At 73.5% G+C, this 112,984-nt stretch carries 110 protein-coding genes, 3 tRNA genes, 1 rRNA gene and 1 pseudogene (1 of these 115 cut by a window edge); 59 read left to right on the top strand and 56 right to left on the bottom strand.

The window, feature by feature from the left end:
* Positions 1-298 (bottom strand): 16S ribosomal RNA (locus tag ACU436_RS06355); the annotation flags it as partial.
* A 399-nt stretch (positions 299-697) separates the two neighbouring features.
* Positions 698-2,899, bottom strand: coding sequence for a cytochrome c oxidase assembly protein (locus tag ACU436_RS06360; protein WP_459022649.1), 2,202 nt, complete (start codon positions 2,897-2,899; stop codon positions 698-700).
* A 61-nt stretch (positions 2,900-2,960) separates the two neighbouring features.
* Here ACU436_RS06360 and ACU436_RS06365 point away from each other — a divergent pair, with 61 nt between their 5' ends.
* A complete protein-coding gene (locus ACU436_RS06365; protein WP_459022650.1) occupies positions 2,961-3,653 on the top strand; it encodes a class I SAM-dependent methyltransferase in 693 nt (230 codons plus the stop codon).
* A gap of 18 nt (positions 3,654-3,671) precedes the next feature.
* Here the strand turns inward: ACU436_RS06365 and ACU436_RS06370 are convergent, their stop codons facing one another.
* Positions 3,672-4,469 (bottom strand): PP2C family protein-serine/threonine phosphatase, encoded by a 798-nt coding sequence (locus ACU436_RS06370; protein WP_459022652.1) that lies wholly within the window; start codon positions 4,467-4,469, stop codon positions 3,672-3,674.
* 66 nt (positions 4,470-4,535) lie between these two features.
* Here ACU436_RS06370 and ACU436_RS06375 point away from each other — a divergent pair, with 66 nt between their 5' ends.
* Entirely contained in the window at positions 4,536-6,332 is a 1,797-nt protein-coding gene (locus ACU436_RS06375) for an N-6 DNA methylase (RefSeq protein WP_459022654.1), read from the top strand.
* Between the two features lie 2 nt (positions 6,333-6,334).
* Here the strand turns inward: ACU436_RS06375 and ACU436_RS06380 are convergent, their stop codons facing one another.
* The 5 genes from ACU436_RS06380 to ACU436_RS06400 form a co-directional block, all read right to left on the bottom strand.
* A complete protein-coding gene (locus ACU436_RS06380; RefSeq protein WP_459022656.1) occupies positions 6,335-8,026 on the bottom strand; it encodes a thiamine pyrophosphate-binding protein in 1,692 nt (563 codons plus the stop codon).
* Positions 8,027-8,229: 203 nt separating this feature from the next.
* A complete protein-coding gene (locus ACU436_RS06385) occupies positions 8,230-9,045 on the bottom strand; it encodes an ABC transporter ATP-binding protein (RefSeq protein WP_459022658.1) in 816 nt (271 codons plus the stop codon).
* 4 nt (positions 9,046-9,049) lie between these two features.
* A complete protein-coding gene (locus ACU436_RS06390; RefSeq protein ID WP_459022660.1) occupies positions 9,050-9,811 on the bottom strand; it encodes an ABC transporter permease in 762 nt (253 codons plus the stop codon).
* A 3-nt stretch (positions 9,812-9,814) separates the two neighbouring features.
* Entirely contained in the window at positions 9,815-10,615 is an 801-nt protein-coding gene (locus ACU436_RS06395; protein WP_459022661.1) for an ABC transporter permease, read from the bottom strand.
* Positions 10,612-11,574, bottom strand: a complete 963-nt coding sequence (locus ACU436_RS06400) for an ABC transporter substrate-binding protein (protein ID WP_459022663.1) — start codon at positions 11,572-11,574, stop codon at positions 10,612-10,614. The genes ACU436_RS06395 and ACU436_RS06400 overlap by 4 nt, the downstream gene beginning before the upstream one ends.
* A 221-nt stretch (positions 11,575-11,795) precedes the next feature.
* Between ACU436_RS06400 and ACU436_RS06405 the strand changes: the two genes are divergently transcribed.
* The gene (locus ACU436_RS06405; protein WP_459022665.1) at positions 11,796-12,698 is read left to right on the top strand and encodes a serine/threonine-protein kinase; all 903 of its coding nucleotides are present in this window, start codon (positions 11,796-11,798) and stop codon (positions 12,696-12,698) included.
* Between the two features lie 138 nt (positions 12,699-12,836).
* On the opposite strand, the gene ACU436_RS06410 is transcribed toward ACU436_RS06405, so the two are convergent.
* The 6 genes and pseudogenes from ACU436_RS06410 to ACU436_RS06435 form a co-directional block, all read right to left on the bottom strand.
* Positions 12,837-13,121 (bottom strand): hypothetical protein, encoded by a 285-nt coding sequence (locus ACU436_RS06410; protein ID WP_459024333.1) that lies wholly within the window; start codon positions 13,119-13,121, stop codon positions 12,837-12,839.
* Positions 13,122-13,153: 32 nt separating this feature from the next.
* Positions 13,154-13,651: pseudogene (locus ACU436_RS06415) on the bottom strand (helix-turn-helix domain-containing protein); the annotation flags it as partial.
* A 47-nt stretch (positions 13,652-13,698) separates the two neighbouring features.
* Positions 13,699-14,355: a GOLPH3/VPS74 family protein gene (locus ACU436_RS06420; protein ID WP_459022667.1), complete on the bottom strand. Its 657-nt coding sequence runs from the start codon at positions 14,353-14,355 to the stop codon at positions 13,699-13,701.
* Positions 14,352-14,735 (bottom strand): RidA family protein, encoded by a 384-nt coding sequence (locus tag ACU436_RS06425; protein ID WP_459022669.1) that lies wholly within the window; start codon positions 14,733-14,735, stop codon positions 14,352-14,354. The genes ACU436_RS06420 and ACU436_RS06425 overlap by 4 nt, the downstream gene beginning before the upstream one ends.
* Before the next feature lie 18 nt (positions 14,736-14,753).
* Entirely contained in the window at positions 14,754-15,989 is a 1,236-nt protein-coding gene (locus tag ACU436_RS06430) for an alanine racemase (RefSeq protein ID WP_459022671.1), read from the bottom strand.
* Positions 15,986-17,287 (bottom strand): MFS transporter, encoded by a 1,302-nt coding sequence (locus tag ACU436_RS06435; protein ID WP_459022673.1) that lies wholly within the window; start codon positions 17,285-17,287, stop codon positions 15,986-15,988. The genes ACU436_RS06430 and ACU436_RS06435 overlap by 4 nt, the downstream gene beginning before the upstream one ends.
* 58 nt (positions 17,288-17,345) lie before the next feature.
* Between ACU436_RS06435 and ACU436_RS06440 the strand changes: the two genes are divergently transcribed.
* The 5 genes from ACU436_RS06440 (at position 17,346) to ACU436_RS06460 (ending at position 19,183) form a co-directional block, all read left to right on the top strand.
* Complete coding sequence (locus tag ACU436_RS06440) at positions 17,346-18,002, top strand: helix-turn-helix transcriptional regulator (RefSeq protein ID WP_459022675.1); 657 nt, start codon at positions 17,346-17,348, stop codon at positions 18,000-18,002.
* Positions 18,003-18,024: 22 nt separating this feature from the next.
* On the top strand, positions 18,025-18,255 hold the full coding sequence (locus tag ACU436_RS06445; RefSeq protein WP_459022677.1) for a type II toxin-antitoxin system CcdA family antitoxin: 231 nt from the start codon (positions 18,025-18,027) through the stop codon (positions 18,253-18,255).
* A gap of 22 nt (positions 18,256-18,277) precedes the next feature.
* A complete protein-coding gene (locus ACU436_RS06450; RefSeq protein WP_459022679.1) occupies positions 18,278-18,670 on the top strand; it encodes a type II toxin-antitoxin system VapC family toxin in 393 nt (130 codons plus the stop codon).
* A 149-nt stretch (positions 18,671-18,819) separates the two neighbouring features.
* A tRNA-Arg gene (locus ACU436_RS06455) sits at positions 18,820-18,893 on the top strand.
* 11 nt (positions 18,894-18,904) lie between these two features.
* Entirely contained in the window at positions 18,905-19,183 is a 279-nt protein-coding gene (locus ACU436_RS06460; protein ID WP_459022681.1) for a hypothetical protein, read from the top strand.
* Here the strand turns inward: ACU436_RS06460 and ACU436_RS06465 are convergent.
* On the bottom strand, positions 19,178-19,735 hold the full coding sequence (locus tag ACU436_RS06465; protein WP_459022683.1) for a TetR/AcrR family transcriptional regulator: 558 nt from the start codon (positions 19,733-19,735) through the stop codon (positions 19,178-19,180). The two genes, ACU436_RS06460 and ACU436_RS06465, sit on opposite strands and share 6 nt — an antisense overlap.
* Positions 19,736-19,820: 85 nt before the next feature.
* On the opposite strand from ACU436_RS06465, the gene ACU436_RS06470 reads away from it, so the two are divergent.
* Both ACU436_RS06470 and ACU436_RS06475 read left to right on the top strand, forming a co-directional pair.
* Entirely contained in the window at positions 19,821-20,240 is a 420-nt protein-coding gene (locus ACU436_RS06470; protein ID WP_459022685.1) for a hypothetical protein, read from the top strand.
* 371 nt (positions 20,241-20,611) lie between these two features.
* Positions 20,612-22,207, top strand: a complete 1,596-nt coding sequence (locus tag ACU436_RS06475) for a hypothetical protein (RefSeq protein WP_459022686.1) — start codon at positions 20,612-20,614, stop codon at positions 22,205-22,207.
* Between the two features lie 43 nt (positions 22,208-22,250).
* Here the strand turns inward: ACU436_RS06475 and ACU436_RS06480 are convergent, their stop codons facing one another.
* The 10 genes from ACU436_RS06480 to ACU436_RS06525 form a co-directional block, all read right to left on the bottom strand.
* Positions 22,251-22,547 carry a hypothetical protein gene (locus tag ACU436_RS06480; protein ID WP_459022688.1) on the bottom strand — a complete coding sequence of 99 codons (297 nt, stop codon included), beginning with the start codon at positions 22,545-22,547 and terminating at the stop codon, positions 22,251-22,253.
* Between the two features lie 372 nt (positions 22,548-22,919).
* Positions 22,920-24,506, bottom strand: a complete 1,587-nt coding sequence (locus ACU436_RS06485; RefSeq protein WP_459022690.1) for a hypothetical protein — start codon at positions 24,504-24,506, stop codon at positions 22,920-22,922.
* Positions 24,507-24,714: 208 nt separating this feature from the next.
* Complete coding sequence (locus tag ACU436_RS06490; protein ID WP_459022692.1) at positions 24,715-26,133, bottom strand: NADH-quinone oxidoreductase subunit N; 1,419 nt, start codon at positions 26,131-26,133, stop codon at positions 24,715-24,717.
* A gap of 5 nt (positions 26,134-26,138) precedes the next feature.
* Positions 26,139-27,641, bottom strand: coding sequence for a complex I subunit 4 family protein (locus tag ACU436_RS06495; protein WP_459024267.1), 1,503 nt, complete (start codon positions 27,639-27,641; stop codon positions 26,139-26,141).
* Positions 27,642-27,645: 4 nt separating this feature from the next.
* The gene (locus ACU436_RS06500) at positions 27,646-29,481 is read right to left on the bottom strand and encodes an NADH-quinone oxidoreductase subunit 5 family protein (protein WP_459022694.1); all 1,836 of its coding nucleotides are present in this window, start codon (positions 29,479-29,481) and stop codon (positions 27,646-27,648) included.
* A 4-nt stretch (positions 29,482-29,485) separates the two neighbouring features.
* Complete coding sequence (gene nuoK / locus ACU436_RS06505; RefSeq protein ID WP_459022695.1) at positions 29,486-29,791, bottom strand: NADH-quinone oxidoreductase subunit NuoK; 306 nt, start codon at positions 29,789-29,791, stop codon at positions 29,486-29,488.
* Positions 29,788-30,300, bottom strand: coding sequence for an NADH-quinone oxidoreductase subunit J (locus tag ACU436_RS06510; RefSeq protein ID WP_459022697.1), 513 nt, complete (start codon positions 30,298-30,300; stop codon positions 29,788-29,790). Before ACU436_RS06510 ends, nuoK begins: the two co-directional genes overlap by 4 nt.
* On the bottom strand, positions 30,300-31,220 hold the full coding sequence (locus ACU436_RS06515) for a complex I subunit 1 family protein (protein WP_459022699.1): 921 nt from the start codon (positions 31,218-31,220) through the stop codon (positions 30,300-30,302). The genes ACU436_RS06510 and ACU436_RS06515 overlap by 1 nt, the downstream gene beginning before the upstream one ends.
* A complete protein-coding gene (locus tag ACU436_RS06520) occupies positions 31,213-32,247 on the bottom strand; it encodes a hypothetical protein (RefSeq protein WP_459022700.1) in 1,035 nt (344 codons plus the stop codon). Before ACU436_RS06520 ends, ACU436_RS06515 begins: the two co-directional genes overlap by 8 nt.
* Positions 32,238-32,588: an NADH-quinone oxidoreductase subunit A gene (locus tag ACU436_RS06525; RefSeq protein WP_459022702.1), complete on the bottom strand. Its 351-nt coding sequence runs from the start codon at positions 32,586-32,588 to the stop codon at positions 32,238-32,240. The genes ACU436_RS06520 and ACU436_RS06525 overlap by 10 nt, the downstream gene beginning before the upstream one ends.
* A 134-nt stretch (positions 32,589-32,722) precedes the next feature.
* Here ACU436_RS06525 and ACU436_RS06530 point away from each other — a divergent pair, with 134 nt between their 5' ends.
* From ACU436_RS06530 to ACU436_RS06555, 6 genes are all read left to right on the top strand, one after another.
* Positions 32,723-33,004 carry a metal-sensitive transcriptional regulator gene (locus ACU436_RS06530; RefSeq protein ID WP_075951313.1) on the top strand — a complete coding sequence of 94 codons (282 nt, stop codon included), beginning with the start codon at positions 32,723-32,725 and terminating at the stop codon, positions 33,002-33,004.
* A gap of 138 nt (positions 33,005-33,142) precedes the next feature.
* On the top strand, positions 33,143-33,424 hold the full coding sequence (locus ACU436_RS06535) for a metal-sensitive transcriptional regulator (RefSeq protein WP_459022704.1): 282 nt from the start codon (positions 33,143-33,145) through the stop codon (positions 33,422-33,424).
* Between the two features lie 11 nt (positions 33,425-33,435).
* Positions 33,436-33,642, top strand: a complete 207-nt coding sequence (locus ACU436_RS06540) for a heavy-metal-associated domain-containing protein (RefSeq protein WP_459022705.1) — start codon at positions 33,436-33,438, stop codon at positions 33,640-33,642.
* A gap of 27 nt (positions 33,643-33,669) precedes the next feature.
* Positions 33,670-34,650, top strand: a complete 981-nt coding sequence (locus tag ACU436_RS06545; RefSeq protein WP_459022707.1) for a hypothetical protein — start codon at positions 33,670-33,672, stop codon at positions 34,648-34,650.
* A gap of 21 nt (positions 34,651-34,671) precedes the next feature.
* The gene (locus tag ACU436_RS06550) at positions 34,672-36,897 is read left to right on the top strand and encodes a heavy metal translocating P-type ATPase (RefSeq protein ID WP_459022709.1); all 2,226 of its coding nucleotides are present in this window, start codon (positions 34,672-34,674) and stop codon (positions 36,895-36,897) included.
* A gap of 302 nt (positions 36,898-37,199) precedes the next feature.
* Positions 37,200-38,333, top strand: a complete 1,134-nt coding sequence (locus ACU436_RS06555) for an FAD-dependent monooxygenase (protein WP_459022711.1) — start codon at positions 37,200-37,202, stop codon at positions 38,331-38,333.
* Between the two features lie 41 nt (positions 38,334-38,374).
* Here ACU436_RS06555 and ACU436_RS06560 read toward each other — a convergent pair whose 3' ends face one another.
* The gene (locus tag ACU436_RS06560) at positions 38,375-39,919 is read right to left on the bottom strand and encodes a DHA2 family efflux MFS transporter permease subunit (RefSeq protein WP_459022712.1); all 1,545 of its coding nucleotides are present in this window, start codon (positions 39,917-39,919) and stop codon (positions 38,375-38,377) included.
* Between the two features lie 152 nt (positions 39,920-40,071).
* Between ACU436_RS06560 and ACU436_RS06565 the strand changes: the two genes are divergently transcribed.
* A complete protein-coding gene (locus tag ACU436_RS06565) occupies positions 40,072-40,722 on the top strand; it encodes a TetR/AcrR family transcriptional regulator (protein ID WP_459022714.1) in 651 nt (216 codons plus the stop codon).
* A 57-nt stretch (positions 40,723-40,779) separates the two neighbouring features.
* Here ACU436_RS06565 and ACU436_RS06570 read toward each other — a convergent pair whose 3' ends face one another.
* Positions 40,780-41,697, bottom strand: coding sequence for an NAD-dependent epimerase/dehydratase family protein (locus ACU436_RS06570; protein WP_459022716.1), 918 nt, complete (start codon positions 41,695-41,697; stop codon positions 40,780-40,782).
* A 247-nt stretch (positions 41,698-41,944) separates the two neighbouring features.
* Here ACU436_RS06570 and ACU436_RS06575 point away from each other — a divergent pair, with 247 nt between their 5' ends.
* From ACU436_RS06575 to ACU436_RS06600, 6 genes are all read left to right on the top strand, one after another.
* Positions 41,945-42,565 carry a class I SAM-dependent methyltransferase gene (locus tag ACU436_RS06575; RefSeq protein ID WP_459022718.1) on the top strand — a complete coding sequence of 207 codons (621 nt, stop codon included), beginning with the start codon at positions 41,945-41,947 and terminating at the stop codon, positions 42,563-42,565.
* 45 nt (positions 42,566-42,610) lie between these two features.
* Positions 42,611-42,955: a hypothetical protein gene (locus tag ACU436_RS06580; RefSeq protein WP_459022720.1), complete on the top strand. Its 345-nt coding sequence runs from the start codon at positions 42,611-42,613 to the stop codon at positions 42,953-42,955.
* Positions 42,952-43,377 (top strand): MerR family transcriptional regulator, encoded by a 426-nt coding sequence (locus ACU436_RS06585; protein WP_459022721.1) that lies wholly within the window; start codon positions 42,952-42,954, stop codon positions 43,375-43,377. Before ACU436_RS06580 ends, ACU436_RS06585 begins: the two co-directional genes overlap by 4 nt.
* A gap of 70 nt (positions 43,378-43,447) precedes the next feature.
* On the top strand, positions 43,448-43,789 hold the full coding sequence (locus tag ACU436_RS06590; protein WP_459022723.1) for a YciI family protein: 342 nt from the start codon (positions 43,448-43,450) through the stop codon (positions 43,787-43,789).
* 4 nt (positions 43,790-43,793) lie between these two features.
* Positions 43,794-44,987, top strand: a complete 1,194-nt coding sequence (locus ACU436_RS06595) for an RNA polymerase sigma factor (RefSeq protein WP_459022725.1) — start codon at positions 43,794-43,796, stop codon at positions 44,985-44,987.
* A gap of 75 nt (positions 44,988-45,062) precedes the next feature.
* Positions 45,063-45,356, top strand: a complete 294-nt coding sequence (locus ACU436_RS06600) for an alpha/beta fold hydrolase (protein ID WP_459022727.1) — start codon at positions 45,063-45,065, stop codon at positions 45,354-45,356.
* Here ACU436_RS06600 and ACU436_RS06605 read toward each other — a convergent pair.
* Both ACU436_RS06605 and ACU436_RS06610 read right to left on the bottom strand, forming a co-directional pair.
* Positions 45,343-45,927, bottom strand: coding sequence for a helix-turn-helix domain-containing protein (locus ACU436_RS06605; protein WP_459022729.1), 585 nt, complete (start codon positions 45,925-45,927; stop codon positions 45,343-45,345). The two genes, ACU436_RS06600 and ACU436_RS06605, sit on opposite strands and share 14 nt — an antisense overlap.
* A 191-nt stretch (positions 45,928-46,118) precedes the next feature.
* Complete coding sequence (locus ACU436_RS06610) at positions 46,119-46,790, bottom strand: endonuclease V (RefSeq protein ID WP_459022731.1); 672 nt, start codon at positions 46,788-46,790, stop codon at positions 46,119-46,121.
* A gap of 124 nt (positions 46,791-46,914) precedes the next feature.
* On the opposite strand from ACU436_RS06610, the gene ACU436_RS06615 reads away from it, so the two are divergent.
* Together ACU436_RS06615 and ACU436_RS06620 are read left to right on the top strand one after the other, a co-directional pair.
* Positions 46,915-47,217 carry a PASTA domain-containing protein gene (locus ACU436_RS06615; RefSeq protein WP_459022733.1) on the top strand — a complete coding sequence of 101 codons (303 nt, stop codon included), beginning with the start codon at positions 46,915-46,917 and terminating at the stop codon, positions 47,215-47,217.
* Positions 47,218-47,331: 114 nt separating this feature from the next.
* Entirely contained in the window at positions 47,332-48,948 is a 1,617-nt protein-coding gene (locus ACU436_RS06620; protein WP_459022735.1) for an ABC-F family ATP-binding cassette domain-containing protein, read from the top strand.
* 91 nt (positions 48,949-49,039) lie between these two features.
* Here the strand turns inward: ACU436_RS06620 and ACU436_RS06625 are convergent, their stop codons facing one another.
* Positions 49,040-49,966, bottom strand: a complete 927-nt coding sequence (locus ACU436_RS06625) for an NAD(P)/FAD-dependent oxidoreductase (protein WP_459022736.1) — start codon at positions 49,964-49,966, stop codon at positions 49,040-49,042.
* A gap of 78 nt (positions 49,967-50,044) precedes the next feature.
* Here ACU436_RS06625 and ACU436_RS06630 point away from each other — a divergent pair, with 78 nt between their 5' ends.
* Positions 50,045-50,626, top strand: a complete 582-nt coding sequence (locus tag ACU436_RS06630) for a helix-turn-helix domain-containing protein (protein WP_459022738.1) — start codon at positions 50,045-50,047, stop codon at positions 50,624-50,626.
* A gap of 9 nt (positions 50,627-50,635) precedes the next feature.
* Here the strand turns inward: ACU436_RS06630 and ACU436_RS06635 are convergent, their stop codons facing one another.
* Both ACU436_RS06635 and ACU436_RS06640 read right to left on the bottom strand, forming a co-directional pair.
* On the bottom strand, positions 50,636-52,108 hold the full coding sequence (locus tag ACU436_RS06635; protein ID WP_459022740.1) for a flavin-containing monooxygenase: 1,473 nt from the start codon (positions 52,106-52,108) through the stop codon (positions 50,636-50,638).
* Positions 52,109-52,134: 26 nt separating this feature from the next.
* Positions 52,135-54,006, bottom strand: a complete 1,872-nt coding sequence (locus tag ACU436_RS06640; RefSeq protein ID WP_459022742.1) for a vWA domain-containing protein — start codon at positions 54,004-54,006, stop codon at positions 52,135-52,137.
* 55 nt (positions 54,007-54,061) lie between these two features.
* Between ACU436_RS06640 and ACU436_RS06645 the strand changes: the two genes are divergently transcribed.
* Positions 54,062-54,604, top strand: a complete 543-nt coding sequence (locus tag ACU436_RS06645) for a kinase (RefSeq protein ID WP_459022743.1) — start codon at positions 54,062-54,064, stop codon at positions 54,602-54,604.
* 292 nt (positions 54,605-54,896) lie between these two features.
* Here the strand turns inward: ACU436_RS06645 and ACU436_RS06650 are convergent, their stop codons facing one another.
* From ACU436_RS06650 to ACU436_RS06665, 4 genes are read right to left on the bottom strand one after another with little or no spacing between them, the layout of a single operon-like run.
* Complete coding sequence (locus ACU436_RS06650; protein ID WP_459022745.1) at positions 54,897-56,009, bottom strand: NAD(P)/FAD-dependent oxidoreductase; 1,113 nt, start codon at positions 56,007-56,009, stop codon at positions 54,897-54,899.
* A gap of 12 nt (positions 56,010-56,021) precedes the next feature.
* Positions 56,022-58,007 carry an ABC transporter ATP-binding protein gene (locus ACU436_RS06655; protein WP_459022746.1) on the bottom strand — a complete coding sequence of 662 codons (1,986 nt, stop codon included), beginning with the start codon at positions 58,005-58,007 and terminating at the stop codon, positions 56,022-56,024.
* Complete coding sequence (locus ACU436_RS06660) at positions 58,004-59,737, bottom strand: ABC transporter ATP-binding protein (RefSeq protein ID WP_459022748.1); 1,734 nt, start codon at positions 59,735-59,737, stop codon at positions 58,004-58,006. Before ACU436_RS06660 ends, ACU436_RS06655 begins: the two co-directional genes overlap by 4 nt.
* Positions 59,731-60,402 carry a TetR/AcrR family transcriptional regulator gene (locus tag ACU436_RS06665; RefSeq protein ID WP_459022749.1) on the bottom strand — a complete coding sequence of 224 codons (672 nt, stop codon included), beginning with the start codon at positions 60,400-60,402 and terminating at the stop codon, positions 59,731-59,733. Before ACU436_RS06665 ends, ACU436_RS06660 begins: the two co-directional genes overlap by 7 nt.
* A 91-nt stretch (positions 60,403-60,493) precedes the next feature.
* Between ACU436_RS06665 and ACU436_RS06670 the strand changes: the two genes are divergently transcribed.
* Complete coding sequence (locus ACU436_RS06670; RefSeq protein ID WP_459022751.1) at positions 60,494-61,609, top strand: malate/lactate/ureidoglycolate dehydrogenase; 1,116 nt, start codon at positions 60,494-60,496, stop codon at positions 61,607-61,609.
* A gap of 98 nt (positions 61,610-61,707) precedes the next feature.
* Here the strand turns inward: ACU436_RS06670 and ACU436_RS06675 are convergent, their stop codons facing one another.
* From ACU436_RS06675 to ACU436_RS06685, 3 genes are all read right to left on the bottom strand, one after another.
* Positions 61,708-62,979, bottom strand: a complete 1,272-nt coding sequence (locus ACU436_RS06675; RefSeq protein ID WP_459022753.1) for an ABC transporter substrate-binding protein — start codon at positions 62,977-62,979, stop codon at positions 61,708-61,710.
* An 80-nt stretch (positions 62,980-63,059) separates the two neighbouring features.
* Positions 63,060-64,070 (bottom strand): LacI family DNA-binding transcriptional regulator, encoded by a 1,011-nt coding sequence (locus ACU436_RS06680; protein ID WP_459022755.1) that lies wholly within the window; start codon positions 64,068-64,070, stop codon positions 63,060-63,062.
* A 59-nt stretch (positions 64,071-64,129) separates the two neighbouring features.
* Positions 64,130-64,408: a hypothetical protein gene (locus ACU436_RS06685; RefSeq protein WP_459022757.1), complete on the bottom strand. Its 279-nt coding sequence runs from the start codon at positions 64,406-64,408 to the stop codon at positions 64,130-64,132.
* Positions 64,409-64,570: 162 nt separating this feature from the next.
* Between ACU436_RS06685 and ACU436_RS06690 the strand changes: the two genes are divergently transcribed.
* The 13 genes from ACU436_RS06690 to ACU436_RS06750 all read left to right on the top strand — a co-directional run bounded on the left by ACU436_RS06690 (position 64,571) and on the right by ACU436_RS06750 (position 75,403).
* Positions 64,571-65,587: a LacI family DNA-binding transcriptional regulator gene (locus ACU436_RS06690; RefSeq protein WP_459022759.1), complete on the top strand. Its 1,017-nt coding sequence runs from the start codon at positions 64,571-64,573 to the stop codon at positions 65,585-65,587.
* Positions 65,588-65,654: 67 nt separating this feature from the next.
* Positions 65,655-66,881 (top strand): sugar ABC transporter substrate-binding protein, encoded by a 1,227-nt coding sequence (locus ACU436_RS06695; RefSeq protein WP_459022761.1) that lies wholly within the window; start codon positions 65,655-65,657, stop codon positions 66,879-66,881.
* 91 nt (positions 66,882-66,972) lie between these two features.
* Positions 66,973-67,911 (top strand): carbohydrate ABC transporter permease, encoded by a 939-nt coding sequence (locus ACU436_RS06700; protein ID WP_459024268.1) that lies wholly within the window; start codon positions 66,973-66,975, stop codon positions 67,909-67,911.
* A gap of 7 nt (positions 67,912-67,918) precedes the next feature.
* On the top strand, positions 67,919-68,734 hold the full coding sequence (locus ACU436_RS06705) for a carbohydrate ABC transporter permease (protein ID WP_459022762.1): 816 nt from the start codon (positions 67,919-67,921) through the stop codon (positions 68,732-68,734).
* 18 nt (positions 68,735-68,752) lie between these two features.
* Positions 68,753-69,517 carry a ThuA domain-containing protein gene (locus ACU436_RS06710; RefSeq protein ID WP_459022764.1) on the top strand — a complete coding sequence of 255 codons (765 nt, stop codon included), beginning with the start codon at positions 68,753-68,755 and terminating at the stop codon, positions 69,515-69,517.
* A gap of 70 nt (positions 69,518-69,587) precedes the next feature.
* Positions 69,588-70,682 carry a Gfo/Idh/MocA family protein gene (locus ACU436_RS06715; protein WP_459022766.1) on the top strand — a complete coding sequence of 365 codons (1,095 nt, stop codon included), beginning with the start codon at positions 69,588-69,590 and terminating at the stop codon, positions 70,680-70,682.
* 32 nt (positions 70,683-70,714) lie between these two features.
* On the top strand, positions 70,715-71,215 hold the full coding sequence (locus ACU436_RS06720) for a 2'-5' RNA ligase family protein (RefSeq protein WP_459024270.1): 501 nt from the start codon (positions 70,715-70,717) through the stop codon (positions 71,213-71,215).
* Between the two features lie 55 nt (positions 71,216-71,270).
* Positions 71,271-71,861, top strand: a complete 591-nt coding sequence (locus ACU436_RS06725) for a hypothetical protein (RefSeq protein WP_459022768.1) — start codon at positions 71,271-71,273, stop codon at positions 71,859-71,861.
* A gap of 13 nt (positions 71,862-71,874) precedes the next feature.
* Positions 71,875-72,189 carry a hypothetical protein gene (locus tag ACU436_RS06730; RefSeq protein ID WP_459022770.1) on the top strand — a complete coding sequence of 105 codons (315 nt, stop codon included), beginning with the start codon at positions 71,875-71,877 and terminating at the stop codon, positions 72,187-72,189.
* A 5-nt stretch (positions 72,190-72,194) separates the two neighbouring features.
* Positions 72,195-72,992: a hypothetical protein gene (locus tag ACU436_RS06735; RefSeq protein WP_459022772.1), complete on the top strand. Its 798-nt coding sequence runs from the start codon at positions 72,195-72,197 to the stop codon at positions 72,990-72,992.
* Positions 72,989-73,939 carry a hypothetical protein gene (locus tag ACU436_RS06740; protein WP_459022774.1) on the top strand — a complete coding sequence of 317 codons (951 nt, stop codon included), beginning with the start codon at positions 72,989-72,991 and terminating at the stop codon, positions 73,937-73,939. Before ACU436_RS06735 ends, ACU436_RS06740 begins: the two co-directional genes overlap by 4 nt.
* A gap of 37 nt (positions 73,940-73,976) precedes the next feature.
* A complete protein-coding gene (locus ACU436_RS06745) occupies positions 73,977-74,420 on the top strand; it encodes an SRPBCC family protein (RefSeq protein WP_459022776.1) in 444 nt (147 codons plus the stop codon).
* A 20-nt stretch (positions 74,421-74,440) separates the two neighbouring features.
* The gene (locus ACU436_RS06750) at positions 74,441-75,403 is read left to right on the top strand and encodes a carbohydrate kinase family protein (protein ID WP_459024272.1); all 963 of its coding nucleotides are present in this window, start codon (positions 74,441-74,443) and stop codon (positions 75,401-75,403) included.
* A gap of 20 nt (positions 75,404-75,423) precedes the next feature.
* Here ACU436_RS06750 and ACU436_RS06755 read toward each other — a convergent pair whose 3' ends face one another.
* The 7 genes from ACU436_RS06755 to ACU436_RS06785 form a co-directional block, all read right to left on the bottom strand.
* A complete protein-coding gene (locus ACU436_RS06755; RefSeq protein ID WP_459022778.1) occupies positions 75,424-76,503 on the bottom strand; it encodes a right-handed parallel beta-helix repeat-containing protein in 1,080 nt (359 codons plus the stop codon).
* Positions 76,500-77,330 (bottom strand): glycoside hydrolase family 16 protein, encoded by an 831-nt coding sequence (locus ACU436_RS06760; RefSeq protein ID WP_459022780.1) that lies wholly within the window; start codon positions 77,328-77,330, stop codon positions 76,500-76,502. Before ACU436_RS06760 ends, ACU436_RS06755 begins: the two co-directional genes overlap by 4 nt.
* Positions 77,331-77,416: 86 nt before the next feature.
* Complete coding sequence (locus tag ACU436_RS06765) at positions 77,417-78,433, bottom strand: PHP domain-containing protein (RefSeq protein ID WP_459022782.1); 1,017 nt, start codon at positions 78,431-78,433, stop codon at positions 77,417-77,419.
* Between the two features lie 152 nt (positions 78,434-78,585).
* Positions 78,586-80,130: a CYTH and CHAD domain-containing protein gene (locus tag ACU436_RS06770; protein WP_459022783.1), complete on the bottom strand. Its 1,545-nt coding sequence runs from the start codon at positions 80,128-80,130 to the stop codon at positions 78,586-78,588.
* A 31-nt stretch (positions 80,131-80,161) separates the two neighbouring features.
* Positions 80,162-81,565 carry an AMP-binding protein gene (locus ACU436_RS06775; protein WP_459024274.1) on the bottom strand — a complete coding sequence of 468 codons (1,404 nt, stop codon included), beginning with the start codon at positions 81,563-81,565 and terminating at the stop codon, positions 80,162-80,164.
* A gap of 5 nt (positions 81,566-81,570) precedes the next feature.
* On the bottom strand, positions 81,571-82,962 hold the full coding sequence (locus tag ACU436_RS06780) for an FAD-binding oxidoreductase (protein ID WP_459022785.1): 1,392 nt from the start codon (positions 82,960-82,962) through the stop codon (positions 81,571-81,573).
* Positions 82,963-83,040: 78 nt separating this feature from the next.
* The gene (locus ACU436_RS06785) at positions 83,041-83,997 is read right to left on the bottom strand and encodes an NAD(P)/FAD-dependent oxidoreductase (RefSeq protein ID WP_459022787.1); all 957 of its coding nucleotides are present in this window, start codon (positions 83,995-83,997) and stop codon (positions 83,041-83,043) included.
* An 82-nt stretch (positions 83,998-84,079) separates the two neighbouring features.
* Here ACU436_RS06785 and ACU436_RS06790 point away from each other — a divergent pair, with 82 nt between their 5' ends.
* Entirely contained in the window at positions 84,080-84,742 is a 663-nt protein-coding gene (locus ACU436_RS06790) for a hypothetical protein (protein WP_459022789.1), read from the top strand.
* Between the two features lie 3 nt (positions 84,743-84,745).
* On the opposite strand, the gene ACU436_RS06795 is transcribed toward ACU436_RS06790, so the two are convergent.
* Both ACU436_RS06795 and ACU436_RS06800 read right to left on the bottom strand, forming a co-directional pair.
* Complete coding sequence (locus ACU436_RS06795) at positions 84,746-85,684, bottom strand: o-succinylbenzoate synthase (RefSeq protein ID WP_459022791.1); 939 nt, start codon at positions 85,682-85,684, stop codon at positions 84,746-84,748.
* A gap of 256 nt (positions 85,685-85,940) precedes the next feature.
* Positions 85,941-87,407, bottom strand: coding sequence for a flavin-containing monooxygenase (locus ACU436_RS06800; RefSeq protein WP_459022793.1), 1,467 nt, complete (start codon positions 87,405-87,407; stop codon positions 85,941-85,943).
* A gap of 69 nt (positions 87,408-87,476) precedes the next feature.
* On the opposite strand from ACU436_RS06800, the gene ACU436_RS06805 reads away from it, so the two are divergent.
* From ACU436_RS06805 to ACU436_RS06820, 4 genes are all read left to right on the top strand, one after another.
* Positions 87,477-88,064 carry a TetR/AcrR family transcriptional regulator gene (locus ACU436_RS06805; protein WP_459022795.1) on the top strand — a complete coding sequence of 196 codons (588 nt, stop codon included), beginning with the start codon at positions 87,477-87,479 and terminating at the stop codon, positions 88,062-88,064.
* A gap of 92 nt (positions 88,065-88,156) precedes the next feature.
* A complete protein-coding gene (locus ACU436_RS06810; protein ID WP_459022797.1) occupies positions 88,157-88,900 on the top strand; it encodes a siderophore-interacting protein in 744 nt (247 codons plus the stop codon).
* A 112-nt stretch (positions 88,901-89,012) separates the two neighbouring features.
* Positions 89,013-90,278: a bifunctional glycosyltransferase family 2/GtrA family protein gene (locus ACU436_RS06815; protein WP_459022798.1), complete on the top strand. Its 1,266-nt coding sequence runs from the start codon at positions 89,013-89,015 to the stop codon at positions 90,276-90,278.
* Positions 90,275-92,194 carry an ArnT family glycosyltransferase gene (locus ACU436_RS06820; RefSeq protein ID WP_459022800.1) on the top strand — a complete coding sequence of 640 codons (1,920 nt, stop codon included), beginning with the start codon at positions 90,275-90,277 and terminating at the stop codon, positions 92,192-92,194. The genes ACU436_RS06815 and ACU436_RS06820 overlap by 4 nt, the downstream gene beginning before the upstream one ends.
* 50 nt (positions 92,195-92,244) lie before the next feature.
* Here ACU436_RS06820 and ACU436_RS06825 read toward each other — a convergent pair whose 3' ends face one another.
* Entirely contained in the window at positions 92,245-92,910 is a 666-nt protein-coding gene (locus tag ACU436_RS06825) for a DUF2461 family protein (RefSeq protein ID WP_459022802.1), read from the bottom strand.
* Between the two features lie 138 nt (positions 92,911-93,048).
* Here ACU436_RS06825 and ACU436_RS06830 point away from each other — a divergent pair, with 138 nt between their 5' ends.
* From ACU436_RS06830 to ACU436_RS06860, 7 genes are all read left to right on the top strand, one after another.
* Positions 93,049-93,789 (top strand): response regulator transcription factor, encoded by a 741-nt coding sequence (locus ACU436_RS06830; protein ID WP_459022803.1) that lies wholly within the window; start codon positions 93,049-93,051, stop codon positions 93,787-93,789.
* Positions 93,786-95,219, top strand: a complete 1,434-nt coding sequence (locus tag ACU436_RS06835; protein ID WP_459022804.1) for a sensor histidine kinase — start codon at positions 93,786-93,788, stop codon at positions 95,217-95,219. The genes ACU436_RS06830 and ACU436_RS06835 overlap by 4 nt, the downstream gene beginning before the upstream one ends.
* A 317-nt stretch (positions 95,220-95,536) precedes the next feature.
* Positions 95,537-97,237, top strand: coding sequence for an ArnT family glycosyltransferase (locus ACU436_RS06840; protein ID WP_459022806.1), 1,701 nt, complete (start codon positions 95,537-95,539; stop codon positions 97,235-97,237).
* 41 nt (positions 97,238-97,278) lie between these two features.
* Positions 97,279-98,922, top strand: a complete 1,644-nt coding sequence (locus ACU436_RS06845; protein WP_459022808.1) for an AMP-binding protein — start codon at positions 97,279-97,281, stop codon at positions 98,920-98,922.
* 13 nt (positions 98,923-98,935) lie between these two features.
* The gene (locus tag ACU436_RS06850; RefSeq protein ID WP_459022810.1) at positions 98,936-99,805 is read left to right on the top strand and encodes a sucrase ferredoxin; all 870 of its coding nucleotides are present in this window, start codon (positions 98,936-98,938) and stop codon (positions 99,803-99,805) included.
* Positions 99,806-99,882: 77 nt separating this feature from the next.
* The gene (locus tag ACU436_RS06855) at positions 99,883-100,389 is read left to right on the top strand and encodes a PH domain-containing protein (protein WP_459022812.1); all 507 of its coding nucleotides are present in this window, start codon (positions 99,883-99,885) and stop codon (positions 100,387-100,389) included.
* Positions 100,386-101,969 (top strand): PH domain-containing protein, encoded by a 1,584-nt coding sequence (locus tag ACU436_RS06860; protein ID WP_459022813.1) that lies wholly within the window; start codon positions 100,386-100,388, stop codon positions 101,967-101,969. The genes ACU436_RS06855 and ACU436_RS06860 overlap by 4 nt, the downstream gene beginning before the upstream one ends.
* Before the next feature lie 10 nt (positions 101,970-101,979).
* Here the strand turns inward: ACU436_RS06860 and ACU436_RS06865 are convergent, their stop codons facing one another.
* Complete coding sequence (locus ACU436_RS06865; protein WP_459022815.1) at positions 101,980-103,518, bottom strand: helicase HerA-like domain-containing protein; 1,539 nt, start codon at positions 103,516-103,518, stop codon at positions 101,980-101,982.
* A 308-nt stretch (positions 103,519-103,826) separates the two neighbouring features.
* Between ACU436_RS06865 and orn the strand changes: the two genes are divergently transcribed.
* The 3 genes from orn to ACU436_RS06880 all read left to right on the top strand — a co-directional run bounded on the left by orn (position 103,827) and on the right by ACU436_RS06880 (position 104,719).
* Entirely contained in the window at positions 103,827-104,453 is a 627-nt protein-coding gene (gene orn / locus ACU436_RS06870; protein WP_459022817.1) for an oligoribonuclease, read from the top strand.
* Positions 104,454-104,490: 37 nt separating this feature from the next.
* Positions 104,491-104,566, top strand: a tRNA-His gene (locus ACU436_RS06875).
* 80 nt (positions 104,567-104,646) lie between these two features.
* Positions 104,647-104,719: transfer RNA gene (locus ACU436_RS06880), tRNA-Lys, on the top strand.
* Positions 104,720-105,345: 626 nt separating this feature from the next.
* On the opposite strand, the gene ACU436_RS06885 is transcribed toward ACU436_RS06880, so the two are convergent.
* The 5 genes from ACU436_RS06885 to ACU436_RS06905 form a co-directional block, all read right to left on the bottom strand.
* Complete coding sequence (locus ACU436_RS06885; protein WP_459022819.1) at positions 105,346-105,732, bottom strand: SgcJ/EcaC family oxidoreductase; 387 nt, start codon at positions 105,730-105,732, stop codon at positions 105,346-105,348.
* A 136-nt stretch (positions 105,733-105,868) separates the two neighbouring features.
* Positions 105,869-106,465 carry a PadR family transcriptional regulator gene (locus tag ACU436_RS06890; RefSeq protein WP_459022820.1) on the bottom strand — a complete coding sequence of 199 codons (597 nt, stop codon included), beginning with the start codon at positions 106,463-106,465 and terminating at the stop codon, positions 105,869-105,871.
* A 53-nt stretch (positions 106,466-106,518) separates the two neighbouring features.
* Positions 106,519-107,508, bottom strand: a complete 990-nt coding sequence (locus ACU436_RS06895) for an ABC transporter substrate-binding protein (protein ID WP_459022822.1) — start codon at positions 107,506-107,508, stop codon at positions 106,519-106,521.
* 12 nt (positions 107,509-107,520) lie between these two features.
* Entirely contained in the window at positions 107,521-108,489 is a 969-nt protein-coding gene (locus ACU436_RS06900; protein ID WP_459024275.1) for an ABC transporter permease, read from the bottom strand.
* Between the two features lie 47 nt (positions 108,490-108,536).
* Complete coding sequence (locus tag ACU436_RS06905) at positions 108,537-109,319, bottom strand: ATP-binding cassette domain-containing protein (protein ID WP_459022824.1); 783 nt, start codon at positions 109,317-109,319, stop codon at positions 108,537-108,539.
* Positions 109,320-109,608: 289 nt separating this feature from the next.
* Here ACU436_RS06905 and ACU436_RS06910 point away from each other — a divergent pair, with 289 nt between their 5' ends.
* A complete protein-coding gene (locus ACU436_RS06910) occupies positions 109,609-110,769 on the top strand; it encodes a hypothetical protein (protein WP_459022826.1) in 1,161 nt (386 codons plus the stop codon).
* 88 nt (positions 110,770-110,857) lie between these two features.
* Here ACU436_RS06910 and ACU436_RS06915 read toward each other — a convergent pair whose 3' ends face one another.
* Complete coding sequence (locus tag ACU436_RS06915) at positions 110,858-111,868, bottom strand: TerC family protein (RefSeq protein ID WP_459022827.1); 1,011 nt, start codon at positions 111,866-111,868, stop codon at positions 110,858-110,860.
* A gap of 175 nt (positions 111,869-112,043) precedes the next feature.
* Here ACU436_RS06915 and ACU436_RS06920 point away from each other — a divergent pair, with 175 nt between their 5' ends.
* Together ACU436_RS06920 and ACU436_RS06925 are read left to right on the top strand one after the other, a co-directional pair.
* Complete coding sequence (locus ACU436_RS06920) at positions 112,044-112,322, top strand: hypothetical protein (protein WP_459022828.1); 279 nt, start codon at positions 112,044-112,046, stop codon at positions 112,320-112,322.
* Positions 112,312-112,984: the 5' portion of a cupin domain-containing protein gene (locus tag ACU436_RS06925; RefSeq protein ID WP_459022829.1), read on the top strand. It continues 593 nt past the right edge of the window; 673 of the gene's 1,266 nt are visible here — the first part of the coding sequence; the start codon lies at positions 112,312-112,314; the stop codon falls past the right edge of the window. The genes ACU436_RS06920 and ACU436_RS06925 overlap by 11 nt, the downstream gene beginning before the upstream one ends.

The raw sequence follows: 112,984 nt of genomic DNA on the forward strand, positions 1-112,984 counted from the left end.
CGCCCTCTCAGGCCGGCTACCCGTCGTCGCCTTGGTAGGCCATCACCCCACCAACAAGCTGATAGGCCGCGGGCCCATCCCCAGCCGAAAAACTTTCCACCACCCACCATGCGATGAGAGGTCGTATCCGGTATTAGACCCAGTTTCCCAGGCTTATCCCAGAGCTGAGGGCAGGTCACCCACGTGTTACTCACCCGTTCGCCGCTCGTGTACCCCCGAAAGGGCCTTACCGCTCGACTTGCATGTGTTAAGCACGCCGCCAGCGTTCGTCCTGAGCCAGGATCAAACTCTCCAACAAAAACTGGCCCTACAATTGCGCCGAGGACGGGGCCTCGACGACTTAATGTTCAAACTGGCACAAAACCAGTCCATGAACAAGCTCGACACACTGTTGAGTTCTCAAGAGACACCCGCACACCATCGTCCGCCGTTAGGCGTCCTTCTGGGGCTGTTCCCCCACTGTACACCTCCCGATCCGAGTGGATCCGGGGGGTCCCTGTGAGGGGGGCGGTCCGCGGGCCCTGCTGACCGGGGCTCTGAGGCCTTCGTTCTGTCCGGTGTCCCGCTGACAAAGAGAAAGTTACGCGAGGGGTTGACAGGACGTCAAATCGCCCCCCTCGTAACGCGCTGACCAGCCGAAACCGCCCTTCGGACGTCACTCACCGTGCCTGCCGGGCGCACCGCGCGCGACGAACGGTCAGTCGTCGCGGGGGGCCCGAGTTGCCTCGGCGGGGCCGTCCGCATCCCGCCGACCTGCGGAGACCGACTCGGAACCGGCCTCGGGAGGTGCCTGGTCGGTGGCGTGCCCGGCCATGGTGGTCTCTTTCGTGTGAGCTGGCTCATTCGCATTTTCGTCGCTGTCCGCGACGAACGGTGGCCTGCCCGTCGCCAGGCGGCGGAGCATCGCGTTGTACGCATCGAGCTCCGCATCCCCGTGGACGTCCGCATGTCGATCAGCGCGCCTCGCCGACCGTTCGTCCTGGCGCGACCACTGGATGAGCAATGAGATCACCACGATGAGCAGCGGAATCTCCCCCGCTGCCCAGGCGAGGCCGCCGCCGAGGCGCTGGTCGGCGAGCACATCGGGCACCCAGGGCAGGGCGAGGCTGCGGTAGTAGTCCCCGCCGAGGGCGTGGTTGCCGCTCATGACCGCCACCCCGAAGAACGCGTGGAACGGCACGGACGCGAACACGAGCCCCATCCGCGCCGCGGGCGGCAGCCGCCGCGGCGCCGGGTCGATCCCGACGATCGGCCAGAAGAACAGCACCCCCACCAGCAGGAAGTGCAGGTTCATGACCTTGTGGGCCCAGTGCTCGGGCAACGCGGCCGGGAAGAGCGCCGAGAAGTACAGGGCGTAGAAGCTCCCGACGAACAACACGAGCGTCACCAGCGGATGCGTGAGCAGGCGCGCGATGGGCGAGTGCACGGCCGCCAGCAGCCACTCGCGCGGACCCGGCTGCCCGGTGCGCCCCGCGGGCCGCAGCGCGCGCAGCGCGAGCGTCACGGGCGCCCCGAGCACCAGCAGGATCGGGACCAGCATGTTGAGGATCATGTGCTGGCCCATGTGGACGCTGAACATCGCCGGCCCGTACCGCCCGAGTCCCGAGCTGGTGGCGACGAGCAGCGCAGCGCACCCGGTGAGCCACGCCGCCGTGCGTCCCACGACCCACCGGTCGCCGCGGCGATGCAGCCTGCGCACCCCCAGCAGGTAGACACCTGCGAGGACGAGCGCGGCGGTCCCGAAGATCAGATCGAAGCGCCAGTCGAGGGCCAGCCTGGCGAGCGTCGGGGGCCCGGAGAGGTCGTACCCGATCACGACCTCGATGCGTGACGGCGGGCCGGCGCCGGTGTCCGGGGGCGCGGTGCGGCCGAGTGCGACCGCGATCCCGATGGTCGCGAGCATCAGGAGCACCTCGACGCCGCCGAGGCGCATCAGCGCCGCCGGCTCGCCACGGGCCGCGGCGGCGACCGACGACCGGCGGTGCAGCGCCCCCATCCCGCCGAGCGCCACCAGCGCACCCGCCTTGACCAGCACCAACGTTCCGTACGTCGTACCGACGAGCGTATCGAGCGGGATCCGGACGAGGGCGTTGATCACCCCGGTGGCGGCGATGACGAACCAGCAGACGAGCGCCAGCGCGGAGTACCGCGGCACCGCGGTGGTGAGCGCCTCGAGGCGGTCGGGCCCGCGCGCCGCGGCGAGCAGCAGCACGGCGACGAGCCCGCCCACCCACAGAGAGGCCGCGAGCACGTGCAGGACCAGGCTGTCGGAGGCCAGGTCGTGGGCGCCGCCCGTGGAGGAGTGCCCGGTGAACGTGACCGGTAGCGGTCCGAGCAGGGCGATGCCGAAGAGGATGGCGGTCCACCCCCAGGTCAGCACCGTGCGGCAGCCGACGAGGACGACCACGGCCACGAGCGCCGTGAGCGCCCAGGTGGTGGCCGGTTCCAGGCGGGGCAGGAGATCCAGGACCGTGGCCGGATCGAGCAGCTGCTCGACCGGGCGTCCGAGCGCGTCGGCCATGCTCAGCGGCACCATGAGCACCGCGGCGGCGGTCCAGCCGGCCGCCGTCCAGGACGCCGCCCGCAGTGCGCGGTATCCGGCGACGTCCAGGTAGCCGGAGCGTTGTGGGGCCACGAGGAACGTCGCGAGCAGCACGGCCCCGATCGTCAGCACCATGCAGATCTCGGAGACCGCTCGCATCGCCGGTAGCCCGACCACGGTGAGCGTGCCCGGGTCCGGCAGGCCCAGCGCCGCCGCGGGCCCGGCCCCGGAGAGCGCGGCGATGCCGCCCGCGACGAGCACGGCGATCAGCCCGCCGACGCCGACGAGGCCGGCCACCTCGGCGGCCGGCCGGGTGGACGGCGGTGGGGTGGCGGGCTCGACGGACGCGTGCGCCATGCGCCCAGGCTATGCCGTGGCGGATGCGGGGGGAGCTGGCGCCACTGCGAGACTGCGCACCGTGGAGACGCCCCCGGACGACGTGGCCGGGCGGCTGCTGCGCGCCGCCACCGATCGGAACGGCACCGCGCCCCTCCCGTGGACGGCCAGCCCCCTCGCGAACGCCACCCGGGTGCTGGACGTCTGCTGCGGGTCCGGTGCGCTGGCCGGCGAGCTCACCGGGCGCTGGGTCGGGGTCGACCCGACTCCGGCGCCGGGCGCCGGACCGGTCGTCGCCGGCACGCCGGACGCGCTGCCGCTGCGCGACAACGCGGTGGACGGCGCGGTCCTGCTGCTCACCCTCCCCCGCCTGCCCCACCTCGACGCCGTCTTCGCCGAGCTGCGGCGCGTGCTGCGGCCGGCGGGCACGCTGGTCGTCGTCGTGCCGTCGGCGAGCCCACGCTCGTTCGCGGAGCTGCGGACGGCGGCCGTGCACCGCACCGGATGGGTCCACCGCTCCGCCCTCGACCAGGCAGGTTGGTTGCTCGCGGCGGCGGACTTCGCGGTGCTGGGAGACGACCGCGCTGCGTTCACCCTCCCGCTGCCCGACGCCGCGGCGGCACACGCGCTGGTGGCCGACCTGCCGCTTGCGGGGTGGTGGCCGCGCGACGTCCCCGCGGCCGTCCGGGAGCGGGTGGCGGCGGGGCTGGCCCGGCGGGCCGGTCCCGGGCGGGTGCTCCCGGTGCCGTTGCGGCGGCTCGTGGCGCGCCGCTGACCCCGTCGGCTCCGGCCGTCAGGACAGGGTTGTGGTGGCGGCGGAGCCGACCACCACCGGGGTGTCGTCCTCTGCGGCGTGGCCCTCGACGAGGTCGGCGACGATGCAGGTGATGTTGTCCGGTCCGCCCCCCTCGTTGGCGCGGAGGATGAGCTCCGCCACGGCCGCCGCCGGGTCGGCGACGGTGGCGAGGACGTCCTTCAGCTGCGCGTCCCCCAGTACGACCGTGGCGCCGTCGGAGCAGATGAGGAAGCGGTCGCCGGGCACGCCGTCGACGTGGAACAGGTCCGGTTCCGGAGGGCTGCTGTCCTGCAGCGTCTTGACCAGCCACGACCGGCGCGGGTGCGTGGCCGCCTCCTCCTCGGAGATGCGCCCCTCGTCGACGAGGGACTGCACGAGCGTGTGGTCCCTCGTGAGCCGGTGCAGCTCGCCGTCGCGCAGGAGGTAGGCGCGCGAGTCGCCCAGATGAAGGACGCCGATCCGGGCGCCGTCGACCAGGAATGCGACCACGGTGGTGCCCGTGCCGCGCAGGTCCGGGTTCTGCCGGGCGAGCCCGGTGAGCCGCGTGGCCGCCTCCTCGACGGTCTCGCGCAGGGCGGCGAGGAGGTCCGTCCCGGCGAGCTCGGCACCACGCAGCCGCGCGTCCAGGTCCCGGATGGCCGTGATCGCGACCGCGCTCGCGACCTCGCCGTGGGCGTGCCCACCCATCCCGTCCGCCACGGCCAGTATCCGCGGGCTCGTGAGGGCCGAGTCCTGGTTGTTCTCCCTGCGGCGACCCACGTCGGAGCCGACCGCGGAGCGCAGCGTCGGTGGCATGGGGCCACCCTCTCATGCTGTGAACCGACTTCACAACAGCGGGTCCCGTGAACTACCTTCATCACCATGGCCGCGGACCCGACCGTCAGCACGGGCGACATCGCCCGCCTCGGCCGCGTCGGCCGCGCCGCCGTCAGCAACTGGCGCCGCCGCCACGACGACTTCCCGGGCCCGGTCTCGGGCACCGCCTCCAACCCGCGGTTCGCGCTCTCCGAGGTAGAGGCGTGGCTGCGGCGCAACGGCAAGCGCTACCGGCTCTCGGCCGCCGACCGGGCGTGGCAACGGCTGCTCTCCGACGGCGCCGACTTCCTGCTGCCGGAGCGCCTCGCCGCGGCCGGCGCGTACCTGCTCGACCGCCACCACCCGGAGCTGGCCCGGCTGCTGCCCGGCGACGCGCCCCCGCCCCTCGACGATCCCGAGCTCGCCGCCCTGCTCGACGACGTGGCGGGCCGCCACAGCCCGGCCGCCGCCTACGAGAACCTCTGCGGCCGGTACCGGCGGCCGGCGGGAGAGCCGCCGGACGGGCTCGCGACGGCCATGGCGCGCATCGCGCTGCCCGGCGGCGGGCACGTCCTCGACCCGGCCTGCGGCACCGGTGCGCTGCTGCTCGTCACCGGCGCCGACGGAGCGCACGGGCAGGAGGCCGACCCCGCCACGGCCCGGATCGCCGCCGCCCGGCTGCTGCTCGCGGGGTCGCGCGCGGCGCCGGTCGCGGTCGGCGACGCATTGCGCCACGACGCCTTCCCCACCGAGGAGTTCGACGCGGTCGTGTCGGCCCCGGCCGTCGTCGATCGCACCTGGCCGCACGACGCGCTCGCCGGCGATGCCCGGTTCGCCCACGGCCTGCCACCGCGCACCGAGCCCGAGTTGGCATGGGTGCAGCACGGGCTCGCGCACGTGCGCCCGGGCGGACGGGTCGTGCTGAGGCTCCCGGCCGCGGTCGCGTCCCGCCGGGCGGGCCGGCGCATCCGGGCCAACCTCCTGCGCGCGGGCGCCCTGCGCGCGGTCCTCGCCATCGAGGACGAGACGCGCTCCACGGACGTCTGGGTGCTGCGCAGGCCGGTCCGTGGCGACCAGGTTCCGGCCCGCGTCCTGGTCGCCCGCAGCCACGCGGACGCGATGGCGGAGCTGTGGGAGGCGTTCGCGTCCGGGCAGGCCGTCGGCGAGGGGGCGCGGGCCGTACCGGTCGTCGAACTGCTCGACGACGACGTCGACCTCGGTCCCGAGCACCGCCTGCAGCGGCGCGCCTCCGCCGAGGCCGGCCGCCGGGTCGCCGAGCTGCTCGCGGCCGGCTCGGTCGGCCCGCCCGCGCTGCGGCTGGTCGACGGGGTGCGCGACCGGCCGTCGGCCACGGTCGCCGACCTCGCCCGCCGGGGCGTGCTGACCGTCCGGCACGCGCCGCGCGACACCGCGGAGCCCGAACCGGGCGACGGGGGTGTGGCGGTGCTCACCGTGTCGGACCTGGCCACCGGCACCGTCCCGACCGGCCGCGCCGCCACCGCTCGGATCCGCGTGCGGGCCGGCGACGTGGTCGGGGCGCCGATGGGCCGGGCCCGCGTCGCCGACCGGCCCGGGGTGCTCGGTCCGGCGCTCACCGTCTACCGGATGGACCCGGACCAGCTCGATCCCGAGTACCTGGCCGGCGTCCTGCGCTCGACGCCCGCCCAGGGCGGCACGTCGAGCCGGTACGGCCACCGGGTGCGCGTCCCGCTGCTGCCGATCGGCGAGCAGCGGACGCTGGGCGCGGCGTTCCGCGGCCTGCTCGACGCCGCCGATACCGCACGGGCCGCGGCCGAGCGGGCCGACACCCTGCTGCGGCTGGGTGGTGAAGGCCTGGTGGAGGGCTGGCTGCGCCCGACATGAGATCAGGGACCGAACTCCGCGGGGTCGGTCATCACCTCGACGAGCGTCGGATGCTCGACCCGCTTGCTCGCCTCCAGGCATTCCCGCAGGTCGGTGAGGGTGTCGACCCGCTTGCCAGGTACGCCGAACGCCGTGCTCACGTCGGCGATGCGGGGCCCGGCGATGTCGACCCCCGGATAGTGCTGCCGCTCCACGGCTTCGCCACCGAACCGGCGGAGGGCCGCGCCCACGGCGGCGTAGCTCTGGTTGTTCATGACGACGTAGGTGACGGGCAGGCCGCTGCGCGCCGCCGACCACAGCGCCGGCATGCCGAACTGGAACACGCCGTCGCCGAGGACCGCCGCCACCCGGCGGTGCGGCATCCCCGTCGCGATGCCGAGCGCCGCGCCCATGCCCCAGCCGAGCGAGCCCGACGAGGACACGAAGTAGTCGTCCTCGGTGTGCTGGTGGGCCCGCTGCTGCAGGATCCCGCCCGCCGTCGTGGCGTCGCCGACGATGGCGGCGCCGCGCAGCGACTCGGTGACGACGTCGACGACGTCGACCGCGCTCAACGCACGGCCTCGCTGACGCTCGGCCGGCGCTTCGCGCAGGCCCTGTGACATTGATTCGCTCGCAAGCTCGCTCAGCGGGCCGCCCGGCCCCGACGGCGCGCGCGGGGGTGGGGGCACGGCGGCGGGAACCGCCCGTGGCGGCACGGCGGGCAGGGCGGCCGACAGCGCCTCGAGCACCAGCGCCTGGTCGCCGACCAGCGCGGCATCGACGCCGTAGGTCATGCCCACCTGCCGGGGATCGGTGTGGCTGTGGACGATCGGCACGCCCGCGGGGAGCGGCGGGACGCGGGCGGGCTCGAACTCGTTGAACAGGCGGGCCCCGAGGAACACGAGCAGGTCGGCCCCTTGCACGAGCGGGTGTCCGACCTCGTACTGGCCGCGGAAGTGGGGGTGGTCGGTGGGGAACCCGGGCCGCTCGAACCCCCGCCGGTCCTCGTGCAGGACGGGCGCCCCGAGCCGCTCGGCGAGCGTCACGAGCCGGCCGAGTGCGCCCGCCCGGCCGACCTCGCTGCCGGCCACGAGCACCGGTCGCTCGGCGGCGGCGAGGAGCCCCGCGGCCGCCCGGACGGCACCGTCGGACGGCGCGGTCCGCGTGTCGAAGCGGAAGGAGGAGACGTCCGGGACGCTCACCTCGGCCGTGCTCTCCAACAGGTCCTGGGCGAGCGCGACCCACACGGGGCCGGCCGGCTCGCTCAGCGCGGTCCGGAAGGCGCGGTTGACGTCCTCGGGGATCGCCGCGGTGGTGAGCGACTGCCAGTCCGACTTCACGTATTGGTGGACGAGGTCGCGCGTCCGCCGCGCGGTGGTGAAGCCCTCCCTCGCCTGGATCGAGGACGCCTTGACCCCGTTCAGCACGACGACCGGCGAGTGGGCCAGCTGTGCCGCGTACAGGTTGCTCAGCCCGTTCGTCAGTCCGACGTTGGCGTGCAGGTACGCCACGGCGGGCCGCCGGGTCACCCGGGCCAGCCCGTCGGCCATCGACACGGCCACCCCCTCATGGGTGGTGAGCACCAGCTCGACGTCCTTGCGGACCACCAGCGCGTCCAGCACGGCCGCCTCCGTGCTGCCGGGGCAGGTGAAGAGCCGGTCGACGCCCCAGTCGCGGATCACGTCGAGCAGGGCCTCGACGGCGGGTCTCGGCATACGGACTCCTAAGACGTTGTCAAAGCGGCGAAGCCGCTATTGAGTGGGCCGTCAACCGGCACCGCCGCGGGTTCTCAGGCGCTCCCTCGCGAGGACAGCGCCGACGTGGTGAATTGGCATTCATGAGGAGGCGATCCCGGAGCGAGGGAGCGCCTGAGGTTCCGCTACCCGCACCGCCAAGCAAAGTAGCTCCATAAGGGTTCTCAGGCCTTGGTGACGAGCTCCATGAGGTGGCCGCGGAGGCGGCCGAAGATGTCGCTCGAGCGGGTGCCGAGCTGGGTGCGCGGGTGGTCGAGCGGCACGTCGAGGATCTCCGTGACCCGGCTCGGGGCGCGGCCGAGCACGACCACGCGGTCGGCGAGGTAGACCGCCTCGTCGATGTCGTGGGTGACGAGCACGACCGTGATCCCGAGCTCGCGCCGCACCTGGAGGATCAGGTCCTCCAGGTCGAACCGCGTCTGCGCGTCGACCGACGCGAAGGGCTCGTCCATGAGGAGCATGTCGGGCTTCTGGGCGAGTGCGCGCGCGATCGCCACCCGCTGCTGCATGCCCCCGGAGAGCTGCCACGGGTAGCTTCGGCCGACGTCGCCCAGCCCGACGGCGTGGAGCACCTCCCGGATCCGGTCCTCCCGCTGCCGCTTCTCGACACCCGCCACCTTGAGCGGCACGGCGACGTTGCGGTTCACCGAGAGCCACGGGAACAGCGAGCGGCTGTAGTCCTGGAAGACCACGCTGAGCCGGTCCGGGACGGACTGGAGCGGCGTTCCCTCGAACCGGACCTCGCCGGACGTCGGGCCGAGCAGCCCGCTGAGGCAGCGCAGGAGGGTGGTCTTGCCGCAACCGCTCGGTCCGACGACGCAGACGAACTCGCCCTTGGCGACGTCGAAGGAGACGTCGGCGATGGCCGGCCGCTCGGTGCCCTGCCCGGTGTTGTAGGTCTTCGCGAGCGCGCGGACCGACAGCACCGCCTCGTCGGCCGAACGCGACGGCCCGCCCCGGATCACCTCGGACTGCGACACTGCGCTAACCCTTCTGCTCGACGGCGCGCGCGCCGAGGTACCACGCCAGCACGACGCGCTCGACGGCGATGAAGAGGAACGTCAACGCGCTCCCGACGACGGCCAGGACGATGATCCCGGTCCACATCTCGGTCATGGCGAAGCGCTGCTGCGCCTCGAGGATGAAGAAGCCGATGCCGGAGCGGGACGCGACGAGCTCGCTGACCACCATCATGATCACGGCGATCTGCAGGCTGTTCCGGAGGCCGGCCATGATCTGCGGCATCGCCCCCGGCAGCACGACGGTCCGGACGGTCCGCACCGCCGACATGTGCATGACCTTCGCCGTGTCGAGCATGATCGGGTCGATGCCCCGCATCCCGTCCAGGGTGTTGAGCAGCGTCGGCCAGATCGCGGCCAGGACGATGACCGTGATCTTCATGGGCGACCCGATGCCCATCACCGCGATGATCGCCGGCAGCATCGCCGCCGTCGGGATGACGTAGACGAAGTACAGGACCGGGGAGACGGCGTGCCCGACGCGGTGGAACTTCCACAGCAGGGCACCGATCCCGACGCCCAGCAACCCGGCGGCCGGGTAGCCGATCGCGAAGTGCCCCAGGCTCGACCACAGCTCGCTGCGGGCGTCCCCGACGATCCAGAGCTCGTAGAGCTGCGTCAGGATCTTCTGCAGCGGCGGGAAGAACGTCGATCTGCTGCCGGCGGACAGCACCCACCAGAGCACCAGGACGGCGACGAAGAACCAGAGGCGCCAGATCCTGGTCACCCCTCAGACCCCCTTCGCCGCATCGTTGCGGCGGCTCTCGTGCCAGTGCAGGAGCCGCCGTTCCAGGTAGGCGAACGCGCTGGTCACGGCCACCCCGGCCACTCCGGTGACGAGGATGAAGGCGTAGGTCGCCGGCAGCCGGTCCGGGCCGGCGTTGACGGAGGTCAGGATGGAGAGCCCGAGCCCCTCGGCCCCGCCGATCAGCTCCGCGATGATCGTCAGGATGAGGCCGACGGCCGCGGCGACCCGCACCCCGGTGGCGATGAACGGTGCCGCGCTGGGCAGCGTCACGACGAAGAACCTGCGCAGGCCGCGCAGCCGGAGCACCACCGCGGTGTCGCGGACGACGGGGTCGACGGCGCGGACCCCGTAGATCGTCTGGATCGTCAGGGGCCAGAACACCCCGAACGCGACGAGGAAGACCTTCATCTCCAGCGTGGCGCCCCACACGACGATGGCCAGCGGCAGGATCGCGATGACCGGGACCGTCTTGAGGAACTCGATCACGGGGATGACGCTGAGGTAGGCGAACCGGTTGAGGCCGAGCACCGTACCCACGGCGATCGCCAGCGAGCCGCCGATGAGCAGGCCGAGCGACCAGCCGCGCATGGTCTCCCCGATCGCGCTCCAGAGATCGGCGGACGACACCTGCCGGCCCAGCTCGGCCACGGTGGCCGTCATGCTCGGGAACGAGGTCGGGTCGAGCGCCCCCGACACGCTGACGTACTCCCAGGCCGCGAGCACCGCGAGGACGACCGCGACCCGCGCCGTGACCTTGACCCAGGTGGCGTCGCGGAGCGTCACGGGGAACCTTCGCCGGCCTGCCAGACCAGGTCGGCGGGGTCGACGGTGCTGTTGATCGAACCCTGCTGGGACATCAGGTCCTGGATGGCGGAGATCGAGTCGAGGTTGACCTCCGGCACGTAGTTGCTCGGGATGATCTGCGCCTGGGCCTGCTCCGGGGTGAGCTCGAGGTTCTCGACCAGGGTGGCGAGGGCCTCGTCCTCGTGGTCCTTGGTGTAGAGGATCGCCTCCTCCATGGCGTCGTGGAAGCCCTGCGCCACCGCCGGGTTCTCCTCCAGGTAGGGGGTGGTGGCCGCGTAGCAGTAGACCGTGCCGGTCGGGAACAGGTCCGAGCTCGGGTGGGCGAGCGGGACGGCGCCCGCGTCGAGTGCCGACTCGAGGTACGGCGACGTGATCACCGCGGCATCCACCCGCCCGTCGGCGAGCGCCTGCGGCATCTGCGGGAACGGCATGGCGATGTACTCGGTGCCCGTGGCACCCGCGTCCTCGATGAGCTTCTTCGCGCCGATCAGGTTGATGCTGGCCAGCTGCACGACCGCGACGGACTTGCCCGAGAGGTCGTCGACGGAGTCGATGCCGCTGCCGGCGGGGGCGACGAGGGCGCTGGAGTCGCGCTCCGGGCTGATCTGACCGTCGACCGGCGCCACGCACTTGATCGGCGTCCCCTCCCGGTTCGCGTTGATGAGCACCGGCGTGGTGACGAACCCGAAGTCGGCCTGTTCGGCGACCAGCGAGGCGACGACGGGGATGGGTGAGGCGGAACGCTGCAGCTCGACGTTGAGCCCGCGCTTCTCGAACATGCCCTTCTCCATCCCGAGGAAGAGCACGGCGTTCGGCGTGAACGGAACGATGTTGACGGTGATGTCGGTCGGTCCTCCGCCGGACTCACCGCCGCCGCCACAAGCGGCTGCGACGACCACGACGGCCGCCAGCGCCGCAGCTTTCACGGCCTTGCGCATGCGGGCCTCCAGGAAGCGTCGTTGCTGGGCACGCGAACCCCGTCTGATCGCCTGCGAGGTGGAGGTCACACTATGGCGAGCACGCAGAGATGTCTACGCATGCGGACTTACGTGAGTGCTAATTCCGCAGGATCGAACATCCAGGGCCGAGCGCTCACGCCGTTCGTGGCCGGCGGTGCTCATGGAAGGCTGGCCGCCACCCGGGGAACAGGAGGCGCCCGTTGCGCATCGCCGATCGCTACGAGATCGACGACCTCCCCGTGGGGCGCGGCGGGATGGGCGCGGTCCACCACGGCCTCGACACGCACCTGGGGCGGCGCGTCGCCGTCAAGTTCCTGCACCTGCCGGCCGGCTCGGAGGAACAGCGGGAGCGGTTCGTGCGCGAGGCGCGGATCCTCGCCCGGCTCGAACACCCCGGCGCGCCCATCCTGTACGACCTCGGCACGCACGAGCACCGGATGTTCCAGGTCATGCAGTTCGTCGACGGCGTGACGGTGGCCGACGTCGTGGCCGAGCACGGGCCGCTGCCGCCCGGGTGGGTGGCCGCGATCGGGGCGCAGGCCGCCGCCGTGCTCGCCGCCGCGCACGGCCTCGAGATCGTGCACCGCGACCTCACCCCGTCCAACCTGATGCTCCGCCCGGACGGCAGCGTCGTCGTGCTCGACTTCGGCCTCGCCGTTCTCGCGGGCGCGGTGCGGTTCACGCGGGTGGGCCAGATCTTCGGCACCCCGTCGTACATGGCGCCCGAGCAGGTGCAGCACGGCGTGGCCGACGCGCGCAGCGACCTGTACGCGCTTGGCTGCGTGCTGCACGAAATGCTCACCGGCGGGCAGCTGTTCGCCGGGCAGACCGCGTACGCGATCTTCGAGCGGCAGGTGCGCGAGGCGCCGGGACCGCTGCCGGCAACACCACCGGAGCTGGCGCGCGTGGTGCTCGACCTGCTCGCCAAGGACCCGGCCGACCGGCCGTCCGACGCCGGTGCCCTGCACGACCGGCTCGCCCCGCTCGCCGTCGACCTCCCGCCGCTACCGGGATTCCTCGCTCCCGAACCCGGACCCGGGCGGCGCTACGCCTGCGTGTGGGGCAGGACGGCCGAGGAGGGTCCTGAACCACTCCGGCCGTAGACGTGGCCTCGCGGCCAACAGCGCTCGGAAGCGCCGGGCCGGGCCGCACGCGGCGATGATCCGCGGGTTTCGGTTCGTGATTGCTGTTGCCGCAGCAATGGACAACCGATACTCGAGATCATGGGGCTCGACCACGCGCTACCTGGTCTCGCCGGCGGCGACGCCGCGGTGCAGCATCCGGGTGGCGAGTTCGGCGGGGACCTCGCGGTCGAGCTGAGCGAGGAACTTGCGGAACTCGGTGGCCAGGTGTTGACGGTGCGGTGAGCTGTAGACCTTCCCGCTCGCCCCGTCGAGCGCGGCGACCGGGCTGGCCGTGCCGTGGCGGATGTCGGTGTGGGTCCGACGTTCGGGATCCGCGGGCAACATCGGCAGCACCGGCGCGGACCGGTCCAGGGCCTGGACCTGGGACTTTCGTCCACGCACAGCACCGAGGCCCGTTCGGGCGGGTCGAGATACGGGCCGGCGACGTCGTAGAGCTCGTCCACGAGGTTCGGGTCGGTGGACAGCTTCCAGTAGTCGACCTCGTGCGGCTCGAGCTCGAACGCCCGCCAGATCCGCGACACCGCGGTCTGGGTCAGCTCGGTGCGGGTGGCCATCATCCGGGTCGGCCAGTGCGTGCCCCCGTCCGGCGGAGCCTCTTCCAGGGTGGCCGTCACGACCTGCTCGACCGGGGCGTCGGTGATGGTGCGCGGTCGTCCCGGCCGGCCCTCATCCGACAACCCGGCCAGCCGGTCGGCGACGAACCGGGCCCGCCACTTGCCCACCATCTGCGCCGTCACCGAGAACACCGCGGCCACATCCTTGTTCGCCGCGCCCTCCGCGCACGCCAGCACGATCTTGGCGCGCAGCGCGAGCGCCCGGGCGCCCTTCGGACGGTGCCCCCATCGCTGCAGCGTCTCCCGCTCGGCGTCGCTGAGCACCAGCGTCGCGGTCGGTCGAGCCGTCCTCGCCATCGACGAAGGCGACCGGAAATTGCATTCCGAGTTGATGACTCGGGACACTAGCTCCCCGACGAGCTGCTCGCGGCGGCCGTCGATGCCGCCACCGCGGCGGCGACGCTCGCCTGCACGGCCTGCACCGCCTTGCGCACGGCCTGCCCGGCCCACTCGCCCTCGGCCACCTCGGCCGCGCGGGCGCGCAGCTGCCGCCGCGGGCCGTCGACGACCTTGTGCTCGGCCTTCACCGCGTGCACCAGGGAGATCAGCATGGCGACGTGCTGGTCGGGCCGGGCACCGTCGCGGAGCACGGCCGCCACCCGCCCGCGCAGCTCGGCCGCCGCGGGCCCGGGCGTCCAGGTGGTCGTCGGGAAGATGCCGAGGAGCCGGGAGCGCTCACGGCGGACCAGCCCGCGCCCCGCGAGCCGCTCCAGGACCGGCCTGCGGGTGCCACGGGCGAGCCGCTCGACGGCCTTCTGCGCCCGCAACGGTTTGTCGAGCCGGGCGAGCGCCCCGTCGAGCACCGGGTCGCCGGTGGGCGGCGCGGCGACGGCGGAGAGCCGGGCCTTCGATCCGCTCCCGTCCGTCCTCACCCGCCCGCCGGTCGCCAGGTCCAGCAGCAGGGCACCGCCGATGACCCGGTCGAGGGACGTGCCGTCGACGACGGCCCGGCCGGTGGCGGGGTCGAGCAGGAGGAGGACGAGGTCCTCGGTGAGCGTCATGCGGAGCCGGTGTACAGGATCGCGTCCACCTCGATGTCGAACCCGGCGAGCGCGACCGGGATCGTGGTGCGCACCGGCGGGTTCTCGCCGCCGAAGAACTCCGCGAAGAGTGCGTTCATGGCGGCGAAGTCACCGAAGTCGCGCAGGTAGACACCCACGCGTACGGCGTCGGTCAGCGACGCACCCGCCGCCTCGGCCGACTTCTGCAGGTTGGTGAACACCTGGCGGGCCTGCTCCTCGAACGAGCCGCGGACGGGCGTTCCGTCGGGCCGCGTCGGGACGGCCCCCGCGAGGTAGACGTGGTCGCCCGCGACGACGGCCTGGGAGTACGGCCCTCCGGGCGCTGCTGCGTCGGGGGTGCTGACGGCACGCTTGGCCATGGTGTCTCTTCCTCCGGTTCAGAAGTAGGTGCGCACGGCGCCGACCACGGCGTCGGTGTCGTCGAGCAACGGTATGAGCGGCCACTTGTCGAAGACGGTGCACGGGTGGGACAGGCCGAAGACGACGACGTCGCCCACGGCGAGCCCGCCCTCGTGGCGGACGAAGGCGTGCTGGTCGTTGAGCTTCCCCACGGTGGCCCCGTGCAACGGCCCGGTGGGCCCGCGGAGCGGGATCGGCAGGTCGACGTCGTACGCGGCGTCCCGCTTGCCGAACCCGCAGATCGCGAGCCCAGGCTCCGGGGTGGAGAGCACGTACGCCCACAGCTCCAGTGCGGGCTGCAGCGCGCCCGCCGGGTGGTGTGCGTTCGCGGCGAACGGCGAGACGCGTTCGTACATCCCGTGGTCGTGGGTGAGGTACCCGCCGGAGCGGACGACCTTGCGCACCGGCCGCGACAGCGCCGGGAGCCCCTCCCATGCGGCGACCACCCGGTCCGGGTAGGACGACCCGCCCGCCGTGAGCACGAGCTCGGGCCGCCCGCCGGCCAGCCCGTCGAGGTCTGCGACCAGCGCCGCGAGGTCGGCGGCGAACCGGTCGACGTGGGCGACCGACTCCGCCGCGCGGTCCCCCGGGTAGACGCCCTCGAAGCACTCCACGCCGGCCAGGTCGAGGCCGGGCGCGGCGGCCACGCGGCGGGCGACCGCGAGCGCCTCGTCGCACGTGCGCGCCCCGGCCCGGCCGCCGGGAACGCCGAGCTCCACGAGCACCGACAGCGGCCGTTGCCGATCGGCGAGCGCGGCCGCCATCCGGTCCACGCCGTCGACGCTGTCGACGAGGACGTACACGTCCAGGTCCGGGTCGGCGGCGGCGAGCCAGCGCAGCCCGGCCGGGTCGACCACCTCGTTGGCGAGCACCACCCTCGGGACACCCCAGTCGTGCATGATCCGGACCTGCGCGACGGTGGCGGCCGTGATGCCCCACGCACCCGCAGCGAGCTGGTCGGCGACGAGCTGCGGGCTCATGGTCGTCTTGCCGTGAGGTGCGTGGTCGACGCCCGCGTCGGCGCACCAGCGGGCGAACAGCGCCGCGTTGTGCGCGAGCGCCGACCGGCGCAGCGTCACGGTCGGCAGCAGCAGGTCCGAGACGTGCCAGCCGGCGTCCCCGACCGTGCCGACCGTGCCCGCGTGATCGGGCAGGTTGCGGAAGTGCGGGCCGAGCGGTTCGGCGGCACTGCGGGCGAGCGCGGGGAGGTTCATCGAACTCCTGTCCTGACGGGCGCCGTCTCCCGGCACAGCAACGTGGTGACGAACGTGATCAGGCCGACGGCCATCCAGTACAGCGACACGGGCCAGGTTTCCCCACCCGCCCATGCAACCAGCCCGGTCGCGACGAACGGCGCCAGCCCACCGGCGATCAACGCGGAGAACTGGTAGCCGATCGAGATGCCGGAGTAGCGGACCTTCGTCCCGAACAGCTCGGAGAAGAACGCCGGCTGGGTGGCGAACAGCGCGCCGTTCGCGACCGCGTACCCGAGCACCCAGGCGATGAGGATCAGCGGCACGCTCTTCGTCTGCACGAGCGCGAAGAACGGGAACGCCAGTGCCACGTGCAGCGCGGCGCCGAGCAGGTAGACCGGCTTGCGGCCGACGCGGTCGGACAGGGCGCCGTACAGCGGCGTGATCACGAACTGCACGACGGCGGCGAGCATGTTGGCGAGCAGGCCGAGGCTCGCGGCGAGACCGAGGTTGTTCGTGGCGTACGAGAGCGCGAACACCGACACCAGGTAGCCGCAGACGTTCTCGGCCACCCGCATCCCGATCACCAGCAGGATCGACCGCCACTCGGTGCGAACCGCCTCGACCACCGGGCGCTTCGCGACCTGCTCGGTGTTCTTGACCCGCTCGAACTCGGGCGACTCCGGGATGCGGAGCCGGATGAAGATCCCGACGAAGATCAGCAGGAACGAGATGAGGAACGGCACCCGCCAGCCCCACGAGAGGAACTGCTCGTCCCCCAGCGCCTCGGACATCCCGTACATCAGCCCCGTGGCGAGCACCAGCGCGGCCGAGGAGGCCATCTGCGGCCACGCGCCGTAGAAGCCGCGCCGGCGCGGCGGGGCGTGCTCGGTGAGCATCAGCACCGCGCCGCCCCACTCACCGCCCGCGGCGACGCCCTGCAGCAGCCGCAGCACGATGAGCAGGACCGGGGCCCAGACCCCGATGGCCGCGTAGGTCGGGAGCAACCCGATCAGAAAGGTCGCGACGCCCATCAGGAAGAGCGTGGCGACGAGCGCCGACTTGCGGCCGATCCGATCGCCGAGGTGCCCGAAGATGATCCCGCCGATCGGGCGCGCGCCGAACCCGACGGCTAACGTCGCGAACGCGGCGAGCGTGCCGACCAGCGGATCCTCGCCGGGGAAGAACACCTGGCCGAACACGAGCGCGGCGGCCTGGCCGTACAGGAAGAAGTCGTACCACTCGATCATCGCGCCGATGAAGCTGGAGAAGCCGACGCGACGGAGCGTCGAGCGGTCGGTCTCCACCGTCTGGGCCATCCCCGGGAGTCTGCGAGGACGATTGACAACAAGTCAAGCACTTGAACAGAATTTCTCCATGAGCACACCGCAGGGGCTCCTGCCCACGCTGGAGCCGATCATGAAGGCGATCGCCGCCGCCGTCGGCCCGCACTGCGAGGTCGTGCTGCACGACCTGTCGAAGCGCGACATGGAGCACACGATCGTCGCGATCGAGAACGGTCACGTCACCGGCCGCGCCGCGGGCGGACCGTCCACGAACCGCGGCCTCGAACTGCTCAGGAACGAGGCCGCGGACCACGACGAGTACGGCTACAAGGGCCGCACCGGCGACGGCCGCGAACTGCGTTCGTCCTCGGTCTACCTCCGCGGCGCCGACGGCGGCGTGATCGCGGCCCTCTGCATCAACGTCGACCTCACACCCCTGCAGGCGGCGCGCGCGGCGCTCGACACCGCGCTGCGCCCCGCCGTCGAGGACACCCCCGCCCGCGGCGAGGAGGTCTTCGCCTCCGACATCACCGAGGTGCTCGACAAGCTCATCGACGCCGCGATCGCGCAGACCGGGAAGACCGTCGCGCTCATGGGCCGCGACGACCGCGTCGCCGTGCTGAGGTTCCTCGACCAGCGGGGCGCGTTCTTCGTCAAGCGCGCGGTGGACCGGGTGGCCCGCCGGCTGAACGTGTCCCGGGTGACGGCCTACAACTACCTGGAGCAGGTCCGCGCAGCCGCGTCCTGAACCATGTGTGTATATTGTGTGTATGGCGCGGGTGAACGTGTACGTCCCGGACGAGCTCGCCGAGCGAGCGAGGGCGGCGGACCTGAACCTGTCAGCCCTCACCCAGGCCGCCATCACCGATGAGCTGCAGCGCCGGGCCACGGACGACTGGTTGACGTCCCTCCCGTCACCGCGCGGCGAGGTCTCGCACGCTGCCGCCTTGGCAGCTCTCGACCATGCGCGAGCCGAGCTGGACGGCGAGCCCGATGACTGACCGGCCGGCGGAGGCCGTGGTCGTGGACGCCTCGGTCTTCGTCGACCTCCTCGCAGGCACTGCCCATGCTGCGGCGGCGACCGTGAGGCTCACCGGCACGTCGATGCACGCACCGGCCCACATGGACGCCGAAGTCCTGTCGGCGCTCGGAAGACTGCAGCGTGCCGGCGAGCTGACATCGGCAGAGGTGGAGGCCGGCCTCACAACCTTGGCAGCGGCTCCGGTCACCCGGCATCCAGCTCATGATCTCCTGACCGGCGCATGGTCCCGCCGAGCCGACCTACGCCTGGTCGACGCCGTCTACGTCGAGCTCGCCACCCGCCTGCACGCCCCGCTCCTCACCACGGACCACCGCCTGGCCCGCGCATCCACGGCCGCGGAGAGCATCTCGGCCGATGCCCCGGATCAGACTTGAGCCCCCGCGGTCCACAACCGCATCGGCGACAGCCGGTGCTACCCGGGCATCGAAGAGCGACGGCAGGATGCGGTCGGCGATCGCCCCCACCCACACCCCGGCAGGGCAGCCGCTAGGCTCGGGATGCGGTTTCCGGGTCACTGCCGCACGCCCTCGTAGCTCAGCTGGATAGAGCAAGAGCCTTCTAATCTCTAGGTCGCAGGTTCGAGTCCTGCCGGGGGCACAAGCACGCTGGTGAGCGAGCTGGCCTCACCGACCGTCAAGATCAACCCCGCGTTTACCCCGCGGTTCGGGCCCGAAGAAGTCGAGCACGGCCGCAGCATTCGCGCCGGCCGCCTTGCGGGACATGTACACGTCCTGCGTCATCGAGACCCGCTCGTGGCCGAGGTGATCAGCAATCTCCCGGGCACGCACACCGGCCGCATCAAGCCTTGTCGCATTGTTGTGCCGGAGCGCGTGCGGGTGCAGCCCCTCCCTTGCTCGGAGGTCGATGGTGCATCACCGGAGCTATGACGGGTCGGTGGCGGGTAGTCCACGCAGCAGGACACCGAGGAACAGGTCGAAGCGTGGCGCTTCCGGTCCGAGGTCGTGTCCGGCCTCTTGTGCGGCGATCCACTGAACGACTCCCAGACCGAAGATGATCCAGCTGTGCTCGGCCATCACCGGATCCGCGCCGGCGGCGGTGAAGGCGTGGACAACGCGGTTGTGAAGGCGGGCGAACGCTTCGGGGTTGTGGCGGTGCGGAGCCGCGACGTGTGCCGCGAACCCGGGCACTGCGAGAAACTCGTCGTGCATCTTCCAGGCAAGGTCGGTGAGCCAGTCGCGCCACGTATCGGGGGCGGGCTCCGCTCTGGGCAGGATCCGCTGGACCATGACTTCGCTGATCAGGTCGAACAGTTCGTCGCGATCGGCGACCCATCGGTAGAGGGCGGAGTGTGAGACGCCCAGGCGGGCGGCCAAGTCCCGCATGGTCACGGTGCGCAGGTCGGACTCCAGCGCCGCGGCGACGATCACATCGCGGCTGAGCTTCGCCGGCCTGCCCACCGGCCTGGTCCTGCCCGGCACCCGTCGATCCTATGGCCACAAGTTAGTGACCGCTGGTCTCTAATAGGTTAGGCTCGCCTGCATCTCTCAGACACGTGGAGGAGTCATGCACCACCGCGACGAGACGGTGTTCGATCAGTGGCCGCTGGTGAGGCTGGATGTCTCCGGCTTCTCCGCCGCAGGGATGGATGGTGCCCGCACGGTCGGCGACACGCTGGGCGCCGCGGTCAGCCGCCAGGAGACGTTCGCCGCCGTGGTCCAGATGCCCTCACCCACCCAGGGTGCCGGGGAGATGGGCGTCGGCGAGCGCATCCGGATGCTCAAGCAGCTCCGTCCCGGGCTGAAGAAGTACTGCCTGGGCCTGGCGATGGTGGTGTCGGCCGAGACGCAGGCCGCCACCGCCAAGAAGATCAAGGCCGGCAACAAGATGTGGGGCTGTCCGACGTTCACCACCGACAATGTGGCGGCGGCAACGCGGTGGGCGGAGGCCCGGATCACGGGTGAGCACGTGGGCGGAGATTCCTGATGTGGGTCATTGCCGCCCTGGCGGCCGCCATTGCCGTCCGCACCCGCAAGTTGAGGCTTCGGGCCCGCGCCGACCGTGCCGCGCCGCCGTCGTCATGATCAGCAGGATCGGGACATGGGCTGCAACCGTGCAGCTGATGTCCCTTTTTCACTGATCACAGGCTTGCGCGCGGCTCGGCTGCGGTTCCAACGATCCGCCCAGCACACCTGCGACCGCTGCCGTTCGGAGTGTCCTGCAGGCGTGCACGCCGCTGAACGTCGCCTTCGCAGGAGGACTGGCGTGTTCCCGCCATCCGATTGATCATCGACGGCCGGCCGGTCTACACAAGGCGCCGCGAATCGTGGCATCGATGGTGGAGCGAGGTCGGCAGGGTGAGTGCGCAGAGTGGGCTGCGGTCGGGCAGGTCGGCCGGGTCCGGGTGGGCAGTTGTGGCGCTCGTCGTCCTGGCGCTCGGGCTCCAGGGAGTGGCGGCCGGCCCGGCCCACGCGGAGGAGACCGCGGGGTTCACCGACTCCTTCGACGGTGCCGTGGACGCCGACCCGACGTACGGCTTGAACGACAGCCTGGCCACCCGGCAGCGCGGCTCCCAGCGGGGGATCGCGTACGAGCGCGTTTCCGGCCTCTGGTACCCGGCCCCGGTCCCCCGGCAGTGGTTCTCGCAGGTCAACGATCCGCAGCAGCCGGGCACGCTGTCCTTGCACTCGGGCACGTCCGCAGTCCGGTTGACCTCGGCCGCGGTCGCCGGGTCGTCCGGTGAGCTCACGGCCTCCGTGACCGCGGACCCCGTCATCGGTGACACCGCCGCCGGCAGTTGGTCATCGCTCGTGCTCGACCCGAACCCCGACGCGTCGGGGTACGTCACCGGCCCCACCGTGGCCCTGTCGGCTCTGGTTCGTTCCGACGGACGCATCGAGGTCTTCCAGGGGAACGACCAGATCGCCGGTCCGGAGCGACATGCCGTTCCGGATGGGAGCGGCCGCTTCCGCATCACCGTCTCGGGCGTCGCAGGCGAGCGCGAGGCGACCGTGGTGGTCGGTGACGTCTCCGTTCCCGTCCAGCTCACCGACCCGTTCCCGGCGACGACGTTCCTGAACCTCGGCGCCTACCTGGCCGACAGCAACATGACGAGCACGTTCGACGACCTCGCCGTCTCGGCCGTCGACCCGCCCGCCGCCCCCGGCGTCCGCTACTTCGGCTACTGGGGGGCACGGCTGACCGCGACGCTCGGCAACCACCTGAAGGAGGTGCGGGGCCGGTCCAACCTCAACTGGGTCGGGATCAGCGACCGCGACGGATACGTGCCGGAGGTGCTGGACGACTGCGCACCGGGGTCATGCGTGGTCTCCACCGGGAACGAGTTCTTCAAGGGGTGCGGGGCGGGACAGTCGTGCGTCCTCTACCCGAACTACCAGGAGCGGTGGAACAACCTGGCCGAGGCGGTCCGCTCCGACTCCCGGCTCGACAACGTCGCCGCGTTCTACCTGCTCGACGAGCCCTACCAGCGCGGCGCCTCGGAAGCCGACCTCACGACCGCCGCCAGGACGATCAAGGCCACGTTCCCGGACAAGCGGGTGATGATGGTCGAGGCCGCCCCGTCCGTCACGCCGGACCTGACGGTTCCCGCAGAGGTCGACTGGGTCGGTTTCGACCAGTACTGCGACTCGATCTCCGACGTGGAGACGACGCTGGGCACGCTGGAGTCCGCGGCCAAGGGGAAGGATCTGTTCCTCCTGCCCCAGGCCGCCCCGCTCAAGGCCTGCGGGTCGAAACCGGGCCACAGCAGCGACGCCGACCTCGCCGCGCTGCAGTGGGACTACCTCGAGCTGGCCCGGCAGCATCCGCGCGTCGTCGGCCTCATGACCTTCGGTCTCTGGGTGGAGGGCACCCAGGCGTCCCAGCTGCCGCGCACGATCGATGCACACGAGCGGATCGGTGGGTTGATCACCAGCCTGGCGAGTTCCTCCTGACCTGTCGGCCGGCGCTGGTCCGGCGCACCGGACGGCGGATTCCTCAACCGCGCGGCGGGCCGGCGTCGACGACCGCCATCGAGAGCTCCAGCGGATCGAAGTGGATCAACGATTCCAGCCACCAGGTCATACCGGCCCTGGCGAGGCCATCCAGGTCCACCACCTTGTTCTCCTGCCACGCGGGGCTCGCGTTGCCCCGCACCGCGATGTCGAACGGCCGGGCCACCGGCAGGCCGGCGCGGTGCAGCGCCGCGCGGAGGTCGGTGACCTCGTCCGGGGTCAGCTCGTGGTCGTCCGGGTTGGGGAAGATCCCGTCACACCCGACGGACCGGCCGATCACGGTCGACGAGTCTGATCTGGTCGGGCGGTGGGGTCGGGGTTCGGGACACGCACGACCAGGCCGCGGACCCGGCGCGATGCCAGCGACGTGATCCATCCGACGCGGGCGCGATCGTCCCCCGCATGGCGCCGAGCGGCCTCTCGGAGCGATCACCGGCTGGTGCTCGATCCGAGGTCGGTGCAAGCGCCCGCGCGAGGGCTCTCAGGGAGATCTCGCAACGGCCAACGGCGAACGCGGTAACGAGGCCCCGGCGTTCGGCGAGCCTTCGCGGGCAACGCAGTCGTCATGAGGAGCACGCCGACATCGGGCTTCGGAGCTGTCCGGCGCCGCGCAGGTCGGGTGCACGGGATCGCAAGTTCGTGACAGTCCCGTTCAGTCCGATGTGAGCCACGATCTCCACGCGTCCGGGCTGCTCAGTACCTCGTCCGGGATGCCGGTGGCCGCGAGCGCGCCCGGGTGGAGCCGCTCGTAACGCTGGTTGTACGCCGTGGCGCGGTCGGCGGGCAGCAGCATCCAGGGCGCCAGCGCGTACTCGATCCGGAACTCGACCACCCAGTCCGAGTAGCGCGGGATCAGCTCACCGCGGACCACGCCGCGCCGGAGGAGTCCCCGCCACAGGGCGGCCGTCTCGCGGCACGCCTCCGGGCCCTGCTCGGTGGGGGTGACGGCGGTGGTCTCGATCCGCCGCGGCAGCGACATCATCGTCGTCACCGCGAACATCCACGGGAGACCGAGGATGCGGCACAGGTGCGCACGGTGGGATCCCGCCCCGACGGCGTAGAGCGGCCCGGCCGGGCCGGGGATCCGCAGCAGTTGCACCGCCCCCGACTCGCTGTGCGCGCCGAAGTGGCGGGTGAGGTACGCCGGCACGTCCGCGTAGCCGACGGCGAGCAGTTCGGCCGTGCGCTCGGGGAGCCAGCACGACCGGTCGTCGGCCTCGTCGCCCTCCCGGTCGAACCGCCCCCACACCTCGTCCGGCGTGCGCACCACGGCCTGTGCCCGCACCCACTCGACCGCCTTCGTGCACGCCCAGGAGTCACCGGGTGCGAACAGGCCGGGCAGCTGCGGTTCCTCGGCCTGCAGCCGGGCCGCGCGCGTGGCGACCTCGTCCCGGATCCGGTCGCGGGGGACGCCGCGGCGCAGGCTGTCGATCTCGGCCACGATCTCGGCGATGATGTCCGGTCGAGCCATGAACGCCGCGGCGGCCTGCTCCTCGGTGACGTGGGGCGTCGCGGCGGAGGTGAAGGCGCTCAGCCGCGGGAGCCGGGACGGCGGCGGCGCGCCCCGCCACGTGACGGCGGCGGGCCCCGGCGGTGTGCTCCACCTCCCGAGCTCGTCGGCCACGACCGCGGGATGGGCGGCCCAGCCGCGCACGGCGGGGCGGTCCGGCCCGTCATCGGGCTCCGGGCCCGCGACCGGCTCGGCGTCGAACCGGCCGGACAGCTCCCACCGCACGGCCCACCGGTCGGCGTCGGTCCCGCTCCCCTCCGCGACGGCGGCGGCGCGGCGGCCCATGTCGGCGCTCATGACGTGCACCTGCCCGCGGTCGCGCGCGGCTCGCAGCTCGGCGAGGGTGAGGCGGGCCGAGCCCGCACCGTCGGGCAGGTCCATTTCGTCGACCTCGGCCCGCCGGGGGTCGTCCTGCAGGTGCTGCTGGCGCAGCAGGTTCCCGGCCTCCTTCATGGCCGCGGCGAGGTGCAGGCCGCGACGGCGCAGCTCCGAGGCCTCCACGAAGGGGTCGGCGTCGTCGACGACGCGCCGGACGAGGGCCTTCTGCAGCTGGTCGGCCTGCCACAGCAGGGCGGTGACGTCGTTCCAGGCGGCCGGACGGGGCTTGCCGTCGGTGCTCCCGACGGCGCGGGTGGCGAGCGTCAGCCGGTCCCACACCGGAAGCCGGGGTAGCCACCTCGCGGCGAGCGTGAACACGACACCGGTCGACCAGCGGGCCAGGTGCGCCACCCGCCGTGGCTTGCCGGATCTGAGCGTGCGGCACCGTTGCCGCGCGTCGACGTCGCAACGGTCGCACGGCCAGTCCTGGACGGCGATCCCGCTGAGCGGATGGGGAATGTGCAATGTGCTCGTCCATCCTCCGATCGGGGTAACCAGATCCTTGCGCAAGCGTGCGCCACCACGTATCCGGCCCCCTACGCCCCGTGAGGCCAGTCCGTCACATCGGGGCGGGCGGCGCCACGAGCAGGGGCAGGACGACCCCTCCCAGCACGCCGAGCAACACCGCGACCGCGGCGCAGGAGTAGGCGGTGACCGCCGGCCACGTGCCGGCCTGCTGCGGCGTCGCCGGCTCGGGATCCGCCCTGCGGAACGTGGGCGCGATCCAGCGGAGGTAGTAGAAGACGCTCGCCACCGTGTTGACGATCGCGAGGACCACCAGCCACGCGAACCCGCCGTCGACGGCGGCCGTGAACACCGCCAGCTTTCCCACGAACACCGCCGTGGGCGGCGTGCCGATCAACCCGAGGAGGCAGACGGCGAGCGCGCAGGCGAGGGCGGGGTGCTGCCGGGCCATGCCGCGGTACTCCTCGAGCGTCCGCGCGCCGGGCAGGGCGGCCACCACGGCGAACGCCCCGAGGTTCGTGACGGCGTAGGCGCCGACGTAGAGGAGGAGCGCGGGTTGGGCGAGCTCGGCACGGCCCGCGACGGCCACGGCCACCAGCAGGTAGCCGACCTGGCTGATCGTCGAGTAGGCGAGCAGGCGCTGCACCGAGGTCTGGAAGAACGCGGCGAGGTTGCCGAGCGTCATCGATGCGGCGGCCAGGACGCCGACGAGAAGCGGCCAGTCGAGGGCGTCCGCCGGGACCGCGACCGACAGCAGCCGGTACGTCGCGACGAGGCCACCGATCTTGGGGATCGTCGTGACGATCGCGGCGACGGCGGGCGGGGTGCCGTCGGTGACGTCCGGGACCCAGAAGTGCCCCGGCACCCCGCCGATCTTGAACAGCAGCCCGGCGAGCACCGCGACCAGCCCCACCCCGGCGGCGGCCGCCGGCGCGGCGGTCAGCCCCTCGCGCAGCGGCCCGTAGGCGGTGCTGCGACCGACGCCGTAGAGGATCGCGACACCGGTGAGCATCGCGACGCCGAGGAACGCACCGGACAGGTAGTACTTCATGGCGGCCTCGGCGCCGAGGGCGCTCTTGTCCCATCCTGCGAGCGCGTAGAACGGCACGCTCGCGAGCAGGAACGCCGCGAACAGCAGCAGCAGGTCGTTCGCGCCGCCGAGCAGGATCGTGCCCAGCGCGCCGAGCTGCAGCAGCACCAGGAACTCGGTCTCGCGGCGATGGCCGGCCGTCCCGTCGACGGACAGGGCCAGCGCCACCAGGACCGCGACGAGCACGATCACCCGCGTGGCGTGGGTGGGGGTGTCGAGGGCGTAGCTGGTGCCGAACACGACCTCGTCGGGGCGGGCGGCCGCGGCGGCGGTGGCGGCGAGCCCGGCGACGGCCGCGACTGCGGCGAGCAGGCGCACGAACCATTGCCGGTGCCGGGGCAGCCACGCCCCCATCAGCAGCCCGGCGACGGCGGAGCTGAGCAGCATGAGCTCCGGTAGCAGCGCCGCCGGGTTCTCGTTCATGCCGTTCACCGGGTGACGAGCTCCACGACCGTGCTCGACGCCGGCTCGATCACGTCGAGCAGGAACCGCGGGAGGACCCCGATCACCGTGGCCAGCGCCAGCAGCGGGACGATCGCGCCGGCCTCGGAGGCGTGCAGGTCGGCGAACGGCCGTGGTGTACCGGGCGCGTCCGGCAGCCGCTCGGGTCCCAGGAACAGCCGCTGCAGAGCTCGCAGGAACAGGGCCGCGGTGACCAGGATGCCCGTCACGGCGAGCGCGGTGGCGACGGGGGCGGACGCCAGCGCGCCCGTGAAGATCTGGAACTCGGCGATGAACCCGGCGAACCCGGGCAGGCCCAACGAGGCGAACGCGGCCACCGCGAACACCCCGGCGAAGACCGGCGTCCGCGCCGCGAGGCCGGAGTACGCGGTCATGTCGTAGGTGCCGCCGCGGTCGTGGAGGACCCCGGTGAGCAGGAACAACGCGCCGGTGATCAGTCCGTGCGCCACCATCTGCGTCACGGCACCGGTCGTGGCCAGCTGCCGGGCCTGGTCGTCGGAGCCGGCCAGGATCCCGGCCGCGCCCACGCCGAGGACCACGTAGCCCATGTGGTTCACCGACGTGTAGGCGACCATCCGCTTGACGTCGGTCTGGGCCAGCGCGACCAGCGCCCCGTACAGCACCGACACCACGCCGACCACGACCGCGACGACGGCGTACTGGCGCCACGTGTCGGGCAGGATCGGCATGGCGATCCGCACGAAGCCGTACGTGCCCATCTTCAGCAGGATCCCGGCGAGGATCGCCGAGCCCGTCGCAGGTGCCTCGGTGTGGGCGGGCGGGAGCCAGGTGTGGAACGGCACGGTCGGCGTCTTCACGGCCAGGCCGACGCCGATCGCGAGCAGCGCGAGCGCGGCCGCCGGGCCGCCAGCGGCGAGCGGGTCGGCGGCGGCGAGCTCGACGATGTCGAACGTGTGCGGCTCGGCCGCGAGGTACAGCAGGATGAACCCGAGCAGCAGGGCGAGCGAGCCGAGGAACGTGTAGACGAAGAACTTCAACGCCGCCGCGCGGGCCCGTTCACCGTGCCCCCAGCCGGCGATCAGGAAGTACATGAAGACGATCGACAGGTCGAAGAACAGGAAGAACAGGATCAGGTCGAGGGCGACGAAGAGCCCGAGCGACACCGCCTGCAGGGCCAGGAACAGCGCGACGTAGCCCTTGACCCGGCGCGTCTCGCGCAACGCGAACACCGCGCACGCACCGAACAGCACCACCGTCAGCGCCACGAGCGGCAGCGAGATCCCGTCGACGCCGACGTGGTAGGAGATGCCGACGGTCGGCATCCAGGCCACCCGCTCCTCGAACCGGAACCCGCTCCCCGGAGCGGGCCACATCGCCACCACGAGCACGAGGTCCACGGCGCTGACCGCCAGCCACGCACCGGTGAACACCCGCCGCGGCGCGGTGGCCGGCACCAGCAGCAGCACGGCCGCCACCACCGCGGGCAGGAACACGATCAGCGAGAGCAACACCTCACCTCACCACGATCACGACGAGGGCCAGGACGGCGAGCGCGGCGGCCGCCTGGGCGTAGTACTGGTGGACCTGCCCGGTCTGGGGACGGCGGGCGAGTCGGCCGAGTGCCCGGGCGCCGTCGGCGATCCCGCGCACCGCCCCGTCGACGGCGCCCTCGCCCCGCCGGTCGAGCACCCGCGCCAGCCCCACGGTCGCGCCGCCGATCGCCGTCACGGCCCGGTCCAGGTGATCCTCGAAGCGGGCGAGCCGCCGAGCCAGCCCGAGCACGGGCCGGACGACCACGGCGTGCGCCATTCGTTCCACCCCGAGCCACGACGCGAGGACCGTCGGCGCCCCGAGCCGCGCCGCCACGCGCCAGGTGAGCGCAACGGCGGCGACCGCGAGCAGCCCGGATGCGGCGAGCTCCCACCCAGCAGCGCTGATCCCGGGAATGACGAGCGGAAGCCCTCCGAGGAGAGCAGCGAGCGCTGCGAGCCCGACCAGGGCGACGCTCCCGAAGAAGCCGTCGAGGTGCGAACGGCCCGCTCGCGTGCCAGCTGCGAGCGAACGTGCCGTTCGCTCCACGGGGCCCGCGCTCCCGCCCTCGGCGGCCGCGGGTTGCCAGATCCACCACGTCGCCTTCGTCGCGTACACCGCCGACACCAGCGCCGCTGCCGTACCCACGACGTACAACGCCGCGCTCTGCTCCAGGGCCGTGGCCAGGACCAGGTCCTTCGTCACCCACAGGGACAGGGGTGGGAGGCCGGCCAGGGCGGCCGCGCCGATCGTGAACGGCACGCCGACCAGCGGGTACCGCCGCGCCGCGCCGCGCAGCTCGCCGAGCTGCTTCGTCCCGAGCAGGAGGAGCCAGGACCCGGCCGCGAGGAAGAGGAGGCTCTTCGTGGCGGCGTGCGCCACCAGTTGCAACGCGCCGCCCGTGACCGCGCCGACGCCGGCGGCGAGCACCATGAACCCGATCTGCGCGCACGTCGAGGCCGCGAGCAGCTGCTTCAGGTCGGACTGCGCCACCGCGACCAGGCCGAGCAACAGGGCCGTCGCCGCGCCGACCCACGCCACGACGGGCCCGGCCCACCCGGTGGCCACGAGCAGCGGGGCCAGCCGCAGCAGCAGGTACGCCCCCGCCGCGACCATCGTGGCCGAGTGCAGCAGCGCCGAGACCGGGCTCGGGCCGCGCATCGCCCGCGACAGCCAGAAGCTGAACGGCAGCTGCGCGGACTTCCCCAGCGCCGCGAGCACCAGCCCGGCGGCGACGACGTGCAGCCACGGATCCCGCGCGGCGGGCAGGTCGGCGAGCGCGAGGGAGCCGACGCCGCCGGCGAGCGCGCCCCCGGCGGCGACGTAGAGGCCGACGTCGGCGAGCCGCGTGGTGAGGAACGCGGTGTGCCCGGCCGTCACCGACTCCGGCTCGCGCCAGCGGTAGGCGATCAGCGCCCAGCTCATCGCCCCCATGACCTCCCAGGCCATGAGCAGGACGGCGAGCGTGGTCGCGGTGACCGTCACCAGCATCGCGCCGGCGAACAGCAGCATGAACCCGGCGAACCGCGCGGTCCGCAGGTCCGGCGCACCCGCGGCGTGGACGAGCACGGCGAGGGTCGCCCCGGCGACCGTGACGACCATCAGCGCGGACAGCCCGTCGACGGCGAGCCCGGCGCGGATGCCGGCCACCAGCGGCGCGTCGACGGCAGGGCGGGTGACCGCCGCAACGATCGCGAGGGCCAGCACGGCCACCGCGACCAGCACACCGGCACCCGGCGCGACCCGGTCGGCGCGGCGACCCGCGGCGGAGAGGAGGGCGCCGGCGAGCAGGGGCACCGCGACCAGCCACCACAGCATCGGGTCAGCCCCTCAGGTCGGCGGCGTCGTCGGTCATGTCGACCTGCCGGGCCCGGTAGATGGCGGTGACGACCGCGAACCCGACGGCCATCTCGACCGCCATCGCGGTGATCACGACGACGATGAGCACCTGGCCGTCGACGCCGCCGGGCGAGACGAAGTACCAGAACGCGGCCGCGGCGACGATGACGCCGTTCAGCATCAGCTCCAGACCCATCATCAGCATCACGATCGACTGCTGGGACAGCGCCCCGTAGAGCCCGATCGCGAACAACCCGGCGGCGAGCAGCAGGAACAGCTGGAGGGTCATCGGTCGCCGCCCTCGTAGCGGCCGCGGTCGGTGGCCAGCACCACGGTGGCGACGATGGTCGCGAACAGGCCGACGCCGAGCGTCATCATCGTGAGCATCTGTCCACCCATGAGCGCCTCGCCCAGCGCGTAGGTCGGGTCGGGCGGAGGGGCGCCCTCCCGCGCGGGCCAGTCGACGAGCAGGATCCCGACCGCCAGCACGGCGAACGTGCCGACCGCGATCGCCGCCGACCCGGCCTTGTTGTGCACCATCGTCATCGGCATCAACCCGGCCGGGTTCATCATGTACATGATCATGAAGACGGCCATGACCACCATCTCGATGACCATCATCAGCGCGATCACCGCGCCGAGGTAGCCCAGGCCGAGCAGCAGCACCAGCCCGGCCACGGCGAGGAACGACGCGAGCAGCGCGAACGTCACCTGCGCCATCGAGTCCAGCCGGAACACGAGGTACCCGAACACCAGCGCGGCAGCGGCCAGCACCCAGAACAGCACGATCCCGAGCATCAGGCGCTCCCCAGCACGACCAGCGCCACGGCGAGGGCCTGCGCGATCGTCAACGGGATCAGGACGACCCAGGCGAACTCGACGTAGCGGTCCATCCGCACGGTCGGGAACCGGTGGCGCACCCACAGCAGGAGCGCCAGCACGGCGGCGGTCTTCACCGCCACCCACGCCCACGGCGGCAACACCGGACCCGCTCCCCCACCGAGGAAGAGCGGCACCGCCATCGCCGCGGCGACGACGAGCAGGAGCCACCGGCCACCGGCGAAGACCAGCCGGTCCACGCCCGAGAGCTCCCCGGCGGCGCCACCCGCCACGTCCCGGCCGACCGGGGCGTCGAAGGGGCCCCAGAACGCCATCGCCGCCGCGGACATCAGGTAGACGACGAACGCCACCGGCATGATCACGACGAACCAGAGGCCCTGCTGCGCGTCGACGATCGTGGTGAGCCGCAGGCTCTCCGCCCCCAGAGCGGCCGTGATGATCGCGAACATGTGCGGCAGCTCGTAGGCCAGCCCCTGCGCGACGAACCGGTAGCCGCCGACCAGGCCCAGCGCGCTGTTGGAGCCCCAACCGACCATCCACACCGCAGCCCACGCCAGCACCTCCATGGCGTTGAACCAGACGACCCCGATCGACAGGTCGGCCACCGGGCGCTCCCCCAGCGGCAACACCGCGGCCGCCAGCAGCGCGCCCACCGGCAGGACGCCACCGCCGACGCGCCCCAGCACCGAGTCGGCCGCCACCGTGCGGCGACGCTGCCCGACGAGCAGCCGCGCGAGCTCCCGACCCGGCGCCGCGAGGGCCCCGCGCCCGCCCGAGAACGCGACGTCGCCGGCGAGCGTCGCCCACGTCGCGAGGCCGAGCAGAACGGGCAGCAGCAGCGCCCACCACCACGGGAGTGCGACCGACATCTCACCCATGCCCGGCCCCCGACCGGTCGGTCTCGCGGTCGAGGGCGGCGACGATCAGCCGGGCGGCGGCGAGCTCGGCTCCGACGAGGAGTGTCGCAGCAAGGTGGCTTTGCTCCGGTTGAACCGGAGCAAAGCCACCTTGCTGCGGTTCGGGAGGGGCGCCGACGCGCAGCGCCGCCTCGATCGCCCCCAGCCGGGCCTCCAGCAGCGCTGCCACGTCCGTGGGCCCGGCGGGGATCCCGCGGATCATCCAGCGCAGGGTGCGGGACCGGCGGATCCGCCGGACCAGCGCGGTCGCCTCGGTCTCGATCTCGTCCCCGGCGAGCGCGGCATCCCGCAGCCGGCGCGCCCGGCCTGCCACGCTCGACCAGCCGGCGACCCCCAGGAACCGCGCCAGCCCGTCCAGCTCGCGCGCCACCGGGCTCGGCCACGCGAACGGCTCCGCGCGGCCGGCGTCCAGCACCTCGGCCGCGGCCTCCTGGATGACGTCGCCCTGCAGCGTCGCCCGCACCACCAGCCCGGCGGGCCAGTCCGGGAGCACCGGGCCGAGCGGGACGTGCAGCCGGTCGAGCGTCAACCCGTCCCGGTCGGGGCCGAGCTCGGCCATCGGCAACCCGGCGACCGGGCCACCGTGGTGGTGGTCGTGGTGCCCACCGCCGTGCTCGGCGTTCTCCCCCTCCCGGGGGCGTGAGTGGATGCGAGTGCCATGACCCTCGTTGCCACTCACGGGCCGGGCCAGCTGGGCGGCTGCGGCGTCGAGCCGGTCGTCGACGTTGGCGGGATCGGTCACCTCGATCCGGGCCCGGGGCGCGGGGACCTGCTCCCAGACGGCGTCGACCACCGCGGCGAGCTGCGAACCGGGCGTGCCGGCGACGGCGAGGACGTCGGCGTCGGCCGGGCCGGTGGCCACCGGCCACCCGCGGCGGGCGAGCGCGGTCTCGAGCGCGAGTCGCACGCCCGTGGCACCGGGCCCGGCGACGACGAGCACGTGCGGGCGCCGGGCGGCGACCCGGAGCAGGAGCGCGGTCAGGTCCATCGCAGCGCCCCCTCGCGCCACGCGTAGAGCACGCCGGCGAACAGGATCGCGAGGAACAGGAACATCTCGATCACCGCGGCCACCCCCACCCGGGACACGACGAGCGTCCACGGGTACATGAAGAGCATCTCCATGTCGAAGGCCAGGAAGACCATGGTCACCGGGTACCAGCGCACGTGGAACCGCGAGACGGCGTGCTCCTGCGGCGGCAGCCCCCCGGCGAAGGCCTCGACCCCGTCCAGCGGCGGCCACACCGCCACGAGCGCGGCGAGCGCGTAGCACCCCAGTACCAGGACGGCGCCTACCAGCAACACCAGGAGAAGCGGGCCGAACTCCGCCACGACCATCCCTCCTCGGTACCCGTATGGGGTGTCGGATACTCGTCGCTCCGCTGCCTGCTGTCCAGCGGCACGCGGTCTCCGTCACCCGGCCCGGTAGGGGGGCATAGTATTTCCGCAGGCCCGAGGGAGGACGGATGCACGGCTACACCCAGGACAAGGACGCCTACCTCAAGCGCCTGCGGCGCATCGAGGGCCAGGTCCGCGGCATCGCCAAGATGATCGAGGACGACAAGTACTGCATCGACGTGCTCACCCAGGTCTCGGCGGCCACCAAGGCCCTCGAAGCCGTCGCGCTGGGCCTGCTCGACGAGCACCTCCGCCACTGCGTCGCGCAGGCCGCCGCCGAGGGCGGGCCGGTCGCGGAGCAGAAGGTGGCCGAGGCGAGCGCCGCGATCGCCCGGCTCGTCAAGTCCTGACGCCCGATCGGTACGGCATAGCCCTACGGGGTACCTTTCGCGGAGCCCTACGGCCGGCGTGACCGGCGTCACCGGGGAAGTGTCTTGATGGCATACCCCCCTACGGTATCGTCGTCGGTGTTCGGAGAGGAGCACGGCATGAACGGCTACGCCCACGACAAGGACGGCTACCTCAAGCGGATGCGCCGCATCGAGGGCCAGGTCCGCGGCATCGCCAAGATGATCGACTCGGACGAGTACTGCATCGACGTGCTCACCCAGGTCTCGGCCGCCACCAAGGCCCTCGAAGCCGTGGCGCTCGGCCTGCTCGACGAGCACCTGCGCCACTGCGTCACCGAGGCCGCCGCCGAGGGCGGCCCCGTCGCCGACCAGAAGGTCGCCGAAGCCAGCGCCGCCATCGCGCGGCTGGTCAAGTCCTGAAGGGATCTGCAATGAGCGAGACCACGTACACCGTCACCGGGATGACCTGCGACCACTGCGTCGCCTCGGTCACCGAGGAGATCAGCGAGATCGACGGTGTCACCGACGTCGCGGTGGATCTGCCCACCGGCGCTGTCCGGGTCACCAGCAGCACGCCCGTCGACAGCGCGGACGTCCGCGCCGCCGTCGAGGAAGCCGGGTACCAGCTCGCCGGCTGACTGCCGGCCAGGAGACCAGGAACTGACATGAACACTGCTGCGAAGCTCTCCGCCTACGGTGCGGCGCTCGTCCTGCTCGTCGCAGGTGCGTACGCCGTCGGCACCGCTGTCGGTCCCCTCCGCTCCGTCGCCACCGGCGACGTGGCACCGTCCGGCGCTGAGGCCGCCGGGCACGGGGACGCCCACAGCGGCACCGTCGCGGAGGCCTCCGTCGGCGAGCCTGCGAGCCGCGCAGGCAGCACAGCCGACCAGCCCGCCGGGCTGGCGTCGAGCAGGGGCGGTTTCACCCTCACGCCCACCGACCCGACGCCGGCGACGGGGAACTTCTCCTTCCAGATCACCGGGCCCGACGGGGCACCGGTCACCGCGTTCGACGTCGAGCACGACAAGCGGATGCACCTGATCGTCGTCCGCCGCGACACGACCGGCTTCCAGCACGTCCACCCCGAGATGACGCCCGACGGCACGTGGTCGGTCCCGTTGACGCTCCCGGCCGGCGGCTCGTACCGCGCCTTCGCCGACTTCGCCCCGACGGGCGGCGCAGGCACCACGCTCGGCGTCGACCTCGCCGTACCCGGCGCGTTCGAGCCGACGGAGCACGCCCCGACCCGCACGGCCCAGGTCGACGGGTACACCGTCGAGCTCGCCGGCGACCTCGTGCCCGGCCGGGCCTCCCCGGTCACGCTGACGGTGAGCCGGGACGGGCAGCCGGTCACCGACCTGCAGCCCTACCTCGCCGCATACGGCCACCTGGTCGCGTTGCGGGAGGGCGACCTCGCCTACCTCCACGTGCACCCCGACGGGGAGCCGGGTGACGGGGTCACGCCGGCCGGCCCGCAGATCGAGTTCGTCGCCGAGGTGCCGAGCGCGGGCAGCTACCGCCTGTTCCTCGATTTCCAGCACGACGGCGTGGTCCGCACGGCAGCATTCACGGTGCCCACCGGTCCCGCCGTCCCGGACGCCGCGGCCGAGGCCCCGGTCCACGCCGATGACGGCCACGGCCACTGATCGCCAGGAAGGAGCCGGACGATGACCACCACCCCTGCCACCGCGGTCGAGCTGGCGATCGGCGGCATGACCTGCGCGTCGTGCGCCAACCGGGTCGAGCGCAAGCTCAACAGGCTCGACGGCGTGACCGCCAGCGTCAACTACGCCACCGAGAAGGCACGCGTCGAGGCGCCGGAGGGCGTTGACCCCGCGGTCCTGATCGCCCAGGTCGAGGCGGCCGGCTACACGGCCGAGCTGCCCCGGCGCGCCGCAGCCCCCGATGACGAGGCGTCCGAGGAGGACCCGACCCGCCCGTTGCGCAACCGGCTGATCACCAGCACGGTCCTCGCGGTGCCGGTCATCGCGCTCGCGATGGTTCCGGCGCTGCAGTTCACCTACTGGCAGTGGATCTCCCTCGCACTCGCCGGACCGGTCGTCACCTGGGCGGCGTGGCCGTTCCACCGGGCGGCGTGGACGAACCTGCGCCACGGCGCGGCCACGATGGACACGCTGATCTCGATGGGCGTGCTCGCTGCCACCACCTGGTCGCTGTACGCCCTGCTGATCGGCACGGCGGGGGTGCCCGGCATGGTGCACCCCTTCGAGCTGACGATCTCGCCGAGCGACGGCGCCGGGAACATCTACCTCGAGGTCGCCGCGGGCGTCACCACGTTCATCCTGGCCGGCCGCTACTTCGAGGCCCGGTCGAAGCGCCGCGCCGGAGCGGCGCTGCGTGCGCTGCTGGAGCTGGGCGCGAAGGACGTCGCGGTGCTGCGCGGTGGCGCCGAGACCCGCGTCCCGGTCGAGCAGCTGGCCGTGGGCGACCGGTTCGTCGTGCGGCCGGGCGAGAAGATCGCCACCGACGGCGTGGTCGACGAGGGCACCTCGGCGGTGGACGCCTCGATGCTCACCGGCGAGTCCGTACCGGTGGAGGTCGGACCGGGAGACGCGGTCGTCGGGGCCACCGTGAACGCGGGCGGCCGGCTCGTCGTGCGCGCCGCCCGGGTCGGCACGGACACCCAGCTCGCGCAGATGGCGAAGCTGGTCGAGGACGCCCAGAACGGCAAGGCCGCAGCGCAGCGCCTCGCCGACCGCATCTCCGGGGTGTTCGTGCCGATCGTGATCGCGCTCGCCGCGGCCACCCTCGGGTTCTGGGTCGGCACGGGCGCCGGCGCCGCGGCGGCGTTCACGGCCGCGGTCGCCGTGCTGATCATCGCCTGCCCCTGCGCGTTGGGGCTCGCGACGCCCACCGCGCTCCTCGTGGGCACCGGGCGGGGCGCCCAGCTGGGCATCCTGATCAAGGGCCCCGAGGTGCTGGAGTCCACCCGCCGGGTCGACACCGTCGTGCTGGACAAGACGGGCACCGTGACCACCGGCCGGATGGAGCTCGTCGCCGTCCACGCCGGGGCCGGCGTCGACGAGGACGAGGTCCTGCGGCTCGCCGGAGCGCTGGAGGACGCCTCCGAGCACCCGATCGCCGCGGCGATCGCCCGGGGTGCCCGCGAGCGTCTCGGATCGCTCCCGCCCGTCGAGGACTTCACCAGCCTCGAGGGCCTCGGGGTCCAGGGGATCGTCGACGGGCATGCCGTGCTCGCCGGCCGGCCGGCGCTGCTGGAGCGGTGGAGCCAGCCGCTCGACGACGACCTCGCCGCCCACCTGGCGGCGGCGCAGGCCGACGGCCGCACCGCGATCGCCGTGGCCTGGGACGGCGCGGCCCGCGCGGTGCTGGCGGTGGCCGACACGGTGAAGCCGACGTCGGCGGAGGCCATCGCCCAACTGCGGGCGCTCGGGCTCACGCCGGTGCTGCTCACCGGGGACAACGAGGCCGCGGCGCGCGCGGTGGCTGCCGAGGTCGGAATCCACGAGGTCGTGGCGGAGGTCCTGCCCGCCGACAAGGTCGACGTCGTCAAGCAGCTCCAGGACGAGGGCAAGACCGTCGCGATGGTCGGCGACGGCGTCAACGACGCCGCCGCGCTCGCCCAGGCCGACCTGGGGCTGGCCATGGGCACCGGCACCGACGTCGCGATCGAGGCCAGCGACATCACGCTGGTCCGCGGCGACCTGCGCGCCGCCGCCGACGCGATCCGGCTCTCCCGCCGGACGCTCGGCACGATCAAGGGCAACCTGTTCTGGGCGTTCGCCTACAACGTGGCCGCCCTCCCGCTGGCCGCCGCCGGCCTGCTCAACCCGATGATCGCCGGGGCCGCGATGGCCTTCAGCTCGGCGTTCGTCGTGGCGAACAGCCTGCGGCTGCGCCGGTTCCGGTGACGGTGGCCGGGCCGGCCCGGGTGCTCCGGGCCGGCCCGGCCGGCTGGCCAGCCGATCCGTGGCATGAGCCGCACATCGAGCGTGTTGCCGAATCGGCTGCGGCGGTGGTCGTCAGGGCGGCCGCTCTGTTCGACCGGGAACGGCTTGATCAGCAGATCGGTGCACCCACGGCCGAATGTGGCCGCCCCCCGCACCGAAGCCGTGATCGTGGCCGCCCACACCGCCTCCGACCAGACACGGCCCGAGGCCCCGGCACCCACGACGAAGAGTTGCTCAGGACGCTCCTGAGGCATCCTCTCCTCGTGAGCACGAGGACGGCGGTGGTGGTCGGCGGCGGGATCGGGGGTCTCGCGAGCGCCGTCGCCCTGCGCTCGGCCGGCTGGGACGTGCGGGTCCTCGAACGCAGCGACGAGCTGCGGGAGGTCGGGGCCGGCATCACCCTCTGGCCGAACGCGTTGCGCGCGCTCGACCTGCTCGGTGTCGGCGACCGCGTCCGCGAGCAGGGCACGCTCGAAGCGGGTGGCGGCTTCCGGGACCGGGCGGGAACGTGGCTCTTCCGCGCCGACATGCGGGCGATGGTGGAGCGCTACGGCCCGTCCGTCCTGATCAGGCGATCTGCGCTGCTGGGGATCCTCGCCGACGCGCTGCCGCCCGGCACCGTGACGCTCTCGACCGAGGTCACCGGCGTCGTCGAGCGGCCCGACCAGGTCGGCGTCGAGCATCGCGGCGGTCCGACCGGCGCCGACGTCGTCGTGGCCGCCGACGGGGTCCGCAGCCGGATCCGCGACGTCCTGTGGCCGGATGCGCGGGGTCCCCGCTACGCCGGGTACACGACGTGGCGATTCATCACGCCGGCGCTCGACATCGACGCGGAGGTGACCGAGAGCTGGGGCCACGGGGAGCGGGTCGGGATCTTCCCGTTCGGCGACGGCACGTTCTACTGCTACCAGTCCGCCACGGTCCCGCCCGACCAGCGCGCCGGCGACGAGCTGGGCGAGCTGGCGCGGCGGTTCAGCGGCTGGCACGCCCCGATCCCCGAGCTGCTCGCCAGCGTCACGGCCGCGGACGTGCTGCGGCACGACGTCTACCGGCTGCCCCCGCTGCGCACGTTCGTCACGCGGCGCGTCGCGCTCGTCGGCGACGCCGCCCACGCCATGACCCCGGACCTCGGGCAGGGCGGCTGCACGTCCCTCGAGGACGCGGTCGAGCTCGCCCGCAGGCTCGACGACGGACCGGTCGACCCGGCACCCGGCCTGGCCCGCTACGACCGGCTCCGCCGTCCGCGCACCCGGGCCATCGCACGCCGGTCCGCGCTGTCCGGCCGGTTCGCGCAGGCATCCTCGCCGATCGCGGTCCGCCTGCGCGACCGCTCGGCCCGCCTCCTCCCGCACGCCGCGTTCCTGCGCTCCATGGATCCGGTCTACGGCTGGCGGTGAGGCGGGCGCGCGCTGCCGCCGACGCACGCCGGGTCGGCCCGTCACACCGGCCCGGGGCGCCCTCGGCCCGGCAGGAGCAGCCCGAGCAGCGCTCCGATCGCGGCGCAGCCGCCGAGGACGAGGAACATGTCGGCGAAGGCGGTCGCCGTCACGTCCAGCTGGAGCGCCGCGTAGAGCGCCCGCAGTTGCGCCCCGCCCTCCTCGGAGGCGCGGGCGACGACCGGAGGCATGGTCGGTCCGGTGGGCATGAGCACGCTCTCGCCGACCATCAGCTGGGCCTGGAGGATAGTGAGCACGGCGCCGAGGCCGGCCACCGCGAGGGCGGAGACCGACCGGATCGCCACCTGGTTCAGCGCGCTGCCACTGGCGATCAGGGCCGGCGGCAGCGTGTTCATGCCGACGCTCATCGCCGGCATCATCGACACCCCGACCCCGAGGTTGAACAGCACGCTCCACCAGATGATGTCGACCTTCGAGACATCCGCGGTGACCTGGGCCATCAGTACACAGGCAACAGTCGTGAGGGACAGCCCGAAGAACACCGGAAGGCGCGCGCCGAAGCGATCGTAGAGGCGCCCGGCGATCGGCGCCATGGCCGCCATCGCCAGCGCGGAGGGCATCATCACCAAGCCGGCGTCGAGCGCGTCGAGCCCCATCACGCCCAGCAGGAGCTGCGGGATGTAGAACAGCGAGCCGAACATGGCCACCGTGACCATCACGACGATCAGCAACCCGATGGTGTACGGCCGCGACCGGAACACCTTCAGGTCCAGCAGGGGTGTGCGCACCTCGTTCTCGATGACCACGAACAGCGCGAAGGCCAGCACGCTGGTGATCAACAGGATCACCGTCGGATAGCTGGTCCACCCCCAGTCGTTCCCCTGGGCGGTGGCCACCAGGAGGGCCGCCAACGCGGCAGCGACGGTGACGAAACCCCACAGGTCGAACGACGGCCGGCCGGTCGAGCCGGACCGGGGCAGGATCCTCCACGCCGCCACCACGGCAGCGATCCCGATCGGGATCTTGACAAAGAAGATCATCTGCCAGGTGGAGTTCTCCACGAACCAGCCACCCATCGCGGGGCCGACACCCGGCGCGACGATGATGCCCAGGCCGTAGAGGCCCATCGCCATCCCGATCTTCTCCCGTGGCACCGTCGCGAACAACAACGTCATGCCGAGCACGCCCAGCAGGCCGCCGGGCGCACCCTGCACGACCCGGAACACGATCATGCTGCCGATGTTCCACGCCAGCCCGCACAGCGCCGAACCGGCCGTGAACATGGCCAGGCAGATGACGTAGAGCCGGGAGATGCCGATCCTGTCGCCCAGCCACTTGCTGAGCGGGATCGCCACCCCCATGGCGAGCGAGTAGCCGGTGGACACCCAGCGCCCGTCGTCCGCGCTGGCGCTCAACGCACGCTCGATGGAGGGCAGGGCGACGTTCACGCTGCTCGTGTCCAGCGCCGACAGGAACGAGCCCAGGGTCACCACCAGCAGGGGCACGAACCAGCTGCGAGGACGGTCCGCCGCACGCCCGGCACCCGCCCGCCCGGCACCGGGGCCGGCCTCCCGCACAGTGGTCACGCCGAATGCCCCCAGTTGATGTACGTTCGTTCACCAAGTCGGTGAACGAACGTACATCAACTGCGAACCACGTGGAGCCACGTGTGAGCGAATCGGCGCGACCCGCCGAACGAGCCCGTCACGACCCCGCACGACCAGGGACAATGTCGGCCATGACACCCGCGGCCGAGCACGTCAGGCGCACCCGCAACCCCTGGGGCGAGGGTGAACGGCTGCGCACCGAGATCCTGGAGGCGGCCAGCGGCCTGCTCTCCGAGCTCGGCGGTGAGGCCGGCCTGAGCATCCGCGGGGTGGCCCGGGCGACCGGTGTTGCCCCAGGCAGCATCTACCAGCACTTCCGAGACCTGAACGCGCTCGCCGACCGCCTGCACGAGTACGAATGTGCACGGCTGCTCGCGCTACTCGAACGCGCAGGCGCCGACCGGGCCGACCCCGTCGAGCAGCTGCGTGCTCAGCTCCTGGCCTACTGCGACTTCGCCCTCGCGAACCCGGGTCACTACCGGATCCTGTTCCGACGCCCGGATGCCCGCCCGAGCCCGCCACCGGACCCGTTGACGACCCCGCTCGGCCGCGTCGTCGGCCTGTTCGTCGCGGGCTTCGAACGCTGCCGGGACGCCGGTCTCGGGGTCCGCCTGTCCAGCCGCGACGCCGGCGCGATGGTCTTCAGCTCCGTCCACGGCCGGGTTGCCATCCACCTCTGCCACGGCACCGGGGAGATCCACGCGCAGCTGGCGCGGAGCATCGACCAGCTGCTCTCGCTCCTCGTCGATGCCCAGGAGGTTCCTGAACAGCTCCGGCCGTAGCGACGCCGCGCAGTAGGCCCGAGTCGTTCAGGGCGCTCCTGCGGCGCCCCGACGCCGTCAGGCGCTCGCGGCCGTCCCGAACGCCTGCCGGGCGTGCCAGTCGACGGTTCTTCCCACCCCCGCGCGCAGGCTCGTCCGCGCGCACCACCCGAGGTAGCGCAGTGCCGGCGCGGGATCGGCGACGAGGTCGCGGTCCCCGGGGCGGTCGGGCAGCTGCCCGAACCTCGGTGCGACGCGCGTGCCCAGAACGTCGGCGATCAGGGAGACGGCGTCACGGATCGTCGCCAGGTCGCCGGTGCCGATGTCCAGGACGCGCCCGAGCGCCGCGGGCTCGACCGCCGCGGCGAGCAGCGCGTCGACGACGTCGTCCACGTACACCCAGTCGATGCGGCGCACACCGCTGGACACCGACGGCGCGACCCCGTGGAGGAGGCTGTCCACGACATAGGGCACCAGCCTGGTGGTGTGCGGGTCGTCCGGGCCGTAGACCATCCCGAGCCGCAGGACGACGACCGGCAGCTGCACGAGGTCGCGGAACATGGTCGCGTACGTCGTCGCCGCGATCTTGGACGCCGAGTATGGCGACCGCGCCCCCGAGCCCGGTTCGAGGTCGGAGTGCTCCTCGAGCGAGCCGGCCAGCACCACGCGGCAGCCCGGCACGTCCGCCGCCGCGGACATCACGTTCACCGCGCTCATGACGTTGTCGTTGAGCATCGGCACCACGAGCGACAGGCTGCGAGCACCTTCGGCCCGGCTGGCGAGGTGGATGACGACGTCGGGGCGCACCTGCTGCATGACGACGTTGGTGGCCCGGGCGTCGGTCAGGTCGACGCACCACCACCGGACACCGGCCTGCTCATGCGGCTGGGTTCGGGTCGTGGCGTGCACGTCGGCGCCCTGGGCCGCCAGATGGCGGATGACGTGGCGGCCGATGAACCCACGGCCGCCGGTGACGAGATATCGAAGCTGAGACATGTCGAAGACCTTCGGAGAGAGTGCCTGCCGGGAGGGGCGTCACCACTCGGGCGCCGGCGGCCGCGCTACCAGCGCGGCCACCACCGCCGCGACGATCCCTAGGCTGATGGTGTGGGTGGGGTGCTCGGCGGCGAGGACGTCCACACGTCCTGCTCCCATTCGCCTCACCACCTCTGCCACTGCTCCCGAGTCTCCACCGCCCACCTGTGACGACGCTGAACGCGCACCCCGAGGGGGATGAGTACGCATGCGAGGCCCCGATGTCGAGCGGCTGCGCCGCTACTGGGACGAGCACTCCGGCTCGTACGACAAGCAGATGGCGTTCGCCGAGCGGAGGTTCTTCGGTGACAGCCGGCAGTGGGTCTGCGGCGGGGCGGTCGGCGACGTGCTCGAGGTGGGCGTCGGCACCGGGCTGAACCTCGACAGCTACCCCGCGGACGTCTCGCTGACGGGCGTCGACCTCAGCCCGCAGATGCTCGAGCACGCCGGGCGGCGTGCTGCGGCGAGCGGGCGCGCGGTCACCCTGCAGGTCGGCGACGCGCACCGGTTGGAGTTCCCCGACGCCTCGTTCGACACGGTGGTGTCCACGTTCTCGCTGTGCGCCATCCCGGACGAGCGCCGCGCCGTCGCGGAGATGTGGCGCGTGCTGCGGCCCGGCGGGCAGCTGCGCCTGGCCGATCACGTCGTCAGCACGTCCGCGCCGGTACGGCTGTTGCAGTGGCTGCTCGAGCTAGTGATGATCCCGATGGCCGGGGAGAACTTCCGCCGCCGACCGGTCCTCCACGTGCGCGGGAACGGGTTCGTCATCGAGCGGCAGGAACGCTTCAAGGCGGGCATCGTGGAGCGCGTCGTCGCCAGGAAGCCCTGAGCTCGGCTTGCATCCGGTACTCGGGTACGGACTTAGCGTGGTGCCATGAGTGAACCCGCATGGGCTCCGGTGGACGCCTGCACGTTGCCGACCGAGGAGCAGCCGCTGCGCGAGGCCGAGTTCGATGTCCTGTTCGCGACCGCGTTGGTCGGCGTGGCGCGGCCGGAACCGGATCGGCTGCGGTTGACGTTCGACCGGGACGCCGAGATCGAGGACCTGGTGGCCCGCGAGTCCTCGTGCTGCTCGTTCTTCGCCTTCGAGATCAGCACGGCACCGGACGGCCTGGTGCTGGACGTGCGCGTCCCCGCCGCGCGGGTCGCGGTGCTGGACGGCATCGCCCGGCAGGCCGTGGCCGCCGCCGCGAGGGCCGGAACGGCTCCGGGCGCGTGAGTGGGACGCTGCGGTCGGGGCAGCTGGCCAGGGCGGCCGGGGTGAACGTGCAGACGCTGCGCTACTACGAGCGCCGCGGCCTGCTGCCCGAGCCGCGGCGCAGCCTCGGCGGGCACCGCGAGTACGGCCCGCATGCGGTCACGGTGCTACGGGTGATCCGCGGGCTGGCCCGGCTCGGGTTCACCCTCACCGAGATCGCCGAGCTGATCGAGGTCGGCTCCCACCGCGGGCCGCGACCCGGCCTGCGGGCCGCCGCCACCGCCAAGCTGGCCGAGGTCGACGCGAAGATCGACCACCTGACGCAGGTCCGCGCCACCCTGATCTCCGTGATCGGGGCGGAGTGCCACGATCTGGCCGAATGCTCGTGCGACCCGGCCTGCCCGATCCCGTTCACCGAGCTCGACCCGAGCCCGTCCGGGTAGCCGGCCGTCGAACCGGGCGCGCTCCCGAACGTCATCGGGGTGGGGCACCGGAACCGAGGAGTGACGATCCGTGAAGTACGTGCTGATGTTCGCCGAGACCGCGCAGTACGCCGAGGACCTGGCCGCGATGAGCGACGCGGACCGCCGGGCGGCCTACGAGGACGTGGGGCGCTGGTTCGCCGACAACGCCGCGCGGATCACCCACCACGTCCACCTGCAGCCGCCGCACACCGCCACCACCATGCGCAAGGTGGACGGCCGCACCGAGGTGACCGACGGGCCGTTCGTCGAGGGCAAGGAGATCGTCAGCGGCGTCGTCGAGGTCGAGGTCGCCGACCTCGACGAGGCCCTTGCGATGGCCCGCTCCTGGCCCGCGTGCCCGGTCATCGAGCTCCGCCCGGCCGATTCCTGACCGCGTGGACGGCCCGCACGACGAGCTGGCCCGCGTGGTGCGCGAGCACGCGGGCCGGCTCGCGGCGTCGCTGGTGCACCTGCTCGGCGACTTCTCCGCCGCGGAGGACCTCGTGCAGGACGCGGTCGAGACCGCCCTGCGGCGCTGGCCGGTCGAGGGCATCCCGGACCGCCCGGATGCGTGGCTCTTCACCGTCGCCCGCAACCGCGGGCTCGACGTGCTGCGCCGCCAGGCCCGCTACCGCGAGAAGCTCGCCCAGCTGCAGTGGCCGTCCCGGACGGAACCCGACGACCGGCTGCGGCTGCTGTTCACCTGCTGCCACCCCGCGCTCCCGCGGCCGGCGCAGATAGCGCTCACCCTCCGCACGATCTGCGGCCTGACGACGGCCCAGATCGCCGCGGCGTTCCTGGTGCCGGAGAGCACGGTGGCGCAGCGGATCACCCGGGCGAAGCGCAAGATCACCGACGCCGGGATCCCGTACCGCATCCCGTCCGACGCGGAGCTGCCGGAGCGGCTGAACGAGGTCCTCACCGTCGTCTACCTGCTCTACAACGAGGGCTACCTGTCCTCCACCGGCGACGGGGGGTGGTCCCGGCGGCTGGCCGAGGACGCGGAGTGGCTGGCGTCCTCGCTCGCCTGGACGCTGCCCCGGGAGCCCGAGGTCCTCGGGCTGCTCGCGTTGGTCCGGCTCCACCAGGCCCGGGTCGCCGCCCGGTTCGACACCGGAGGGCGCATCGTCCTGCTGCCCGACCAGGACCGCGGCCGGTGGGACCACGCCGCCATCGCCGACGCCGGTCAGCTCATCGCCCGCGCCGCAGCGCTCCACCGGCCGGGGCCCTACCAGCTGCAGGCCGCGATCGTCGCCTGCCATGCCGAGGCCCCGCGGTGGGAGGACACCGACTGGGCGCAGATCGTCGTCCTCTACGACATGCTGCTCGCCACGGCCCCGTCACCCGTGACGCGGCTGCACCGCGCGATCGCCCTCCGCTACGCCGCCGGCGCGGAGGCCGCGATGCGCGAGCTCGACGGTCTCGCCGGGGTCCTCGACCGGTACCCACTCCTCCACGCCACCCGCGCGGAGCTGCTCAGGGCGCTCGGGGAACCCGAGGAGGCGCGAGAGGCCGACCGTCGCGCCCTCGACCTCACCGCGAACCCCGCTCAGCGCGCCCTCCTCGAGGACCGCATCGGCTGGACGTGACCGCCGCGGCCGCTGGGAGCGTGTTGAAGAAGCCGTTCGGCGAGTGGGGCAAGCGGAAAGTCGCTGGAGGTGCTCATGGGGCCACAGGTGCGCACGCAGCCCGGGTCGGCCGAGTTCGTCCGGCTCGTCTCCCAGCACTTCCGCTACCGCCGTGAACCCGTCCCGGTGGTCGACGACGCGGCATTGCGCCGGGCCACCATGCCGGTGCTGGCGATCCTCGGCGCCCGGGACACCTTCATCGACTCCCCCCGCAGCGCCGAGCGGCTCTCGCGGCTCGTGCCGTCGGCCACGGTGCGGGTCCTGCCCGGCGTCGGGCACCTCCTGCCCGGGCTGACCGCGCCGATCCTGGAGTTCCTCACCGCTCGCTGACGCGGGGCCGCACTCGCAGGTGGGCCCGCTCCCCCTGCACCCCGAACAGCACGAGGAGCTCCACCGGGCCGGGGCCCGCGGACGCCATCCAGTGCGGGAGGTGCGTGTCGAACTCGGCGGCCTCACCCGCGCCGAGCACGAGATCGTTGTCGCCGAGGACCAGCCGGAGCCTGCCGTCGAGGACGTAGAGCCACTCGTACCCCTCGTGGGTCTTCGGGTCGGGCTCCTCGGCGCGGGCCGGGATGATCAGCTTGAACGCCTGCAGCCCGCCCGCGCGCGTGCTCAGCGGGATGTGCGTCATCCCGTGGCGGCTCACCGGGCGGAAGTGGACCCGCGGGTCGCCGGTCTGCGGTGCCCCGACGAGCTCGTCGAGTGCCACGCCGTAGACCCGCGCGAGCGGCAGGAGCAGCTCCAGGTTCGGTCGGCGTCCCCCGCTCTCGAGCCGGGAGAGCGTGCTGGCGGAGATCCCGGTCGTCGCAGCCACGTCCGTGATCGTCACGCCACGGCGCTTGCGGATGGCGCGCAGCCGCGGCCCGACCGCACCGAGCACGATGTCCAGTTCCTCGTCCACCCTCCCATCGTGCCGGAACAGCACACCGGCGTTGCCGGGAGCGCCTCTGGACGAGCGGTTCCGAACCGATCGGCGAGCGATCGTTGCGACATGCGCCTCGATGACCCCGGCGGGGCGCTGCGGCGCATCCCGGACCGATCACCCGGGAAGCTGGGCCGTCGAGTTATGTGGTGGACTTCCGGTTCGGGACACTAGACGCGCAACGCGGCGTCCCGGGCGATCCGGTCGGCACGACGGGTGGTCTCGGGGAGCCGATGGCGGGCCAGGCGCAGCACCACGTCGCACGCCGCGTCGAGCCCGATCCGGTGCCCCACCGACACGAACACCGGCTGGACGCCGTGTTGTGTGCGCAGTGCCCGCCCGAGCACCTCGTCGCCGTCGACCTGGGGCGTCCAGGATCCGCGTGCGGGCTTCGGCATCTCGAACGGCATCGGCGGCGACTTCGCCACCCCGATGGTCGGCACGTCGGTGAGCAGCCCGACGTGGCAGGCCAGGCCGAACCGGCGCGGGTGCGCGACGCCTGCGCCGTCGCACACGATCAGGTCCGGGGCCCGCTCCAGCTCCTCCAGCGCGGCCGTGACCACCGGCAGTTCGCGGAGCGCGAGGAACCCGGGGACGTACGGGTGGCCGGCGGGCCCGCGGGCGGTGCGGGTCTCGACCGGTCGCAACGTGGTGGCGTCCAGCACGACGACGGCGGCCACCACGTCGTCGGTGCCGTCCTGGTGCGCCACGTCGATGCCGGCCACGGTGCTCGGATCGGAGGGGCCGGGGCCGGTGGCGTCGATCAGCGGGCGCAGCCGGTCCTGCTGCGCTGCGGCCTCGTCGAGGGTGGCCGGCGTCGGCCCGAGAGCATGCAGATGCACGTGCAGGAACGTTATCGGCTTCTCGACACGAATGGGTGACATTCGAGCGCGTTCTCCGGCGCCGCGCAGACCGGCGAAACCAGCCGACCGTGCCCGATCGGGATCAATCGGGTACACCGGAGTCGTGAGCGATCAGGACGAGAAGGTGCTGGTGCCGGCCCTCGTCGGGCTGGAGGTGAGCGACGCGCACGAGCTCGCCTTCGAGGCGAGGGTCGTCGTGGTCACGGCCGACCCCGACGAGCCGCTCCCCCTCGCGGGCACGGTGGTCGCGCAGACTCCCAGCGCGGGCACCCGGGTCGCTCCCGCCCATCCGGTCGCCATCGCCGTCGACACGGGCGGCGGCGGAGGGGGCGGGGGTGGCGGACGCCGGCTCAGCACGCCCCCTCCCGGCCCGCGCGACCCCTCGGGTTCGAAGACGCCGGCGTAATGCCCTGTTAGGGTCGATGGCGTGGCAGGCGCAGGGGACGACGACATCTCCGGGTGATCCCGGAGCAGTTCGCCGATTCCCCGTACCCCCTCCACCCCTCGTGAAGGCTGCCGCATGTCGATCGTCTGTTCCCACCTGTCCTTCTCCTGGCCCGATGACACGCCGGTGTTCCAGGACCTCTCGTTCACCGTCACCGGCGGCCGTACCGGTCTCGTCGCGCCGAACGGCGCCGGGAAGAGCACGCTGCTGCGGCTGATCGCCGGGAAGCTGACGCCCGGCGGCGGCTCCGTCACCGTCGACGGGGTGCTCGGCTACCTCCCGCAGGAGCTCCCGTTCACCGGCGAGCTCAGCGTGGCCGAGGTGCTCGGGATCGCGCCCGTGCTCGCGGCCCTGCACGCCGTCGAGGCGGGCGACGCGAGCGAGGAGCACTTCACGACGATCGGCACCGACTGGGACGTCGAGGAGCGCACCCGCGCCCAGCTCGACCGGCTCGGGCTCGCCGCCGTGGAGCTCACCCGGCGCCTCGGAACGCTGTCGGGCGGCCAGGTCGTCTCCCTCGGGCTGGCCGGGCAGCTGCTGAAGCGGCCCGACGTCCTGCTGCTCGACGAGCCGACCAACAACCTCGACCTCGACGCCCGCCGCTCCCTCCACGACGTGCTCGACGACTGGGGCGGCTGCCTGCTGCTGGTCAGCCACGACCGCGCGCTGCTCGACCGGATGGACCGGATCGCCGAGCTGGACGCCGGGGACGTCCGCTTCTTCGGCGGCGGCTTCACGGCGTACGCCGAGGCCGTGACGGCGGAGCAGGAGGTCGCCGAGCGGAACGTGCGCAACGCCGAGCAGGAGGTCAAGCGCGAGAAGCGGGAGATGCAGCAGGCCCGCGAGCGAGCCGCGCGCCGGGCGAGCACCGCCGCCCGCAACATCAAGGACGCCGGGCTGCCCAAGATCCTCGCCGGGGCGCGGCAGCGCCGGGCGCAGGAGTCCGCCGGTAAGGCGGACGGCACCCACGCCGCGCGGGTCGGGGCGGCGCGCACCCGGCTCGACGAGGCGAGCCAGGCCGTGCGCGACGAGCAGAAGATCGTGCTGGAGCTGCCGGAGACCCGCGTGCCTGCCGGGCGCACCGTGTTCGTCGGCGAGGGCATCCGGGTCCGCGACCTCTTCGCGGACGGCGGGATCGACCTGGCCATCCGCGGACCGGAGCGCATCGCGCTGACCGGCCCCAACGGTGCGGGCAAGTCCACGCTGCTCCGGGTGGTCGACGGCGAGCTGCCGCCCGACGCCGGCACGACCGGCCGCGCCGACGGGCGCATCGCCCACCTGTCCCAGCGGTTGGACCTGCTCGACCCGGACCGGACGGTCGTGGAGAGCCTGGCCGCCGCCGCACCGGCGATGCCGCCGTCGCGGCGGATGCACCTGCTCGCCCGCTTCCTCTTCCGCGGCGCGCGCATCCACCTGCCGATCCGCGCGCTCTCCGGCGGCGAGCGGCTGCGGGCCACCCTCGCGTGCGTGCTGTTCGCCGAGCCCGCACCCCAGCTCCTCCTCCTGGACGAGCCGACGAACAACCTCGACCTCGTCAGCGTCGGCCAGCTGGAGAGCGCGCTGGTCGCGTACGAGGGCGCGTTCGTGGTGGTGAGCCACGACGAACGCTTCCTCGCCGAGATCGGGGTGAACCGCCGGCTCCGGCTCGCGGACGGGAGGCTGCGCGAGGCGGGCCCGCCCGACGGCCGCTGAAACCCGACTCGCGTGCATCGAGAGCGCGACTCGCGGAAGAGGGGGGCCCACCTCCTCCGCGAGTCGGGCTCTGAGTGCACGCGAGTCGCGGTCAGCCCTGTTCGGCGGCCGCCCCGGCCACCTGGCGCTGGGCCGCGACCGCGCGCTGGACGTCCTCCTGCACCAGGTCCGCGTTGAGCGCGATGGCCGCCGCCGAGCCCATCCCGGCCGCAGTCACCACCTGGGCGCGCACGTCCACGACGTTCCCCGCCGCCCAGACGCCGGGCACGCTCGTACGGCCGGTCGGGTCGGTGCGGACCCGTCCGTCCTCGCCGGTCGCGCAGCCCAGCCCGGCCAGCAGGTCGTCGCGCGGGACGAACCGGGGACCGACGAACAGCACCTCCCGCGGCACGACCCGCCCGGCGGCCAGCTCCACCCCGCGCAGGGCGTCGCCCTCCACCGCGAGGCCGGTCACCTCACCGTCGGCGATCTGCACGCCCCGGGCGAGCAGTTGCTCCCGCTCGTCGGCGGCGAGCCTGGCCCGGTGCGGGAAGAACACGACGTCCGCCGACCACTGCGGCAGCAGGAGCCCGAGGTGCAGCGCGCCCAGGACGCCGAGCGGCCGGTCGCGCACCTCGTAGCCGTGGCAGTACGGGCAGTGCAGCACGTCCCGGGCCCACCGCTCGCGCAGGCCGGCCACGTCGGGGAGCTCGTCGCGCAGGCCGGTGGCGACGAGCACACGGCGGGCGCCCAGCGTGCGGCCACCCGCCAGGTGCAGCACGAAGCCGGGGTCGATCCGCTCGACGCGGCCGGCGACGATCTCACCGCCGTAGCCCGTCACCTCGGCCCGCCCCACCTCGAGCAGCCGGGCCGGGGCCATCCCGTCCCGTGAGAGGAAGCCCTGCATGTGGGTGGCCGGCGCGTTGCGCGGGTCGCCCGCGTCGATCACCGCCACCCGCCGGCGGGCTCGGGCCAGCACGAGCGCCGCGTTCAGGCCGGCCGCACCGCCGCCCGCCACCACCACATCGAACTCGTCCATGCACCGGAGGATCCGCGTGCCGGACCGGGTTCGGCAACGATCGTTGCCGATTCCGGGACGGACGCGTTCGATGGCACCGTGCAGGACTCACCGACGATCAGGGGCGCCCTCGCCGAGGTCGGGCCGCGGGTGCGCCAGCTGCGGACCCAGCGCGACACCACCCTCACCGCCCTCGCCGAGGCCACCGGCATCTCCAAGAGCACGCTCTCCCGGCTCGAGTCCGGCGGGCGGCGGCCGAGCCTCGAGCTGCTCCTGCCGATCGCCGTGGCGCTACAGGTGCCGGTCGACGAGCTGATCGGGGCGCTCCGGGTGGACGACCCCCGCGTCCACACCAACCCTCGCCGGGTGGACGGGCGCACCGTGCTCCCCCTGACCCGCCGGCCCGGCCCGCTGCAGGCGTTCAAGCTCACGATCCCGGCCACCCAGCACGAACCGCGCCTGCTGACGCACGACGGGTACGAGTGGCTCTACGTCCTGTCCGGGCACCTGCGGCTCCGGCTGTCCGATCACGACCTCACCCTCGGCCCCGGCGAGGCAGCGGAGTTCGACACCCGGGTGCCGCACTGGTTCGGCAGCGTCGGCCGCGGCCCGGTCGAGATCCTCAGCCTCTTCGGCCGCCAGGGCGAGCGCATGCACGTACGCGCCCGCTCCCGCCGCTGAGCCCGGGGCTCAGCGTGGGTCGGGGGTCACGGCGTCGACCGCGACCCTCGACCGGGCCGTGAACACCATGTCGCGGCTGACGTCCCCGAACCGGGTGCTCAGCATGTCGACCGGGTAGCTCTGGCGCAGTACCCACGGCGCCGACCTGCCCTGTTTCGGCAGCACGTCCAATGCCCGCCGCACGTAGCCGGAGGTGAGGGCGAGCAGCGGGCGGGCGGCGACGGCACCGGTGAACTCGGGCGTGGCCGTGCGGTAGCCGTGGGCGTCCATGTGGGCGAGCAACCGGCAGACGTAGCGCGCGGTCAGGTCGGCCCGCAACGTCCAGGAGGCGTTGACGTAGCCGATGCAGATCGCGAGGTTCGGCACCCCGGAGAGCAGGCAGCCGCGGTAGACGACGGTGCGGCCCGGGTCGACCTCCGTGCCGTCCACGGAGATCCGGATACCCCCGCCGACCTGCAGCGAAAGCCCCGTGGCCGTGACGACGACGTCGGCCGGCAGCTCGCGGCCGGACGCAAGGCGGATCCCGCCCTCGGTGAAGCCGGCGATGGTGTCGGTGACGACGTCGGCGCGGCCCGAGCGCATAGCGCGGAACATGTCGCCGTCCGGCACGACGCACAGGCGCTGGTCCCACGGCTCGTAGCGGGGCGTGAAGTCGCGGTCGATGACGCCGCGGTCGGGGATCTGGCGCTCGAGCCCCGCGCGCAGCACCCGCTTCGCCACCCCGGGCGCACGCTGCGCGAGCTCGTAGAACGCCGCGGTCACGAGCAGGTTCTTCCAGCGGATCAGCCGGTGTGCCCACCGGGGCAACCGGTTGACCAGCTCGTCGGTGCCCGGCAGCGCGATGACGTAGCTCGGCGAGCGCTGCAGCATCGTGACCTGCGCGCCCCGTTCGGCGAGCGCCGGCACCAGCGTGACGGCGGTGGCGCCGCTGCCGATCACGACCACGCGCTCGCCCGTGCAGTCGAGGTCCTGCGGCCAGTGCTGCGGGTGCACCACCGTGCCCCGGTACGCGTCGATCCCGGGGAGCTCGGGGACGTAGCCGCGGTCGTAGCGGTAGTAGCCGGTGCCGAGGAACAGGAAGTCACACGTGTACTGCTCCGTGGTGCCGTCGGCGGCCTCGACGTCGACCGTCCAAAGCTGGTCGGGGCTCGACCACGCCGCCGCCGTGACCCGCCTGCCGAAGCGGATGCGCCGGTCGATGCCGAACTCCGCCGCCGTCTCCCGCAGGTACGCGAGGATCGAGTCGCCGTCGGCGATCGCCGTGGCCGCCCGCCACGGGCGGAACGGGAAGCCGAGCGTGAACATGTCGGAGTCCGACCGGATCCCGGGGAAGCGGAAGAGGTCCCACGTGCCGCCGATCGAGCCGCGTGCCTCGAGGATCGCGTAGCTGCGGTGCGGGTGCTCGGTCTGCAGGCGGTAGGCGGCGTCGATCCCGGAGATGCCGGCGCCGACGACGAGCACATCGAGGTGTTCCACGGGCATCCCCCTGACCGGATCAACCTCCCGCATCATGCCCCACGTCGGCGCCACGCGACGAACGCGACGACGAGCCCGATCACGATCAGTGCGCCGACCCCGAGCGCCACCCAGCCCGCCGGCCCGGTCACGGTCTTGACCGCCGGGGCCTGCGCCTTCGGCGCCTCGGCCGGAGCCCGCTCCCCGAACGCCGGGGCGGCCTGCGCGTACCGGGGGCCCGGCTCCGGGTCGCCCGCGACGCTCACGTCGAGCTGGATCGGCACGGGGACGGCGGCTTCGGGGTCCTCCGCGGTGGGGCCGATCTGCACGGCGATGTAGTAGCTGCCCGCGACGCTCTGCGTCCGCACGTCGTTGTCGTCGGCCGTGCGGTTGTTGTAGCGCACGTGCGCGGTGGTGATCGCGGGCTCGTTGCTGGGCAGCACGAAGGAGGAGCCGTTGTAGACGAGGGAGTCCGTGTCGATCTCCTCGCGCGACGGCGCGTACACCGTGGTCGAGATGGGGGACAGGTTGTCGAGGCCGCGGCCGGGGGTCTCCCCGAACCGGACGCGGTAGGCGAGCCCCTGACCCCAGTCCAGCTGCACCCGGTAGAACACGAACTCCCCGCGCTGCACGGTGTCGGTGTAGGTCCCGGAGCCGTCCAACGCGGCTGCCACGTTGAACGAGCCACCGCCGACGACCGGCCGGGACGGGCCCTGCGGCTCGACGAAGGCGGGCGCCGGGAGGACGGCCACCGGGCCGGCGTCGGCCACCGACGGCTCCACCCCGACGAGCAGCTCGACCGGCAGCCGCTCCGGCACGCCGGCCGACACCGTGTCCCAGGTGAGCTCGAACGTGTACCGACCGGCGCCGCGACACCGGTCACGGCTCCCGCTGCCCTTCCTGGGCTCGGTGGCGCCCGTCCAGGTCGTGGCGACGGTCAACGCCTCGCCGGAGCTGGAATCGCCTGCCTGCTCCGTCTCGAACTCGTGGCAGTCCTCGCCGGCCTCGCCGTAGGTCCGCAGCTGCAGCGTGTTGAAGTCCTCGGTGATGCTGACGCCGGACAGCCGGGGGAACGACACGGTGGCGCTGAAGTAGGCGGTGGCGCCCTCCGGGACGTCCACCGAGTAGTAGCGCTTCTCGTGCTGGCCGATCGTGTCCAGGTGCTGGCCCGGCTCGGCGACGGGCGCGGCCTGCACGGTGGGGGCGCCGGTGATCGGGGTGCCGGCCGGCTGGTAGTTGCGCAGCGCCGACGCGGTCACCCGCGGGAGCACCCGTTGCAGGGCGTCGGCGTCCGGGGCGTCGGTGTACGTGCCGCCGGTGGCCTGGGCGATGCAGCTGAGCTCGGCGCGCGCCGCGTCGTCGACGCCGAACCCGACGGCGTGCACGACCAGGTCGACGCCCTGACCGGCGAGCGTGCGCACGACCTCGCAGGGCGGCGGCGGCGCGCACGTGTCCACGCCGTCGGAGACGAGGACGATCGAGCGCGGCCCCTCCTGCGGCAGCTCCTGCGCCGCGACCTGCAGCGAACGCCCGATCGGCGTGTACCCGCGCGGCGTGAGCCGGTCGACGGCGGCGCCGAGGCCCGCACGGTCCAGCGGCCCCACCGGGCTCACGACCGTGACGTCCTGGCAGCCCTGCGCGCGCTCGGCGTCGGAGTTGCCCGTGGCCGTGCCGTAGGCGGCGAGGCCGACGGGCGCGGCGTCCGGCGCGGCGTCGAGGAAGGTGTGCACGGCCTGCTTCGCGGCATCCATCTTGGTGCCACCGGCCGGGTCCGCGCCCGTCATGGACCCGGACGCGTCGAGCACGACCATCGTCGGCGCGAGCTCGGCCCCCGGCTCCTGGGCGTTCGCGACGCCTGGAGTGATCACCACGCACAGCAGGACGCCGAGCGCGCCGAGGACCCGGATCATCAGACGACTGCTCACGACGGCGGAGTCTTGCATCCCGCCTCCGGGGTGAGATGCTCGGCCGGTGTCCGCCGTGACCCCTACGGGGACGAACCGGACTCGGCTGATCATAGTGCGCGGCAACTCCGGATCGGGGAAGACGACGGTGGCGCGGGCCGTCCGGCTCGGCTACGGGCGGGGCTGCGCGCTCGTCGAGCAGGACTACCTGCGCCGGACCGTGCTCCGGGAACGTGACGTCGACGGGGGCATCACGCCGGCCCTGATCGCGCAGACGGTCCGCTTCGCGCTCGACCACGGCTACCACGTCGTGCTCGAAGGCATCCTCGCCCGGGCGCGCTACGGCGCGATGCTGACCGACCTGTGCCGGGCGCATCGCGGCCGCACCACCGTCTTCTACCTCGACGTCCCCTGGGAGGAGACGCTGCGCCGGCACGCGACGCGCCCGCAGGCCGCCGAGTTCGGGGAGGCCGAGATGCGCGGGTGGTTCCAGCCCGGCGACCTGCTCGGGATCGAGGGGGAGCGGATCCTCGACCAGGCGCTCACGCTGGTGGAGACGATCGAATCGGTGGCGGCCGAGCTGAACGGCGTGCCCCCGGCGACGCGCATCCTCGGCTGAGCCCCAGCACCGGCGAGCCCGCGGGATGGACGTGATCTTGCTGGGCGGGGGGTGCCGCGGGCCCCCGCCCGCGTTCCGCGACCCCGAGCATTTCATCCACACGCTCGACGTAGACCTGAGCGGGCTCCCGACAAGATCGAAAACCGCTGGTGTCTACGCCGTTCGTGTGGACAACCAGCCGGCAGTGGTGCCGTAGCGACAGATCCGACGCCCCGACACCACTTCCTGATCATGTACCGACCGGCGCGGATCATGGGCCTGAGCTCCGGATCACGAAGTCCGGCCGGCTCACCTAGCCGACGAACGCGCCGTTCGTCGGGTCGAAACGGGCCGGGTCGTAGGGGCGCACGTCGATGCCCGGCGCCTCGCCCAGCACCACGTCGGCCACCAGCGCCCCGGCGAGCGGGGCCATGGTCAGGCCGGTCGGGCCGAACCCGGTGGCCAGCACCACCCGGGGGTGGCCGGGGAGCGGGCCGAGCAGGGGAAGCCCGTCCGGTGTGGCAGGGCGGAACCCGACGCGGGTCTCCAGCAGGGTCGCGTCCCGCAGGCCGGGCGCGACCGCGAGCGCCTGCTCCAGCACCTCCAGCTGGCCCGCCGCGGTGACCCGGTGGTCGAAGCCGGACCCGGTCTCCCTGGTGGCGCCGACCACCACCCGTCCGCCCGGGAACGCGAGCAGGTAGTGGCCGCTCTCCAGCGGCGACACCACGGGCCACCTGGAGGTGTCCTCGGCCACCTCCAGGTGGGTGATCTGCCCGCGCTGCGGGGCGACGGGCAGCTCCGCCCCGAGGGCGGCCACGAGCTCACCGCTCCACGCCCCCGCTGCGACGACCACGGCGTCGGCACCGATCGTCTCGTCGTCCACCCGCACGCCGTCGACGGTCAGGACGGCCGTGCCGGTGCGCAGCTCGGCCCCGCGTCGCCGGGCCGCGTCCAGCAGGCTCGCCCGCACCTGCCGGCCGTCGACCCGGGCTCCCCCGCTGACGTGCACGGCCCGCAGCCCCGGGTGGAGCGGCGGGAACAGCGCGCGGGCCTGCGCCGTGTCGAGGAGCGTCGCCTCGCCGGCGGCCGGATGCCCCGCCGCCCGCGCCGCGACGCGCCGGTGGACCTCCCGCAGCGCGCCCTCGTCCCGGCCGACGACGAGGCCGCCGACAACCGCGTAGGACGTGGGCTCGTCGGTGTCCTCGGCCAGCGCCGCCACCAGCTCGGGGTAGTACCGCGCCGCGGCGCCCGCGAGGGCGAACAGCGCCTCGTCGGCCGCGGCCCACGGCGAGACGATCCCGGCGCCCGCGGCCGTCGCCACCCCGGGCCGCGCGTCGTCCACCACCACGACGTCAACCCCGCGCCGCGCGAGCTGGTGAGCCGCAGCGGCCCCCGCGATACCGGACCCCACCACAACGATGCGCACGAGAACATGATCTCAGTCGGGGGACGCCACCGCTCCGGCGAACTGGCTCTCGTAGAGAGCTGCGTACGCGCCTCCTCCTGCCACCAGCTCCTCGTGGGTGCCCTGCTCCACGATCCGTCCGGACTCCATCACCAGGATCAGGTCGGCGTCGCGGATCGTCGACAGGCGGTGGGCGATCACGAAGCTGGTGCGGTCTGTGCGCAGCGCGGCCATCGCCCGCTGCACGAGCAGCTCGGTGCGGGTGTCCACCGAACTGGTGGCCTCGTCGAGGATGAGCAGCGTCGGGTCGGCGAGGAACGCCCGCGCGATCGTGATCAGCTGCTTCTCCCCCGCGCTCACGTTCGAGCCCTCGTCGTCGATCACCGTGTCGTAGCCGCCGGGCAGGCTGCGCACGAACCGGTCGACGTAGGTGGCCCGGGCCGCGGCCACGATCTCGTCCTCGGTGGCCGCCGGGTTCCCGTAGCCGATGTTGTCGCGGATCGTGCCGCCGAAGAGCCACGTGTCCTGCAGCACCATGCCCACGCCTGCGCGCAGCGTGCCCCGGGCAAGAGCGGCGATGTCGGCGCCGTCGAGCGTGATGCGGCCGGAGTCGAGCTCGTAGAACCGCATGATCAGGTTGACGAGCGTGGTCTTGCCGGCCCCGGTGGGGCCGACGATCGCGATCGTCTGCCCCGGCTCCGCCACGAGCGAGAGGTGCTCGATCAGCGGCTGGTCCGGCTCGTAGCGGAACGAGACGTCCTCGAACACCACGCGGCCGCTGCGGGTCTCCGGCACGGCGGGCCGGGCCGGGTCGGACGTCTGCTCCTCGGCGTCGAGCAGCTCGAACACCCGCTCCGCCGAGGCCACACCGGACTGCAGCAGGTTGATCATCGAGGCGATCTGGGTCAGCGGCTGGGTGAACTGGCGGGAGTACTGGATGAACGCCTGCACTTCGCCGAGGCTCATCGCGCCCGACGCCACGCGCAGCCCGCCGACGACGGCCACGAGCACGTAGTTCAGGTTCCCGATGAACATCATCGACGGCATGATGATCCCGGAGATGAACTGCGCCCGGTAGCTCGCGCCGTAGAGGCGCTCGTTCTTGGCCGCGAAGTCGGCCTCCACCTCGGGGCGGCGCCCGAACACGCGCACCAGCTCGTGGCCGGTGAACGCCTCCTCGATGTGCGCGTTGAGCTCGCCGGTGTGGCGCCACTGCGCCACGAACTGCTTCTGCGAGCGCTTCGTGATCGCGTTCGTGACCAGCAGCGACAACGGGATCGACACGAGCGCGATCAGCGCGAGCAGCGGGGAGATCAACACCATCATCAGGACGACGCCGACGACCGTGAGCAGCGAGGTGAGCAGCTGGGAGAGCGTCTGCTGCAGGCTCTGGGAGACGTTGTCGATGTCGTTGGTGACGCGGCTGAGCAGCTCGCCGCGCGGCTGGCGGTCGAAGTAGCTCAGCGGCAGCCGGTTGATCTTGTCCTCGACGTCGCGGCGCAGCGCGAAGATCGTGCGCTGGACGACGCCGTTGAGCAGGTAGCCCTGCAGCCAGCCGAAGAGCGACGCTACGGCGTAGATCGCCACGACCGCCGTCAACACCTGGCCGAGCAGGCCGAAGTCGATGCCCTGCCCCGGCACGACGCCCGCGCCCTCGATCACGTTGGCGTAGGTGTCGTCGCCCGCCGCCCTGGCCTCCGCGGCGGCCTCCTCCACGGACGCACCGGGCTCCAGCCTGCGGCCGATCACCCCGGCGAAGATCACGTCAGTGGCCCGGCCGAGCACGAACGGGCCGATCGACGTGAGCGTCACGCTGACCACGCCGAGGGCGACGACCGCCACCACACCGAGGCGTTCGGGGGTGAGCCGGCCCAACAGCCTGCGAGCCGACGGGCCGAAGGCGAGCGACCGCTCCGCCGGCATGCCCATGCCGGCCCACGGCGGACCGCCGCGCCGGGCGGCGGTCATCTCGCGCGCGGCGCGGTTGGTGTCCGCGGCGGGCGGCTTCGGGCGGGTCATGCGACTTCCTCCGGGGTGAACTGGGACGCGACGATCTCGGCGTAGGTCGGGCAGGTCGCCACCAGCTCGTGGTGATCGCCGATGCCGACCACGAGGCCGTCCTCGAGCACGATGATCTGGTCGGCGTCGCGGATGCTGGCCACCCGCTGCGCCACGACCACCACGGTGGCCGTGGCGGTGACCGGCGCCAGCGCCGCGCGCAGCCGGGCGTCGGTGGCGAGGTCGAGCGCCGAGAACGAGTCGTCGAAGAGGTAGATCTGGGGCCGCCGGACCAGCACGCGGGCGATCGCGAGGCGCTGGCGCTGCCCGCCCGAGACGTTGGTGCCGCCCTGCGCGATCGGGGCGGCGAGGCCGTCGGGCATGGCCCGCACGAAGTCGGCCGCCTGGGCCACCTCGAGCGCGGCCCACAGCTCGTCGTCGGTGGCGTCCGGGTTGCCGTAGCGCAGGTTGCTCGCCACCGTGCCGGTGAACAGGTACGGCTTCTGCGGCACGATGCCGACCCGGCTCCACAGGTACTCCGGCTCCAGGTCGCGCACGTCGACGCCGTCCACGCGCACGTGCCCGCTCGTGGCGTCGAAGAGCCGGGGCACGAGCCCGAGCAGCGTGGTCTTGCCCGCACCGGTACTGCCGACGATCGCCGTGGTGGTGCCCGGTGTGGCGGTGAGGGTGACGTCGTGCAGCACCGGGGCGTCGGCGCCGGGGTAGGTGAACCCGGCGGCCCGCAGTTCGAGCGCGCCGGTGGGCGCGGTCGGCGTGACCGGCTCGGCGGGCGGGGCCACCGACGACGTCGTGTCGAGCACCTCGACGATCCGCTCCGCGCAGACGGCGGCACGCGGGATCATCATCGACATGAAGGTGGCCATCATGACCGCCATCAGGATCTGGATCAGGTAGGCCAGGAACGCCGTGAGCGCGCCGATCTCCATCTGACCCGCGTCGATGCGCTCGGCGCCGAACCACATCACGGCGACGCTCGACAGGTTCAGCACGAGCATCACGATCGGGAAGGCCGTGGCCATCAGCCGACCGACGTGCGTGGCGACGGCCGTGAGGTCGGCGTTCGCGGTCTCGAACCGGCCGGTCTCCTGCGGCTCGCGCACGAAGGCCCGTACGACGCGGATCCCGGTGATCTGTTCCCGCAGGATGCGGTTGACCTGGTCGATCCGGGTCTGCATCACGCGGAAGCTCGGCACCATGCGCAGGATCACGGAGCCGACCGCGGCGATCAGCACCGGGACGCACACGAGCATCAGCCACGACAGGTGCGTGTCCTCCTGCAGCGCCATGACCACGCCGCCGAAGCACATGATCGGCGCGGTGACCAGCATCGTGCAGGACATCAGCACGAGCATCTGCACCTGTTGCACGTCGTTGGTGCCGCGGGTGATCAGCGACGGTGCGCCGAAGCGGTTCACCTCGCGGACGGAGAACTCACCGACCCGGTGGAACAGGGCCGCGCGGACGTCGCGTCCGAAGCCCATCGCCGTGCGGGCGCCCAGGTACACCGCGACGACCGAGCAGACGATCTGCACGAGCGTGACCAGCAGCATCCACCCGCCGACCGACATGATGTAGCCGGTGTCGCCGCGGGCGATACCCCGGTCGATGATGTCGGCGTTGAGGCTCGGCAGGTAGAGCGAGGCCATCGTGCCCGCGAACTGCAGCGCGACCACCGCGAGCAACGGTCTGGAGTAGTCGCGCAGGTGTGCGCGCAGCAGTCGGATCAGCATCGGTCGTCCTTGTGGGTGGCGGGGCGTGCCCGGGGGATGGAGGCCGGCGGAGCTTGCGGAGCCGGCGGGGTGGGTGAGCACAGCCCGTCGAGCACGATCGAGACGATCTGCTCCGGGGTGAGCGGGCGTCCGTCGGAGATCAGCGGATGGGTGCCGGAGAAGATGAGCAGCCGCAGCACGTGGGCCAGTTCGGGGGCCGGGACCCGCAGCAGGCGCTCGTCCGGGCCGACGATATCGACCATCGCGGCCCGGAGCGCGTCATTTATCGCCGCGGGCGGCGTCGGCCGGCGGCAGGCCTCCTCCGGCTCGGGGGGCCTGATCCAGCCGAGCGCGTCGAGCAGGCCGAACACCTGCGACAGCCGCTCCTGCAGCACCGCGGTGGCCGCGACGAGCCGCTCCCGCAGCGGGAGGGCGCGGTCGACGGCGGCCAGCGCGCGCAGCGTCGGCGCCGGGTCGAAGACCTCGGTGACGACGGCCTGCACCACCGAGTCCTTGTCGGCGAAGACCCGGAAGATCGTGCCCTCGGCGATGCCGCAGGCCTCGGCGATCCGGCGGGTGGTCACCGCGGATCCGTACCGCACCACGAGCGGCCGCGCGGCCTCGATGATCGCCGCGCGGCGCTCCGCGGGTGCCATGCGCCTGGCTCGGCGGTTCGAGGGGGCCATGGGAGCGAGATTAAATGAGCGAGCACTCACTATCCAACTCGGTTGGCCCGCAAGGTCGTTCCCGGCCCGTCCGGTCGGTCATGCTGGGCGGGTGACGAGAAGCGAGACGAGCACGACAGGGACGTCCGACATCCACCTCATCGCCGCCGACGAGCTGGAGTCCACGGTGAACGCGATCTTCGCGGCCGCGGGCTGCGGCGCGGAGGAGGCCCGGCTGATCGCGCGGGAGCTGCTGGGGGCCAACCTCGCGGGGCACGACAGCCACGGCGTCGTCCGCGTACCGCTCTACGTCGACTGGCTGCGCCAGGGCTACGTCCTGGCCGGGCAGTCGGCGCAGGTCGTGACGGACGGCGGCGCGTTCGTCGTGCTGGACGGGAACAGGGGATTCGGTCAGACGATCGCCACCCAGGCCGTGGCGCTGGGGGTGGAGCGGGCGCAGGCGAACGGCACCTGCGTCGTCGCGATGCGCAACTCGGGCCACATCGGCCGGGTCGGCGCCTACGCGGAGACCGCGCTCGCCGCGGGCCTCGTCTCGATCCATTTCGTCAACGTGAGCAAGTCGCCGCTGGTGGCGCCGTTCGGGGCCACCGAGCGGCGGTTCTCCACCGCCCCGTTCGCGGTGGGCCTGCCGCTACCCGACCGGCCCCTGGTACTGGACTTCGCCACGTCGCTGGTGGCCGAGGGCAAGGTGCAGGTCGCCTCGTACGGCGGCAGGCCGCTGCCCCCCGACGCGCTGATCGCGCCGGACGGCGAGACGTCCGCCGACCCGCACGTCCTGTACGGCGACTACGGCCCCGCGGACCTGCGCACCCCCGGCGGCGGGGAGGGTGCGATCCGCGCGTTCGGTGACCACAAGGGATCGGGGCTCGCCCTGATGTGCGAGCTGCTCGCCGGCGCGTTCACCGCAGGCGGGTGCGCCGGCCCGCTCGACGGCCCGCGCAAGGGCATCACCAACGGGATGCTGTCGATCTACCTCTCCCCCGCCCACTTCGGCACGCAGGCCGAGTTCGAGCGGATCGCCCGCGAGTACCTGGACTGGGTGCTCGGCGCACGCCCGATCGACCCGGCCGCGCCGGTACTGGCCCCCGGCGCCCCGGAGGCGGCCAACCGCGAGACCCGCCTCGCAGGCGGCGTCCCGCTCCCGGTGGGCACGTGGTCGGCGATCGTGCGGACGGCGGAGGGGCTCGGCGTGAGCACCCCCGCCTGACGAGGATCGCCGGCCGGTGAGGGCAGGCCACCCCCATTGCAGCAAAGCCCCGGGGAAGTGCGTTTGGGCTGCAATCGCGCGCCGGCCCCGCCGGGCCGTCAGGAGACCGCAGCCGTCATCTCCGTCACCAGCTGTTCCGCCGCCTGGGCCGGTGGGAGCTGGCCGAAGAGCACGGCGTCGTTGAGCCGGGTGACGATCCCGAGGGTCTCGGTGGAGCCGCTCGGGCCGATCACGAAGTGCCCGTCGACGAGCCCGCTCATCCGGTCGACGAAGGCGAACTCCACCTTGCGGCTCTCGTCGAGCCCGCCCTCGAGGTGCGTCCGGATCTCCGGGTTGGCCGGGATGCCCCGGTCGGCCTTGATGAAGTCGGCGGCCCGCGGGTCCGAGATCAGGAAGTCGATCAGACGGGCGGCCTCCTGCGGGTGCTCGCTGCGCCGGCTGATCGTGTAGAGCTGTGAGGCCTGCAGCCACATGCCCGGCCCCTCGGCCGTGGTCTCACCGGGTGCGCGGAGCATGACCAGGTCGGCGCCGGAGGCCTGCCGGTAGGCCGAGAGCAGGTTCGACCAGCCGAACTTCATCGCCGCCCGGCCCTGCCCGATCAACGTCTGCTCCGGAGCCGGCTGCCCCTCGAGCTCGGCGGTGAGGCTCGCCGGCGGCGCAGCGCCGCTCGCCATGAGCCCGGTGGTGAGCTCCCACCAGCGTTGGGCGACCTGCTGTTGCAGGGCGATCGTGCCCTCGGCCGTGTAGAGGCCCTCGCCGGTGAGCTGGTTGGCGTAGAGGTCGAGGACGTCCGGGCTCGTCGGGTCCTCCACACCGAACGTGCCCTCCGGGCTGCGCGCCGAGATCTCCGTGGCGGTCCGGGCGAGGTCCTCCCAGCTCCACGTGTCGTCGTCGGGCAGCGGCACCCCGGCGGCCTCGAACAGCGCCGGGTTCACGACGAGCCCGTAGGTGTTCACGCCGGTCGGCACGGCGTACTGGGTGCCCTCGAAGTTCCCGCCCGCCATCGCGTGCTCGTCGAGCGCGGAGAGGTCGAGCTGCTGCGACACCTGCGCGAGGTCGAGGAGCACGCCGCGGTCGGCGTACTCGCGCGGGTACGCGCCGCCCATCGTGATGACGTCCGGCTCGTCACTCCCGGCGACGGAGGTGGCGAGCCGGTCGAAGTAGGAGTTGAAGTCGATCGACTCGGTCTCGACGGTGATGCCGGGGTTGGCGGCCTCGAAGGCGTCGACGGCCTGGTTCGTGATCCGCGCCCGCTCGTCGTTGCCCCACCAGGAGAACCGGATCGTCACCGGGCCGTCGTCGGGGGCCGCCCCGCAGCCTGCGGCGACGAGTGCCGCTCCGAGCAGGACCGCCACCAGCCGGATCCGCATGTTCGTCGACTCCCTCGCCCCGTCGTCGCGGCGTTTACACCGGTGTAAGAACAGCACAACCGCGGATGCCGGTCAACGGATCACCCCGCCGTCGACTCCCGCACGTGCAGCCGGAAGCCCGCCACCACCGAGGCCGCGGGACAGGGCGCGGGGCCGTCCCCGGTGAGCCGCTCCACCAGCAGCGCGACGGCGCTCGCGGCGATCTCCGCCCGCCCCGGCTCCACCGTGGTGAGGCTCGGGCGGGAGAAGCGGGCGTCCTCGATGTCGTCGAACCCGGCCACCGCGACGTCCCCCGGCACGCGCAGGCCGCGCTCGTACAGCACGCGCATGGCGCCGAGCGCGAGCACGTCGTTGAGGCCGAAGACGGCATCGATCCCCACGCCGCGGTCCAGGACCCGACGCATGGCCGCGGCGCCCGCGGCACGGGTCCAGTCGAGGGCGGCACCGACGAGCGCCGGGTCGTGCGCGACGCCGGCGGCGAGGGTGTCGAGCAGCCCGCGGGTCCGCATCGAGCCCGCGCTCGGCCCCGGCTCGTCGAACGAGCCGACGACGGCGATCCGGCGGCGGCCGGCCGCCAGCAGGTGCTCGGCCACGGCGCGGGCCCCGTCCTCGTTGGCCATCGCGACGTGCGGGACGCCCGGGTGCAGCGCCCGCTCGCCGAGCAGGACCACCGGGTAGCCCACGTCCAGCTGCGCCCCGTCGGCCGGCCGCAGCCCGATCGGGGAGAAGATCAGCCCGTCCGTCATGCGGCGCCGGTCGCTGGTGAGCACTCCCAGCTCGCGCTCCCGCACACCCTCGGTCTGCTCGATCAGCACCGTGTACCCGCGTTCGGCGGCGGCGCCCATCACGGCGGCCGCCAGCTCCGCGAAGTAGGGCAGCCGCAGGTCCGGCACCGCGAGCGTGAGCATCCCGGTGCGGCCGAGGCTCAGGTTGCGCGCGGAGAAGTTCATCCGGTAGCCGAGCTCGGCGATCGCGGCCAGCACGCGCGTGCGGGTGGGCCCGCTCACGTAGGGGAAGTCGTTGACCACGTTCGACACGGTCTTGACCGAGACCCCCGCCCGGCGGGCGACGTCGCGCATCGTCGCGGCCACTGCTGGCACCCCCGGTCGTCGGGCCCCGTGTGATCGACCGAGTCTGCCACCGGGTGCGGCTACCCGGCCCCGCAGCTGCAGGCGCCCACCCGGCAGCGGGGGTGCGGCGGTGGGTAGCCGAACGTCGGCTGGTACGGGATCGCGCCGACCGATGTGCAGAGCGTCTCCGGGTCGAAGTTGTGCACCCAGCCACCCATCTCCTGCACGTACTCCCACTTGTGGTGCTCCGGGTGGGAGTCCCAGACCGGCGGGTGCGCCTGCAGCTCCGCGGTGGGTTGGCCCGGTGCCCCGGCCGCGCCGTCGGGGATGGCGTTGGGATCCACGTTCGGTGTCGTCATGCGCAACCTCGCGTTCCTCGGGCAGCCAGTAGATCGTCCTCGGGTGACGGCGGGACACCGCCATTCGGCGCGGACCCGACAGTTGCGTTCACACGTCCGGGTGGCTACGGTCACGCGCACTGTCGATGCGTATCGACTCCTCTTCCCGGAAAGGGGGACGCCGTGGTCACCAGCCGGGACGTCGCCCGGGTCGCGGGGGTCTCGCAGAGCACCGTCTCCTACGTGATGAGCGGTCGCCGGTCGATCTCGACCGAGACCCGCAGGCGCGTGCTGGAGGCCATCGAGCAGCTCACCTACCAGCCCAACGCCGGGGCCAGGGCCCTGGCCAGCCAGCGCACCCAGGTCATCGGGCTCGTCGTCCGGTTCCGGCCGGGTGCGGACACCACGGGCCTGCTGCCGTTCATCGAGACGATCGCGGGCTGTGCGCGCGCCGAGGACCACGACGTCCTGCTCGTCACGGCCGACGAGGGGTCGGCGGGGCTCACCCGGCTCGCCGGGCGCTCGCTCTGCGACGCGATCGTGATGATGGACATCGAGGCCGACGACGCCCGGATCCCGGTGGCCGCGGCGCTCTCGGTACCGGTGATCATCATCGGCGTTCCGGACGACGGCGCCGGGTTGCACTGCGTGGACGTCGACTTCGCCGAGGCCGGACGGCTGGCCGTGAACGAGCTGGCGGCTGCCGGGCACGACCGGGTCGTGGTGATCGGCCACCCTCCCGACGTGGTCGAGCGCGACATCAACTACGTGCGCCGGTTCCAGCAGGGCGCCGCCGCGGCGGCCGAGGCGCACGGCATCGGCGTGGAGCTCGTGAGCCCGGTCCCGCCGGACCGGACGGGGGCCGAGGACGCGGTGCGGGACGCGCTCGCCCGGGGTGGCGACCGGCCCGGCCTCGTCGTCCCGAACTCGCCGGCGGTCCAGCCGGTGCTACAGGCCCTGCTCGACCGGGATGTCGTCCCGGGCCGGGACGTCTCGCTGGTCGGCCTGTGCACCGACGCCACGGCCGAGGCCAGCACGCCGGCCCTCACCAACGTCTCGCTCGAGCCGCGGGACGTCTCGCGGCGCGCGATGCAGATCCTCTTCGGCCTGCTCGACCGGGGCGGGGAACGTCCCACCGAGCACGTCGAGCTGATCGCTCCCCGGCTCACCCGCCGGAACACCACCCTGCCCGCCCCCTGACCGCGGTCACGCACCCCGCGGCCACCGCACGCCCGCTATCGATACGTATCGACCGAGAGGACCGGACATGGCTCGACGAGGAGCTTCGCTACGGACCGCCCTCCCCGCGCTGGTTGCGGCGGCCGCGCTCGGGCTCACCGCCTGCGGGGGCAGTGGCGGCGGAGGCGGCGGTGACGTCACCTCGCTCCGGGTGCTCGACTACTACGACAACGAGCCGGACAACACCGTCTACGCGCAGAAGCTCGACGAGTGCGGCCGGCAGGCAGGCGTGACGATCGAACGCGAGGCGGTACCCGGCCCGCAGCTCATCGCGAAGGTGCTGCAGCAGGCCTCCTCCAAGACGCTGCCGGACGTCCTCATGCTCGACAACCCCGACCTCCAGCAGATCGCCGAGACCGGCGCGCTCGCCCCGATCAGCGACTTCGGGCTCTCCGCCGACGGCCTCCAGCAGGGCGTCCGCGACGCCTCGACGTTCGAGGGCGAGGTCTACGGGCTGCAGCCGGTCACGAACTCGATCGGCCTGTTCTACAACGTCGACATGCTCAGCCAGGCCGGCATCACGCCACCCAAGACCTGGGACGAGCTCAAGACCGCCGCGGCGGCGCTCACCCAGGGCGAGCGCTACGGCGTCGCCTTCTCCGCGACCGCCGACTACGAGGGCGCCTGGCAGTTCCTGCCGTTCATGTGGACCAACGGCGGCGACGAGACCGACATCGCGAGCCCGGAGACCGCGGAGGCGCTGCAGCTGTGGGTCGACCTGGTGAACTCGGGGTCGGCGTCGCGGTCGGTGGTCAACTGGGGCCAGGGCGACGTGAAGGACCAGTTCGCCGCGGGCAACGCCGCGATGATGGTGAACGGGCCGTGGCAGTTCCCGGCTCTGGACAAGGTCGAGGGCCTCAACTACGAGGTCGTGCCGATCCCGGTGCCGGCGGCGGGCGGGACCGTCGTGGCCCCGCTCGGCGGCGAGACCTGGACGATCCCGCAGACCGGTGACCCGGCCCGCCAGGCGAAGGCCGCCGAGGTCGTCGCCTGCCTGAACACCGACGACAACCAGATCGCGCTGGCCACCGAGCGCACCACCGTGCCGACGAAGACGGCGCTGCGCGACCGGTTCGTGTCCGAGGTGCCGCGGATGGCGGCGTTCACCGAGATCGTCCAGACCGCGCGGTCGCGCACGGGCAAGCTCGGCTCCGAGTGGCCGGCCGCGGCCACCCGCATCTACACCGCGATCCAGACGGCGATCACCGGCGGCGCCCCGCCGCTGCAGGCCCTGCAGCAGGCCCAGAATGGCTGAGCCGGCCGGGCCGGCGGGCGCTGCATTCACCCGCCCCGCCGGCTCCGCAAGCTCCGCCGGCTTCCATCCCCCGGGCGCGCCGAGCCGGCCGCTGCCCACGGACGCCGCACCCGCTCCGCCGCGGGGCCCGGCCGGGGGGTGGTGGTCGCCGCGGGGGCGCGAACGGCTGCTGCAGCTGGGGTTCCTCGTGCCCGCCGTGGTCTACCTCGTGCTCTTCTTCGGCTACCCGGTGGTCCAGAACGCCCTGATGGGTTTCCAGGAGTACACGACCCGCACGTTCTACACGGGCGAGGCGCCGTGGGTCGGGCTGGACAACTACACGGCAGTACTGTCGTCGGGCCTGTTCGGCACGGCGCTGCTCAACACGGTGCTGTTCACCGTCGGGTCGATCGCGGGGCAGTTCGTCATCGGGCTCGGGATCGCGCTGTTCTTCCACCGGCGGTTCCCGCTCTCCGGCCTGCTGCGCTCGCTCCTGCTGCTGCCGTGGCTGATCCCGCTGATCGTCTCCGGGGCGGTGTGGCGCTGGATCCTCGACGAGGACAACGGCGCGCTCAACCGCTTCCTCGGCGCGCTCGGCATCGCCGACGACCCGGGCTGGCTCACCACCACCTCGCTGGCACTGATCACGGTGATCGGCGTCAACATCTGGATCGGGATCCCGTTCAACACCACGATCCTCTACGGCGGGCTGCAGGACGTGCCGCCGGAGCTGTACGAGGCGGCGGCCCTGGACGGGGCCACCGGCTGGCGCGCGTTCCGGCACGTGACGTGGCCGCTGCTGCGCCCGGTGGTGAACGTGGTGCTGGTGCTCGGGGTCGTCTACACGATCAAGGTGCTGGACATCATCCTCGGGCTCACCGGCGGCGGCCCGGCCAACGCGACGCAGACGATCGCCACGCAGGCCTACCACCTGTCGTTCCGGGAGTTCCGGTTCGGCGAGGGTGCGGCGATGGGCAACGTGCTCATCATCATCTCCCTGGTGTTCGCCCTGCTCTACCTGCGCGCCAACCGGCGCGCACAGGCCCGGTGAGGCGCCGATGAACACCCGCCCACGCGGCTGGGGCAGCACCGTGACCGGCGTGCTGATCCTCGCCGTGATGCTGTTCCCGCTGTACTGGATGCTCAACGTCTCGCTGCAGCCGAGCGGAGGGGCCGTCGCGACCCCGTGGATCCCGCTGGAGCTGTCCTTCGACGGCTACGCCAGTGCGCTGCGCGACCAGGGCGGCCACCTGCTCACCAGCATCGTGGTCTCCGCGGGCAGCGTGCTGTTCAGCCTGCTCGTCGCCACGCCCGCGGCGTACGCGCTGGCGCAGTTCCGGGTGCGCGGCGCGGGCGTGGTGCTGTTCGGGATCCTGATCAGCCAGATGATCCCCGGCATCGTCGTCGCCAACGCGCTCTACAGCGCCTACAGCGACCTGGGACTGCTCAACTCGATCCCGGGCCTGATCCTCGCCGACTCCACGCACGGCATCCCGTTCGCCATCCTGATCATGCGGGCGTACCTGCTGGCGATCCCGGGCGAGGTCATCGAGGCGGCCAGGGTCGACGGGGCGGGGCAGATCCGCGCGTTCGTCTCGATCGTCGTGCCGATGAGCCGCAACGCGCTGGTGACGGCGGCGCTCTTCACGTTCCTGTTCACGTGGAGCGACTTCCTGTTCGCGCTCACGCTGACCACCACCGACACGGTGCGGCCGGTGACGCTGGGCATCTACCAGTACATCGGGACGAACGGCGTGACCGAATGGAGCTCGGTGATGGCCACCGCCGTGCTCGCCTCCATCCCCGCGGTGGTGCTGCTGCTGGTGGCCCAGCGTTTCGTCGCCGCCGGCGTCGCCAGCGGCGCCGTGAAATGACCGAAAGGACCCCCTGAAGTGACTCCCCTCCGCGTGACCGTCTGGGGCGAGAACCGCCACGAGAAGATCGAGGAGCACGTCCGCAAGATCTACCCCGACGGCATGCACGAGACGATCGCCGACGGCATCCGGGAGAACCTGGGTGCCGACGCGGTCGTGCGCACCGTGACCCTCGACGACCCCGAGCACGGGCTCACCGAGGAGTCGCTGCAGGACACCGACGTGCTCGTCTGGTGGGGCCACGCCGCGCACGGCGAGGTGGCCGACGAGGTGGTGGAGCGCGTGCACCGCCACGTGCTGTCGGGCATGGGGCTCGTGGTGCTGCACTCCGGGCACTGGTCGAAGATCTTCACCAAGCTCATGGGCACCAGCTGCACGCTGCGCTGGCGCAGCGAGCACGACCGCGAGCTGATCTGGACCGTCGACCCCACCCACCCGATCGCGGAGGGTGTGCCGCACCCCCTGGAGATCGAGGAGGACGAGATGTACGGGGAGTTCTTCGACATCCCAGCCCCCGACGAGCTGATCTTCATCAGCACGTTCTCCGGCGGGGAGGCGTTCCGCAGCGGCTGCACGTTCCGCCGCGGCCACGGCAAGATCTTCTACTTCCGCCCCGGCGACCAGGACTACCCGACCTACCACCACAAGGACGTCCGGCGGGTGATCGCCAACGGCACCAGGTGGGCCCGGACGGACCGTCCGGAGCGCACCGCGCCCGTGCTGCTGCGCTACGAGACCGGCGAGTTCTTCAAGGGCGCCGGCTACTCGGGGCCGCTCGGATGAGCGAGCTTGCGAGCGAATCATGTCACAGCGCTTCAGAGTCATTGTCGGCCGAGCGCAGCGAGGCCGTGCGATGACGATCAACGACCCCCTGCGGGTGGTGCTCGTCGGGGCCGGCCTCATGGGGCGGGCCTGGCGCGACACGATCGAGGCGGCCCCGGAGGTGGAGCTGGCCGGGATCGCCGACATCGACCCGGCCACGGCCGAGGCCGCCGCGGCCGCGCTCGGCCGGCCGGTGCCCACCGGCACCGACGCCGTCGCGCTCGCCGCGGCCACCGGCGCCCGCGCCGTGGTGAACGCGACCGTGCCGGAGGCCCACCACCCCGTCACGACCGCGGCCCTGCACGCCGGGCTCGACGTGCTGGGCGAGAAGCCGGTCGCCCCGACCGTCGCCGAGGCGCTCTCGCTCGCGGCGGCCTCGGAGGTGACCGGGCGGCTGTTCATGGTGAGCCAGTCGCGGCGGTGGAACCCGCACCTGTTCGAGCTGCGGGCCATGGCCGAGGACCTGGGCGCGCCGGGCTCGCTCACCACCGAGTTCTTCCGGGCCCCGCACTTCCCCGGGTTCCGGGAGGAGATGGCCCACCCACTGCTCGTCGACATGGCGATCCACCCGTTCGACTCGGCCCGGTTCGTGCTCGGGGCCGAGCCGGTCGCGGCGTACTGCGAGTCGCACAACCCGCCGTGGAGCTGGTTCGCGGGCGACGCGGCGGCCAGCGCGGTGTTCGAGATGACCGGCGGCGTCCGCTACACCTACGTGGGCAGCTGGTGCAGCCCGGGCCGGCAGACGTCCTGGAACGGCGAGTGGCGCCTCTCCGCGGAGAAGGGCTCGGCCCACTGGGACGGCGACCACGACCCGGTGCTCGATGCCGAGGGCGACCCGGCGCCGCACACGGCGTCGGCGTTCTCCGGGATCGAGGGTGCGCTGCTCGTCTTCACCGATGCCCTGCGCACCGGTGCGCCCCCGATGGGCGAGGTGCACGAGAACGTACTGAGCCTCGCGATGGTCGAGGCCGCGGTCCGCTCGGCGGACACCGGCCGTCGGGTACTGATCGACGACGTGCTGGCCGCCGCCCACGCCGAGGCGCTGCGCCGGGAGGCGAACCCCGACGTCCGGGACGCACTGGCGTCGTGGCCGTCGGTGCGCGGGGTTCTCACCGCCGCCCGCTGACGCACCGTTGCCCTAACCTGACCCGGGTGCGGATGTTCGTGGCCATCCGGCCGCCCGCCGAGGTCGTCGAGGTACTCGGCACGGTGCGGCGGGAGCCCGTGGCGGGTGTCATCTGGTCCGTGCCCGAGCAGTGGGTCGTGAAGCTGCGCCCGCTCGGGCACGTGCCGGGGCACCTCGTCGACCCGCTCGTCACCGCGCTGGCCGACGAGCTGACCGGTGCGCCGGCGGTGCGCTGCGCGCTCGGCCCGGCCACCCGCAGGCTCGGCGGCCAGTGGCTCGGCGCCCCGGTGTCCGGGCTCGACGACCTCGCCGCCGCCGTGTTCGACGCGACGACCGGCATCGTGCCGGTGACGCATCCGCAGCCGTTCCGGGGCGACGTCGTGCTCGCCAGGGGACGCGTCCCGGCGGGGCTCGCCGGCGACCCCGTCGCGGCGGAGTGGACGGCCCGCGAGGTCGCGCTCGTCGCCGACCGATCCTCGCCCCGCCGTCCGCTGCTGGACGACGTCGCGTCCTTCGCCCTGACGGGCGCCTGACCCGAGTTTTCCGAAACGGGCCCGTGGCAGGCCCGCGCCTCGTACCGTCCGCCGCATGGAACCGGCGCAGAACGCACGACCGGTGTGGCCGCACGGCCGGTACCCCGGCGAGGACGGCACACGCCGGGTCCACGTCGAGCTCGACGGCGCGGCCAGGGACGTGGCGGTGGTGCTGGACGACGGGTGGCGCTCCGCGCTCGGCCCGCAAGGCCTGGCCGCGGCGGTGCTGCAGGGGTTCTCCGCGGCCACGACGGCGCGCCTGGCCGCATGGGCGACGGCCCCGTTCGCGGAGCCCGCACGGGCCCGGCCGCACCCGCCGGCCACCGCGTCGTCGTCGCGCGCATGGCGCGACCTGCGCGAGTTCCGGCACCGGCTCACCACGTTGCACCACGCCACCGAGACGGCTGCGAGCCCCGGCCGGTTGGTGGTCGCCACGATCCGCGCCGGTGGGCTCGTGGGCCTGGAGCTCGACCCGCAGTGGCTGCGCACCGCCGCCACGACGGACGTCGAGCGCCACATCGGGCACGCCCTGCGCGCCGCTCTCGCCCTGATCGCGGCGTTGCCCGAACGCGCGCTCCAGGGCTGCCCGGACCTGGCGGCGTTCCTCGCCGGCAGCCCGTTCGCACCGCCGTTCGCACAGTCATGAGGGGGAAGCGCCGATGGCACCGACACCCGAGCAGATCACCGTTTCGCTCGACGCGCTGAGAGCCGACGCCGACCGGTGGGCCGCGGCCGCCGCCACGATGGCCGCCGCGGCCGCGAAGGCGGACGGGCAGCAGGTCGATCCGTCCGCGTTCTCCTTCGCCGGCCAGGCCGCCGCGGCCGCCTACGAGGACCTTCGCGTCAAGACGGCCGGGCTGATCCACCAGGGCGCCGCCCGGTTCGACGCGATCGCCGGCGCGCTGCGCGCGAGCGCCGACGCGTACGAGGCCGACGAGGCCGCCGGCGCCCACCGCCTGCAGAACGTCTACTGATCCCGATGACCGCGTCCCACGCGGCCGACCCCGGCGAGATGCTCGGGTTGATCGCCACCCTGCGCTCCGGGCTCGACGAGGCGTCCGAACTGGTCAACGGCATCATCGACGGGGTCGACTCCGTCCTCGCCACGCTGCCGGCCGACGCGGTCGGCGGTGTCCGGGACGGCGTCGCCGGCTTCCGGCGCACGTTCGACGAGACCGTCGACGAGCTCGGGCGCGCCCTCGCCCGGGCCGGCGACCCGGTGGCCCTGCGCGCCGCCGGCTCGGCGTGGGCCGTCGACATCGGCGGCAACGTGAGCGGCCTCGCCGGGCTGGCCACCGAGAACACGACGCGTGCGGACAACCACTGGACCGGTGACGCCGCCGACGCCTACCGCAACACCCTGACGCCGCAGCGGCTGGCGATCACGGCCGTCAAGACCACCGGCGACAAGATCGACGCCGCCCTCAACGAGCTGGCCAACGCGATCATGGCCTTCTGGAAGAGCGTCCTGGGCGCGCTGCTCACGCTCCTCACCGGCCTCGTCACCGCCCTGGCCGTCGCGGCAGGTGGGGTCACCGCCGTGGCCGCCGTCGCGATCGCGGCCGGCGCGCTCGTCGTGTTCAAGGACTCGGTGGTCAGCCAGATCACCATGTTCACCGACATCGGCAACGCGATGAGCATCCAGACCAGGGAGCTCATCGCGATCCACGCCGACGACACCGCCTTCTACCGCGGCGACTGGCCGCCCGCCGTCGCCTCCGACATGAACGACGGCAGCGTCACCGACGGCGACGACACCGACTGGCACCTCGGATGAGCACAGCCGCCGGCCCCGGCCCGGCGATGCCGCTCCGGGCGTCGACCCTCGGTCACCTCGCCATCGCGATCGCCGCCGTGCCGGTCGCCGTGCTCGTCCGCATCGAGATCGGCGACGCCCCGCAGACCGGGTTCGGTCTGGTCGATCCGGTCACGGCGGGCCTGCTGCTCGCCGCCGGCCAGCTCCTGTCCTTCGGGCGGAACCGGGCGCTCGGCCGCACGGCCACCGGCGGGTCCGAACTCGAGCGGATCGCCCGGGCGCTGCGCCGCTCCGGCTGGTCGGTCGCGCTCGCCATCTGCGCCACGCTCTTCGTGGTCCGGTTCCTGCTCACCGCGCCGGTCCCGCCGTGGCTGTCGGCGCTGTTCCTGATGCTGATCATCGCGGGAGTGCTGCTCGACCTCCGGCACGCCGGCTGGTCCCACCGTTTCCTGAACGACCACGACCACCCGGTCGCCGCGTTCCGCTCGCTCCCGCCGGGCGTCGGGAGGCGCGTGCGCTTCGGCCAGTCGGTCGCCGCCGTCAGCCACGCGATCTACGCCGGCATCGCCGCGATGCTGTTCGTCGCCACGGCCGCCACCGAGGCCGGCGGTGCGGCGCCCACGGCGGTCGTCCAGATCGCCGCGGCCGCCGCGACGGTCGTGGTTCCGCTGCTCCACATCCGCACCGTCCTGCTCCTACGCGCCGCGGTCGTCGGCGACGCGGTGCACCTCCCGGCCCTGCGGCGGGCGGGCGCGTCGTTCGTCCGCACGGCCCGCGTCGCCGCGCCCCTGGCCGCGTTCGTCGTCGCGGCCGTGCCGGCGGTGCCCGCCGAGCCGGCCGTCGCGGTCGGCCGGGCCGCGTTGCTCTGCTTCGTCCTCGGGATCGGCGCACTGCAGTTCGGGGCGGTCAGCAGCACCCACGTCGGCGACTTCCCGAGGCGCTGGCTCCGGGCGACCGGCGTGGGGTGACGAGGCCGCCCGGGGCGACAGGCGGCAGGATGGCGACATGGCACAGGTGACGGCGCGGACCGAGCGCACGATCGACGCCCCCGCCGAGCGCGTGCGCGCGGCGCTCTCCGACTACGAGAAGGTGCGGCCGACGATCCTCACCGAGCACTACCGGGACTACCGCGTGGAGGCCGGCGGCCAGGGCGAGGGCAGCCGCGTGCACTGGCTGCTGCAGGCCACGAGCAAGCGCGTGCGCGACCAGCTGGTGGAGGTCAGCACCCCCGGCGACGACCGGATCGTCGAGCGGGACGCGAACTCGAGCATGGTCACCACGTGGACCGTCACGCCCGCGGGGACCGACCGCAGCGTCGTCGCGGTCGAGAGCAGCTGGAAGGGCGCCACCGGCGTCGGCGGCTTCTTCGAGCGCACCTTCGCGCCCAAGGGCCTGCAGCGGATCCACGACGGCGTGCTGGCGAACCTCGAGAACAGCCTGCGCGGCTGAGGGGGGCCACCATCACTCTGATCGAGAACGGCGTCGTCGCCGTCGCCGGGGAGGCCCTCGTCGACATGGTCCCCGCGCCGGTCGGGGACTACTTCGAGGCCGCCCCCGGCGGGAGCCCCGCCAACGTCGCGGTGGCGCTGTCGCGGCTGGGCGTGCCGGCGCGGCTGCTCGCCCGGATCGCCGACGACATGCTCGGCCGCCGCGTCCGCGACCACCTCACCGGCAACGGCGTGCAGCTCGACCACGCCGTCGCCGCGACCGAGCCGACGACGCTCGCGATGGTGGCGGTCGGCCCGGACGGCGGGGCGAGCTACGACTTCCGCTTCACCGGCACCGCGGACTGGCAGTGGACCGCGGCCGAGCTCGAGGGCGCCCTCGACGGGCCCGTGGTCGCGCTGCACTCCGGGTCGCTCGCGCTCACCATGCCCCCCGGTGCGGCCGCGCTGCGCGAGCTGATCTCCCGGGCCGCCGGCTCCGTGACGATCAGCTACGACCCCAACTGCCGCCCGCTCCTCATGGGCGACCCGGCCGGTGTGCTGGCGGGCGTGCACGACCTGCTGGCCGTCGCCGACGTCGTGAAGGTCAGCGCCGAGGACCTCGAGTGGCTCCTGCCCGGCACGCGCCCCGAGGACGTGCTGGAGGACTGGCTCGCACGCGGCCCGGCGATCCTCGCCGTCACGCTGGGCGGGGACGGCGTGCTGGCCGGGACCGCGCCGGGCGTGCGGTCCCGCCGGCCGGGCGTGCCGGTCACCGTGATCGACACGGTCGGCGCGGGCGACACGTTCTCCGCCGCCCTGCTCGCCGGGCTGCACCGGCGTGGCCTGCTGGGCGCGGCGGCGCGCCCCGGTCTGCGCGCGCTGGACGCCGAAACGCTGGATGCCCTGCTGGACGAGGCGGCGCTGGCGGCCGCGATCACGTGCAGCCGTCGGGGCGCCGACCCCCCGACGAGGGACGACCTGGTGTCCCGTCGCTCGAAAGCGTAGGGAGCCGGCGACCCCATTGCTCAGCACGGGCGCGTGGGGTCGCCCATCCCGTCCTTGTTCGCGCCCACCAGCGCTCCGCCTGCGTTGCCTCGCATCACGTTCCCGCAGATCCGGCCGTGCGGGCCCGCGTCCTGGACCTTGATCCCGCCGCGCGCGTTGTCGGTGATCAGGTTGTGCTCGACGTCGTTGCCCACGGCGTCGCCGGGCCGGTCCCCGCCGATCCGGATGCCGGCCGCGGCGTTGTGGTGGATGTGGTTGAACCGGAACGTGTTCGACGCGCCGCGGGACTCCATCGCGCCGGAGTTGCCGTTGCGGGGCTGTTGCCCGGTGCAGGTGTTGTGCGCGACGTCGTTGTCGCGGGTGCCCTCCTTGAGGTCGACGCACTCGGCCGCCTGCGTGTCGATCACGTTGTCCCGCACCTCGTTGCCGTTGCTCGCGTCCGGCTCCGGCGTCGGGTTGCGGTCGACCTGCTCGGGCGCCGTGCCGATGTAGATGCCCTCGCCGTTCTGGCCGGTACCGGTGTTCGGGATCGCGAAGTCGTGGATGCCGCACGGCCCGATCGTGTTGCCCGCCACGACGTTGCCGGTGGCGAAGTACTTCAGCCGGATGCACTCGTCGCCCAGGTTCGTCACCCGCAGACCGAGGATCTTCGTGCCGGTCACTCCGTCGTGCGGCACCGTGCTCTGGACCCAGATCGCCTTCTCGCGGTAGCAGGTGCCGGCCGGCTCGGCGCAGACGCGGCCGTCGATCGTGAACCCGCGCAACGTCGTGTCGTCGTGCCGGATCTCGATCACCCGGTTCGACGCCGCGGCACCCCGCAGCACGGCGTCCCGGGGGCCGGTGATCGTGACGCCGGGCCGCACCGTGACGACGTGCTCGTCGTACGTCCCGGGGCGCAGGACGATGGTCTCGCCGGGCTGGGCTACCGCGAGCGCCCGCGTGATCGTGCGGAACGGCCGCAGCACGGAGCCGGTGCCGTCGTCACCGGCCGCCGGGTCGACCTGGTAGTGGCCACGCTCCGGCGCCTCGGCCCTGGCCGGCACGGCGGTGAGCAGCGCGAGGACGGTGACGGCCACCGCGAGGACGCCGAGCCTGATCACGACAGCCGGCGCGGGGCGTGCTGGGGGTAGTCGTCCGGTTGGCCGGTGGCCGGGTCGCCCGGGGCGAGGGACAGCTCCGCGGGCTCGCTCTCCGGCAGCGCCCACTGCTTGGCCCAGTCCATGTGCATGGCGGCCGGGCCGCCTGCCGGCGGGAAGTAGTCGAGCTGCATGGTCATGTTCATCGGCCGCGGCGGGAACTTCTCGGTGTCGGTGTTCGAGTACCACTCCTCGCCGTTCACGTAGCCGGTGATCTTCTCGGGCGTCCACTCGAGGGCGTAGGCCGACCACTGCGTCGAGTCGTGCCGCACGGACCCGTGGTCCTGGTCGTTGTCCTTGCCGTAGTGGAAGAAGAAGTCCGTCTCCTGCCGGTCGTCGGACGTGATCTCCATCCAGTCGATCTCCCCGCCGACCGGGAAGTCCTCGGCCACCGGCCAGAGCAGCAGCAGGGCGTTCAGGCCGCCGTGCGCAGCCTCGGAGCGCACGCACGCCTCCCACCGCCCGTACCGCTGGCCGGGGTGCCAGCTCATGGCGCCGGTCGTGCCGTCCTCCGTAGCGGAGATCGTGGCGACGCCGTCGGCCACGGTGATCGCCTCCGGGGTGCGGGTCCCCTCCTTGCTGTGGCCCGGCTCGGGGCCGTACGGGTGCCAGTCGCCGGGCAGGCCGTTCGTGAAGTCGGAGCGGCGGGTCGGCTCGCCCCAGCCGTAGCGCTCGGCGGCCGTCGTGGCGCACTCGGACGGAGCGGCGGGCGTGGGCGCGGGCACGGGCGGGGCCTGGCCGGCGACCAGCACGGCGAACGCGCTCACCATCGCGGGAAACAAAACGGACATCTGCACCACTGACACCTCCAGTCCCATTGGAACCGGACTGGGGGTCTGGCGCGAGATCAACCACGCGGACGGGTGAGGACCCGCGGTCAAGGGGTGAGCAGTCGCTCCACGGGCCGGGTGTTCACGATCCGTTCCGCGGGAACCTCGCACTCCGCCGCGCGCTCGCAGCCGTTGCGCAGCCAGTCGAGCTGGCCGGGGGCATGCGCGTCGGTGTCGATCGTGAACTCGCAGCCCGCCTCGACGGCCTGGCGCAGCAGCCGCTTCGGCGGGTCGAGCCGCTCCGGCCGGGAGTTCACCTCCACCGCGACGCCGCGCTCGGCGCACGCCGCGAACACGGGCTCCGCGTCGAACTGCGACTCCGGCCGCTTCCGGTTGCCCGTCACCATCCGGCCCGTGCAGTGGCCGAGCACGTCGACGTGCGGGTTGTCGATGGCCGTGAGCATCCGCTCGGTCATCTCGGCGCGCGGCATCCGCAGCTTCGAGTGCACCGACGCCACGACCACGTCCAGCCGCGCGAGGAGGTCCTCGTCCTGGTCGAGGGAGCCGTCCTCGTTGATGTCGACCTCGATGCCCGTGAGCACCCGGAACCCGGCGCCCAGCTCCGCGTTCAGCTCGGCGATGTCCTCCAGCTGGGCGCGCAGCCGGTCGGCGGACAGGCCGTTCGCGACGGTCAGCCGCGGCGAGTGGTCGGTGATCACCAGGTAGTCGTGCCCGAGGGCCTGGGCCGTCTCGACCATCTCCCGCAGTGGCGACCCGCCGTCGGAGGCGTCGGTGTGGCTGTGGCAGTCGCCGCGGATCGCGTCCAGCAGTGCCTCGGCGGCCCGGTCCAGCGGGGAGGGTTCGACCGCCTCGAGTTTCTGCAGGTACGCGGGGGGTTCACCGCGCACCGACTCCGCCACGCACTTCGCCGTGACCTCCCCGACCCCCTTGAGCCGCACCAGCTCCCCCGTGCGCACGAGCCCCGCGATCTCGTCCGGGTCGCGCCTGCGCAGGACGGCGGCCGCGGTGCGGAACGCCCGGACCCGGTACGTCGACTCGTGCGCGCGCTCCAGCAGGAAGGCGATGCGCCGCAGATCGGCCACGGCATCCCGGGTCTCGGTCACGCTCGCGATCGTCGCACGGCCGGGCGGCTCGGTCGTGGCGGCTGCAGCTCTGATACCGCCCTCGCCGACAAGACTTCACACACCCAAGTGGGCGGTAGGGGCTCGCACGGCGGGACTCGCCAGGTCGTCGCCGGGTGCCGGGCGGCCGGGCCTCAGCTCAGCCAGCGGCGGTTGCGGCGGCGCCAGGCGTCGGCCCAGAGCCGCGGGAGCTCCTCCTCGATGCGGACGGCCCGCGCCTCGTCGCGGCCGTACAGGACGCCGAAGGCGAAGCCGTTCTCCCCGCTCTCGTGGCACCGGGCGGCCAGCTCCCGCAGCGCGTCGCGGGCCACGACCGTGTCCTGGTGCTCGCCGAGGGCCTGCTGGAACCCCTTCATCCGGCCGGCGAAGCGCTTCGCGTCCTTCCCGACGGCCGGGCGGGCCACCTCCGTGGCGTAGCGCAGCCGCTTGCCCGCCTTGCGGGCATCGTGCACGGCCAGGTCGCGTTCCTCGGCCGACTTCGCGGGGTCGACCGCCACGGTGACGGCCCGGTCGAGACGCCGCGCGGCGCGGGCGACGTGGGCGGGCAGCTCCTTGCGGGCCTTGCGGGCGGCGCGCTTCGTCAGGGGAGGGCGGCGCACGAGCTCGTCCAGGTCGCTGCGCAGCCGGGCGTACGCCTCGCCGTCCAGCGTGCTGAGCACGGCCGCCGCGGCCTCCTGCTCCACCCGCCCGTAGTGCCGCGTGACCTGCGCCTGCACCGGCCCGAGCAGCAGCTCGCGGTCGAGGTCGGCGAGGCCGTCGCGGATCCGGACGTGCAGCACCTCGGCGTCGCGGGCCGGGGCGAGCGCGCCGGCGAACTCCCGCAGGCTCTCGACGATCGGCTCCGTGCGCTCGACGTCCAGCAGCCTGCGGTAGGACTGCAGCGCGCTGCGCATCCGCCGCGCCGCCACGCGCAGCTGGTGGACGGAGTCGGGCTCATCCCGCCGCGCCCGCAGGTCCTCGGCGGCCAGCCGGTCGATGTGCCCGGCAAGGTACGCGACCAGCGCCGCACCCGCCGAGCCGGGCTTCGCCCGCTTCCCGCCTGCCCGCCGGCGCCGCTTCGCGGGTTCGGGCCGCAGCAACCGGTCGAGCTCCGCCTCGGCGGAGTTCGACGCCGGCTGCAGCCCGGCCTCCCCGAGCAGCCGCTCGGCCGCGTCCACGAGACCGGCGTCGGCGGTGTCGCGCACCTGGACGTCGATCCACGCCACGCCGCCGGTCGAGCGCCCCAGCGTCGCGACCGTCACCTTGTCGTGGACGACGGTGGCGAGCAGTCGGTCGTCGTCGCCCAGCAGCCGCGCGCCGGTACGCACGCGGCGCACCTGCCCGGCGGGACGCAGCTCGCCGTCCCGGACGACACCGCGCACGATCTCGGCCAGCTCGCCCGGCACCTCCGGCACCGGCGGCGCGTCGGGGGCGAGCGGGACGCGCAACTCCTCACCGCGGTCCGGGTCCGGGAGGTCGAGCCGCCAGTGCGGCTGCTCGCCCTCGGCGCGGTGCACGGCCAGCGTGATCCCGGCCGCGGCGAGCCTGCGGTCCGCGGTGTCGAAGCGCTCGACGTCGAGCACCTGCTGCGGTAGGGGGTCCTCGCGGTGGATACCGGGGAGCGCCTCGAGCGAGGGGGTGCCGGCCTCGGCGGCTCCGCGGAAGGTGCGGTTCCCGGTGCGGGTCGTCGTGTCGGTCATCCGATCAGGGTGCCCGAAAGCAGGCGCCCATTCACTCCTGCGGAAGGCGGGATTTCTGCACCTTCCCCATGTCGTTGCGCGGGAGTTCATCGGTGAACCGGACCTCGCGGGGTCGCTTGTGCGGCGCGAGCAGCGCGGCGACGTGGTCGATCAGCTCGCGCTCGCCGGGCGCATCGCCCGCCGGCACGACGTGTGCCACGATCCGCTCCCCGAGGTCGTCGTCCGGCACCCCGAGGACCGCCGCCTCGGCCACGCCCGGGTGCTCGAGCAGGGCGTTCTCGATCTCACCCGCTCCGATCTTGTAGCCACCGGACTTGATCAGGTCGGTGGCGCTGCGCCCGACGATCGCGAGCGCTCCGCTCTCGGTCCAGCGGCCGATGTCGCCGGTGGCGAACCACCCGTCGGAGGTCTGCGCGGCCGCGGTGGCATCGGGACGGTTCAGGTAGCCGGTGAACAGGCTGGGGCCGCGCACCTCGACGGCACCGAGACCGTCACTCTGGTCGCCGGGAAGCGGCGCGAGCCGCATCTCGGTGCCGCGCAGCGGCCGGCCGACCGTTCCGACCTCGGGCGCGTCGGCGGCGCGCGCCGCGGTGAGGATCAGCGTCTCGGTGAGCCCGTAGCGCTCCCGCACGGCGAGGCCGGTGCTGCGGTGCAGGCGGGCGTGGTCGACGGCCGTGAGCGCCGCCGACCCGGACACGAGCAGCCGCGCGCGCCCGATCTCCTTCGCCGACTCCGGGTCGGACTCGAGCTGGTCGGCGAGCCGGTGGTACTGGGTGGGCACCCCGAACACCATCGACGCCGCCGCGGCCGCCAGGACCGGGGCGTCGAGCCTGCCGATGTGGTGCAGGCTCCCGCCGCGGCGCAGCGGGCCGAGCACCCCGAGCACCAGCCCGTGCACGTGGAACAGCGGCAGTGCGTGGGCGAGCAGGTCGTCGGCCGTCCAGTCCCACGCCTCGGCGAGCGCGTCGAGGTCGTACGCGACGGCGCTGCGCGGCAGCACCGCCCCCTTCGGCGGGCCCGTGGTGCCGGACGTGTAGATCACCAGCCCCGGGACGTCCGGCGGGGGCTCGTTCGTCGGCACCGGCCCGACGGCGGCGAGGTCGACGTCCATCCGCGGCAGCGCCCCGAGCGGTCTGGGGAGCGCGGCGCCGGGCGCGGCCAGCACCAGCTCGGGAGCGCAGTCGCCGATCACGTGCCCCAGCTCCCGCTCCCCCAGCTTCGGGTTCACCGGCACGGCCGCGACGCCCGCGAGCAGCGCCGCCGTGACCCCGACCGCGGTGTGGATCGTGGGCGTGGCGTGCACGGCCACGTGCCGCCGCCCCGCGAGCGAGCCGGCGAGCGCCCCGGCGGCACCGGCGAGCTGCCGGTAGGTCAGCGCGTCGTCGCCGAACCGCAGGGCGGGCCGGTCGTCGGGAGCGAGGAGGGCGGGGAACAGCGGATTCACGAAACCACCTTGCCGGGGTTGAGGATCCCCTGGGGATCCAGAGCCTGCTTCACCGCGCGCTGCAGCGCGAGGACCTCGGGGCCGAGCTCGGCGCGCATGCCCGGCAGCTTGAGCAGCCCCACCCCGTGCTCGCCGGTGACGGTGCCGCCGAGGGCGATCGCGGACTCGACGATGTCGTCGAACGCGGCCTGCGCGCGGGCCTTCGCCGCCTCGTCACCGTGCGGGGTGATCATCAGCGGGTGCAGGTTGCCGTCGCCGGCGTGCGCGATGTTGGCGATCAGCACGTCGTGCCGCGCGGCGATCTCCTCGACGCGCCCGAGCATCTCGGCGAGGCGCCCACGCGGGAGGCAGACGTCCTCGGTGAGGATCGCGTCGCCCCGCTGCTCCAGCGCGGGGTAGGCCAGTCGCCGGGCGTCGAAGAGCGCCTCGGCCTCGGTGGCGTCGGTGGAGAAGACCGCCTCCCGGGCACCGGCCGCCTCGAACTCGGCGTGGATGGCCGCGGCCTCCTGCTCGGCGGCGGGTTCGGGCAGGTCGGTCTGGGCGAGCAGCAGCACGGCCGCGTCCTCGGGCAGGCCCGTGTGCTTCCAGGAGTTGACCGCGTGCAGGCACACCCGGTCGATCAGCTCGAACGCCGACGGCTGCAACCCGCGGGCCGTCACCCTGGACACCGCGTCGCCGGCCGCGGCGAGCGTGTCGAAGAAGCCGACCACCGTGCGGGGCACCGCGGTACGCAGCGGCCGCAGCCGCACGGTGACCTCGGTGACCACGCCGAGCGTGCCCTCCGAGCCCACCATCAGCCCGGCGAGGTCGTAGCCCGCCACCCCCTTCGCGGTGCGCCGCCCGACCCGCACCACCTCACCCGCCGCCGTCACGACCTCGAGCGCGAGCACGTAGTCGCGCGTGACCCCGTACTTCACGCAGCACAGGCCGCCCGCGTTGGTGGCGACGTTGCCGCCGATCGTCGACCAGGGCGAGCTCGCGGGGTCCGGCGGGTACCAGAGCCCGCGCTCGGCAGCGGCGGCGCGCAGGTCGTCGTTGACCACGCCGGGCTGCACGACGGCGAGCCGCTCCGCCTCGTCGATCTCGACGATCTCGCGCATCCGCTCGGTGGACAGAACCACGCAGCCGTCGACGGCGTTCGCCCCGCCGGACAGGCCCGTGCCGGCCCCGCGCGGCACCAGCGGGCGCGCGTGCCGGGCGCAGGCCCCCACGACCGCGGCGACCTCGGCGGTGCTGCGCGGGCGGACAACGGCGGCCGCCCGCCCGTACGCCGCCCACTCGGCCTCGTCGTGCAGGAAGGGCGCGACGACGTCCGGGTCGACGAGCACGCGGTCCGCCGGGAGGGCGGCGAGCAGGTCGGCGACGAGTGGATCAGCGGCGGAGGACACAGCTCAGCACGCTAACCCGCGAGGTGGCCGCGCCGCACCCGGTCGTGAGTGGATACGCTGTGTTGAACGGTTCGCTCGCTACGCTCCCGAACCGGCGCCGGAGGCGCGCTCGACCAGGGCGCGGCCGAGCAGGTGGCCGGAGCGCCATGCCGTCTCCACGCGCGGGCTGCCCCAGCCGTCGCCGGCCAGCCCGATGCCGTCCGCGGTGAGGTGGAACGGGTCGTCGCGCGTCCCCTCCGGCGAGGCGTACGGCCAGTGGCGCGCCAGCGTCCACTCCGGCGGGGTGCGGACGCCGAGCAGCTCGCGCAGCGCGTCGAGCACCGGGCCGACGGCGCCGGCCGGCTCGGCCCCGTGCGCCCGTGCGACGCCGGCGGTCGTGTGCGCCACGAGGACGGGGGCGCCGTCCCCGCGCCGCCTGCCGTCGTCGGCGACCAGGGTGAGCACCGGGTGGTCGTTGACGAACGCTGCGGGCAGCTCGTCCCACTCCCGGCCGGCCCACCCGGCGGCGACAGCGATCACGGGCCGCCATTCGCGCCCCGTGAGCCGCGCGGCCGCGGGGTGGCCGGGCCCGAGCAGGCGCAGGGCCTGCGGGTCGGGCATCGCGAGCACGACCGCGTCGGCGGGCTCGCCGTCGACGACGGGTCCCGGACCGACCCGGCGCACCTCCCGGCCGAGCTCGACGGTGAGCCCGGCGGCCAGCTCGGCGACGAGCCCGCCCAGGCCGGCGGGCGCCGCCCAGCGCTGCGGCCCGGGCGCGCGTTCCCGGGTCCCCCCGCTCAGGACGGCGAGCTCGGTCGTCCACGGCCGGGCGAGCCCCGCGTCCCGCCACCGCAGCACCACCCGCTCGAAGTCCGGGTCCCGCGCCGTGAAGTAGGCGGCCCCGAGGTCCACCGGACGGCCGGTGACCGTGGCGCCGCCCATCCGGCCCCCGACCTCGGCCGCCTGCTCCAGGAGCCGCACGGGCACGCCCGCGGCGGCGAGCCGGCCCGCGCACGCCGCTCCCGCGATGCCCGCACCCACGACCACGACCGCCATGCCCGGCAACGTACGACCCCAACCCCGGGCGCGTGCGGAGGGTCGTCCCCGACATCGCCCGCCGGACACCTCGGGAGACGCCATGATCCAGCAGCACACCGCCCCGCCGCCGTGGGCACCCGTCCCAGCGCCGCGCCACCCGGCCCCACCGGCGTTCGGCCCGGCTCCCGCCGGGCTGCGCCCCGGACCTCCCGTGCAGATCCGGCCGCGCCTGCTGTGGGTCGGGCTCGCCTGGCTGCTGTTCGCCCTGCTCGTGCTGGCCGGCGTGGCCACGTACGTCACCGGAACGACCGGCGCGGGCGGGCCGGAGAGGTTCTTCGCAGGCGGCGAGGCCACGACGCTGGAGCTCGACCCGGCCGCGGACCCGGTGATCTACGCCGCGCTCGACGCCGGCGGCTACGTCCGCTGCACGCCCGTCGGCGCGGCCGCCACGAACCTGCAGCTCACCCTCGTGACCGACGACCGGTCGGTGCCGGCGGCCGGCCGGGAGTGGCACGCCGCGTTCGAGCTCGTCCCGGCGGCGGCGGGCACGTACCAGGTCGTGTGCGAGGGCCCGGACGCGTCGTTCGCGTTCGGAGAGGAGACCCCCGCAACGGTGAGCGCCGGCGGTGCGACGCTAGCGCTGCTGGTGCTCCCGCTCACCGGTCTCGTCGCCGCCCTGACCACGACGATCAGCGTCCTGAGCCGGCGGCGGGCGGCGCAGGACCGGCTCCTCGCCCCGTGGACGGGCGGTACCGCCTGGTGAAGGTCAGCCGACGGCGGCGACCCGGGCCAGCCGGTCCTCCCACCACCGCACCCGGTCCGGCGCGGCGGCGACGGCGGCGCGCCGCACCGGCTCGGGCGCACGCCGGGGCACCGGGAGCCACCCGTCCCGGGGGCGGATCGGCTCGGCCACGACGTCCGCGGTGAGCAACGCCCCCGTGCCGAGGCCACACGCCATGTCGAGCCGCGGCAGCGCCCCGGCCAGCGCCAGCTCGGCGGCCATGCCGACGCTCGTCTCCAACGCAGACGACACCACGCACGGCAGCCCGCACGCCTCCGCGACCGCCAGCGCCCTGCGCACGCCGCCCAGCGGGGCGACCTTGAGCACCGCGACGTCCGCGGCCCCGGCCACGGCGACCCGCAGCGGGTCCTCGGCGCGGCGGATCGACTCGTCGGCCGCGATCGGGACGTCGACCCGGCGACGGACCGCGGCGAGCTCGTCGACCGTCCGGCAGGGCTGCTCGACGTACTGCAGCCCGCCCGCCGCGCCGTCCAGCGCCGTGATCGCCTGGACCGCCTCGTCGACGGTCCAGGCCGCGTTGGCGTCCACCCGGACCGCGCCCGCCGGGCCCAGCGCGTCGCGCACGGCGGCCACCCGCTCCAGGTCGGCGGGCAGCGAGCCGGGGGCATCGGCCACCTTGACCTTGGCCGTCGCGCACCCCGACGCCCGCACGATCTCCTGCGCCCGCTGCGGCCCGACGGCCGGCACGATGCAGTTCACCGGGACGCGGTCGCGCACCGGCTCCGGCCAGCCCTCCTCGGCGGCCTCCCGCGCGGCGGCGAGCCACGGCGCCGACTCCCGGTCGTCGTAGTCGGCGAAGGGGCAGAACTCCCCCCACCCCGCCGGCCCGGCCACGAGCAGACCCTCGCGCACCGTGATGCCCCGGAACCGGGTGGTCAGCGGGATGGAGTAGACGTCAGGCACCGCCCGACCCTACGGCGCCAGGAGTCCCGAACGACTCCGGCAGTGGCAACCGGCGGCCAGGTGGTGTCAGGCGGACGACCGGATTGAATGCGGCGCGGGGATCACTCCCCGGCGGTCGCCGATCATGGGCAGATGGTCGTCAGTCGATCTCCGGGAGCGACCATCCGCCCTTGGTCACCAACCGGGAGCGTGCTACGTGCGCAAGCACTGATCAAGCCTGAGCGGCTCGCCCCCGATCCTGGCGATCAAGGCGCTGCTACGCCAGCAGCTCGTGGTCCGCGGGGCGGACCTTGCGGGTGCGGCGGCGGAAGTCGAACGTGTAGCCCGGCCAGAGGGTGCGGTTGCGGCCGTCGGCGTCGAGGTACCAGCTGGCGCAGCCGCCCGCGGTCCACACCGAGCCGTCGAACCGGCGCTGGAGGCCAGCGTTGTAGGCCTCCTGGTGGTCGCGGCGCGTGTCGAGGGCGACGGCGCCGTGCTCGTCGACCAGGCGCAGGGCGTCGATCACGTAGTTGAGCTGCGACTCGATCATGAAGACCATCGAGCTGTGCCCCAGCCCGGTGTTCGGGCCGACGAGCACGAAGAGGTTCGGGAACCCGGCGAACGTCGTGCCGAGGAACGCCTCGGCGGACCGGCCCTCCTGCTCGGCGAGCGGCCCGCCGTCGCGCCCGACGACGGGCACCGAGTGGCCCACGCCTGCGCCGACGCTGAACCCGGTGCCGAAGATGATCGTGTCGACCTCGTGCTCGACCCCGTCGGCCGTGACCACGGCGTTCGGCGTGACCCGCACGACCTTCTCCGTGACGACGTCGACGTTCTCCCGCTTCAGCGCCGGGTAGTAGTCGTTGGACATCAGGATGCGCTTGCAGCCGATCGTGAAGTCCGGGGTGAGCTTGGCCGCGAGGTCGGGCCGGCCCGCGAACGTCCGGCGCAGGTAGGCGCGGGCGAGCCGCTCGACCACCGCCATCCGTCGCGGCTTCAGGAACCCGCTGACGAGCAGCTCGTTCCGCGCGTAGATCAGCGCCCGCTGCAGCTTCTGCACCGCGGGAACGGCCCGGTAGAGCCGGCGCACCACCGCGGACACCGGCCGGTCGGGCTTCGGCAGCACCCACGGCGCCGTCCGCTGGAACAACGTCAGGGACGCCACCCGCGGCTGGATCGCGGGCACGAACTGGATCGCGCTCGCCCCCGTGCCGATCACCGCGACGCGCCGGCCGGTCAGGTCGTGGTCGTGGCGCCACTGCGCGGAGTGGAACGCGGTGCCGGCGAACTCGTCGAGGCCGGGGATGTCGGGCACGGACGGTTCGTGCAGCGCCCCGGTGCCCCACACGACGGCGCGCGCGTGCACCTGGGATCCGTCGGTGAGCCGCAGCTCCCAGTGCTTGCCCGCCCAGTGGGCCGCGGTGACCTCGGCGCCGTACCGGATCCGGTGCCGCAGGCCGAAGCGGTCGGCCACGCGCTCCAGGTAGGCGCGGATCTCCGGCTGCCGGGCGAACGTGCGCGTCCAGTCGGGGTTGGGCGCGAAGGAGAACGAGTAGAGGTGCGACTGCACGTCACAGGCGCAGCCGGGGTAGGTGTTGTCGCGCCAGGTGCCGCCGAGCGTGCGGCTCTTCTCCAGTACCAGGAAGTCCGCTCGGCCCGCCTCCTGCAGCCGCACCGCGGCGCCGAGCCCGGCGAACCCGCTCCCCACGATCGCGACGTCCACACGCGTCCCGGTGTCGTGCATCGACTCCTCCTCGAGGGGGTTACCGCCAGTAACTTACCACGAGTAACTTACCTCCGGTAGGGTCGGAGCGTGGAGACTCGCCCGACCCGGCGCCGCGTCGGCCGCGCCGAGCGCGAGCGCCAGATCCTCGACGCGGCCGTCGCCGTGTTCGGGGAGCGCGGCTACCAGAACGCCTCGATGGACCAGGTCGCCGAGCGCGTCGGCGTCACGAAGCCGGTGCTCTACACGCATTTCGGCTCCAAGCACGGGCTGCTGCTGGCCTGCATCGCGCGGGCGCGGGCGGAGCTGCTGGAGGTGACGTCGACGGCCGCCGCCTCGGCGTCCACCCCCGAGGAGATGCTGCGGCGCGGCACGCTCGCGTTCTTCGACTACCTGGAGGCCCGGGCCCCCGAGTGGACGGTGCTCTACTCGGAGTCGGCGGTCGCGGGCGAGGCGCTCGAGGAGATCCGGGCCCAGCAGACCGACTTCATCGCCACCCTGCTGGCCGCACAGGCTCCCCACGCCGACCCGGGGCGCCTCACCGGCTGGGCCAACGTGATCGTCGGGGCGTGCGAGCGCCTGGCGCTCTGGCGCACCCGCACGGGCGTGTCGAGCGAGCAGGCCACGGAGTACTTGATGGACCTGGCCTGGACGGGGCTGGCCGGCGCGCGCTCGTAGCCTCCCCCAACGTACGAGCGGCACGCCCGTTCGACAGAGCGGTACGGATGTGCCGTTCGTACGTGCGGCCTGCCCAGGGCACAATCGCCGCGATGAGTACGACGGCACCCCGGCTGCTGCAGGTGCGGCGCAGCGCGCGGATCACCCCGCGGATGATCCGCGTGACGCTGGCGGGCGACGAGCTCGCCGGGTTCGGCGGCGAAGGCCCCGACCGACGCATCAAGATGTTCTTCCCGGTGGCGGGGCAGGAACGGCCCGCCGTCCCGCGGGCTACGTCCGGCGGGCCGCTGTGGCCCGCCGGGGAGCCCCGCCCCGCGATCCGCACGTACACGGTGCGGCGGTTCGACCCGGGAGCCGGCGAGCTCGACGTCGACTTCGTGCTGCACGAGGGGCACGGTCCCGCCGCGGCGTGGGCCCGCGACGCACGTCCCGGCGTCTGGGTGGGCGTCTCCGAACCCGGCGGCCGGTACGAGCCGGACCCGGCGGCCGACTTCCACGTCGTCATCGGCGACGAGACCGCGCTCCCCGCCGTCGCCACCGTGCTCGGGGCGCTGCCGGCGGGTGTGCCGGCGCTGGCGTTCCTCGAGGTCGCCGACGCCGCCGAGGAGCAGGAGCTGCCCGGGTCGGCACGGCTGCGGTGGGTGCACCGCGGTGCCGCCGAGCCCGGCGAGCCGCTCGCTGCGGCCGTGCGGACCGCGGACCTCCCGGCGGGCAGCGGGCAGGCGTGGCTGTCGGGCGAGTCGGCGTGCGTGCGTGACCTGCGCAAGCACCTGCTCGACGAGCGGGGGCTCGACCGCAGGCGGGTCTACGCCACGGGCTACTGGCGAGCTCGCTAGCGTCCCGACTGGGGCGACCCGGTGAGCACCCTCACGCCGGATCGGCCCGGCCCACAGCCCGCTCACACGGTCGGCACAACGAACCGACAGCGCCCGGTCGAACGCTGGCCCCATGAGCGTCGACACCGCACTCCGGCCTTCCCGGCACGGACGGTCCGAGCGCACCGTGCTCGACATCGTCGTGCCCGTCCACAACGAGGAGGTCGATCTCGAGCCGTCGGTCCGCCGGCTGCACGAGCACCTGGCCGGGCAGTTCCCCTACCCGTTCCGGATCACGATCGCGGACAACGCGAGCACCGACGCGACGCCGCTGATCGCGGCGCGGCTGGCCGCGGAGCTCCCGGACGTCACCGCGCTCCGGCTGGCGGAGAAGGGACGGGGCCGGGCGTTGCGGGAGGCCTGGTCGGCCTCCGACGCGCAGGTGCTGGCCTACTGCGACGTAGACCTGTCCACCGACCTGGCCGCGCTGCTCCCGCTGGTGGCCCCGCTGCTCACCGGGCACTCCGACCTCGCGATCGGTACGCGGCTCGCGCGCAGCTCCCGCGTCGTCCGCGGGGCCAAGCGGGAGTTCATCTCGCGCTCCTACAACCTGCTGCTGCGCGGCACCCTCGGCGCCGGCTTCTCGGACGCCCAGTGCGGGTTCAAGGCGATCCGCGCCGACGTGGCCCGGCGACTGCTGCCGCTGGTGGAGGACTCCGGCTGGTTCTTCGACACCGAGCTGCTCGTGCTCGCCGAGCGGAGCGGGCTGCGCATCCACGAGGTGCCCGTGGACTGGGTCGACGACCCGGACAGCCGCGTCGACATCCTCGCCACCGCCATCGCCGACCTGAAGGGCATCGCCCGGCTCGGACGCGCCCTGACGACCGGCCGGCTGCCCCTCGCCGAGCTGCGCGCCCAGCTCGGCCGCAACCCCGATCCGCCCCGCGCGGTACCCGGCGTGCCCACGGGTCTCCCCGGCCAGCTCGTGCGGTTCGCCGCGATCGGGGTGGCGAGCACGCTCGCGTACGCCCTGCTCTACCTGCTGCTGCGCGGAACGGTCGGCGCCTACGCCGCCAACCTGCTCGCCCTCGTCCTCACCGCGGTCGGCAACACCGCGGCCAACCGGCGCCTGACGTTCGGGGTGCGCGGGTCCGCGGGCGCCACCACGCACCAGCTGCAGGGGTTGCTCGTCTTCGCGCTGGGCCTCGCGCTCACCAGCGGTGCGCTCGCCGCGCTGCACATGTGGATGCCCGACGCGAGCCAGGCCGTCGAGCTGCTGGTGCTGATCGCCGCCAACGCGCTGTCGACGCTGCTGCGCTTCGTCGCGTACCGCTCCTGGATCTTCCGCGCGCACCCCACCCGGCCGGCGGAGCCGGCCCGTCAGGAGACCCCGGCATGACCGCCACCCTCGCCCCCGCCCGCCCGGCGTCCTCGGCGCCGACCGAACGCCCGCGGCGCGGCCGCGCCGAGTGGATCGCGCTGGCGGTCCTCCTCGCCGGCGCGGCCGCGCTCTACCTGTGGAACCTCGGCGCCGAGGGCTGGGCCAACACCTACTACGCCGGCGCCGTCCGGGCGATGACGCAGAACTGGACCGCCTTCTTCTTCGGCTCCACCGACGCCGGCAACACGGTCACGGTCGACAAGCCACCCGCGTCGCTCTGGGTCATGGCGTTCTCGGCGCGGATCTTCGGGCTGTCCTCGTGGAGCATGCTCGTCCCGCAGGCGCTGATGGGCGTCGGCGCGGTGGCGCTGCTGTACGCGGCGGTGCGGCGGGTGGCGAGCCCCGCCGCCGCGCTGCTCGCGGGCGGCGTGTTCGCGCTGACGCCGATCGCCGTACTGATGTTCCGCTACAACAACCCGGACGCGCTGCTCGTCCTGCTCCTCGTGGCCGCGGCGTACGCGACGGTCCGCGCCCTCGAGCGGGCGTCGACGCGCTGGATCGTGCTGGCGGGCGCGCTCATCGGATTCGCGTTCCTCGCGAAGATGATGCAGGCCTTCGTCGTGATCCCGGCGCTCGCGCTCGCCTACCTCGTCGCCGCGCCCACGGGGTTCTGGCGGCGGATCCGCCAGCTGCTCGCCGCGGGGCTCGCCGTCGTCGTCACCGCGGGCTGGTGGGTGGCGATCGCCGAGCTGTGGCCCGCGAGCTCACGGCCCTACATCGGCGGCTCGGAGAACAACAGCGTCCTCGACCTCACGTTCGGCTACAACGGGCTCGGCCGGATCCTCGGCCAGGGCGGTGGCGGACGCCGGATGGAGCCGCCCGCCGGGATGGAGCTCCCGGCCGGGGCCGAGGGTGGCCCCGGTGGCGGCGGTGGTTTCGGCGGGGCCGCCGGCTGGACCCGCCTGTTCAACGAGCAGGCCGGTGGCCAGATCTCGTGGCTGCTGCCCGCGGCGCTGGTCCTGCTCGTCGCCGGGCTGGTGCTGACGTGGCGCGCCGCGCGGACCGACCGGCTGCGCGCGTCCCTCCTGCTCTGGGGCGGCTGGACGGTCGTCACCGCGGCGGTCTTCAGCTTCGCCCAGGGGATCTTCCACCCCTACTACACGGTGGCGCTCGCCCCGGGCATCGCCGCGCTCGTCGGGATCGGCGGGGTGCAGCTGTGGCGGCGCCGGGCCGCGTGGCCGGCCAGGACCGCGCTCGTGGTGATCACCGCGGGCACCGCGGCGTGGGCGGTGGTGCTGCTGTCCCGCACACCCGACCTCGTGCCATGGCTGCGCTGGGTCGTGATCGCCGGGGCCGCGGCGGCCGTGCTCGCACTGCTCGCCGGGGCGCACCGGCGCCGACTCGCCGTCGTCGCCGCGCTGGCCGTGCTGCTCACCGGCGGCGCCGCGCAGGTCGCGTACGCCGCCGACACGATCACGAGCACGCACAACGGCGGGAACCCGGCGGCCGGCCCCGCCACCGGATCCGGCCCCGGAGGGGGCATGCGCTTCGGCCCGGGTCCCGACGGCGCCCGCCGGGACGGCGGCGGCCCCGGCGGCCGGGGCAACGCGTCCGATCCGGAGCTCGTCGCGCTGCTGCGGAACGCCGGCACGACGTGGGCCGCGGCCACCTCCAGCGCATCGGGCAGCGCGGAGCTCGCCCTGGCCGCCGACACCGACGTCATGGGCATCGGCGGCTTCAACGGTGGCGACCCGGCACCGACGCTGGAGCGGTTCCAGCAGCTCGTGGCGGCCGGTGAGGTGCGCTACTTCGTCGGTGGCGGTGGAGGTGGCCCGGGCGGCCGGTCCGAGATCGCCACCTGGGTGGAGGAGAACTTCACCCCGACGACCGTGGGCGGCTGGACCGTCTACGACCTGACCCGGCCGGCGGGCTGATTCCCCTCCCGGCCCGCCGACCCCATGCCCCGTGAGTGCACGGATGGCCGTCAGCCGGGGCCGGGGCCGGGGGCCGGGCGGGGTGGCACCGGGTCGGCCGGGCCGACGTGCTCGTCCAGCCAGGCCACCACCGGTGCGGCCGCCCGCCAGGCCGTGCGGACCCGATCCAGCGGCTCGGTGGTGGACAGCCACGCACCCACCGGTCTCGACGTCACGACCTGCAGCCCGAGCAGCCGCAGGAGGTCGATCCGCGGGTGGTCGCCCTTGAAGCCCCGCGGTGCGCCGCGGAGGCAGCGCCCACGGTCCACGAGGTGCCCGGCGAGCAGCGCCGGGAGCTCCTCCCCCTGCGTCTCGAGCACTGCGACGCGGAACCGGCGCAGCTGGCCGGTGTCGAACATCCAGTGCCCCGCCGCGGTGGTCAGGGCGGTGGCCGACAGCACGACGGTGAGGGCAGCGCCGCCCGGGCTACGGGCCACCCCGCCGGTGTCGGTGCGGTAGGGCGGGACGGCGGGGCGGAAGCGCCGGTTGACGTGGGCGCGCAGCACCCGGATCGGCCCGAACTCGGGTTCCAGCTCCACGGCGAGCGCTCGCATGGGCGCCTGCACGGCGGTGGCGTGCCGGTGGCCGTTCTCCTCCCAGAACTCCCGGGTGTTGTCGGCCGCGATCTCGGCGAGGAACGCGGTGGCGTCGCTGGGCCAGCCGGTGAACGGGGTCATGTCGTGCTCCTGTCGGTCGGCATCGGGGACTGACCGGCATGGACGACGGCGGGGCGGCTCCGGTTCCCTCGGAAGTGCACAGGTGTCGCACAGGTTCCGCCCATCAGGGCCACAGCCGCGCGCGCGAACCTGGCTAGCATGGCGACGATGCGGGACACCGGTCCTGAGCTGCGACGTGCCGACGGTGGTCCGATCCGCGTCCTGGTGGTCGACGACGAGGCGTCGCTGTCGGAGCTGCTCTCGATGGCCCTGCGCTACGAGGGGTGGGACGTGCGGACAGCCGCCGACGGCGCCACGGCCGTGCGCACCGCCCGCGAGCTGCGCCCCGACGCCGTCGTCCTCGACGTGATGCTCCCCGACTTCGACGGCCTCGAGGTGCTGCGCCGGCTGCGCGCCGAGGCCCCGGAGGTGCCCGTGCTGTTCCTCACCGCGCGCGACGCCGTGGAGGACCGCGTCGCCGGGCTCACCGCGGGCGGCGACGACTACGTCACCAAGCCGTTCAGCCTCGAGGAGCTCGTCGCCCGGCTGCGCGGGCTCCTGCGCCGCTCGCGGATGACCGGCGCCCGGCAGGGATCCGAGCTCGTCGTCGGCGACCTCGTGCTCGACGAGGACAGCCACGAGGTGCGCCGCGGCGACGCCCTCGTCGAGCTCACCGCCACCGAGTTCGAGCTGCTGCGCTACCTCATGCGCAACCCCAGGCGCGTGCTGTCGAAGGCCCAGATCCTCGACCGAGTCTGGAACTACGACTTCGGCGGCCAGTCCAACGTGGTCGAGCTCTACGTGTCCTACCTGCGCAAGAAGATCGACGCCGGCCGCGCGCCCATGATCCACACCGTGCGCGGGGCGGGGTACGTGCTCAAACCGGCGGCGGGCGGGTGAGCCACCACTCCCTCCGCATCCGGCTGGTGGCCACCACGCTGCTGCTGCTGGCCATCGCGTCCGCGCTCATCGCCGTCGCGACGACGATCTCGCTCCGCCAGTTCCTGATCCACCGCCTGGACGACGACGTGCGGGCGTCCAGCCGCATCCTCATCCGCGCGGAGCTGGGGTCCCCGCCCACCCTGCTGCTGCCGCCCCGCGGGCCCCGGCCCCCCGACACCCTCACGGCGCTCGTCCGGGACGGCACGGTGGTGACCGCGACGGTGTCCCCGTTCGGCGAGGATCCGCGGCCGGTGCCCGAGTCGGAGTACCCCGACCTCGTCTCCGTGCCGGAGGGGCAACGGCCGCGGAGCGTCGACCTCGGCGACCTCGGCGGCTACCGGCTCGTGGCCACCCGGACGCCGATCGGCGACACCGTGGTCAGCGGCCTGCCGCTGGGCCCGGTGGAAGCGATCGTGACCTCGCTCGTGCTGATCGAGCTCGTCGTCACCGGCATCACGCTCGCCGGGGCGGGCGTCGCGGCAGCGGTGGTCGTCCGGCGGGAGCTGCGGCCGTTGGAGCGGGTGGCGGCGACGGCCGCGCGGGTGAGCACGCTGCCGCTGGACCGCGGGGAGGTCTCGCTGGTCGAGCGGGTGCCCGACGTCGACCCGAGCACCGAGGTGGGTCAGGTCGGCAGCGCCCTCAACCGGATGCTCGACAACGTCGGGTCGGCCCTCGAGGCGCGGCACGAGAGCGAGGTGCAGCTGCGCCAGTTCATCGCCGACGCGAGCCACGAGCTGCGCACCCCGCTCGCCGCCATCAGCGGGTACACCGAGCTCACCCGGCGCGAGGAGCTCTCCGCGGACGTCGAGTACTCGCTCACCCGCATCGCCTCGCAGACGGAGCGGATGACCGCGCTCGTCGAGGACCTGCTGCTGCTCGCCCGCCTCGACGCCGGCCGCCCCCTCGAACGCGGCGAGGTCGACCTCACCCGGCTCGTCGTCGACGCCGTGGCCGACGCGCACGCGGCCGGGCCGGACCACCGGTGGCAGCTCGACGTGCCGGATCGGCCGGTGGTGGTGTCCGGCGACGCCTCCCGCCTCGCCCAGGTGCTGGCGAACCTGCTCGCCAACGCCCGCACGCACACCCCACCCGGCACGAACGTCACGGTGACGCTCGCGGAGGAGCCCTCGTCCGCCCGGCTGTCCGTCGCCGACGACGGTCCCGGCATCTCCCCCGGCCTGCTGCCGCACATCTTCGAGCGCTTCGCCCGCGGATCGGCCTCCCGCTCGCGCGACAACGGGAGCACCGGCCTCGGCCTGGCGATCGTCCGCGCGGTCGTCGCGGCCCACGCGGGGACCGTGGACACGGCGAGCACCCCAGAACGCACGGAGTTCACGGTCCACCTCCCGCGCCCCGGCGCGCCTGACGAAGCCGCTTCACACACCTAGAGCGCCCTTCACACAGGGCCGGCCATGGGCCGGCCATGTGTGAAGCCGGTGCTGGATGTGTGAAGTGGCCGCGCGGGTCACAGGCCGCACACAGCCATCGCATCGGAGCAGCACAGCCCCGCGCCCCACGCTCGGGAGACGTGGCCACGACCGCTCCCGTTCGCACCGGGCCCCCGCCTGCCGCCCCGCTCCCGCGCCGCTGACCCTCCGCTCGCGGATTCTCCGCTGCCGCTCGGCCACATCCACCCCGGGTGAGCCCACGCGACCGGGCCGGCAAAGCAACCTGGATGCAGCGCGAGCACGAGACAGGAGGCTCCGTGAGCGTTGTGGCCGACACCGTCCCCGACCTCCGCCCGGTCCGGCCGGGGCGGCGCAAGCTCACCCGCGCCGAGCGGCGCGCGCTGGCCGGCCTGCTCCTCGGCACGGCGGTCCTCTACTGCTGGCGCCTGAGCTCCGCCGGCTGGGCGACCAGCTACCACGCAGCCGCGGTTCTGGGCATGGCGCAGGACTGGACGGCGTTCCTCTTCGGCTCCACGGACGCGGGCAACATCGTCACGGTCGAGATGCCGCCCGGTTCGCTGTGGGTCATGGCGCTGTCGGCGCGGGTGTTCGGGTTCTCCCCGTGGAGCGTGCTCGGGCCGCAGGCGCTGATGGGGGTCGCCGCGGTGGCGCTGCTCTGCGCCGCCGTGCGCCGCGTCGCCGGTCCCGGGGCGGGGCTGCTGGCCGGAGCGGCGCTCGCGCTCACCCCGGTGGCCGTCGCCACGTTCCGCGGCAACGACCCGGACGCGCTGCTGGTGCTGCTGCTGGTCGCCGCGGCCTACGCCACGGTCCGCGCCATCGAGGCGGCGCGGACGCGCTGGCTGCTCGTGGCCGGTGTCCTGGTCGGGTTCGCGTTCGTGACGGACCCGGCATCGGCCCTCGTCCCGCTGCCGGCGCTCGCGCTGGCCTACCTGGCGGCCGCCCCCGCCGGGTTCTGGCGGCGCCTGGCGCACCTGCTCGCCGCGGGCGTCGCCACCGTCGTCGCGGGCGGCTGGTGGTTCGCGCTGGTCGAGCTGCGGCCCGCCGCCACCCGCCCGTACATCGGCGGCTCCCGGACCGACAGCGCGCTGGAGCTCGCCCTGGGCCCGGGCGGCCTCGGGGGGATCGTCGGCAGCCGGCCGAGCCTCCTGCGGATGATCGACGTGCAGACCGGGGTGCTGGTCGGCTGGCTGCTGCCGGCCGCGCTCGCGCTGCTCCTGATCGGGCTGTTGCTGAGGAGCCGCGCGGCGCGCACCGATCCCGCCCGGGCGTCGCTCCTGCTCTGGGGCGGCTGGGTCGTCGCCACGGCACTGGTGCTCGGCATCGGCGACCACCGGCCGGCCGACACGGTGGCGCTCGCACCGGGGATCGCGGCGCTCGTCGGGATCGGCAGCGCGCTGCTGTGGGAGCGGCGGTGGAGGTGGGCGGGCCGCGGGACGCTCGCCCTGCTCGTGGCCGGCACGGTGGCGTGGGCGTGGTTGCTGCTCGACCGGACTCCGGAGATCCTGCCCCGCTGGGTCGTCGTCGCGGCCGCCGCGGCGGTGATCGGGGTCGTGCTGGTCGGTGCGGCCGTCCGGCGCCGGGGCGCCGCCGCGGTGGGGGTCACGTTGGCGCTGATGGCGCTCGCCGGACCCACCGTCTACGCCGCGGCCGCGGTCGGTCAGCGCGCCACGCAGCCGAGCACCCCCGCTCCGGAGCTGACGGACATGCTCCGCTCCACCGGGAGGACGTGGTCGGCCGCCATGGTCGGCGGGCAGGGCAGCGCCGACCTGACGCTCGCCAGCGACACCACGGTGATGGGAATCGGGGGCCGCTCCGGCACCGACCCGGCACCCACCCTGGAGCAGTTCCAGGCCATCGTCGCCGCGGGTGAGGTGCGCTGGTTCATCGAGGGCGGCACGGGCGCCGAGTCCGCGATCCCGGCCTGGGTGCAGCAGAACTTCGAGCCGACGACGGTCGGCGGCCACACCGTCTACGACTTCGCCCGGCCCAGGTCGTGAGAGCGCCTGCACACTCGGCGGGCGCTTGCCAGACTGGAGCCGTGGTCGACGTCGCACGGGTGCTCGAAGTCGCACGGTCGGGAGCGGAGCAGGCGGTCGGATCGGCGCGGGCCGTGGTGGCGCTCACCCGCTCCGGCGTGGTCCGGCCGATCCGGCCGGACCGCCTGCTCCGCATGGCGGGCGGGCTCGCCCGCTACGGCCTGACGATCACCGCGGGTTATGCGGCGGGGGCGGCCAGGCACCCGGACCGCACGGCGATCGTCGACGACGCGGGCGCGCTCACGTTCGCCGAGCTGGCCACGTGGACCGACGCGGTGGCCCGCGGGCTCGCCGCGTCCGGGGTCGGAGCCCGCACCCGCGTCGGTGTGCTCTGCCGCAACCATCGCGGCGCGATCGCCGGGCAGGTCGGGGCGGGCAAGCTCGGCGCGGACGCCGTGCTGCTCAACGTCGGGTTGTCCGCCGCGCAGCTCCGCGAGGTCGCGGGCGAGCTGCGCCTGCACACGGTGGTGGCCGACGAGGAGTTCGGCTCCGCGCTCGCCGGTCTCCCCGAGCACGTCCGGGTGATCACCGACACCGCGCTCGGCGATCTCGACGGGCCCGGGCCGCTGCCGCTGCGGCCACCGACCGGGCACACGATCGTGCTCACGTCCGGCACCACGGGCACTCCCAAGGGTGCGCGCCGCCCGCCGCCGCACAGCATCTCCCCGGCCGCCGCGATCCTCTCGACGATCCCGCTGCGGGCCGGCGAGCCCGCGTTCATCGCGGCACCCCTGCTGCACACCTGGGGGTACGCCGCGCTGCAGCTGGCGGTGCTGCACGGCGCCCCGGTCGTGCTCGCCCGCAAGTACTCGCCCGCCGAGTTCCTGCGGGTCGGCGAGGAGCACCGGGTCGACGCCGTCTTCGCGGTGCCGGTGATGCTGCAGCGGGTGCTGGAGCTGCCCACGGCCGACCTCGGGAAGGCCTGGTCGGCGCATCGCCCCCGGATCGTCGCGGTGAGCGGATCGGCGCTGCCCGCCGAGCTGGCGACGACCTTCATGGACCGCTTCGGCGACGTCCTCTACAACCTCTACGGCTCCACCGAGGTCTCGTGGGTGAGCATCGCGGCCCCGGCCGACCTGCGGGCCGCCCCCGGCACGGCGGGTCGCGCGCCCGCCGGCACCCGGCTGGTGATCGTCGGCGACGACGACCGCCCGGTGCCGGCGGGCACCGAGGGCCGCGTGTTCGTCCACAACGACATGCCGTTCGCGGGCTACACCCGCGAGGGCGTCGACGTCCCGCGGCTCGGCGGGATGATCGGCACGGGCGACATCGGCCGCCTCGACGAGCACGGGCTGCTCCACCTCACCGGCCGCGCCGACGACATGATCGTCTCCGGGGGAGAGAACGTGCACCCCGGCCCGGTCGAGGACCTGATCGCGGCCAGGCCCGAGGTGCGCGAGGCCGCGGTCACCGGCGTCCCGGACGAGCAGTACGGCCAGCGGCTCGCCGCCTTCGTCGTGCTGGAGCCGGGCGCGCGGGTGAGCGCCGACGACGTCCGCGGCTGGGTGCGCGCCGAGCTGAGCCGGTTCGCCGTGCCCCGCGACGTCGAGTTCGTCCGGGAGCTGCCGCGCAACGCCGCCGGGAAGGTGGTGCACCGGGAGTTGCACGGTGAGCGGAGTCACCCATCGGAGTTAGGTAAGGCTTAGGTACTGTTGGCCGGTGGGTTCGGGTCCGAGGTGGCAGCGATGCAGCCTCCTCGCGCTCGCCGGTGAGGAGCAGCTCGCCGGTACCGCGCCGCGGGCCCGCCGGTGGGTGTGCGTGGAGCAGCGCGGTGCGTGGCCGAGCGACCTGTCCGCCCACCCGGAACCCGCGCTCGCCGCGCTCGCCGCCGCACCAGGCTGGCGCTTGCTGCTGATCCGGCGGCCCGGCCGCCGCGGCGAGGCTGGCGCACCGCTGCGCGTCTACCTCGCCGACACCTCGCCGGGCGCGAGCCGCGTCACCACCTTCACCGTCGGCGGGCCCGAGGAGCTCGCCGGTTTCGTCCCGCCGGGCCCCGACGAGCCGCTGCCCGGCCTCCCGGTCGCCGACCCGCTGCTGCTGGTGTGCACGCACGGCCGCCGCGACCGCTGCTGCGCCGTCGACGGCCGCGCGCTCGCCCTCTCCGTCGTGGACGCGGGGGAACAGCACGTGTGGGAGTGCAGCCACCTCGGCGGCCACCGGTTCGCGCCCACGGCGCTCGTGCTCCCCACCGGCTACGCGTACGGCAGGCTCGACCCCGCCGCCGCGATCGCCGCGCGCAAGGCGGCCTTCCCCGGTGAGGTCGACACCGCTCGCTGCCGCGGCCGCAGCACGTGGTCGCCCACGGGGCAGGTCGCGGAGCTGGCCGTCCGCGCCGCCACCGGCATGCGTGACGCCGACGCCCTGCAGGTCACCGACGCCGCGGGCGGTGCCGTCGTCTCCGCGCGCGACGGCCGCCGCTGGGCAGTGGACGTTTCCCCGATCGCCGGCGCGCCCCGCCCCCTGTCCTGTGGCACCGAACCCATCCCCAGCGAGTCCCTGCAGGCCACGGACATCCGCCCCCTCCGCTGATCCCATCCCCGCGAGTCGCGGTCCGGATGCGCGCGTCGGTCGTGAAGGCCGGCCGGGTGGCAGGCAGACTTCCCGGTATGACCGCCGCGCCGCTCGCCCCGCCGCTGCGCCCACCTGCCCACCAGGTGAGCCCGCGGGCGGTGCTGTGGTGGCGGCTGCGCGCCCTGCTGACGGTGCTGGTGGTCGCCGTCCCGCAGGCGGTGGTGGCGCTCGCGCTCGCGACGGACGCGCCGGGCTGGCTCGTGGCCACCGCGATCCTGACGGTGCTCGTCGGCCTCGCGTACGTGATCGCGGTCCCGCCGCTGCTCTTCCGCATCCACCGCTGGGAGGTCACCCCCGAGGCCGTCTACACGCTGTCGGGCTGGCTGGTCCGCGAATGGCGGATCGCGCCGATCTCGCGGGTGCAGACCGTCGACACGGAGCACGGTCCGCTGCAGCAGCTCCTGAAGCTCGCGAGCGTCACGGTGACGACGGCCTCGGCCCGTGGGCCGGTCAAGATCCGCGGCCTGGACGAGGGCGCGGCCGCGGAGCTCGCCCGCGTGCTCACGGAGACCACGCAGGCGACCCCCGGGGACGCGACGTGACGGGCGGGCCCGACGGGCCGCCCTGGCGGCGGCTGGACAGGCGGATGCTCGCGGTGACCCCCCTGTCCGGGGCGGTCCGCCTGCTGCCCGTCGCGGTGGTGCTGCTGCTGACCCGGCAGGGCGACGCGGTCGGGCGCCTGTGGGTGCCCCTCGGGATCGCACTGGCTCTCGTGCTCGCGGGTGTGGTGCGCTGGCGCACCACGCGGTACCGGATCACGGCCGACCGCGTGGAGCTGCACACGGGCTGGCTGCGCCGGCAGCGGCGGTCGGTGCCGCGGGACCGGGTCCGCACCGTCGACCTCACCTCGAAGGTCGTGCACCGCGTGTTCGGGCTCAGCGTCGTGCAGGTGAGCGCCGCGTCCGGCTCCTCGGGGGACAGCTCCGGGCTGAGCCTGGACGCCGTGAGCAAGGCCGAGGCCGACCGGCTGCGCCGCGAGCTGCTCGACCGGACCGCAACGGCGGCCGTGGAGCGTCCCGCCCAGCCGCAGGCCCATGAGCGAGCGCCAGCGAGCGAATCAATGTCACAGCGCCTGCGCGAAGCGCCGGCCGAGCGTCAGCGGGGCCGTGCGATCGAGTTGGCCCGGCTGCGGTGGTCGTGGCTGCGCTTCGCCCCGCTGACGTTCTCGTCGGTCGCCGGGGTCGGCGCGATCTTCGCCGCCGTCTACAACCTGTTCGACGACCTCGGCGTGGACCCGCGGGACGTCCCGGCCGTCGGCGAGGCCGCCCACCGCCTCACGACCGCCCCGATCTGGCTGGGCGTGCTCGTCGTCGGCATCGTGTTGCTCGGCGCCGCGGTCGTCGGCGCGCTGCTGCTCTTCGCCGAGCGCTGGTACGCCTACCGCCTCACGCGGGAGGCCGCCCCGGAGAACGGCGCCGGGGAGGGCGGCACGCTGCGCGTCAAACGCGGCCTGCTGACCCGCCGCTCCCTCTCGGTGTCGGAGCAGCGCCTGCGCGGTGCCGAGGTCGTCGAGCCGATGCTGTTGCGGGCCGGCCGGGGCGCGCAGACCCGGGCCCTGTCCACCGGCCTGTCCCGGGACGCCCAGGGCGGCGCCCTCCAGCCACCGGCGCCACGGGCCGAGGCGCACCGGGTGGCCTCGGTCGCGCTGCGCGAGCACCCCGGGCTGGCCACGCTCGCCCCGCTGCGCCGCCACCCCCGCGCCGCCCTGCAGCGCCGCCTGACCCGCGCGCTGCTGCCGGCCGCCGCGGTGGTGGTGACCGCGTTCGCGATCGGGCTCGCCGTGCCGGTTCCGTGGCTCGGGCCGGCGAGCCTCGTGCTGCTCCCGGCCGCCCTGCTGCTCGCCCTCGACCGCTACCGCAACCTCGGCCACCAGCTCACCGGGCGCCACCTGATCATGCGCCAGGGCTCCGTGCAGCGGCGGACGGTCGCCCTGCAGCGCGCCGGCGTGATCGGCTGGACGTTCCGGCAGAGCGTGTTCCAGCGTCGCGCCGGGCTGGTCGAGGTGGAAGCGGTGACGGCCGCGGGGGCGGGCGGCTACACGGTGCTCGACGTCGCCGCGCCCGACGGCGTGGCGCTGGCCGACGCGACGACCCCCGATCTGCTGACCCGCTTCCGGAAGTAGCTCGAGCCGGTCAGCGCCGCCGCCGCGTACCGAACAGGCCCCTCGTGACCTCCCGGCCCAGCGCGCTCGCCGCCGACCGCAGGAACGACTTCACCGCGGGCGAGCCGAGCACCTCGGCCACCATCCCCGGCTCCTCGCGACGCCGCTCCGGCTCCGGGGCGGGAGGAGGCGGCGGCGCGTCGGCCGGCTCCGGGGCGGGCGCCGCGATCTTCGCGGTCAGCTTCTCGTAGGCGGACTCGCGGTCGACCGTCTCGCCGTACTTCCCGTAGAGGGGCGACGCCTTCGCCGCCTCCGTGACGGCGTCGGCGCCGATCGCGGCCATCAACGAGCGCGGCGCCCGCATCCGGGACCACGCCACCGGGGTGGGGGCGCCGCGCTCGGAGAGCACCGTGACGATCGCCTCGCCGATGCCCAGCGACGTCAACGCCTGCTCCATGTCGTAGACCTTGGTCTTCGGGTACGTCCGCACGGTCTTGGACAGTGCGGTCTGGTCCTCCGGCGTGAACGCGCGCAGCGCGTGCTGGACCCGGGCACCCAGCTGCGAGAGCACCTCGTTCGGCACGTCGGTGGGCAGCTGCGTGCAGAAGAAGACCCCGACACCCTTGGACCGGATCAGCTTCACGGTCTGCTCGATGCGCTCCAGGAACGCCTTCGACGCGCCGTCGAACAGCAGGTGGGCCTCGTCGAGGAAGAACACGAGCTTGGGCCGGTCGAGGTCACCGGCCTCCGGCAGCTCCTCGAACAGCTCGGCGAGCAGCCACATGAGGAACGTGGACCACAGCCGCGGATTGGCCTGCTGCTCCGCCAGCTCCAGCAGCGTGACGACGCCCTTCCCGTCGACCTGACGCATCAGGTCCGCCGGGTCGAACTCCGGCTCGCCGAAGAAGTCGTCGCCGCCCTGCGCCTCCAGGTTCACCAGGGCCCTGAGGATCACGCCCGCCGTGGCCGAGGAGACCCCGCCGATGCCCTTGAGGTCGGCCTTGCCCTCGTCGGACGTGAGGTGCTGGATGACCGCCCGCAGGTCCTTGGTGTCCAGCAGCGGCAGCCCCTTCTGGTCGGCCCAGTGGAAGATCAGGCCGAGCGTGGACTCCTGCGTGTCGTTGAGGTCCAGCACCTTGCTCAGCAGGATCGGGCCGAACTGCGTGAGCGTGGCCCGGATCGGGACCGCCGGGCTGCCGGAGCCGAGCGACATGAACTCGACCGGGTACGCCGTGGGCGCCCAGTCGTCGCCGGTCTCCTGCGCACGCGACTCGATCTTCGGGCCGCCCTCACCGGGCCGGGCCATGCCCGACAGGTCGCCCTTGATGTCCGACAGCACAACGGGCACGCCCGCCGCGGAGAGCTGCTCGGCGATCCCCTGCAGCGTCTTCGTCTTGCCGGTGCCGGTGGCCCCGGCGACCAGGCCGTGCCGGTTGAGCATCGAGAACGGGATGCGCACCCGGGCGGTCGAGTCGACGGTGCCGTCGACCACGACGCAGCCCAGCTCGAGGGCCGCTCCTTCCGTCGCATATCCGGCGGCGATCTCCTGCGCGGCAGCCTGGGTCTCCACGACGCCGCAGCCTAGCGGCCCCCGCACCGCTCCCGCCCGCTGTCGGGGCGATCAGCCGGGTGGCGCCGGGGCGCACTCGGGGTCGTGGGCCGCGTGGAGGCGCGCGAGGTAGGAGTTGAGCGCCGACCTCGCACCGTTCTCGACGGTGTTCGACGCGTCGTGCATCGTCCTGCTCGTCGCGATCGCCGGCCGGGGGCTCGGCTGCGCCCGGGCGGCGGCATGACCGGCACGACGGGGAAGCCGATCTCCGACCGGCGACACGCACCGGAGCAGGCCCTCCACCCGGCCCGCGGGCATAGTGTGTCGCCGTGACGGAACGTCTTGTGTGGATCGACTGCGAGATGACCGGGCTCGACCTCGGCCGCGATGCACTGATCGAGATCGCCGTGCTCGTCACCGACGGCGACCTGAAGGTGCTCGGCGAGGGAGTCGACCTCGTCATCCACGCCGACGAGACCGCCCTCGCCGGCATGCCCGAGATCGTGCGGGAGATGCACGAACGGTCCGGGCTCACCGACGCCGTGCGCGCCTCCAGCGTCACCGTCGCGGAGGCCGAACGGCTCGCGCTCGACTACATCCGCCAGCACGTGCCCGACCCCCGCAGCGCACCCCTCGCCGGGAACTCGATCGCCACCGACCGCGCGTTCCTCGCCCGCGACATGACCGAGCTCGACGGCTACCTCCACTACCGCATGGTCGACGTCAGCTCCGTGAAGGAGCTCGCCCGGCGCTGGTACCCGCGCGTGTTCTACGCCAAGCCGGAGAAGGGCCTCGCCCACCGCGCCCTCGCCGACATCATGGAGTCCGTCCGCGAGCTCGAGTACTACCGCCGCACCCTCTTCGTACCCCCTCCCGGGCCGACCACCGAGGCCGCCCAGGCCGTCGCCGCGGCGCTCCCGGCAACCCGCTTCGAAGCACCGCAACCGCCACGCTAAACTCGATGTCGCATCCCCGGCCCAGCCGGGACGCATGGTGGGTGTAGCTCAGCTGGTAGAGCACCTGGTTGTGGTCCAGGAAGTCGCGGGTTCAAGTCCCGTCACTCACCCCATGCCGCGGCACCCCACCGCACGGCTCCCGGGACACGCGTGTTAGCGTTTCCGGGCGCCGAGCGGGAGGGCGCAACGGCAGGCGCCGCTAGCTCAATTGGCAGAGCAGCTGGCTCTTAACCAGCGGGTTCGGGGTTCGAGTCCCTGGCGGCGCACGGACGAGTCGGCGAGGTGTGTTCGCGGAAAGCGCGAACCGCATCTCGCCCTTCGTCATTCCGGGGGTACAACCCCCGGACCCCCGCCTAGCAACACTTGACTCACTTTGATCGTGAGGTCTCGCCACTTCTGGTCTCGGCCGCGGCGGCGTTCGGCGATCAAGGCGAGAAGGTCGCTAGTCGATCTTCAACAGCGACCATCATCCCTTGATCGCCGCCCTGACCTGCCGTTATCGGGTGCACATCGTCGTTGCCGCAACCATGGACAACCGATACCGCTGATCACGGGCCGCCACCCGGCGGCTGGATCCGGCAACAGCCTCATTTCGCCCGTTTTCGCGCCGAAGCGTTGACCATGTCCGCGAAGCCCGCCTCCGGTGGCGCCGCGCGCCCCCACGGGCAGGCCTTGGCCTGCCCGCGACGCTGCCCGTAGGGGCCGCAGGGGCGAGGGGCGGCCCCGCACCATGCGCGGCGCCACCGGAGGCCCGAGCCCGACGCCTGTCCTGCCTCGAAGGCGAGCAGAACGCCCCGTCACACACCAACTTCGGCGCCGGCACACCAACTGCAGTTCATGTGTGAGCGCGGATGTTCGTGTGTGACCGGCCCGGAGCCGCCGAGGTCCAAGATCAGCGCGACGCCCTCGTGTTCTGGAACGCCGCGATCTTCCAGTCCTCCCCCTCCCGCACCAGGACGAAGGACACGACCGAGGCCCGGTCGGACGGGACCCCCTCCTGCCCCGGCGGCCGGGTGCCGCCGGCCGCGACCACGTGTGCCACGTCCGCACCCAGGTACCGGACGGGGGTGGCCGTCGGCGGCTCCATCCGGAAGCCGCGCAGCGGGCCGGCGAACAGCGCCCGGTGGCCCTCCTCGATGGCGGTGCGGCCGCGCACGACCGTGCCGTCGAAGATCACGTAGGTGGCGTCGGGGGTGAACAGTTCGGCGTAGCTGGTGGCGTCGCCGTCGTTCCAGGCGGCGGCGAGGCTGGTCAGGGTGTCCTCGACGGACGTGGGCATGTCGGGTTCCTTCCGGTGAGCGTGGGTGGACGCGACGCGACGCTCACCGGTGCAGTTCCCGCCGAGCGCGGCTCGGGTCGCCGAAGCGGTCGGGTCCGGGTGGGGCGCGGCAACGCCACCGCCCGGACCGCTGCGATCAGGTCACGGGTGGCACCTCCAGCTCGCGGATGTCGGCCGGCCAGTCGAGCCGGCCGGCGTCGAGGTCGGCGAGCAGGCCGGCCACCCAGTCGTGTTCGGCCGTGAGGCGCGCGATCTCGAACTCGGCCTCCACGAGCAGCAGGCGCGGCAGCCCCGACACCCCGGCGAGCGCCGCCCGCACGCCGTCGACCCGCCGCTCCAGCTCGGCCCGGCGCACGTCGAGCGCCGCGCGTGCCTGCGGCGCCGGCAGGCAGCCCAGGAACGAGAGCGCGGCGACGAACAAGGTGGTGTCCGGGTCCGGGTGCTCGAGCAACCGCCGCACCCGCTCCTGGAGCTCCGCCCGGCCGGCGTCGGGGAGGCCGTACACGGTGCGCTCGGGACGTCCCTCCGCCCGATCGGTGCGCACGACCTCGATCAGCTCGGCGCGCAGCAGCCGCTCCACGGCGTGGTACATGCTGCGCGGCAGCCCGGTGACGAAGTCCTTGTGCGTATCGATCATCAGCCGGTGCATCTCGTACGTGTGCCGCGGCCCCGTCATGAGCAGGGCGAGCACCGTGAGCGCCGGGAGGTCCCGGTCGACGCGTTGCAACGACATCCACACCTCCTAGTGCAGGATGCAGTATTGCATCCTGCACTAGGAGGTGGCGATCAGCACTCGGTCTTGTAGAAGTACTGCGACTGCGCGTCCATGTCGGCCTGGGTGATCGCGACCAGGTCGGTCTGGATCTCCCGCTCCACCGGCTTGCCCTCGATCGCCGCCACGACCTGGTCCACGCCCTCGCGCCCGATCGTGGCCGGGTCCTGGGCGATCAGGGCGGCCACCTCGCCGGAGCGCATGGCCTCGACCTGGTTCGGGCTGGCGTCGAACCCGACGAGTTGCACCTGCCCGGTCTTGCCCGCGTTGCGCAGCCCGGTGGCCGCCCCCTCGCCCGTGTTCAGGTTGGTGGCGAACACCGCCGCGAGGTCGGGGTCGCTGGACAGCTTCGCCGACACCTTCTGCGCCGCCACCGACGGCTGGTTGTCGGTGTACTCCTGGCCCGCGTAGGTGATGCCGGGGTGGTTGGCGATCTCCTCCTCGAATCCCTTGGCCCGGGCATCGGTGGTGGACGTGCCCGCCTTCGTGTTGAGCACCATCACCTTGCCCTTGTCGCCGAGCAGCTGCGCCACCGTCTGCGCGGCGAGCCGCCCGCCCTGCTCGTTGTTCGAGGACACGGTCGAGAGGGCGACCGACTCGTCCTGGAGCCGCGTGTCCACCTCGACGACCTTGATGCCGGCGTCCTTGAGCTGGGTCATCGGGTTGGCGAGCGCGACGTCGTCGGTGGGCGCGATCAGGACGCCAGCCGGTCGCGTCGCGAGCACGCCCGTGACGATCGGGGTCTGCAGGGCCGCCTCGAACTGGTCGGGGGCCTGGGTGTCGAGCTGGTACCCCAGCTTGGCGGCCTCCTCCTGGGCGCCGCACTGCATCGAGATGTAGAAGGGCTCGGCCTTGACGCCCGGCAGCAGCACCAGGTTCTTGTTGGCCGGGGCCTCGGCCTCACCGCCCGAGCCCTGGCCGATCGTCCCGCTGCTCCCGCAGCCGGCCGCGATCAGCGCCAACGCCGCCGCGACCGTCGCCGTACCCACTCGCGTGCGATTCATCGCGCTCCTCCCTCACCCGCGGTCCCGGGACCGCCGCCGCACCTGGTCGAACCAGACGGCGGCCACCAACACAGCGCTGATGGCCACCGGCTGCCAGAACTGTTGCACCCCGACGATGACGAAGCCCTTCGTCAGCACCGCGGGAATGAACACGCCGATCACCGAGCCGAACACGGTGCCGACACCGCCGAACAGGCTCGTGCCACCCAGCACGACCGCGGCGATCGCGTTCAGGTTGTCCGTCGAGTGCCCGCTGATCGTGGTGGTGCCGAAGTAGGCGAGCGACATGAACCCGGCGAGCCCGGCCAGCAGCCCGACGCCCGTGTAGACGCGCACGAGGTGGCCCCGCACCGGGATCCCGGCCCGCCGCGCCGCCTCGGCGCTCGACCCGACCGCGAACGTCCGGCGGCCGAACCGGGTGGTGTGCAGCAGCCACGCGCCCGCCAGCGTCACGACGGCGGCCAGCGCCACCATGTGCGGCACCTGGAAGGTCTGCCCGAAACCCAGCCCGTCGCGCAGCGCCTTCGGCACCGTGCGCACGTCCACGCCGTCGGTGATCAGCTGGGCCGCACCGAGCGCCGCGCCGAACGACCCGAGCGTGACGATCAGCGGTGGGATCCGCGCCATCGCCACCAGCAGCCCGTTGAGCAGGCCCCAGGCTCCGCCGCCGACCAACGCGCCGAGCAGCCCGAGCAGGACCACGCCCGGCCCGGCGTTCGACGCGTCCCCGCCGGTGAGCGCCTCCATCAGGGTGGCCGCGACGACGCCCGCGAAGACGAGGACCGACCCGACCGACAGGTCGATACCGGCCGTGATGATCACGAACGTCATCCCGACGGCGAGGACGAGCAGCACGGACGCCTCGATCAGCAGCGTCTGCAGCGTGAAGAGGGTGGGGAACGCGTCCGGGCGCAGCACGCTGAACAGCACGCACAGCACCACCAGCACCAGCGCGATCCAGAACGTCGACGCGGCGGCCATCCGCTGGACGAACGAGCGCTGGGCCGGCTCCCGGACCTCGGTCTCGGTCACCGCTCCTCCTCCTGGGTGAGCGCACCCGTCATGGCACCGACCAGCTGCTCGAGCGTGACGTCGGACGCCGTGAAGCGGGCGACGCGCGCCCCCAGCCGCAGCACCTCGATCCGGTCGGCCACGGCGAGCACCTCGGGCATGTTGTGGCTGATCAGCACGACCGCAACGCCGGTGTCGCGCACGTTGCGGACGACGTCGAGCACCCGCTCGCGCTGCACGACCCCGAGCGCGGCCGTCGGCTCGTCGAGGAAGACGACGCGGCTCGCCCACACCACCGAGCGGGCCACCGCGACGCTCTGGCGCTGGCCGCCGGACAGCGACCCGATCGGGACGTCGAGGTCCTGCAGGGTGACGCCGAGGCGCGAGAACTGCTCCGCCGCCTGGCGGCGCATCGCCTGCTTGTCCAGCATCCCGAGCGCACCCAGCAGCCCGGGGCGGCGCAGCTCGCGGCCGAGGAACAGGTTGGCGGCGGGATCGAGGTCGGGCGCGACGGCGAGGTCCTGGTACGCGGTCTCGATGCCGTGGGCGCGCGCGGCGGTCGGCGAGTCCAGCACGACCGGCGAGCCGTCGATGAGGATCTCCCCCGAGTCCGGTTGCTCGACCCCGGACAGGCATTTGACCAGCGTGGACTTCCCGGCCCCGTTGTCGCCGATCAGGGCGACGACCTCCCCGGCCGAGAGGTCGAACGACGCCCCGCGCAGCGCCTGCACCGAGCCGTAGCTCTTGCGCAGGTCGCGCGCCTGCAACAGCGGGGTCGTCCCGTCACCCGTTCCCGTCACATCGGCCCCCCTCACGACCCAGCGCCTCAGCTTGGACCTCCGGAGGCGTTCTGTCGATCACTCGACGGGTCCGAGGTACGTCGCGTCGTCGAGGACCACGCCGTCGGCCAGGACGCAGGCGACTCCACCTCGAGCAGCACGCGGCGCCCGGGGTCCCACGACTCGCCGTGCTCGGCCTCGAACCGCGCATCCGTCATCGCGCTCTCCTCGTCGTCACACGACCGACGACCCCGCGGGACGCCGGCCGGTCGGGAAGGCGGGAGGATCCTCGCAACGAGAGGAGCTCGCGATGACTGCGGCCGGGAGCGCGCCGCGCACCGGTGCACCGGCGTGGCCCCGGATCGCGCACGCGCTGGCACCGGCCGGGATCTACCTCGGCGTCCGGGCGGTGGGCATCGCCGTGCTCGCCCTGATGGCCGGCGGGTCGCAGGTGGTGCCGAAGCTCACCAGCTGGGACGCGGCGTGGCTGCTCGCGATCGCCGAGCACGGGTACGGCGGCGTCCCCGCCGACATGGTCGACGCGTTCGGCAACCACACCCCGGACACGCCCCTGGGCTTCTTCCCGGGCTACCCGGCGTTCGTCGCCGCGGTGGGCGTGCTGACCGGCGGCAACCTCGTCGCGGCCGCCCTGCTCACCGCGGCGGTCGCCGGCGTGGCCGCCGCGTACGGGTTGACCCGGATCGGGGAACTGCTGCCCGGCGGGTCCCGGCGCACCGGGTTGCTGCTCACGGCCCTGTTCGCCGCCACGCCGATGAGCATCGTGCTGTCGATGGCCTACACCGAGGCACTCTTCTGCGCGCTGGCGGCGTGGGCGCTGGTCGGGGTGCTGCGCGAGCAGTGGCTGCTCGCGGGGCTCGGCGCGGCCGCGGCCGGGCTGGTGCGGCCGACCGGGTCCGCCGTGGTGGCCGCCGTCGGCCTGGCGGCGCTCGCGGCCGTGCTCGCCCGGCGTGACGGGTGGCGGCCCTTGGTGGGCGGCCTGCTCGCCGGCACCGGTTTCCTCGGCTACCTCGGCTGGGTCGCCGCCCGGACGGGCGCGCTCGACGGCTGGTTCCGCATCCAGCGCGGCGGCTGGGGCTGGTACCTCGACGGCGGCGCCGCCACCGCCCGCTACCTCGGGAGCGCGCTCGCGGGGGGCGAGCGCGTGTTCGACGCCGTCACGGTGGTCGCGCTCGTCGGCAGCCTCGTGCTGCTCGGTCTCACGGTCACGCAGCAGACACCGTGGCCGCTGGTCGTGTACGGCGCGCTCGCGCTGGTGCCGGTGTGGGGCACCCACGGCCTGATGAACGCCAAGCTGCGGCTGCTCATCCCGGCGTTCGTGCTGCTGCTCCCGGTGGCGTCCGGCCTGGCAAGGCGCCGGCCGGGCACAGCCGTGGCGGCGGTGGTGGCCGCCACGCTCGCATCGGCCTGGTTCGGCGGCTACGCCCTGACGATCTGGCGGTACGGGATCTAGACGGTTGGTCGCACACACCGTCCGGGGTCCGCACACATGGTCGGACATGTGTGCGGTGCCGCGTCAGTGTGTGCGGTGGGGTCGTCCCCTAGCTGTGCTCCTCGTCGGCCGTCGCGCGCTTGTGCGCCCGCAGCGAACCGGCGTGCGCCGTGGCCGTGGGGTCGTTCCGGGTCTTCACCAGGCTCGCCACCGTGACGATCACCAGCACGCCGATGATGACGCCGAGGCTGACCGGGGTGGTGATCTCGGGGACGGCGGTGGAGATGTCCTCGTGGGCCCAGTGCAGGATCAGCTTGACGCCGATGAAGCCCAGGATGATCGCGAGCCCGGTGGACAGGTAGACGAGCCGGTCGAGCAGGCCCTTCACCAGGAAGTACAGGGCGCGCAGGCCGAGCAGGGCGAACGCGTTGGCCACGAAGACGATGTAGGCCTCGGACGTGACGCCGAAGACCGCGGGGATCGAGTCGAGCGCGAACAGCAGGTCGATGCTGCCGATCGCGATGAGCACGACGAACAGCGGCGTGAACATCCGGCGGCCGTCGACGCGAGTGACGATCTTGCCGCCGACGTACTCCTCGGTGATCGGCAACGCCCGGCGTGCCGTGCGCACGATCGCGTTGTCCTCGACGTCCGGGTCCTCGTCGCGGTGCCGGAACAGCTGGACCGCCGTGTAGATCAGCAGGAGCCCGAACACCAGGAACATGAACGAGAACAGCGACAGCAGCGTGGCGCCGAGCGCGATGAAGATCGCGCGCATGATCAGCGCGAGGATGATGCCGAAGGTCAGCACCTTGTGCTGGTGCTCCTCGGGCACCGCGAACGTCGTCATGATGATCACGAAGACGAACAGGTTGTCGACCGAGAGGCTCTTCTCGACGATGTAGCCGGCGAAGTACTGGGTGCCGAAGTCGCCGCCGTAGGCCATGGCGAACCAGACCCCGAACGCGACGGCCACCAGCACGTAGAAGACCGACCAGGCGGTGGCCTCGCGGAAGCCGACGCGGTGTGGCCGCATGGCGGCGATCACCAGGTCGAGCGCGAGGAGCGCGACGACCACCCCGATCGTCAACGCCCAGGTGAGCCCGCTGATCTCGAGCACGCGTTCCTCCGCCCCGTGTCATTACCCGCTCTTTACCCAACGAGCGTAGCGACGCACCGGTTCCGCATCGGCCGACGCTACCGGGGGAGGCTCGCCCGAACCGTGTTAGTCGCTCCTCCGGGTGGGTAGGCCCGGGGCGCCGCCGTCCGGTGGCGTACCGACCCGAGGAGGAACCATGGCTCTCGACGACGATGACATGACCACGACCGGTGGCGGTGGGGCCGAGGGTCCGGCGGACGCGGGCGCAGGCAGCGGCACGCCGGGGGTCCGGGACAGCGGCGCCGACAGCGGCGCCGAGGGGCCGGAGGACGCAGGCGCAGGCGGCACCCCGGGCGTCGAGGACGGTGGAGCCGACGGCAGCGCCGAAGGCCCCGCCGACTCCGGGGCCGAAGGCGGCACGCCGGGTGTCTCGGACGGGGGCGCGGACGGGGGCGCCGACAGCGGTGCCCGCTGAGACCACCGCCCGGGTGGCCGGGCGCGCCGAGGACGTGCGCCCGGCCACCCCGCTCTCCCGCGTCACCGGGCTCGCGGCCGCCGAGTTCGCGGACCGGCACTGGGGACACACCCCGCTGCTCGCCCGGGGGCGCGACCGGGACGGGTTCCGCGACCTGCTCGACCTCGACGGCGTCGACGAGCTGCTGTCGCGCCGCGGGCTGCGGACCCCGTTCCTGCGGCTGGCCCGCGACGGCGCGGTCGTCGACTCCCGCTCGTTCACCGGATCGGGTGGCGTCGGGGCCGAGATCGCCGACCAGGTCCGCGACGACGCCGTCGGGGCACTCTTCGCCGACGGCACCACGCTCGTCCTGCAGGCGCTGCACCGCACCTGGCCGGCCGTCGCCGCGTTCGCCACCCGGCTCGGCGCCGAGCTCGGGCACCCCGTGCAGGCGAACGCCTACGTCACCCCGCCGCAGTCGCGGGGGTTCTCCGCCCACTACGACGTGCACGACGTGTTCGTGCTGCAGCTCGCCGGGCGCAAGCACTGGACGGTGCACGCGCCCGTGCACCCCGACCCGTTGCGCGACCAGCCCTGGAACGACCACGCGGACGCCGTGGCCGCCCGCGCCCGCGACGACGCCCCCGACCTCGACGCGGTACTCGAACCCGGCGACGTGCTCT

The organism is Pseudonocardia wallangbongensis (genome assembly GCF_054486945.1).

Excerpts from the sequence above, each read along its gene's own strand:
- ACU436_RS06810 (WP_459022797.1), top strand. The coding sequence starts at position 88,157 with ATGAGTACGACGGCACCCCGGCTGCTGCAGGTGCGGCGCAGCGCGCGG.
- ACU436_RS06535 (WP_459022704.1), top strand. The coding sequence starts at position 33,143 with ATGAACGGCTACGCCCACGACAAGGACGGCTACCTCAAGCGGATGCGC.
- ACU436_RS06660 (WP_459022748.1), bottom strand. The coding sequence starts at position 59,737 with ATGCTGATCCGACTGCTGCGCGCACACCTGCGCGACTACTCCAGACCG.
- ACU436_RS06830 (WP_459022803.1), top strand. The coding sequence starts at position 93,049 with ATGGCGACGATGCGGGACACCGGTCCTGAGCTGCGACGTGCCGACGGT.
- ACU436_RS06910 (WP_459022826.1), top strand. The coding sequence starts at position 109,609 with ATGACTGCGGCCGGGAGCGCGCCGCGCACCGGTGCACCGGCGTGGCCC.
- ACU436_RS06740 (WP_459022774.1), top strand. The coding sequence starts at position 72,989 with ATGAGCACAGCCGCCGGCCCCGGCCCGGCGATGCCGCTCCGGGCGTCG.
- ACU436_RS06435 (WP_459022673.1), bottom strand. The coding sequence starts at position 17,287 with ATGGCCCAGACGGTGGAGACCGACCGCTCGACGCTCCGTCGCGTCGGC.
- ACU436_RS06920 (WP_459022828.1), top strand. The coding sequence starts at position 112,044 with ATGGCTCTCGACGACGATGACATGACCACGACCGGTGGCGGTGGGGCC.
- ACU436_RS06695 (WP_459022761.1), top strand. The coding sequence starts at position 65,655 with ATGGCTCGACGAGGAGCTTCGCTACGGACCGCCCTCCCCGCGCTGGTT.
- ACU436_RS06800 (WP_459022793.1), bottom strand. The coding sequence starts at position 87,407 with ATGCACGACACCGGGACGCGTGTGGACGTCGCGATCGTGGGGAGCGGG.
- ACU436_RS06725 (WP_459022768.1), top strand. The coding sequence starts at position 71,271 with ATGGAACCGGCGCAGAACGCACGACCGGTGTGGCCGCACGGCCGGTAC.
- ACU436_RS06500 (WP_459022694.1), bottom strand. The coding sequence starts at position 29,481 with ATGCTGTGGTGGCTGGTCGCGGTGCCCCTGCTCGCCGGCGCCCTCCTC.
- ACU436_RS06420 (WP_459022667.1), bottom strand. The coding sequence starts at position 14,355 with ATGACGCTCACCGAGGACCTCGTCCTCCTCCTGCTCGACCCCGCCACC.
- ACU436_RS06625 (WP_459022736.1), bottom strand. The coding sequence starts at position 49,966 with ATGGACGAGTTCGATGTGGTGGTGGCGGGCGGCGGTGCGGCCGGCCTG.
- ACU436_RS06665 (WP_459022749.1), bottom strand. The coding sequence starts at position 60,402 with ATGGCCCCCTCGAACCGCCGAGCCAGGCGCATGGCACCCGCGGAGCGC.
- ACU436_RS06885 (WP_459022819.1), bottom strand. The coding sequence starts at position 105,732 with ATGCCCACGTCCGTCGAGGACACCCTGACCAGCCTCGCCGCCGCCTGG.
- ACU436_RS06715 (WP_459022766.1), top strand. The coding sequence starts at position 69,588 with ATGACGATCAACGACCCCCTGCGGGTGGTGCTCGTCGGGGCCGGCCTC.
- ACU436_RS06400 (WP_459022663.1), bottom strand. The coding sequence starts at position 11,574 with ATGCGCAAGGCCGTGAAAGCTGCGGCGCTGGCGGCCGTCGTGGTCGTC.
- ACU436_RS06425 (WP_459022669.1), bottom strand. The coding sequence starts at position 14,735 with ATGGCCAAGCGTGCCGTCAGCACCCCCGACGCAGCAGCGCCCGGAGGG.
- ACU436_RS06530 (WP_075951313.1), top strand. The coding sequence starts at position 32,723 with ATGCACGGCTACACCCAGGACAAGGACGCCTACCTCAAGCGCCTGCGG.
- ACU436_RS06790 (WP_459022789.1), top strand. The coding sequence starts at position 84,080 with ATGATCCAGCAGCACACCGCCCCGCCGCCGTGGGCACCCGTCCCAGCG.
- ACU436_RS06895 (WP_459022822.1), bottom strand. The coding sequence starts at position 107,508 with ATGAATCGCACGCGAGTGGGTACGGCGACGGTCGCGGCGGCGTTGGCG.
- ACU436_RS06545 (WP_459022707.1), top strand. The coding sequence starts at position 33,670 with ATGAACACTGCTGCGAAGCTCTCCGCCTACGGTGCGGCGCTCGTCCTG.
- ACU436_RS06620 (WP_459022735.1), top strand. The coding sequence starts at position 47,332 with ATGTCGATCGTCTGTTCCCACCTGTCCTTCTCCTGGCCCGATGACACG.
- ACU436_RS06730 (WP_459022770.1), top strand. The coding sequence starts at position 71,875 with ATGGCACCGACACCCGAGCAGATCACCGTTTCGCTCGACGCGCTGAGA.
- ACU436_RS06785 (WP_459022787.1), bottom strand. The coding sequence starts at position 83,997 with ATGGCGGTCGTGGTCGTGGGTGCGGGCATCGCGGGAGCGGCGTGCGCG.
- ACU436_RS06575 (WP_459022718.1), top strand. The coding sequence starts at position 41,945 with ATGCGAGGCCCCGATGTCGAGCGGCTGCGCCGCTACTGGGACGAGCAC.
- ACU436_RS06855 (WP_459022812.1), top strand. The coding sequence starts at position 99,883 with ATGACCGCCGCGCCGCTCGCCCCGCCGCTGCGCCCACCTGCCCACCAG.
- ACU436_RS06540 (WP_459022705.1), top strand. The coding sequence starts at position 33,436 with ATGAGCGAGACCACGTACACCGTCACCGGGATGACCTGCGACCACTGC.
- ACU436_RS06515 (WP_459022699.1), bottom strand. The coding sequence starts at position 31,220 with ATGGGTGAGATGTCGGTCGCACTCCCGTGGTGGTGGGCGCTGCTGCTG.
- ACU436_RS06735 (WP_459022772.1), top strand. The coding sequence starts at position 72,195 with ATGACCGCGTCCCACGCGGCCGACCCCGGCGAGATGCTCGGGTTGATC.
- ACU436_RS06440 (WP_459022675.1), top strand. The coding sequence starts at position 17,346 with ATGAGCACACCGCAGGGGCTCCTGCCCACGCTGGAGCCGATCATGAAG.
- ACU436_RS06825 (WP_459022802.1), bottom strand. The coding sequence starts at position 92,910 with ATGACCCCGTTCACCGGCTGGCCCAGCGACGCCACCGCGTTCCTCGCC.
- ACU436_RS06900 (WP_459024275.1), bottom strand. The coding sequence starts at position 108,489 with ATGGCCGCCGCGTCGACGTTCTGGATCGCGCTGGTGCTGGTGGTGCTG.
- ACU436_RS06890 (WP_459022820.1), bottom strand. The coding sequence starts at position 106,465 with ATGTCGTTGCAACGCGTCGACCGGGACCTCCCGGCGCTCACGGTGCTC.
- ACU436_RS06375 (WP_459022654.1), top strand. The coding sequence starts at position 4,536 with ATGGCCGCGGACCCGACCGTCAGCACGGGCGACATCGCCCGCCTCGGC.
- ACU436_RS06510 (WP_459022697.1), bottom strand. The coding sequence starts at position 30,300 with ATGCTCGGGATCGTGCTGTTCTGGGTGCTGGCCGCTGCCGCGCTGGTG.
- ACU436_RS06675 (WP_459022753.1), bottom strand. The coding sequence starts at position 62,979 with ATGCGGATCCGGCTGGTGGCGGTCCTGCTCGGAGCGGCACTCGTCGCC.
- ACU436_RS06430 (WP_459022671.1), bottom strand. The coding sequence starts at position 15,989 with ATGAACCTCCCCGCGCTCGCCCGCAGTGCCGCCGAACCGCTCGGCCCG.
- ACU436_RS06685 (WP_459022757.1), bottom strand. The coding sequence starts at position 64,408 with ATGACGACACCGAACGTGGATCCCAACGCCATCCCCGACGGCGCGGCC.
- ACU436_RS06470 (WP_459022685.1), top strand. The coding sequence starts at position 19,821 with ATGCACCACCGCGACGAGACGGTGTTCGATCAGTGGCCGCTGGTGAGG.
- nuoK (WP_459022695.1), bottom strand. The coding sequence starts at position 29,791 with ATGACCCTCCAGCTGTTCCTGCTGCTCGCCGCCGGGTTGTTCGCGATC.
- ACU436_RS06815 (WP_459022798.1), top strand. The coding sequence starts at position 89,013 with ATGAGCGTCGACACCGCACTCCGGCCTTCCCGGCACGGACGGTCCGAG.
- ACU436_RS06445 (WP_459022677.1), top strand. The coding sequence starts at position 18,025 with ATGGCGCGGGTGAACGTGTACGTCCCGGACGAGCTCGCCGAGCGAGCG.
- ACU436_RS06770 (WP_459022783.1), bottom strand. The coding sequence starts at position 80,130 with ATGACCGACACGACGACCCGCACCGGGAACCGCACCTTCCGCGGAGCC.
- ACU436_RS06580 (WP_459022720.1), top strand. The coding sequence starts at position 42,611 with ATGAGTGAACCCGCATGGGCTCCGGTGGACGCCTGCACGTTGCCGACC.
- ACU436_RS06720 (WP_459024270.1), top strand. The coding sequence starts at position 70,715 with ATGTTCGTGGCCATCCGGCCGCCCGCCGAGGTCGTCGAGGTACTCGGC.
- ACU436_RS06655 (WP_459022746.1), bottom strand. The coding sequence starts at position 58,007 with ATGACCCGCCCGAAGCCGCCCGCCGCGGACACCAACCGCGCCGCGCGC.
- ACU436_RS06360 (WP_459022649.1), bottom strand. The coding sequence starts at position 2,899 with ATGGCGCACGCGTCCGTCGAGCCCGCCACCCCACCGCCGTCCACCCGG.
- ACU436_RS06370 (WP_459022652.1), bottom strand. The coding sequence starts at position 4,469 with ATGCCACCGACGCTGCGCTCCGCGGTCGGCTCCGACGTGGGTCGCCGC.
- ACU436_RS06570 (WP_459022716.1), bottom strand. The coding sequence starts at position 41,697 with ATGTCTCAGCTTCGATATCTCGTCACCGGCGGCCGTGGGTTCATCGGC.
- ACU436_RS06820 (WP_459022800.1), top strand. The coding sequence starts at position 90,275 with ATGACCGCCACCCTCGCCCCCGCCCGCCCGGCGTCCTCGGCGCCGACC.
- ACU436_RS06380 (WP_459022656.1), bottom strand. The coding sequence starts at position 8,026 with ATGCCGAGACCCGCCGTCGAGGCCCTGCTCGACGTGATCCGCGACTGG.
- ACU436_RS06520 (WP_459022700.1), bottom strand. The coding sequence starts at position 32,247 with ATGGACCTGACCGCGCTCCTGCTCCGGGTCGCCGCCCGGCGCCCGCAC.
- ACU436_RS06490 (WP_459022692.1), bottom strand. The coding sequence starts at position 26,133 with ATGAACGAGAACCCGGCGGCGCTGCTACCGGAGCTCATGCTGCTCAGC.
- ACU436_RS06550 (WP_459022709.1), top strand. The coding sequence starts at position 34,672 with ATGACCACCACCCCTGCCACCGCGGTCGAGCTGGCGATCGGCGGCATG.
- ACU436_RS06635 (WP_459022740.1), bottom strand. The coding sequence starts at position 52,108 with ATGCCCGTGGAACACCTCGATGTGCTCGTCGTCGGCGCCGGCATCTCC.
- ACU436_RS06760 (WP_459022780.1), bottom strand. The coding sequence starts at position 77,330 with ATGTCCGTTTTGTTTCCCGCGATGGTGAGCGCGTTCGCCGTGCTGGTC.
- ACU436_RS06600 (WP_459022727.1), top strand. The coding sequence starts at position 45,063 with ATGGGGCCACAGGTGCGCACGCAGCCCGGGTCGGCCGAGTTCGTCCGG.
- ACU436_RS06565 (WP_459022714.1), top strand. The coding sequence starts at position 40,072 with ATGACACCCGCGGCCGAGCACGTCAGGCGCACCCGCAACCCCTGGGGC.
- ACU436_RS06745 (WP_459022776.1), top strand. The coding sequence starts at position 73,977 with ATGGCACAGGTGACGGCGCGGACCGAGCGCACGATCGACGCCCCCGCC.
- ACU436_RS06705 (WP_459022762.1), top strand. The coding sequence starts at position 67,919 with ATGAACACCCGCCCACGCGGCTGGGGCAGCACCGTGACCGGCGTGCTG.